At 65.2% G+C, this 110,205-nt stretch carries 106 protein-coding genes, 3 tRNA genes, 2 rRNA genes, 2 pseudogenes and 1 riboswitch (2 of these 114 cut by a window edge); of the genes and pseudogenes, 47 read left to right on the top strand and 66 right to left on the bottom strand.

Translation table 11 applies throughout. The features are described from left to right. From ACRQ5Q_RS37605 to ACRQ5Q_RS37620, 4 genes are all read right to left on the bottom strand, one after another. Positions 1-40 (bottom strand): 23S ribosomal RNA (locus ACRQ5Q_RS37605); it reaches 2,808 nt to the left of the window's first position. A 384-nt stretch (positions 41-424) separates the two neighbouring features. Beyond that, a tRNA-Ala gene (locus ACRQ5Q_RS37610) sits at positions 425-500 on the bottom strand. A gap of 33 nt (positions 501-533) precedes the next feature. Continuing rightward, positions 534-610: transfer RNA gene (locus ACRQ5Q_RS37615), tRNA-Ile, on the bottom strand. A 189-nt stretch (positions 611-799) separates the two neighbouring features. Next, positions 800-2,288, bottom strand: a 16S ribosomal RNA gene (locus ACRQ5Q_RS37620). The 16S and 23S rRNA genes sit together here with 2 tRNA genes alongside, the layout of an rRNA operon. Before the next feature lie 1,004 nt (positions 2,289-3,292). Here ACRQ5Q_RS37620 and ACRQ5Q_RS37625 point away from each other — a divergent pair. The 3 genes and pseudogenes from ACRQ5Q_RS37625 (at position 3,293) to ACRQ5Q_RS37635 (ending at position 6,796) form a co-directional block, all read left to right on the top strand. Further along, on the top strand, positions 3,293-5,356 hold the full coding sequence (locus ACRQ5Q_RS37625) for a M23 family metallopeptidase (RefSeq protein WP_439370621.1): 2,064 nt from the start codon (positions 3,293-3,295) through the stop codon (positions 5,354-5,356). Between the two features lie 85 nt (positions 5,357-5,441). Further along, positions 5,442-6,342, top strand: a pseudogene (locus ACRQ5Q_RS37630) (Vgb family protein). A 187-nt stretch (positions 6,343-6,529) separates the two neighbouring features. Beyond that, positions 6,530-6,796 carry a hypothetical protein gene (locus ACRQ5Q_RS37635; RefSeq protein WP_439394865.1) on the top strand — a complete coding sequence of 89 codons (267 nt, stop codon included), beginning with the start codon at positions 6,530-6,532 and terminating at the stop codon, positions 6,794-6,796. Positions 6,797-6,878: 82 nt separating this feature from the next. Here the strand turns inward: ACRQ5Q_RS37635 and clpB are convergent, their stop codons facing one another. Further along, the gene (clpB, locus tag ACRQ5Q_RS37640) at positions 6,879-9,518 is read right to left on the bottom strand and encodes an ATP-dependent chaperone ClpB (protein ID WP_439394866.1); all 2,640 of its coding nucleotides are present in this window, start codon (positions 9,516-9,518) and stop codon (positions 6,879-6,881) included. 242 nt (positions 9,519-9,760) lie between these two features. Between clpB and ACRQ5Q_RS37645 the strand changes: the two genes are divergently transcribed. Continuing rightward, positions 9,761-10,549 (top strand): MOSC domain-containing protein, encoded by a 789-nt coding sequence (locus ACRQ5Q_RS37645; protein ID WP_439394868.1) that lies wholly within the window; start codon positions 9,761-9,763, stop codon positions 10,547-10,549. 148 nt (positions 10,550-10,697) lie between these two features. On the opposite strand, the gene ACRQ5Q_RS37650 is transcribed toward ACRQ5Q_RS37645, so the two are convergent. Next, positions 10,698-11,342: a TIGR02594 family protein gene (locus ACRQ5Q_RS37650; protein WP_439394869.1), complete on the bottom strand. Its 645-nt coding sequence runs from the start codon at positions 11,340-11,342 to the stop codon at positions 10,698-10,700. A 215-nt stretch (positions 11,343-11,557) separates the two neighbouring features. Here ACRQ5Q_RS37650 and ACRQ5Q_RS37655 point away from each other — a divergent pair, with 215 nt between their 5' ends. Next, positions 11,558-12,421, top strand: a complete 864-nt coding sequence (locus tag ACRQ5Q_RS37655; protein WP_439394871.1) for an alpha/beta fold hydrolase — start codon at positions 11,558-11,560, stop codon at positions 12,419-12,421. 148 nt (positions 12,422-12,569) lie between these two features. Here the strand turns inward: ACRQ5Q_RS37655 and metW are convergent, their stop codons facing one another. Beyond that, entirely contained in the window at positions 12,570-13,232 is a 663-nt protein-coding gene (gene metW, locus ACRQ5Q_RS37660) for a methionine biosynthesis protein MetW (protein ID WP_439394872.1), read from the bottom strand. A gap of 1 nt (position 13,233) precedes the next feature. Next, on the bottom strand, positions 13,234-14,436 hold the full coding sequence (gene metX, locus ACRQ5Q_RS37665; protein ID WP_439399938.1) for a homoserine O-acetyltransferase MetX: 1,203 nt from the start codon (positions 14,434-14,436) through the stop codon (positions 13,234-13,236). Between the two features lie 85 nt (positions 14,437-14,521). Continuing rightward, positions 14,522-14,601, bottom strand: a riboswitch (SAM riboswitch). Between the two features lie 205 nt (positions 14,602-14,806). Here metX and ACRQ5Q_RS37670 point away from each other — a divergent pair. From ACRQ5Q_RS37670 to ACRQ5Q_RS37680, 3 genes are read left to right on the top strand one after another with little or no spacing between them, the layout of a single operon-like run. After that, the gene (locus ACRQ5Q_RS37670) at positions 14,807-15,655 is read left to right on the top strand and encodes a chorismate mutase (RefSeq protein WP_260388311.1); all 849 of its coding nucleotides are present in this window, start codon (positions 14,807-14,809) and stop codon (positions 15,653-15,655) included. Positions 15,656-15,689: 34 nt separating this feature from the next. Then, positions 15,690-16,787: a histidinol-phosphate transaminase gene (gene hisC / locus ACRQ5Q_RS37675; protein WP_439394874.1), complete on the top strand. Its 1,098-nt coding sequence runs from the start codon at positions 15,690-15,692 to the stop codon at positions 16,785-16,787. Next, on the top strand, positions 16,784-17,722 hold the full coding sequence (locus ACRQ5Q_RS37680; protein ID WP_439370634.1) for a prephenate/arogenate dehydrogenase family protein: 939 nt from the start codon (positions 16,784-16,786) through the stop codon (positions 17,720-17,722). Before hisC ends, ACRQ5Q_RS37680 begins: the two co-directional genes overlap by 4 nt. A 104-nt stretch (positions 17,723-17,826) precedes the next feature. On the opposite strand, the gene ACRQ5Q_RS37685 is transcribed toward ACRQ5Q_RS37680, so the two are convergent. Further along, positions 17,827-19,011: a DUF2125 domain-containing protein gene (locus tag ACRQ5Q_RS37685; protein WP_439394875.1), complete on the bottom strand. Its 1,185-nt coding sequence runs from the start codon at positions 19,009-19,011 to the stop codon at positions 17,827-17,829. A 211-nt stretch (positions 19,012-19,222) separates the two neighbouring features. Between ACRQ5Q_RS37685 and ACRQ5Q_RS37690 the strand changes: the two genes are divergently transcribed. Continuing rightward, positions 19,223-19,834 (top strand): gamma-glutamylcyclotransferase, encoded by a 612-nt coding sequence (locus ACRQ5Q_RS37690; protein ID WP_439370637.1) that lies wholly within the window; start codon positions 19,223-19,225, stop codon positions 19,832-19,834. Here the strand turns inward: ACRQ5Q_RS37690 and ACRQ5Q_RS37695 are convergent. The 4 genes from ACRQ5Q_RS37695 to ftsE form a co-directional block, all read right to left on the bottom strand. Continuing rightward, positions 19,831-20,604: a lysophospholipid acyltransferase family protein gene (locus ACRQ5Q_RS37695; protein ID WP_439370639.1), complete on the bottom strand. Its 774-nt coding sequence runs from the start codon at positions 20,602-20,604 to the stop codon at positions 19,831-19,833. The genes ACRQ5Q_RS37690 and ACRQ5Q_RS37695 overlap by 4 nt on opposite strands. A gap of 22 nt (positions 20,605-20,626) precedes the next feature. After that, complete coding sequence (locus ACRQ5Q_RS37700; RefSeq protein WP_439370641.1) at positions 20,627-21,331, bottom strand: YdcF family protein; 705 nt, start codon at positions 21,329-21,331, stop codon at positions 20,627-20,629. 325 nt (positions 21,332-21,656) lie between these two features. Next, entirely contained in the window at positions 21,657-22,625 is a 969-nt protein-coding gene (locus ACRQ5Q_RS37705; protein ID WP_439394876.1) for a cell division protein FtsX, read from the bottom strand. Next, a complete protein-coding gene (gene ftsE, locus ACRQ5Q_RS37710; protein WP_439370644.1) occupies positions 22,618-23,277 on the bottom strand; it encodes a cell division ATP-binding protein FtsE in 660 nt (219 codons plus the stop codon). Before ftsE ends, ACRQ5Q_RS37705 begins: the two co-directional genes overlap by 8 nt. 170 nt (positions 23,278-23,447) lie before the next feature. Here ftsE and ACRQ5Q_RS37715 point away from each other — a divergent pair, with 170 nt between their 5' ends. Both ACRQ5Q_RS37715 and ACRQ5Q_RS37720 read left to right on the top strand, forming a co-directional pair. After that, positions 23,448-24,326, top strand: a complete 879-nt coding sequence (locus tag ACRQ5Q_RS37715) for an MJ0042-type zinc finger domain-containing protein (protein WP_439370646.1) — start codon at positions 23,448-23,450, stop codon at positions 24,324-24,326. Positions 24,327-24,357: 31 nt separating this feature from the next. Next, the gene (locus tag ACRQ5Q_RS37720; RefSeq protein ID WP_439370647.1) at positions 24,358-24,732 is read left to right on the top strand and encodes a response regulator; all 375 of its coding nucleotides are present in this window, start codon (positions 24,358-24,360) and stop codon (positions 24,730-24,732) included. 215 nt (positions 24,733-24,947) lie between these two features. Here the strand turns inward: ACRQ5Q_RS37720 and ACRQ5Q_RS37725 are convergent, their stop codons facing one another. Then, positions 24,948-26,099, bottom strand: a complete 1,152-nt coding sequence (locus ACRQ5Q_RS37725) for a DUF4175 family protein (RefSeq protein ID WP_439370649.1) — start codon at positions 26,097-26,099, stop codon at positions 24,948-24,950. Next, complete coding sequence (locus tag ACRQ5Q_RS37730; RefSeq protein ID WP_439394878.1) at positions 26,087-28,006, bottom strand: TIGR02302 family protein; 1,920 nt, start codon at positions 28,004-28,006, stop codon at positions 26,087-26,089. The genes ACRQ5Q_RS37725 and ACRQ5Q_RS37730 overlap by 13 nt, the downstream gene beginning before the upstream one ends. A gap of 168 nt (positions 28,007-28,174) precedes the next feature. Here ACRQ5Q_RS37730 and ACRQ5Q_RS37735 point away from each other — a divergent pair, with 168 nt between their 5' ends. Next, entirely contained in the window at positions 28,175-28,558 is a 384-nt protein-coding gene (locus tag ACRQ5Q_RS37735; protein ID WP_008567285.1) for a carboxymuconolactone decarboxylase family protein, read from the top strand. Positions 28,559-28,662: 104 nt separating this feature from the next. Next, on the top strand, positions 28,663-29,571 hold the full coding sequence (locus ACRQ5Q_RS37740; RefSeq protein ID WP_439370651.1) for an NAD(P)-dependent oxidoreductase: 909 nt from the start codon (positions 28,663-28,665) through the stop codon (positions 29,569-29,571). Between the two features lie 63 nt (positions 29,572-29,634). On the opposite strand, the gene lysA is transcribed toward ACRQ5Q_RS37740, so the two are convergent. The 3 genes from lysA to argH all read right to left on the bottom strand — a co-directional run bounded on the left by lysA (position 29,635) and on the right by argH (position 32,705). After that, positions 29,635-30,900, bottom strand: coding sequence for a diaminopimelate decarboxylase (lysA, locus tag ACRQ5Q_RS37745; protein ID WP_439394879.1), 1,266 nt, complete (start codon positions 30,898-30,900; stop codon positions 29,635-29,637). A 23-nt stretch (positions 30,901-30,923) separates the two neighbouring features. Then, positions 30,924-31,214: an LPS translocon maturation chaperone LptM gene (gene lptM / locus ACRQ5Q_RS37750; protein WP_439370655.1), complete on the bottom strand. Its 291-nt coding sequence runs from the start codon at positions 31,212-31,214 to the stop codon at positions 30,924-30,926. A 93-nt stretch (positions 31,215-31,307) separates the two neighbouring features. Next, entirely contained in the window at positions 31,308-32,705 is a 1,398-nt protein-coding gene (gene argH, locus ACRQ5Q_RS37755; RefSeq protein WP_439394881.1) for an argininosuccinate lyase, read from the bottom strand. A 105-nt stretch (positions 32,706-32,810) separates the two neighbouring features. On the opposite strand from argH, the gene tlpA reads away from it, so the two are divergent. Beyond that, positions 32,811-33,476, top strand: a complete 666-nt coding sequence (gene tlpA / locus ACRQ5Q_RS37760; RefSeq protein WP_439399939.1) for a thiol:disulfide interchange protein TlpA — start codon at positions 32,811-32,813, stop codon at positions 33,474-33,476. Here tlpA and ACRQ5Q_RS37765 read toward each other — a convergent pair. The 6 genes from ACRQ5Q_RS37765 to ACRQ5Q_RS37790 all read right to left on the bottom strand — a co-directional run bounded on the left by ACRQ5Q_RS37765 (position 33,473) and on the right by ACRQ5Q_RS37790 (position 37,512). Continuing rightward, the gene (locus ACRQ5Q_RS37765) at positions 33,473-33,667 is read right to left on the bottom strand and encodes a putative motility protein (RefSeq protein ID WP_027562813.1); all 195 of its coding nucleotides are present in this window, start codon (positions 33,665-33,667) and stop codon (positions 33,473-33,475) included. The genes tlpA and ACRQ5Q_RS37765 overlap by 4 nt on opposite strands. Positions 33,668-33,851: 184 nt before the next feature. Next, positions 33,852-34,733 carry a 3-hydroxybutyryl-CoA dehydrogenase gene (locus ACRQ5Q_RS37770; protein ID WP_439370660.1) on the bottom strand — a complete coding sequence of 294 codons (882 nt, stop codon included), beginning with the start codon at positions 34,731-34,733 and terminating at the stop codon, positions 33,852-33,854. Positions 34,734-34,923: 190 nt separating this feature from the next. Then, on the bottom strand, positions 34,924-35,868 hold the full coding sequence (locus ACRQ5Q_RS37775; protein ID WP_439370661.1) for an electron transfer flavoprotein subunit alpha/FixB family protein: 945 nt from the start codon (positions 35,866-35,868) through the stop codon (positions 34,924-34,926). Next, positions 35,868-36,617, bottom strand: a complete 750-nt coding sequence (locus ACRQ5Q_RS37780) for an electron transfer flavoprotein subunit beta/FixA family protein (protein WP_439370662.1) — start codon at positions 36,615-36,617, stop codon at positions 35,868-35,870. Before ACRQ5Q_RS37780 ends, ACRQ5Q_RS37775 begins: the two co-directional genes overlap by 1 nt. A 125-nt stretch (positions 36,618-36,742) precedes the next feature. Further along, positions 36,743-37,315 carry a cob(I)yrinic acid a,c-diamide adenosyltransferase gene (locus tag ACRQ5Q_RS37785; RefSeq protein WP_439370664.1) on the bottom strand — a complete coding sequence of 191 codons (573 nt, stop codon included), beginning with the start codon at positions 37,313-37,315 and terminating at the stop codon, positions 36,743-36,745. 2 nt (positions 37,316-37,317) lie between these two features. Further along, on the bottom strand, positions 37,318-37,512 hold the full coding sequence (locus ACRQ5Q_RS37790; protein WP_439370666.1) for a twin transmembrane helix small protein: 195 nt from the start codon (positions 37,510-37,512) through the stop codon (positions 37,318-37,320). 297 nt (positions 37,513-37,809) lie between these two features. Here ACRQ5Q_RS37790 and ACRQ5Q_RS37795 point away from each other — a divergent pair, with 297 nt between their 5' ends. Then, complete coding sequence (locus ACRQ5Q_RS37795; RefSeq protein WP_439370668.1) at positions 37,810-38,703, top strand: YihY/virulence factor BrkB family protein; 894 nt, start codon at positions 37,810-37,812, stop codon at positions 38,701-38,703. Here ACRQ5Q_RS37795 and ACRQ5Q_RS37800 read toward each other — a convergent pair. Then, entirely contained in the window at positions 38,630-39,901 is a 1,272-nt protein-coding gene (locus tag ACRQ5Q_RS37800; RefSeq protein WP_439394883.1) for an ATP-binding protein, read from the bottom strand. The genes ACRQ5Q_RS37795 and ACRQ5Q_RS37800 overlap by 74 nt on opposite strands. Positions 39,902-40,005: 104 nt before the next feature. Then, positions 40,006-40,875: a tRNA glutamyl-Q(34) synthetase GluQRS gene (gene gluQRS / locus ACRQ5Q_RS37805; protein ID WP_439370671.1), complete on the bottom strand. Its 870-nt coding sequence runs from the start codon at positions 40,873-40,875 to the stop codon at positions 40,006-40,008. A 127-nt stretch (positions 40,876-41,002) separates the two neighbouring features. Here gluQRS and ACRQ5Q_RS37810 point away from each other — a divergent pair, with 127 nt between their 5' ends. Beyond that, positions 41,003-41,653, top strand: coding sequence for a DNA-3-methyladenine glycosylase family protein (locus ACRQ5Q_RS37810; RefSeq protein WP_439370672.1), 651 nt, complete (start codon positions 41,003-41,005; stop codon positions 41,651-41,653). Positions 41,654-41,710: 57 nt separating this feature from the next. On the opposite strand, the gene ACRQ5Q_RS37815 is transcribed toward ACRQ5Q_RS37810, so the two are convergent. After that, positions 41,711-42,598 (bottom strand): LysR family transcriptional regulator, encoded by an 888-nt coding sequence (locus tag ACRQ5Q_RS37815; protein ID WP_439370674.1) that lies wholly within the window; start codon positions 42,596-42,598, stop codon positions 41,711-41,713. Between the two features lie 177 nt (positions 42,599-42,775). Between ACRQ5Q_RS37815 and ACRQ5Q_RS37820 the strand changes: the two genes are divergently transcribed. The 3 genes from ACRQ5Q_RS37820 to ACRQ5Q_RS37830 are packed head-to-tail and all read left to right on the top strand — an operon-like array spanning position 42,776 to position 46,501. Next, entirely contained in the window at positions 42,776-43,750 is a 975-nt protein-coding gene (locus ACRQ5Q_RS37820) for an NAD(P)H-dependent flavin oxidoreductase (protein ID WP_439370675.1), read from the top strand. 34 nt (positions 43,751-43,784) lie between these two features. Next, on the top strand, positions 43,785-44,969 hold the full coding sequence (locus tag ACRQ5Q_RS37825; RefSeq protein ID WP_439394885.1) for an ABC transporter substrate-binding protein: 1,185 nt from the start codon (positions 43,785-43,787) through the stop codon (positions 44,967-44,969). Between the two features lie 23 nt (positions 44,970-44,992). Beyond that, positions 44,993-46,501: an acyl-CoA synthetase gene (locus ACRQ5Q_RS37830; protein WP_439394886.1), complete on the top strand. Its 1,509-nt coding sequence runs from the start codon at positions 44,993-44,995 to the stop codon at positions 46,499-46,501. On the opposite strand, the gene ACRQ5Q_RS37835 is transcribed toward ACRQ5Q_RS37830, so the two are convergent. After that, positions 46,486-46,833: a hypothetical protein gene (locus ACRQ5Q_RS37835; RefSeq protein WP_439394888.1), complete on the bottom strand. Its 348-nt coding sequence runs from the start codon at positions 46,831-46,833 to the stop codon at positions 46,486-46,488. The two genes, ACRQ5Q_RS37830 and ACRQ5Q_RS37835, sit on opposite strands and share 16 nt — an antisense overlap. Before the next feature lie 151 nt (positions 46,834-46,984). Here ACRQ5Q_RS37835 and ACRQ5Q_RS37840 point away from each other — a divergent pair, with 151 nt between their 5' ends. The 5 genes from ACRQ5Q_RS37840 (at position 46,985) to ACRQ5Q_RS37860 (ending at position 51,993) form a co-directional block, all read left to right on the top strand. Then, positions 46,985-47,305, top strand: a complete 321-nt coding sequence (locus ACRQ5Q_RS37840; protein WP_439370680.1) for a hypothetical protein — start codon at positions 46,985-46,987, stop codon at positions 47,303-47,305. Between the two features lie 14 nt (positions 47,306-47,319). Beyond that, a complete protein-coding gene (locus ACRQ5Q_RS37845) occupies positions 47,320-47,946 on the top strand; it encodes a hypothetical protein (RefSeq protein ID WP_439370682.1) in 627 nt (208 codons plus the stop codon). Positions 47,947-48,347: 401 nt separating this feature from the next. Further along, positions 48,348-50,123 carry a flavin-containing monooxygenase gene (locus ACRQ5Q_RS37850; RefSeq protein WP_439394890.1) on the top strand — a complete coding sequence of 592 codons (1,776 nt, stop codon included), beginning with the start codon at positions 48,348-48,350 and terminating at the stop codon, positions 50,121-50,123. Between the two features lie 132 nt (positions 50,124-50,255). Further along, positions 50,256-51,233 (top strand): peptidyl-alpha-hydroxyglycine alpha-amidating lyase family protein, encoded by a 978-nt coding sequence (locus ACRQ5Q_RS37855; RefSeq protein WP_439394892.1) that lies wholly within the window; start codon positions 50,256-50,258, stop codon positions 51,231-51,233. Between the two features lie 202 nt (positions 51,234-51,435). After that, entirely contained in the window at positions 51,436-51,993 is a 558-nt protein-coding gene (locus tag ACRQ5Q_RS37860; RefSeq protein ID WP_008543309.1) for an HNH endonuclease, read from the top strand. 9 nt (positions 51,994-52,002) lie between these two features. Here the strand turns inward: ACRQ5Q_RS37860 and ACRQ5Q_RS37865 are convergent, their stop codons facing one another. Then, positions 52,003-53,457, bottom strand: coding sequence for a GH1 family beta-glucosidase (locus ACRQ5Q_RS37865; protein WP_439394894.1), 1,455 nt, complete (start codon positions 53,455-53,457; stop codon positions 52,003-52,005). A 2-nt stretch (positions 53,458-53,459) separates the two neighbouring features. Further along, positions 53,460-54,461, bottom strand: a complete 1,002-nt coding sequence (locus ACRQ5Q_RS37870; RefSeq protein WP_439375703.1) for a glycoside hydrolase family 16 protein — start codon at positions 54,459-54,461, stop codon at positions 53,460-53,462. 262 nt (positions 54,462-54,723) lie between these two features. On the opposite strand from ACRQ5Q_RS37870, the gene ACRQ5Q_RS37875 reads away from it, so the two are divergent. From ACRQ5Q_RS37875 to ACRQ5Q_RS37890, 4 genes and pseudogenes are all read left to right on the top strand, one after another. After that, the gene (locus tag ACRQ5Q_RS37875) at positions 54,724-55,989 is read left to right on the top strand and encodes a glycosyltransferase family 87 protein (RefSeq protein WP_439394896.1); all 1,266 of its coding nucleotides are present in this window, start codon (positions 54,724-54,726) and stop codon (positions 55,987-55,989) included. A gap of 205 nt (positions 55,990-56,194) precedes the next feature. Further along, positions 56,195-56,416 carry a dodecin gene (locus ACRQ5Q_RS37880; RefSeq protein ID WP_439370688.1) on the top strand — a complete coding sequence of 74 codons (222 nt, stop codon included), beginning with the start codon at positions 56,195-56,197 and terminating at the stop codon, positions 56,414-56,416. A gap of 411 nt (positions 56,417-56,827) precedes the next feature. Then, positions 56,828-57,211: pseudogene (locus ACRQ5Q_RS37885) on the top strand (diguanylate cyclase domain-containing protein); the annotation flags it as partial. A 142-nt stretch (positions 57,212-57,353) separates the two neighbouring features. After that, a complete protein-coding gene (locus tag ACRQ5Q_RS37890; protein ID WP_439394897.1) occupies positions 57,354-57,974 on the top strand; it encodes an HAD family hydrolase in 621 nt (206 codons plus the stop codon). A 467-nt stretch (positions 57,975-58,441) separates the two neighbouring features. Here the strand turns inward: ACRQ5Q_RS37890 and ACRQ5Q_RS37895 are convergent, their stop codons facing one another. The 6 genes from ACRQ5Q_RS37895 to ACRQ5Q_RS37920 all read right to left on the bottom strand — a co-directional run bounded on the left by ACRQ5Q_RS37895 (position 58,442) and on the right by ACRQ5Q_RS37920 (position 65,744). Then, positions 58,442-59,410: an ABC transporter ATP-binding protein gene (locus tag ACRQ5Q_RS37895; RefSeq protein WP_439370691.1), complete on the bottom strand. Its 969-nt coding sequence runs from the start codon at positions 59,408-59,410 to the stop codon at positions 58,442-58,444. Then, positions 59,407-60,402, bottom strand: a complete 996-nt coding sequence (locus ACRQ5Q_RS37900) for an ABC transporter ATP-binding protein (RefSeq protein ID WP_439370693.1) — start codon at positions 60,400-60,402, stop codon at positions 59,407-59,409. Before ACRQ5Q_RS37900 ends, ACRQ5Q_RS37895 begins: the two co-directional genes overlap by 4 nt. Next, positions 60,402-61,319 (bottom strand): ABC transporter permease, encoded by a 918-nt coding sequence (locus tag ACRQ5Q_RS37905; RefSeq protein ID WP_439370694.1) that lies wholly within the window; start codon positions 61,317-61,319, stop codon positions 60,402-60,404. The genes ACRQ5Q_RS37900 and ACRQ5Q_RS37905 overlap by 1 nt, the downstream gene beginning before the upstream one ends. Then, positions 61,285-62,244, bottom strand: a complete 960-nt coding sequence (locus tag ACRQ5Q_RS37910; protein WP_439370696.1) for an ABC transporter permease — start codon at positions 62,242-62,244, stop codon at positions 61,285-61,287. The genes ACRQ5Q_RS37905 and ACRQ5Q_RS37910 overlap by 35 nt, the downstream gene beginning before the upstream one ends. Positions 62,245-62,273: 29 nt before the next feature. Further along, positions 62,274-64,064: a peptide ABC transporter substrate-binding protein gene (locus tag ACRQ5Q_RS37915; protein ID WP_439394899.1), complete on the bottom strand. Its 1,791-nt coding sequence runs from the start codon at positions 64,062-64,064 to the stop codon at positions 62,274-62,276. Positions 64,065-64,325: 261 nt separating this feature from the next. Then, positions 64,326-65,744 carry a M20 family metallopeptidase gene (locus ACRQ5Q_RS37920; protein WP_439394901.1) on the bottom strand — a complete coding sequence of 473 codons (1,419 nt, stop codon included), beginning with the start codon at positions 65,742-65,744 and terminating at the stop codon, positions 64,326-64,328. 288 nt (positions 65,745-66,032) lie between these two features. Between ACRQ5Q_RS37920 and ACRQ5Q_RS37925 the strand changes: the two genes are divergently transcribed. From ACRQ5Q_RS37925 to ACRQ5Q_RS37935, 3 genes are all read left to right on the top strand, one after another. Next, positions 66,033-67,004, top strand: coding sequence for a S1C family serine protease (locus ACRQ5Q_RS37925; protein ID WP_439394902.1), 972 nt, complete (start codon positions 66,033-66,035; stop codon positions 67,002-67,004). A gap of 21 nt (positions 67,005-67,025) precedes the next feature. After that, complete coding sequence (locus ACRQ5Q_RS37930) at positions 67,026-68,096, top strand: phospholipase (protein WP_439394904.1); 1,071 nt, start codon at positions 67,026-67,028, stop codon at positions 68,094-68,096. Between the two features lie 82 nt (positions 68,097-68,178). Further along, on the top strand, positions 68,179-68,385 hold the full coding sequence (locus tag ACRQ5Q_RS37935) for a hypothetical protein (protein ID WP_439370702.1): 207 nt from the start codon (positions 68,179-68,181) through the stop codon (positions 68,383-68,385). A 77-nt stretch (positions 68,386-68,462) separates the two neighbouring features. Here ACRQ5Q_RS37935 and ACRQ5Q_RS37940 read toward each other — a convergent pair whose 3' ends face one another. The 5 genes from ACRQ5Q_RS37940 to ACRQ5Q_RS37960 all read right to left on the bottom strand — a co-directional run bounded on the left by ACRQ5Q_RS37940 (position 68,463) and on the right by ACRQ5Q_RS37960 (position 71,266). Continuing rightward, a complete protein-coding gene (locus ACRQ5Q_RS37940; RefSeq protein WP_439370703.1) occupies positions 68,463-69,122 on the bottom strand; it encodes a DsbA family protein in 660 nt (219 codons plus the stop codon). 87 nt (positions 69,123-69,209) lie between these two features. Beyond that, positions 69,210-69,932 (bottom strand): LrgB family protein, encoded by a 723-nt coding sequence (locus ACRQ5Q_RS37945; protein WP_439370705.1) that lies wholly within the window; start codon positions 69,930-69,932, stop codon positions 69,210-69,212. Beyond that, positions 69,929-70,312 carry a CidA/LrgA family protein gene (locus ACRQ5Q_RS37950; RefSeq protein WP_439370707.1) on the bottom strand — a complete coding sequence of 128 codons (384 nt, stop codon included), beginning with the start codon at positions 70,310-70,312 and terminating at the stop codon, positions 69,929-69,931. Before ACRQ5Q_RS37950 ends, ACRQ5Q_RS37945 begins: the two co-directional genes overlap by 4 nt. 66 nt (positions 70,313-70,378) lie before the next feature. Further along, a complete protein-coding gene (locus ACRQ5Q_RS37955; protein ID WP_439394905.1) occupies positions 70,379-70,834 on the bottom strand; it encodes a PaaI family thioesterase in 456 nt (151 codons plus the stop codon). A 3-nt stretch (positions 70,835-70,837) separates the two neighbouring features. Beyond that, positions 70,838-71,266: an acyl-CoA thioesterase gene (locus tag ACRQ5Q_RS37960; protein WP_439394907.1), complete on the bottom strand. Its 429-nt coding sequence runs from the start codon at positions 71,264-71,266 to the stop codon at positions 70,838-70,840. Positions 71,267-71,365: 99 nt separating this feature from the next. Here ACRQ5Q_RS37960 and ACRQ5Q_RS37965 point away from each other — a divergent pair, with 99 nt between their 5' ends. Then, positions 71,366-71,914, top strand: coding sequence for a TetR/AcrR family transcriptional regulator (locus ACRQ5Q_RS37965; protein WP_439370712.1), 549 nt, complete (start codon positions 71,366-71,368; stop codon positions 71,912-71,914). Between the two features lie 62 nt (positions 71,915-71,976). Here the strand turns inward: ACRQ5Q_RS37965 and ACRQ5Q_RS37970 are convergent, their stop codons facing one another. Then, positions 71,977-72,468, bottom strand: a complete 492-nt coding sequence (locus ACRQ5Q_RS37970; protein ID WP_283021959.1) for a hypothetical protein — start codon at positions 72,466-72,468, stop codon at positions 71,977-71,979. A gap of 212 nt (positions 72,469-72,680) precedes the next feature. On the opposite strand from ACRQ5Q_RS37970, the gene ACRQ5Q_RS37975 reads away from it, so the two are divergent. Beyond that, positions 72,681-72,956 carry a PsiF family protein gene (locus ACRQ5Q_RS37975; RefSeq protein WP_439370713.1) on the top strand — a complete coding sequence of 92 codons (276 nt, stop codon included), beginning with the start codon at positions 72,681-72,683 and terminating at the stop codon, positions 72,954-72,956. Between the two features lie 101 nt (positions 72,957-73,057). Further along, complete coding sequence (locus tag ACRQ5Q_RS37980; protein ID WP_439394909.1) at positions 73,058-74,143, top strand: AbrB family transcriptional regulator; 1,086 nt, start codon at positions 73,058-73,060, stop codon at positions 74,141-74,143. Here ACRQ5Q_RS37980 and ACRQ5Q_RS37985 read toward each other — a convergent pair whose 3' ends face one another. Continuing rightward, positions 74,144-74,683, bottom strand: coding sequence for a disulfide bond formation protein B (locus tag ACRQ5Q_RS37985; RefSeq protein ID WP_439394911.1), 540 nt, complete (start codon positions 74,681-74,683; stop codon positions 74,144-74,146). Positions 74,684-74,842: 159 nt separating this feature from the next. Here ACRQ5Q_RS37985 and ACRQ5Q_RS37990 point away from each other — a divergent pair. Further along, a tRNA-Leu gene (locus ACRQ5Q_RS37990) sits at positions 74,843-74,927 on the top strand. 191 nt (positions 74,928-75,118) lie between these two features. Then, entirely contained in the window at positions 75,119-75,421 is a 303-nt protein-coding gene (locus ACRQ5Q_RS37995) for a hypothetical protein (RefSeq protein WP_439394913.1), read from the top strand. A gap of 22 nt (positions 75,422-75,443) precedes the next feature. Here the strand turns inward: ACRQ5Q_RS37995 and ACRQ5Q_RS38000 are convergent, their stop codons facing one another. Continuing rightward, positions 75,444-75,905 carry a DUF6314 family protein gene (locus tag ACRQ5Q_RS38000; protein WP_439371408.1) on the bottom strand — a complete coding sequence of 154 codons (462 nt, stop codon included), beginning with the start codon at positions 75,903-75,905 and terminating at the stop codon, positions 75,444-75,446. Between the two features lie 123 nt (positions 75,906-76,028). Between ACRQ5Q_RS38000 and ACRQ5Q_RS38005 the strand changes: the two genes are divergently transcribed. Further along, positions 76,029-76,262 (top strand): hypothetical protein, encoded by a 234-nt coding sequence (locus ACRQ5Q_RS38005; RefSeq protein ID WP_439371409.1) that lies wholly within the window; start codon positions 76,029-76,031, stop codon positions 76,260-76,262. Between the two features lie 62 nt (positions 76,263-76,324). Next, entirely contained in the window at positions 76,325-76,483 is a 159-nt protein-coding gene (locus tag ACRQ5Q_RS38010) for a GMC oxidoreductase (protein ID WP_439371410.1), read from the top strand. Here the strand turns inward: ACRQ5Q_RS38010 and ACRQ5Q_RS38015 are convergent. From ACRQ5Q_RS38015 to ACRQ5Q_RS38030, 4 genes are all read right to left on the bottom strand, one after another. Further along, positions 76,452-77,135: a hypothetical protein gene (locus ACRQ5Q_RS38015; protein ID WP_439394915.1), complete on the bottom strand. Its 684-nt coding sequence runs from the start codon at positions 77,133-77,135 to the stop codon at positions 76,452-76,454. The two genes, ACRQ5Q_RS38010 and ACRQ5Q_RS38015, sit on opposite strands and share 32 nt — an antisense overlap. Before the next feature lie 87 nt (positions 77,136-77,222). Next, entirely contained in the window at positions 77,223-77,930 is a 708-nt protein-coding gene (locus ACRQ5Q_RS38020) for a hypothetical protein (RefSeq protein ID WP_439394916.1), read from the bottom strand. A 133-nt stretch (positions 77,931-78,063) separates the two neighbouring features. Next, entirely contained in the window at positions 78,064-78,312 is a 249-nt protein-coding gene (locus ACRQ5Q_RS38025; RefSeq protein ID WP_439371413.1) for a hypothetical protein, read from the bottom strand. Between the two features lie 376 nt (positions 78,313-78,688). Beyond that, complete coding sequence (locus tag ACRQ5Q_RS38030) at positions 78,689-79,654, bottom strand: NAD(P)H-dependent flavin oxidoreductase (protein ID WP_439394918.1); 966 nt, start codon at positions 79,652-79,654, stop codon at positions 78,689-78,691. Between the two features lie 107 nt (positions 79,655-79,761). Between ACRQ5Q_RS38030 and ACRQ5Q_RS38035 the strand changes: the two genes are divergently transcribed. Beyond that, positions 79,762-81,324, top strand: coding sequence for an AMP-binding protein (locus ACRQ5Q_RS38035; protein WP_439394920.1), 1,563 nt, complete (start codon positions 79,762-79,764; stop codon positions 81,322-81,324). 371 nt (positions 81,325-81,695) lie between these two features. Here ACRQ5Q_RS38035 and ACRQ5Q_RS38040 read toward each other — a convergent pair whose 3' ends face one another. From ACRQ5Q_RS38040 to ACRQ5Q_RS38070, 7 genes are all read right to left on the bottom strand, one after another. Beyond that, entirely contained in the window at positions 81,696-82,469 is a 774-nt protein-coding gene (locus tag ACRQ5Q_RS38040) for a thioesterase family protein (RefSeq protein WP_439394922.1), read from the bottom strand. An 11-nt stretch (positions 82,470-82,480) separates the two neighbouring features. Further along, positions 82,481-83,449, bottom strand: a complete 969-nt coding sequence (locus ACRQ5Q_RS38045; protein ID WP_439394924.1) for an NAD(P)H-dependent flavin oxidoreductase — start codon at positions 83,447-83,449, stop codon at positions 82,481-82,483. A gap of 244 nt (positions 83,450-83,693) precedes the next feature. After that, positions 83,694-85,094: an aspartate ammonia-lyase gene (locus ACRQ5Q_RS38050; protein WP_439394925.1), complete on the bottom strand. Its 1,401-nt coding sequence runs from the start codon at positions 85,092-85,094 to the stop codon at positions 83,694-83,696. Positions 85,095-85,128: 34 nt separating this feature from the next. After that, positions 85,129-85,659, bottom strand: a complete 531-nt coding sequence (locus ACRQ5Q_RS38055; protein ID WP_439371419.1) for a hypothetical protein — start codon at positions 85,657-85,659, stop codon at positions 85,129-85,131. A gap of 38 nt (positions 85,660-85,697) precedes the next feature. Then, positions 85,698-86,300 carry a YqaA family protein gene (locus ACRQ5Q_RS38060; RefSeq protein WP_439371420.1) on the bottom strand — a complete coding sequence of 201 codons (603 nt, stop codon included), beginning with the start codon at positions 86,298-86,300 and terminating at the stop codon, positions 85,698-85,700. 36 nt (positions 86,301-86,336) lie between these two features. Then, on the bottom strand, positions 86,337-86,741 hold the full coding sequence (hisE, locus tag ACRQ5Q_RS38065) for a phosphoribosyl-ATP diphosphatase (RefSeq protein ID WP_439394927.1): 405 nt from the start codon (positions 86,739-86,741) through the stop codon (positions 86,337-86,339). Between the two features lie 129 nt (positions 86,742-86,870). Next, positions 86,871-87,239: a hypothetical protein gene (locus ACRQ5Q_RS38070; protein ID WP_439371422.1), complete on the bottom strand. Its 369-nt coding sequence runs from the start codon at positions 87,237-87,239 to the stop codon at positions 86,871-86,873. Between the two features lie 222 nt (positions 87,240-87,461). On the opposite strand from ACRQ5Q_RS38070, the gene ACRQ5Q_RS38075 reads away from it, so the two are divergent. The 5 genes from ACRQ5Q_RS38075 to ACRQ5Q_RS38095 all read left to right on the top strand — a co-directional run bounded on the left by ACRQ5Q_RS38075 (position 87,462) and on the right by ACRQ5Q_RS38095 (position 94,576). Beyond that, positions 87,462-88,511 carry an ABC transporter substrate-binding protein gene (locus ACRQ5Q_RS38075; RefSeq protein WP_439371423.1) on the top strand — a complete coding sequence of 350 codons (1,050 nt, stop codon included), beginning with the start codon at positions 87,462-87,464 and terminating at the stop codon, positions 88,509-88,511. 83 nt (positions 88,512-88,594) lie between these two features. Next, a complete protein-coding gene (locus tag ACRQ5Q_RS38080) occupies positions 88,595-90,391 on the top strand; it encodes a glucan ABC transporter ATP-binding protein/ permease (RefSeq protein WP_439394928.1) in 1,797 nt (598 codons plus the stop codon). 190 nt (positions 90,392-90,581) lie between these two features. After that, a complete protein-coding gene (locus tag ACRQ5Q_RS38085) occupies positions 90,582-92,027 on the top strand; it encodes a D-alanyl-D-alanine carboxypeptidase family protein (protein ID WP_439394930.1) in 1,446 nt (481 codons plus the stop codon). A 195-nt stretch (positions 92,028-92,222) separates the two neighbouring features. Beyond that, entirely contained in the window at positions 92,223-93,908 is a 1,686-nt protein-coding gene (locus ACRQ5Q_RS38090; RefSeq protein WP_439394931.1) for a long-chain fatty acid--CoA ligase, read from the top strand. A 182-nt stretch (positions 93,909-94,090) separates the two neighbouring features. Beyond that, positions 94,091-94,576, top strand: coding sequence for a peroxiredoxin (locus tag ACRQ5Q_RS38095; protein WP_027575420.1), 486 nt, complete (start codon positions 94,091-94,093; stop codon positions 94,574-94,576). A 125-nt stretch (positions 94,577-94,701) separates the two neighbouring features. Here the strand turns inward: ACRQ5Q_RS38095 and rnhA are convergent, their stop codons facing one another. Genes rnhA through ispH form a run of 3 tightly spaced genes read right to left on the bottom strand, consistent with a single transcriptional unit; the run spans position 94,702 to position 97,121 of the window. Next, complete coding sequence (rnhA, locus tag ACRQ5Q_RS38100; protein WP_260386696.1) at positions 94,702-95,166, bottom strand: ribonuclease HI; 465 nt, start codon at positions 95,164-95,166, stop codon at positions 94,702-94,704. Beyond that, a complete protein-coding gene (locus ACRQ5Q_RS38105) occupies positions 95,163-96,146 on the bottom strand; it encodes a homoserine kinase (RefSeq protein ID WP_439394932.1) in 984 nt (327 codons plus the stop codon). The genes rnhA and ACRQ5Q_RS38105 overlap by 4 nt, the downstream gene beginning before the upstream one ends. Positions 96,147-96,152: 6 nt before the next feature. Next, entirely contained in the window at positions 96,153-97,121 is a 969-nt protein-coding gene (gene ispH / locus ACRQ5Q_RS38110) for a 4-hydroxy-3-methylbut-2-enyl diphosphate reductase (RefSeq protein ID WP_439371429.1), read from the bottom strand. Positions 97,122-97,375: 254 nt separating this feature from the next. Between ispH and ACRQ5Q_RS38115 the strand changes: the two genes are divergently transcribed. Next, entirely contained in the window at positions 97,376-98,068 is a 693-nt protein-coding gene (locus ACRQ5Q_RS38115) for a DUF1013 domain-containing protein (RefSeq protein ID WP_439371430.1), read from the top strand. Positions 98,069-98,173: 105 nt separating this feature from the next. On the opposite strand, the gene ACRQ5Q_RS38120 is transcribed toward ACRQ5Q_RS38115, so the two are convergent. The 4 genes from ACRQ5Q_RS38120 to ACRQ5Q_RS38135 all read right to left on the bottom strand — a co-directional run bounded on the left by ACRQ5Q_RS38120 (position 98,174) and on the right by ACRQ5Q_RS38135 (position 103,104). Next, a complete protein-coding gene (locus ACRQ5Q_RS38120) occupies positions 98,174-98,440 on the bottom strand; it encodes a hypothetical protein (RefSeq protein ID WP_439375728.1) in 267 nt (88 codons plus the stop codon). 124 nt (positions 98,441-98,564) lie between these two features. After that, a complete protein-coding gene (locus tag ACRQ5Q_RS38125; protein ID WP_439394934.1) occupies positions 98,565-100,475 on the bottom strand; it encodes a propionyl-CoA synthetase in 1,911 nt (636 codons plus the stop codon). Between the two features lie 239 nt (positions 100,476-100,714). Next, entirely contained in the window at positions 100,715-102,097 is a 1,383-nt protein-coding gene (locus ACRQ5Q_RS38130; RefSeq protein WP_439394936.1) for a tetratricopeptide repeat protein, read from the bottom strand. 242 nt (positions 102,098-102,339) lie between these two features. Continuing rightward, complete coding sequence (locus ACRQ5Q_RS38135; protein WP_439371433.1) at positions 102,340-103,104, bottom strand: hypothetical protein; 765 nt, start codon at positions 103,102-103,104, stop codon at positions 102,340-102,342. 122 nt (positions 103,105-103,226) lie between these two features. Between ACRQ5Q_RS38135 and ACRQ5Q_RS38140 the strand changes: the two genes are divergently transcribed. Both ACRQ5Q_RS38140 and ACRQ5Q_RS38145 read left to right on the top strand, forming a co-directional pair. Further along, positions 103,227-104,771 (top strand): cation:proton antiporter, encoded by a 1,545-nt coding sequence (locus ACRQ5Q_RS38140; RefSeq protein WP_439394937.1) that lies wholly within the window; start codon positions 103,227-103,229, stop codon positions 104,769-104,771. Positions 104,772-104,990: 219 nt separating this feature from the next. Further along, positions 104,991-105,761, top strand: coding sequence for a hypothetical protein (locus ACRQ5Q_RS38145; RefSeq protein ID WP_439371434.1), 771 nt, complete (start codon positions 104,991-104,993; stop codon positions 105,759-105,761). Positions 105,762-105,937: 176 nt separating this feature from the next. On the opposite strand, the gene ACRQ5Q_RS38150 is transcribed toward ACRQ5Q_RS38145, so the two are convergent. From ACRQ5Q_RS38150 to ACRQ5Q_RS38165, 4 genes are all read right to left on the bottom strand, one after another. Then, a complete protein-coding gene (locus tag ACRQ5Q_RS38150) occupies positions 105,938-106,744 on the bottom strand; it encodes an SDR family NAD(P)-dependent oxidoreductase (protein WP_128919295.1) in 807 nt (268 codons plus the stop codon). Between the two features lie 18 nt (positions 106,745-106,762). After that, positions 106,763-107,176 (bottom strand): DUF1850 domain-containing protein, encoded by a 414-nt coding sequence (locus ACRQ5Q_RS38155; protein ID WP_439371436.1) that lies wholly within the window; start codon positions 107,174-107,176, stop codon positions 106,763-106,765. Beyond that, positions 107,137-109,245: a TRAP transporter permease gene (locus ACRQ5Q_RS38160; RefSeq protein ID WP_439371437.1), complete on the bottom strand. Its 2,109-nt coding sequence runs from the start codon at positions 109,243-109,245 to the stop codon at positions 107,137-107,139. The genes ACRQ5Q_RS38155 and ACRQ5Q_RS38160 overlap by 40 nt, the downstream gene beginning before the upstream one ends. A gap of 108 nt (positions 109,246-109,353) precedes the next feature. Further along, on the bottom strand, positions 109,354-110,205 hold the 3' portion of the coding sequence (locus ACRQ5Q_RS38165; protein ID WP_439371438.1) for a TAXI family TRAP transporter solute-binding subunit. Its footprint extends 99 nt past the window's final position; 852 of the gene's 951 nt are visible here — the last part of the coding sequence; its start codon lies off the right edge, out of view; the stop codon is at positions 109,354-109,356.

Here is a 110,205-nt window from a genome sequence, read left to right on the forward strand (position 1 = left end):
GCGCCAAGGCATCCACCGAACACCCTTAAGGCACTTGATTGCTCTCATTATCAATGTCCACACACTCGGCAGAATGTTGTCTACAGAATTGCCTTGCGGCACGCGCCCTCGATGAACGCCATCTGTAGCCGGACATTGACTAGAAAGACCAGCTTGCTTCGTAAGATCGTTCCGATAGCGAGGCGGTCAAGCTTCGCTAAAAGGATCATTTTACAACTCGCGGCCAACCTTGCGGCCGGACGCGAGCGCCGAAAATGATCCGGAGATAATGATGGCCCGCGCAGCAATTTGCCGCACGACCCAACTCGGATCGATCTCCTCTTTACGATGTCAGAAAACACGCAACTTACTGTCTATCCAGACTAGCAAGATGCGAAGTGATGTTTCGCGGACGACGGTGCATGACCTCGGTGATCAAACCATCTGGTGGAGCCAGACGGGATCGAACCGACGACCTCATGCTTGCAAAGCACGCGCTCTCCCAGCTGAGCTATGGCCCCGTAACCAGAAGACGAATGCTCACTCGATGTAAGTGGTGGGCCTGGGAAGACTTGAACTTCCGACCTCACGCTTATCAAGCGCGCGCTCTAACCAACTGAGCTACAAGCCCCTAACGCATATCCCGTTAAGGACCCTGGATCCTGTCGTTGCAGGCCAGCGCGTGTTCGTCCGCGAAGAAAGAGAAACGAAGACGGCGAAATCCCGCCAATGCAGCTCAACGATCTGGCGATCTGTTGGCCACTGATGTTTCTAAAACGATCCGATAGTGAGCCGAAGCTCGCTGAAGGATCATCCTTAGAAAGGAGGTGATCCAGCCGCAGGTTCCCCTACGGCTACCTTGTTACGACTTCACCCCAGTCGCTGACCCTACCGTGGCCGGCTGCCTCCCTTGCGGGTTAGCGCACCGTCTTCAGGTAAAACCAACTCCCATGGTGTGACGGGCGGTGTGTACAAGGCCCGGGAACGTATTCACCGTGGCGTGCTGATCCACGATTACTAGCGATTCCAACTTCATGGGCTCGAGTTGCAGAGCCCAATCCGAACTGAGACGGCTTTTTGAGATTTGCTAGGACTTGCGCCTTCGCATCCCATTGTCACCGCCATTGTAGCACGTGTGTAGCCCAGCCCGTAAGGGCCATGAGGACTTGACGTCATCCCCACCTTCCTCGCGGCTTATCACCGGCAGTCTCCTTAGAGTGCTCAACTAAATGGTAGCAACTAAGGACGGGGGTTGCGCTCGTTGCGGGACTTAACCCAACATCTCACGACACGAGCTGACGACAGCCATGCAGCACCTGTGTTCCAGGCTCCGAAGAGAGGGTCACATCTCTGCGACCGGTCCTGGACATGTCAAGGGCTGGTAAGGTTCTGCGCGTTGCGTCGAATTAAACCACATGCTCCACCGCTTGTGCGGGCCCCCGTCAATTCCTTTGAGTTTTAATCTTGCGACCGTACTCCCCAGGCGGAATGCTTAAAGCGTTAGCTGCGCCACTAGTGAGTAAACCCACTAACGGCTGGCATTCATCGTTTACGGCGTGGACTACCAGGGTATCTAATCCTGTTTGCTCCCCACGCTTTCGTGCCTCAGCGTCAGTATCGGGCCAGTGAGCCGCCTTCGCCACTGGTGTTCTTGCGAATATCTACGAATTTCACCTCTACACTCGCAGTTCCACTCACCTCTCCCGAACTCAAGATCTTCAGTATCAAAGGCAGTTCTGGAGTTGAGCTCCAGGATTTCACCCCTGACTTAAAGACCCGCCTACGCACCCTTTACGCCCAGTGATTCCGAGCAACGCTAGCCCCCTTCGTATTACCGCGGCTGCTGGCACGAAGTTAGCCGGGGCTTATTCTTGCGGTACCGTCATTATCTTCCCGCACAAAAGAGCTTTACAACCCTAGGGCCTTCATCACTCACGCGGCATGGCTGGATCAGGGTTGCCCCCATTGTCCAATATTCCCCACTGCTGCCTCCCGTAGGAGTTTGGGCCGTGTCTCAGTCCCAATGTGGCTGATCATCCTCTCAGACCAGCTACTGATCGTCGCCTTGGTAGGCCATTACCCTACCAACTAGCTAATCAGACGCGGGCCGATCTTTCGGCGATAAATCTTTCCCCGTAAGGGCTTATCCGGTATTAGCACAAGTTTCCCTGTGTTGTTCCGAACCAAAAGGTACGTTCCCACGCGTTACTCACCCGTCTGCCGCTGACGTATTGCTACGCCCGCTCGACTTGCATGTGTTAAGCCTGCCGCCAGCGTTCGCTCTGAGCCAGGATCAAACTCTCAAGTTGGACTTGAACTTTGAACCGGCTGATCACAACGTTTGACGAGGTCCCACCATATTTTCATCAACCGAAGTCGACGAGCTGCCTGCGATTCACATCGCTGGCAACGATGGTGTTTCCTTTAAAACGTGTACCGCCGAAGTCTTTCGTCCGGTCTCGATCGGAAAAGCCGAAGCTTTCCAGAAGCGAGACCCGCAAGGACTCCGCCGTCCACGTTTCTCTTTCTTCATCTTCACTTGTCAAACAGCCCGGGACCGGAGAGGCCCCAACCTTCCTGAGAGGAAGGGTTCCGACACCCTTACCGACGATGAATGAACTCCAACCGACTGGTGTCGGCTGTTGTGTCACTCAACAAGGTGAGGAGCATCAGTGGCGCGTTCGCTCGCCTTGGTCAGTGACCCGGCGGCGCCGCGCTCAGTGGTTGGGGTTATAGGCCCCACCTTCCGGGCTGTCAACGCCAAATCGTCAACAAATCGTCGCACGGTGGATTGGCGCAGAAAATTCAGTAATTCCAAGTAATTAAACGGCCATGGAGCGAGTGGCGCCGGGCGACGCCGCAAAAAATCTTAAAAAAAGTTTGGCCATCGGACGGCTCGGGAGGGGCCTTTGAGAGGGGCTGGAAGCGGCCCGGGCGCCGCTCGACCTAAAGCCCCTACACCCGGCCGGTGAGGAAACTTTTTCCATATTAGGCGCCGTACTTGAGCCACATTCCCGCGGCGTTCTGATAAGAGACTAGCTTGAATCGCGGGATGCCAGTGGGGGCTGCCGGCGATTTTTGTGGGGTCGGAGGAAGGCGGTCAGACGATGGAGCGGCCTTCTTCGGACATTCGAGAGACATCGAGAGATCTTTTTCCGCTTAGCTGTTCGTAATTCGGCCGGCCCTCGTAGGGCCTTCTGACCGCGAGCGCCTGTGCGGCTTGCCCATTCCTGCGATGCCCCTCGAAGAGGGCGGTCAGGAAGGGGCTCGAAACCGGGATGGGCCTCTTGGGTCGTTGATTGGGGGACTTGGGTTGAACCACAGGACGTCACGCGGCGCTTATGGACGTGAGACCGGGATCATCGATCTCGGCCACGAGCCGCCGCTGTCCGTCGATGGTTCGGAAGCTGCCGTCATCGACCGCCGTCGCGTCTCGGTACAATGGTTCAGCGGGACAATTCTGACCGGACTGTGCGGCGCGGCCCTGATCGGCGGCGCCGTTTTCGCGTCGCTCGACGGCGAGATGACCTTCGCGAAGGTTCCGGAACGGGTCGAGGGCGCGCTGCGCGGGGCGTTCGGCGCAGCTGATCGCGCCGCCACGCTGCACAAGAGCGATCGCCTGCCGCCCCCCAGTGAATCTACCGCCTCGCGCAACATCATGCGCGTCTCGACGGTTGCCCGCGTCGGCAACCGCGACGTGATGCGGGTGCGCCCGTTCGTCCGGATCGCCGGCAATCTGTCGATGACGACGAGCGATCTGTCCGCGAAGATTCCGCCGTTCAACGCCCAGCGTCTGCTCACCGACGTCGGCTCCGATTCGAAGTCGGCATCGGACGATCCGAACAATCCGGAAGCCGTCGAGCCGGACGCCGAGGTCTCCTTCGTGACCAAGGACCTGTCGCCGGTGCTGCCGAAAGCCAAGATTTCCGCGGTCGTGGCGCTCGACGACATCCTGATGCGGGTGCGCGATGCCGCCAACTGGCGCGGCAATGGCGGGGTGCGCTACGCCTCGCTCGCCAAAGCCGCCGCCGACGTGTCCGGCGCGACCGGCCCGTCCGACATGAAGATGGCCTACGCCACCGAGGTATCGCCGTCCGACCCCTATGCCGGCTTCGAGACGCGCGTGGTGCCGGAAAACGTCACGCTGCTGCCGAAGACCAAGGAACAGATCACCGGCGGCAATCCCAACGGCGAACGCGTCCATCTGGTCAAGAAGGGCGACAGCGTCGGCTCCGTGCTGCGCGATCTCGGCGCCACGGCCGACGAGATCAAGGCGATCACCGCGACACTCGGCCCGCGCGGCCGCGACGGTGGCCTGAAGGAAGGCGAAAAGCTCCGCATCCTGATGGCGCCCGCAAGCCCGGGCGCCCGCCTGCAGCCCTATCGCGTCGTGGTTGCAAACGACACCATGGTGGAAGCGATCGCGGCGCTGTCCGACCTCGGCAAATACGTTGCGGTCGACGTCTCCAGCATGAACACCGTCACCGAGGCGGCGGCCAACGCCAACAGCGACGACGATGACGACGATGACGGCACCGGTGTCCGGCTCTACCAGAGCATCTACGAGACCGCGATGCGCAACAAAGTGCCGATGCCGGTCATCGAGGACATGATCAAGATCTACTCCTACGACGTCGATTTCCAGCGCAAGGTGCAGCCGGGCGATTCCTTCGACGTGTTCTACGCCGGCGAGGACGAGGGCGTGACGTCGACCGAAAAGAACGACGTGCTGTTCGCCTCGCTCACGGTCGGCGGCGAGACCAAGAAATACTATCGCTACCAGAGCCCGGACGACGGCGTCGTCGACTACTATGACGAGACCGGCAAGAGCGCGAAGAAGTTCCTGGTCAGGAAGCCCGTCAACAACGCCATCATGCGCTCCGGCTTCGGCGGCCGCCGCCATCCGATCCTCGGCTATTTGAAGATGCACACCGGCGTCGACTGGGCCACCGCCTACGGCACGCCGATCTTCGCCTCCGGCAACGGCGTGATCGAGAAGGCCGGCCCCGAAGGCGGCTACGGCAAATATATCCGCATCAAGCATTCCAACGGCTACGAGACCGCCTACGGCCACATGTCGGCCTTCGCCAAGGGCATGGAGATCGGCAAAAAGGTGCGGCAGGGCCAGGTCATCGGCTTCGTCGGTTCGACCGGCCAGTCGACGGGCCCCCACGTCCACTACGAAATCCTCGTCAACGGCCGCTTCGTCGATCCGCTCCGCGTAAAACTGCCGCGCGGCCGTTCGCTGGAAGGGACGGTGCTCGCCGGCTTCGAGAAGGAGCGCGACCGGCTCGACGCCATGATGAGCGGCCGGGGTGCCGCCATCGCCCGCATGTCGGACGCAACCGGCGGGCCCTTGCAGGTCACCAACCGCTAAGTCGGCCGCAGCGCACCGGCCGGACGACTTCAACGATCGAACGGAACGCTGCGAGACGCAGCTACTCCACGATTTCAAGTTTCGTTTGCCAAAGCCGCATGCATCCGCAGAAGATTGGGAGGTGACCAGGCTCGTTCCGGGCTCGGCGTTCCATGGCGTGCACGGGCCGGGAATCGACAAGGCCGGCCATCTGTTTGCCGGCAGTGTCGCGGGCGCCGCGCTCTACGAGGTCGATATCGCCGGTGGTACCGCCAAGGTGGCAATCCCGCCCCCGTCGGACGACATCGCATTCGCGCCCGACGGCACCATGGCCTGGACCGGCTTCCTGACCGACGCTCTGTGCGCGCAAGGGGGATGGCCCGATCAGGAAGCTCGCCTCGGGGCTTGCTGGCATCAATTCGCTCGCCTTCCGCAAGGACGGTAGGCTCTACGCCACCACCGTCGACGGCGAGACCGGCGCAACGCGCGACATGCTGCATGGCTTCAAGGCGCCGCATGACGCCGTCGTGCTCGCGGACGGCAGCATCCTGGTGGCCGAGCTCGGCACCAAGTCGCTGGTCCGCGTCAGCGGCGAGCACGGCAAGGATCGCACCACGCTGATTGGCGACCTCGAGGGCCCGGTGGGACTCGTCGGCGGATCGCGTGGCGAGGTCTACGTTACCGAAGCCTTTGCGGGCACAGTCGCCAGGGTCGACGGCAACGGCGAAAAGACCGTGCTCGCCAGGGAGTTGAAAATGCCCGAAGGCCTCGCACGCGACGGCGACGGTAAGCTGATCGTGGCGGAAGTCGGCGCCAAGCGCCTGATCGAGATCGTGCCGGAAACCAGCAAGGTGACCGAGATCGCGGCCAATCTCCCGATCGGACTGGCGGGCGCGCCGGGCGGCCTGCCGACCCACATTCCGACGGGCGTCGCGGTCGGCGCGACGGGCGTCATCTACTTCTCCTCCGACATCGAGAATGCGATCTACAAGGCGGTGAAGAAGTAGGGTCTGCCGGCGGACTCCGGCCGCAAGGGAACCGGCGTGCGGGTTCCCCGGTTAGAGGCTGGAGCATGGTCCGGAAAAGTGCGAAGCGGTTTTGCGAAAGATCATGCTCAAACAACAACCTAAAGCGCGATGACGATAGATCCCATTCCCAGCGCTTTAACGGACCGACCAGCAGGAGGATCGCCCCATGACGCGCCTCTCACGCGACGATGTCATCAAGACCGTGGACCGGGCCGACGACGTCACCATTGCCCAGATCATCGGGACCGGCGCGACCGTCGAGGAACTCGCCGAGGCCCAGGCCTGGCTCGCCAATGATGAGCCGATGATCAACGATTTGCGACCGCTGGCGCAGGGACGGGTGCGCGAGCTCGTCGACATCCTGTCCGAGCTAGAAGAGGGCGACGACGAGGTTGGACCGACCGAGCCCGGCTCCGCATCCACAGTCGGCTAGGATGTCAATGCCGCCCAAACAATTCGCCCCGGAGAAGTGAACCTCTCCGGGGCGATCTGTCGTTTTCAGGCGGCGATGGCGCTCAGTTCAGCTTCCGCTTCGGCACCGGCGCCTCGAACTGGGCGATCTCCGCGGTCTGCGGCGCCTTGCCGTTGAAGGTCAGCACGTTGCCTTCGGACGAGATCGCGACGCTGTCGCCGTCCCTGACGTCGCCGCTGAGGATCATCTCGGCGAGCGGGTCCTGCAGGTAGCGCTGGATCACTCGCTTCAGCGGCCTTGCACCGTAGGCAGGATCCCAGCCCTTGGCCGCTAACCAGTCGCGGCCGGCGGCGTCGAGCGTCAGCACGATCTTGCGATCGGTCAAGAGCTTCTGCAGCCGGGCGAACTGGATCTCGACGATCCGGCCCATTTCGCTCTTCTGCAGGCGGTGGAACAGGATGATCTCGTCGACGCGGTTGAGGAATTCGGGGCGGAAATGCGCCCGCACCGTTCCCATCACCTGATCGCGCACGGCCGAGGTGTCCTCGCCTTCCGGCTGGTTCACCAGGAATTCCGAACCGAGGTTCGAGGTCATGATGATCAGCGTGTTGCGGAAGTCGACGGTACGGCCCTGGCCGTCGGTCAGCCGGCCGTCGTCGAGCACCTGCAGCAGCACGTTGAAGACGTCAGGATGCGCCTTCTCGATCTCGTCGAACAGCACCACTTGATAAGGCCGCCGCCGCACCGCCTCGGTGAGCGCGCCGCCCTCGTCATAGCCGACATAGCCCGGGGGCGCGCCGATCAGCCGCGAGACCGAATGCTTCTCCATGTATTCGGACATGTCGAGGCGGACCATCGCGGTCTCGTCGTTGAACAGGTACTCGGCGAGCGCTTTCGTCAGCTCGGTCTTGCCGACGCCGGTGGGCCCCAAGAACATGAACGAGCCGGTGGGGCGGTTCGGGTCCTGCAGGCCCGCGCGGGAGCGGCGCACGGCGGTCGCGACCGCACGCACGGCCTCGGCTTGGCCGACGACGCGGGTGCCGAGCTGCTCCTCCATCTTCAGGAGCTTCTCCTTCTCGCCCTCCAGCATCTTGTCGACGGGCACACCGGTCCAGCGCGAGACCACCTGCGCGATGTGGTTGGCGGTGACCGCCTCCTCCATCATCTCGCCGGAGTTCTCCTTGGCCTCGATGTCCGCGAGCTTCTTCTCCAGCTCCGGAATGCGGCCATAGGCCAGCTCACCGGCCTTCTGGAATTCGCCGCGCCGCTGCGCATTGGCGAGCTCGACGCGAAGTGCGTCGAGGTCGGCCTTCAGCTTCTGGGCGTTGGAGAGCTTGTCCTTCTCCGCGCTCCAGCGCGACGTCAGCGCCGCCGATTTCTCCTCGAGCTCAGCCAGCTCCTTCTCGAGCGATTCGAGACGGGTCTTGGAGCCGAGATCGCTTTCCTTCTTCAGCGCCTCCTGCTCGATCTTCAGCCGGATGATCTCGCGATCCAGCGAATCCAGCTCTTCCGGCTTGGAATCGACCTGCATCTTCAGCCGCGCCGCCGCCTCGTCCATGAGGTCGATCGCCTTGTCGGGCAGGAAGCGGTCCGTGATGTAGCGGTTGGACAGCGTCGCGGACGCAACAAGCGCGGAATCGGCAATCCGCACGCCATGATGCTGCTCGTACTTGTCCTTCAGTCCGCGCAGGATCGAGATGGTGTCCTCGACCGAGGGTTCGCTGACGAAGATCGGCTGGAACCGCCGCGCCAGCGCCGCATCCTTCTCCACGTGCTTCTGGTACTCGTCGAGTGTGGTCGCGCCGATGCAGTGCAGCTCGCCGCGGGCGAGCGCCGGCTTCAGCAGGTTCGACGCGTCCATCGCGCCGTCGCCCTTGCCCGCGCCGATCAGCGTGTGCATCTCGTCGATGAACAGGATGAAATTGCCGTCGCTCCCGGTGACTTCCTGGAGCACGGCCTTCAGCCGCTCCTCGAACTCGCCGCGGTATTTCGCGCCGGCAATCAGCGCACCGAGGTCGAGCGACAGCAGCTTCTTGTCCTTCAGGCTCTCCGGCACGTCGCCGTTGACGATGCGCAGCGCGAGGCCTTCCGCGATCGCGGTCTTGCCGACGCCGGGCTCGCCGATCAGGACGGGATTGTTCTTGGTCCGGCGCGAGAGCACCTGGATGGTCCGGCGGATCTCCTCGTCGCGGCCGATGACCGGGTCGAGCTTGCCGTCGCGCGCAGCCTGGGTGAGGTCGCGGGCATACTTTTTCAGCGCGTCATAGGCGTTCTCGGCGGTCGCGGAATCCGCGGTCCGGCCCTTGCGCAGCGCCTCGATGGCAGCGTTGAGATTTTGCGGGGTGACGCCGCCCTTGGCGAGGATCGTGCCGGCCTCGCTGGTCTTCTCCAGCGTGAGACCGAGCAGCAGCCGCTCGACGGTGACGAAGCTGTCGCCGGCCTTCTCGCCGGCCTTCTCGGCGGCGTCGAAAGTGCGGGCGAGCTCGGGCGCGAGGTAGATCTGGCCGGCGCCGCCGCCGGAAACTTTCGGCACCTTGTTGAGGGCCTCCTCGGTCGCCTTCAGAATCGCACGGGAATTGCCGCCGGCGCGGTCGATCAGACCGGCCGCGAGACCCTCATTGTCGTCCAGGAGAACCTTCAGCAGGTGCAGTGTGGAAAACTGCTGATGCCCCTCGCGCACCGCGAGCGACTGGGCGGACTGGATGAAGCCCCTGGAGCGTTCGGTATATTTGTCGATGTTCATGTCGTTGTCTTTCCCTCGGCCTGCCCCCGGGGCCCTCAAAGGCACCCCAAATGGCATCTTCATTGGGTTTCCGATTACCGCATTGACGTTTCTCAACCGGTATCGGTCGTCGTGGACCGGCGTGGCCGCCAGCCCGAGGCAAATGTGGGAAGCGGGTTGTGGATGCGAAAGAGGCCACTTCACAATTTCGTGCGCTGATTGGCTGGCTTGGCGCCAGCAGGTCGAATCCCCTAAGTAGCGGCATGACAGCCAGCCAGACCGCCGAAATCGCCTGCCTCTACCGCTATCCGATCAAGGGCCTGACAGCGGAGCCACTACCCCGAGTCCGCTTGCGGCGCGGGGAGACGCTGCCCGCCGACCGCCGCTATGCCATCGAGAACGGCTCGAGCGGGTTCGATCCCGAGGCACCCGAATGGAAGCCGAAAATCCTGTTCCTGATGCTGGCCCGCAATGAGCGCCTGGCCTCGCTCGACAGCCGCTTCGAGGACGCGACCAACCGCCTGACCATCCGCAGGGACGGCCAGATCGTCGCCAGCGGCGATCTCGAGACCGCCGCCGGGCGCGCCGCCATCGAGGCCTACTTCACCGAGAACTTCCAGCCGGAGCTGAAGGGCCCGCCGAAGGTGCTCTCGGGCCGTGATCACAGCTTTTCCGACCTCGCCCGCAAGGTCCTGTCCATCATCAACCTCGACAGCGTCCGCGCCATCGAGGCCATGCTCGGCGGCACTGCCGTGCATCCGCTGCGCTTCCGCGGCAATCTGTACGTCAAGGGCTGGCCGGCCTGGTCCGAGCTCGACCTCGTCGGCCAGACGCTCGCGATCGGCGAGGCCAGGCTCAAGGTGGTCAAGCGCATCGTACGCTGTCCGGCCACCAATGTGGACCCGGTGACGGCCAAGCGCGATCTCGAGATCCCGCCGACGCTCTCGCGCCATCTCGGCCACATGGATTGCGGCATCTATGCCGAGGTCGTCGCCGACGGCGAGATCGGGGTGGGCGATGCGGTTGCGGTGGAGCAGCCAAGGTTGGTGTGAACCGATGTCGACTCAACATCCTCCGTCAGTGCGAGCGCGGCGAAGCAATCCAGAGATCTATCCGCCGAGGCAGTCTGGGTTGCTTCGTCGCCCGCGCGAAATTGCTTCGCAATTTTGCGCGGGCTCCTCGCAATGACGGGGTGAGGCCTCAGTTCGGCATCACATAGGCATAGATCCGGCCGCGCGAGACCGGCGCCTCGCGGACGCGGTTGCCGCTGTTGCCTGAGATCATGACCGGATTGCCCTGCGCATCGATGCCGGTGATGATGCCGACATGGCCGCCGCGGCGGCCGCGCGACATCACCGCGATGGCGCCGACCTGCGGGCCGGAGACGCGCGTGCCGTAATGCGCGAACGAGTTCGCCATGTCCGAGCCGGTGCCACGATGGCCGGTGTGCTCCAGCACCATGTTCATGAAGCGCGCGCACCACAGGCTGCCGCGCCCGGTCGGATTGCCGCCGAGATAGCGGCGCGCCTCGGACACGACGCCCCAACCGCCGCCGAAGCCGGCGCTCATGCCAGCACCGCCGGCGTTGGCATTCGGATCGTAGCTGGCATGCGTGTCGGCGAAGGAGCCCGCCTGCAACTGTGCCGCGCTGCGCTCGAAGCGCGAGCTGCTTGCATGATCGCGATAGTGATGATGTCTGGCGTGGTGCGCGTGAGTGTGCCGCTCTGCGCTGTGACGATGATGCGGCCGCGCCGAGGCCGGAGAAACCAATGCGGCAACCGCCGCGAAGAAGACCGCCAGCGCGACAACACAACGCGACAGGCGGAACGCAAACAACTCAAACATTCTTCATCCTTCGTTGACACCCCTCTTTCCCGTCGGCCCGTGTGGTGGCCGACATCCGCCGGGGCGTAAAGCTTCCGGATGTGGCGAGAAAAAGACGCAACGTCGGCGAATAGCTGCGATGATTTTGCGCCGGTGCTGGTGCGAAGCTGCCGCATTGCGGACATCAACATTAACTGCGATCCTGCAAAGGCGTCTTGAAGAGAGGGAAACAGTTAATGCCCCACGCCACGACTTGGGATGACGTCCGCATCTATTTCGAAGAGGCGGGTCGGGGAACGCCGATTATTTTTCTGCACGAGTTCGCGGCCGACTATACCAATTGGGAGCCGCAAATGCGCTACTTCTCGCGCGGCCACCGTTGCATCACCTATTCGGCGCGAGGCTACACCCCGTCGGACGTGCCTGACGGCGAGGTCTACACCTACACGCATTTCTACACCGACGCGCTGGCCGTGCTCGACCATCTCAAGATCGAGCGCGCGCATCTCGTCGGGCTCTCGATGGGCGCCTACTCCTCGCTCCAGATCGGCCTGAACGCGCCGCATCGCGCGCTGTCGATGACGCTGGCCGGCGTCGGCTCCGGCTCCGAGCTCGAGAATCTCGAGGCCTGGCGCAAGCAGTGCCGCGCCAATGCCGAGCAGTTCGAGACGCTGGGCTCTGCCGAGGTCGCCAAGGTCACGCGCGAGGCGCCGAGCCGGATCCCCTTCCTGGTCAAGGACCCGCGCGGCCATGCCGATTTCTACGCCGCGCTGGCGCGGCACGATGCGAAGGGTTCGGCCAACACGATGCGCGGCTTCCAGGGCGGCCGGCCCTCGATCTACACGATGGCGGATGCGATCGCCAAGGTGGCGACGCCCGCGCTGATCATCTGCGGCGACGAGGACGATCCCTGCGTGGGAGCGAGCCTGTTCCTGAAGAAGCACCTGCCGGCCGCAGGACTCGCGATGTTTCCGAAGTCGGGCCACGTGCTCAATCTCGAGGAGCCCGCGCTGTTCAACGAGAGCGTGGAGCGATTCGTGACGCTGGTTGAGGCGGGACGATGGCCGGTGCGTGATCCGCGGTCGCTGGCGGCGCATTAGAGCGAAGGCGCCGCCAGGTATTCCGTCATTGCGAGCGCAGCGAAGCAATCCAGAGTCTTTCCGCGGACGCATTCCGGATTGCGTCGCTGCGCTCGCAATGACGGAGGACAGACCTCAGCTCCTCATATTGAGGAGCGCGAACGGAAGGCTATTTGCCCCCGCCGCGGCTGAGTAGAAACACGCCCTGCTCGCCGAACATGTTCCACACCCACCAGGGCAGGTTCAGCGGCACCGGGCGGCCGTAGAGATCGAGCGCCACGGCGCGCTCCATCTTGACGTTGATCGCGTCGCAGAGCTCGACGAAATCCTTGATGGTGCAGAAGTGGATATTGGCGGTGTCGTACCAGGTCGCGGGCAGGTTCTCGGTGCGCGGCATATGGCCGCCGATCAGGAGCTGCAGCCGCATCTTCCAGAAGCCGAAATTCGGGAACGAGACGATGGCGCGGCGGCCGATGCGCAGCAGATTCTCCAGCACCACCTTCGGCTGCCGCGTCGCCTGCAGCGTTTGCGACAGGATCACGTAGTCGAAAGCGTCGTGGGGGTAATTGACGAGGTCGGTGTCGGCGTCGCCCTGCACCACCGCAAGGCCCTTGGCGACGCAACGGTTGACGCCCTCGCGCGACAGCTCGATGCCGCGGCCATCGATGCCGCGGGCCTCGAGCAGTTGAAGCAGGTCGCCGTCGCCGCAGCCGACGTCGAGCACTTTCGAACCCGGCTTGACCATCTCGGCCACCAGCAGATGGTCGGCGCGAACCTGGCCGGACTGCCCGGCCGCAACGCCGCCGAGCGGCAGCACTTCCTGCACTGACATCCTAGCCACCACAGCCATTCAATCCGCGCGCCTTGCCGGCCGATTGCAGGAAGGCGCGGGAGATGTCGAAAAACTCGGGCACGTCGAGCAGGAAGGCATCGTGGCCGCGATCGGTCTCGATCTCGGCAAACGACACCCGCGCGCTCGAGGCGTTGAGCGCATGCACCAGCGCACGCGATTCCGAGGTCGGAAACAGCCAGTCGCTGGTGAAGGAGACGACGCAGAAGCGGGTCTTGATGCCTGCGAACGCCTTTGCCAGCACGCCGTCATGGTCGGCGGCGATGTCGAAATAGTCCATCGCGCGCGTCAGGTAGAGATAGGAGTTGGCATCGAAGCGCTCGACGAAGGACGAGCCCTGGTAGCGCAGATAGGACTCGACCTGGAAGTCGGCGTCGAACGAGAAGGTCGGCAGGTCGCGATCCTGCATGCGCCGGCCGAACTTGCGATGCAGCGCGGCGTCGGAGAGATAGGTGATGTGCGCCGCCATCCGCGCCACAGCGAGGCCGCGATGCGGATGGATGCCGCGATCGGCATAGCCGCCATTGTGCCAGTCGGGATCGGCCATCACGGCCTGGCGGCCGAGCTCGTGAAACGCGATGTTCTGCGCCGAGTGTCGCGTCGAGCAGGCGATCGCGAGCGCGGAGAACACCCGGCTCGGATAGGCCGCGGTCCATTGCAGCACCTGCATGCCGCCCATCGAGCCGCCGACCACAGCGAACAACGTGTCGATGCCGAGCCGGTCGATCAGCATCGCCTGCGCGCGGACCATGTCCGGAATGGTGATGACGGGGAATTCCAGACCCCACACCTTGCCGGTGGCGGGATTGATCGAGGCGGGCCCGGTCGAGCCCATGCAGCCGCCGATCACATTGGAGCAGATGATGAAGTACCTGTCGGGATCGAGCGGGCGGCCCGGGCCGACCAGGGTCTCCCACCAGCCGGGCTTGCCGGTGACGGGATGCACATTGGCCACGTGCTGGTCGCCGGTCAGCGCATGGCAGATCAGGATCGCGTTGGAGCGGTCGGCGTTGAGCTCGCCATAGGTCTGGTAGGCGATCTGGAACGGGGAGAGATCGACGCCGCAATCGAGCGGCAATGGCTGCTCGGCGCCGAAATGCGCGATGAGCGAGCTCGGGTGATCCACCTCATGCGACCGATCGTCGGTACTGATCGCCGGGCTCGGAATCGACTTGACGACAACCATCATCGACCTCGTTTGCGACTGCCGCTCGACTGTCGCTGACATCAGGCCATGAAAAACCCGGCCTGAACGATAGGTTCGGCCGGGATCGGAAGCGTCCCCGGCCTGTTTAGCGAGTTTTTTAACGTGGCTGCAAGCCGGCCGGCTCAAATGACCACGGAACAGGCAAAAACCTACCGGCTTGGGCGGTTTTCGTCAAGTCGCGGTCCGGATCAGCCAAATTCGTCCCTGCCTCGCCGGCCGAACAGGCCGTCATTTCTCTTTGCTTTCGTCGCCCTGACTGCCTAATCAGGACGTCGATCGCAGCGGATCGGACCCTACCAGTCTCTTTGGCCGGCCCGCATTGGAACGCCTCTCAACAGTCCTGTCAGATATGTCCCAACGTCCGCCCGCGCCACCATCACTGCAGGAATTGCGCAAGGAGATCGATGCGATCGACGAGAGCATGCATCGCCTGCTGATGCAGCGCGGCGACATCATCGACCGCCTGATCCAGGTGAAGCAGACCCAGGAGGTCGGCTCGGCCTTCCGCCCGGCGCGCGAGGCCTCCATGATGCGCGAGATCGTGCAGCGTCATCGCGGCATCCTGCCGCTCGACACCGTCGAGAGCATCTGGCGCGTCATCATCTCGACCTTCACCTATGTGCAGGCGCCGTTCTCCGTGCACGCCGACATCTCGGTGAGCGAGCCCGCGATGCGCGATTCGGTCCGCTTCCATTTCGGTTTCACGGTGCCCTATGTCGCGCATTTCAGCGCGCAGGCTGCGGTCGAGGCGGTGGCGAAATCCAAGGGCGACCTGGCGCTGGTCTCGGCGACCTCCAGCCGCACACCGTGGTGGCTGGAGCTGGAGGCAGAAGGCGCACCGAAGATCATCGCGCGGATGCCCTTCGTCGAGCGCGCCGACCATCCGGCCGCGCTGCCGGTGTTCGCGATCTCGCGCGTCGCCGACAGCGCCCTGGTGACCGAGGTCGAGACATTCAGCGTGCGCGTATCAGGGTGGAATGCCGAGGTTGCGCGCACCCTGTCGCCGCTGGCCGACATCGTGGCGGTGCCCGACACCGCCTTCGACGGCGCGGCGCTGCTGGTCTCGGTCACGGCTGCGAGCAGCATCGACAAGATCAAGGCTGCCCTGATCGAGGCGGGGGCCTCGGTGCGCTCCACGGCCCTCGTCGGCAGCCACGCAACGCGCTATACGGTGGCCCCGACCGGGTCGAAATCGTAAATCGCGTACCGCCTAAGCCACTCCGGAGTTGAAGATGTCCCGCCCCGTGCCGAACCCCGGCATTCTCGATATTGCGCCCTACACGCCCGGCAAGACCCCGGTGCCGGAGCCGGGCCGCAAGGTGTTCAAGCTCTCGGCCAACGAGACGCCGTTCGGGCCCTCGCCGAAGGCGATCGAGGCCTTCAAGCGCGTGGCGGATCATCTGGAAGACTACCCCGAAGGCACCTCGCGCGTGCTGCGCGAAGCGATCGGCCGCTCGTTCGGACTCGATCCGAACCGCATCATTTGCGGCGCCGGCTCGGACGAGATCCTCAACCTGCTCGCCCACACCTATCTCGGCCAGGGCGACGAGGCGATCTCCACCAACCACGGCTTCCTGGTCTATCCGATCGCGACCATGGCGGTCGGCGCCAGGAACGTGATCGCCGAGGAGACCAACCTCACCTGCAACGTCGACGCCATCCTCAAGGTGGTCACGCCGAAGACGAAGCTGGTCTGGCTCGCCAATCCCAACAACCCGACCGGCACCTACATTCCGTTCGACGAGGTCAAGCGCCTGCGCGCCGGCCTGCCCTCGCACGTGCTGCTGGTGCTGGACGCCGCCTATTGCGACTACGTCTCGCGCAACGATTACGAAATGGGGATCGAGCTGGTCGCGACCACCGAGAACACCGTGGTGACGCACACCTTCTCCAAGATCCACGGCCTCGCCGCGCTGCGCGTCGGCTGGATGTTCGGGCCCGAGCACATCATCGACGCGGTCAACCGCATTCGCGGTCCCTTCAACGTGTCGACGCCGGCGATGTATGCCGCGGTCGCCGCGATCGAGGACACCGGCCATCAGGGGATGTCGAAGCAGTTCACCGAGACCTGGCGCAACTGGCTGACCGAGGAGATCACCAAGCTCGGCCTGAGGGTGACGCCGAGCGTTGCCAATTTCGTGCTGATCCACTTCCCGACCGACAACGGCAGGACCTCGGACGACGCCGACGCCTTCCTCACCAAGCGCGGCCTCGTTCTGCGCGCGCTGAAGAACTACGGCCTGCCGCATTCCCTGCGCATGACCATCGGCACCGAAGAGGCCAACCGCCTCGTCGTCGATGCCTTGCGCGAATTCATGGCCGGCAAATGAGCGCGAAACCGCATTTCCAGCGCGTCGCGCTGATCGGCTTCGGCCTGATCGGCGGCTCGATCGCGCGCGCTGCGAAGCTCCAGGGCCTGGCTGGCGAGATCGTCACCACCGCGCGCTCGGAGAGGACGCGCGCGCGGGTGATCGAGCTCGGCATCGTCGACCAGGTGGTGGCGACCAATGCGGAGGCCGTCAAGGACGCCGACCTCGTTATCCTCTGCATTCCTGTCGGGGCCTGCGGGCCGGTGGCGCAGGAGATCGCGCCGCATCTGAAGCCGGGCGCTGTCGTCTCCGACGTCGGCTCGGTCAAGGGCGCGGTGGTCAGGGACATGGCGCCGCATCTGCCGCAGGGCGTCCATTTCGTGCCGGCACATCCGGTCGCGGGCACCGAGCATTCGGGGCCGGATTCCGGCTTCGCCGAGCTCTTCATCAACCGCTGGTGCATTCTCACGCCGCCGGAGGGTACCGACACTGAGGCCGTCGCTCACTTGCGCGCCTTCTGGGCGGCGATGGGCGCCAAGGTCGAGGTGATGACGCCGGATCATCATGACCTCGTGCTCGCGATCACCAGCCATCTGCCGCATCTGATCGCCTACACCATCGTCGGCACCGCCGACGAGCTGGCGCAGGTGACGGAGTCCGAGGTGATCAAATTCTCAGCCGGTGGCTTCCGCGACTTCACCCGTATTGCCGCATCAGATCCGACGATGTGGCGCGACGTGTTCCTCGCCAACAAGGAAGCGGTGCTGGAGATGCTCGGCACCTTCACCGAGGATCTTGCCAAGCTGACCCGCGCGATCCGGCGCGGCGACGGCGAAGCACTGTTCGATCACTTCACCCGCACCCGCGCCATCCGCCGCGGCATCGTCGAGATCGGCCAGGATTCGGCGGCAGCAGATTTCGGCCGCCAGCACGGGCAGCTCGAGAAGAAGCCGTAGCCCCCTCTCTCCTCCGTCATTGCGAGGAGCGCAGCGACGAATCAATCCAGACTGTTTCCGACGAGAAAGCCTGGATTGCTTCGCTTCGCTCGCAATGACGAGAACTAATACAGCGGCGGGATCTGACCGACCTTGACCGGGCCGAGCAGCACGGCACCGTCGTCGAATTTCAGCGGGAAGCTGCGCGCCTTCTTGCCCTCGAGCGTGCTCTCGGTGCCGATCGAGTTGACGCCGGCCGCCAGGCCGGCATTGGCGTTCTGCTTGATGACCTTGCCGAGGCCGGGAACGGCGCGATCAAGCGCACCAAAGAGATTATTGAGGTCCTGCGACTTCACGCCGGGCGCGACGCGATCCAGCGTCGCCTGCGGTACGCCCTCTTCCAGCATCTTCTCGATCCCGAGTGCCGGGATCACGCGCTCGAGCCCGGTCACCGTCATCTGCAGCTCGCCGTCGAGTCGGCCATTGGGCGACAGGCCGAGCGTGCCGGCCGCGACTGCGATCATCTCGCCCTGCTGGATCCGCGACTGCAGGATCTCGATATGGCCGCCGGCGGCCTGGATCTCGCGGAAGCGCTGCGGCCAGGGCTTTGGCGTGAGGTCGGACAGGCCGGTGATCTTCGCCCGCGTGTCGGCCTCGAACGGCTCGGCGAGCAAGGGATGAACGCCCTGGATGCTGGCTTGCGCGACGTGGAGCACGGTCTCGATCACGGGATGATCGGCCGGCGAGCCGTCCGCAAGGCGCCCATGCAGCTCGATCTGCTTGGCGCGCGCGAGCGGCACCTGCATGCTGCCGTCGAGCCGGTTGATGTTGGGGTCGTCGAACACGAGAGAGGCGCGCTGCGGCACGGCCGGCAGGCCGACCACGCTGCTGCGCCCCTTGCTCCAGTTCACCACGAAGGTGTTTTGCGTGACGCCGTCGGTCAGCGTCGCCGGCGCCGAAAACTCGGCGATCACGAGCTTGGGATCGTAGACCTGGGCGACGACCAGGATGTTGTCGAGCCTGGCGGTGAACGGCGTCTTGCTGGCATTCTGCGAGACCAGGGCGACGCTGGCGCCGGAGCACTGGACCTCGAAGCGGAACGGGAAGCCCGCGATCGAGCGCTTGGCGCAATCATAGATGCGGCCGGACCTGGCCTCCTGCGCGCGCCAGGCGTCTGCGGCGACCTCGGCCTGCGACGCGGCATAGAACCAGAAGCAGGTCCACGCGACGGCGAGGATCAGCAGGAGAACGGGTGCGATGAAAAGGCCCCAACGGGAGCGGCGGCCTGTGGCAACGGTCATATCGGACATGCGGCGACCCTTTGGCCCCAGATTCAGGCAAATGTAAGCGGGACCGGCCCCCGACGAAAGGCCGAGAATCCGCTTCGCTTGGCGGCCCGGTTCTGCTAAAGCGCGACACGATTTGGAAACATCGTCGTCGCGCTTTAGCTCCTTGTTTGAGCATGGTCTTTGCGGAAAACCGCTTCACACTTTTCCGGATCATGCTCTAGCCGTGCCCGAAATGTCGGAAATCACCCTCCCCTCCGTCACCACAGCCAAGGGCGACCTCTGGGTGTTCGGCTACGGCTCGCTGATGTGGCGGCCGGGCTTCGAATTCGAGGAGCGCGTCCCGGCGCGGCTGGTCGGCGAGCATCGCGCGCTCTGCGTCTATTCCTTCGTGCATCGCGGCACGCCGGAGAAGCCGGGCCTGGTGCTCGGGCTCGACCGCGGCGGCGCCTGCCGCGGCATCGCCTTCCGCGTCGCCGAGAAGAACCGTGCCGACGTCGTCGCCTATTTGCGCGAACGCGAGCAGGTCACGTCGGTCTATCGCGAGGTGATGCGCTCGGTGTGGCTGGAGAATGATGCGCGCCAGCGCGTCTCGGCGCTCGCCTATGTCGTCGACCGCGGCCATGTGCAATATGCCGGCCGCTTGTCGCTCGCCGACCAGCATCGCCATGTCGTCCAGGGCCACGGCCAGTCCGGCGCCAACCGTGACTACGTGACGGCGACGGTGAAGGCCATCGAGGCCGAAGGCTTTCGCGACACGCAATTGCATCAGCTCGCGACGATGCTGCATGGTGAAGCGCATGCGCTGCACGCGCCGGCTCAGGCGGAAGATCGAGAGAACCGCTAACTCTCAGATGGCGCGTAGCTCGGGGCGATGCCGATCAACTGCTCCTGCTCTTTCCGCCCCGCTTCGACGAGGCGGGCGGTCGCCTCTTCGATCACCGTCTGCACGCGGGTGAGAAACTCGTCCTTCGGCAGGCCCGGCGGCAACGGATCGAGGAACTCGACCACCAGCGTGCCCGGATAGCGCATGAAGGTGCGGCGCGGCCAGAACAGGCCCGAGTTGAGCGCGATCGGCAGGCATTGCACGCCGCAGGACGAATAGATCTGGGCAAAGCCGGTCTTGTAGTCGGGCGGAGCGCCCGGAGCGCGGCGCGTGCCTTCCGGAAAGATCACGAGCTGCTTTCCACTGCGCACCGCCTCGCGCGCGCGCCGGGTCATGTCCAGCAGCGCCCTCACGCCGGCATTGCGGTCAATCGCGATCATCCCGGTCTTGACCAGGAACTGGCCGAACACCGGAATCTGCATGAGCTGGCGCTTGAGGATGAAGATCGGGCGGTTGAAGAAACCCGGCAGCACGAACGTTTCCCAGAACGACTGGTGCTTCGCTGCGATCACCAGCGGTCCCTGCGGGATCTTCTCGATACCCCGGAATTCCACCTTGATGTTGCAGACCACGCGCATCAAGAAAAGCGTCGCCTTCGCCCACCATTCGGCAACCGTGAGCATGGCACGCGGCGGCAAGGCGAAGGTCGGCAGCGCCACGAGCGCGAGGCAGACCAATACGGCATAGAACAGCACGTTGAACAAGAGCGAGCGCAGGAAAATCAGAAACATCGACGATCCGATTAATTGCCGGTCAGTTGGCCTGGGCAGTGGCGGGCCGCCTGGGCTGCTGACCTGCAGGCTGCTCCGATATCTCGGGTGAAAGGTCAATCCCGAAATCCTCCAGCCGCACCCTGAGTTCGGCCGCGATGTACTTGACATATTCGGACAAGAGCAACCGCAGGGTGGACGCCGAGGTCCACCACGGCTCCTCGCGCCATTTGTCGCCGACCACCGCGAACGGGATCAGCGTGGTCTGCGGCATCGCATGCGAGAATTCCACCAGCGCGCGCGGCATGTGGTAATTCGAGGTGACCACGATCAGCGACTTGAATCGTCGCCCCTCGGCCCAGCGCCGCGCCTCCGCGGCGTTGCCGCGGGTCGTGAGCGCGGTGCGGTCGAGGTCGACGCAGCAGGTCATGAAGGCCTGGTTCTCCGGCAGGGTCCGCGAGATGTCACTCGCCGTCGAGGTCGGATGCACACCGGAGATCAGCAACCGCTTGCCATAGCCCGCGGCCAGCAGCTCCATCGCATCCGACACCCGCGAGGAACCGCCAGTCAGGACCACGATGCCGTCGGCCTTGCGGTCCGGCGCGATCTCGGCGCCGCGCATCTGCGACAGGAACGCGACGAAGCCGGCCGCCGCGGCGACGAAAGCGAGCGCAATCGTCGACACGATTGTCGCGCGCAGCCAGCCGCGCGGCAGTTTCGGCGATCGATCGTCGGTCGGCGAGGTCATGCGATGCCGGTGATCCCTTCCTTGGAATGATTTTAGGACGTTTTGAGGCGAAGTGGAGTCCGGTTTGTTGAACGCTGCGTACGCAAGGGACGACGACTACTCTCTCCACATCGACGGTGTGCTCCCTCGCCCCGCTCCGGTCCGCCGAAGCCTTGGCGAAGGCGGATGCGGGGCCGCGACGAGTTTCGCTCGCGCTGAGAGGGCTGGGGTGAGGGGGACTCTCCGCGGGGACGAAGACAGTTGGACTCGCGGAGAGTCCCCCTCACCCGGAATCCGCGCTTGCAGCGCGCATTCCGGCCTGCAAGCGGGGAGAGGCGAAGAAACCTCAATCGATATCATTCAGCGTCGCGAACAGCGTCTGGCGCGAGGCGACGGCCGTAATGGCGCCGATCAGGACCGCCTGCACCGCAAGTACGACATAGCCGGACGGCCGCAGCGAGAAGGTGCCCAGCAAGGCCGCGAACTGGTCGCCGACCGGCGTTCCCGAGAACCAGCCGGCGACCGACTCGGAGAAGCCGAACACCAGCATGGCGGCGCCGCCGCCGATTACGCCGCCTTCGAGGCCGAGCCTGAGGAAATGCCGCAGGAAGCGGTTGGCGATGTAGCGGTCGCCGGCGCCGACGAAATGCAGCACCTCGACGATCGGACGGTTCGCCGCCATCGCGCCGCGGGTCGCGAACGACACCGAGATGATGGTCGCGATGATGACGAGCGCGAGGATGCCGAGGCCCGCGAGCACGGTGGCATTGGTCATCGAGCGCATGCGCTCGATCCAGGCGCGGTGATCGTCGACGCTGGCGCTCGGCGCCACTTGCGTCACGCGGGCGCGCAGGACGCCGAGATCGAGCGGCGTGCCCGGCCGCACCCGCCCGATGATCATGCGCGGCACCGGCAGATCGTCCATCGAGAGGCCGGTGCCGAGCCACGGCTCGAGCAGCTTGCCGCTCTCGTCCTTGCTGAACGGTTTGACCTCGACGATGCCGGGCTGCGCGCGCATCGCCTCGGTCACGGCCACGGTGTCGCGGTCGAGATCGCGCCCCGCTTGCGGACGGACCTGGATGGTGATCTCGCTTGCGACTTCCGACTGCCATTCCGCGGCGGAGGCGCTGACCAGCAGCACCGTGCCGGTGGTCATCGAGGCCAGGAAGGTCATGATGGCGACGACGGCGACCAGCGCGCGGCCATGGATCGAGGCGCGCGGCACGATCGGCGACATGTTGCGCGCCTTGGCCGGAAGCTGCGGACGCTCCTGTCCGAGATCGACCAGCACGCCACGCTCGTCGGTCCTACTCATAGACGTGCAACCGTCCCTGATGCAGCACCAGCCGCCGCGCCTCGTACTGGTCCATCAGGCCGATGTCGTGGGTCGCGATGATGACGGCGGTGCCGGATTTGTTGAGCTCGATGAAAAGCCGCAGCAGGCGGCGGCCGAGCGTCGGATCGACGCTGCCGGTCGGCTCGTCCGCGAGCAAAAGCTGCGGCCGCGAGATCACCGCCCGCGCGATCGCGGCGCGCTGCTTCTCGCCGCCCGACAGGATCGGCGGCAGCGCGTCCATGCGGTCGCCGAGGCCGACCCAACGCAGGAGGTCGATGACCTCCTTGCGATAGCTCGACTCGGTGCGGCCCATGACGCGGAACGGCAGCGCGACATTCTCGTAGGTCGTCATATGGTCGAGCAGTCGGAAATCCTGGAGCACGATGCCGATGCGCTTGCGCAAGTCCGCGATCTCGTCCTTGCCGAGTTGCGAGATATCGTGGCCGAAAAGATTGACGAGGCCGCGCGTCGGCCGATGCGACAGGAACAGCAGGCGCAGCAGTGAGGTCTTGCCGGCTCCGGACGGGCCGGTGAGGAACTGGAAGGAATGCGCGGGGATCTGGAAGCTGAGGTCGCGCAGAATCTCCGGCCCCAGGCCGTAACGCAATCCGACATTTTCGAACCGAACCAAGCTCAGCTCCGTTCGAGAGGGGGCGATAGACGCGGCGCGGCGCGCTGTCCTACGCGATCAACGGTTTTTGCGACCGTTATGGTTTCCGGTTCGTTAACGGTCGCCTTGTAGCATCCAGGGCAACCGGCTCTCCGGGTCATCACGACCAGTCCATGCATCAAGGCTCGTCCATGCATATCGTCTGCCCCCATTGTACGACATCCTACGCCATCAAGCCCGCGAGCCTGGGGGCGAATGGACGGACGGTCCGCTGCTCCCGCTGCAAGGAGACCTGGGTCGCCTATGCCGAGGATGCCATCGAGGAGGCGTCCATCCCGGCCATGGCCGCGGCCCGAGAGGCCGACGACCAGTCCGACCTCGCCGCGCAGTGGAACTCCTATGCCGAGTACGATACCGCCGCCGACACCCCCGTGATTGACAGCCCCTCGATCGCCAGCGACTGGCCGGCCGACGACGCCCGGGAACTCGAGGACGAGTGGTCGGCGGCGGCACGGTCCGCCGAGGAAGAAGCCGTCGGCGCACAGCACCGATCCTGGTTCCGCAGCCTGTTCAGCCGCCCCGGGGCGCGGGTGAAGCGCCCGACTCCCACTGTTGCTCCGCGAAAATCCTATTTCGGCCTGCCGACCGCCTGCGCCGCCATGGCCGCGCTGGTGCTGGCCCTGATCATGTGGCGCGGCGATGTGGTGCGGCTGCTGCCGCAGACCGCCGCGTTCTACAAGATGGTCGGGCTCGAGGTGAATCTGCGCGGGCTGGCGTTCAAGGACGTCAAGCTGTCCAGCGAGACCGTCGACGGTAAGCAGGTGCTGGTGATCGAGGGCGTGATCGTCGGCCAGGGCAAGAAGCCGCTCGACATCCCGCGGCTGCGATTTGCCGTGCGCGACGCGCAGGGCGCGGAGATCTACGCCTGGAATGCCGTGCTGGAACAGACCGTGCTGCAACCCGGCGAGCGCGCCTCCTTCCGCTCGCGCCTCGCTTCGCCCCCGCCGGAGGGCCGCAACATCGACGTTCGCTTCTTGAACCGGCGCGACATCTCCGGCGGCAGCGTGTAATCGTCGCGCGGTTGCTCCCAAGGTTGGTCTCATGCCCAAAATCCTGATCGCCGATGACGAGGATTCGATGCGCACGCTGGTGGCACGCGCCATCGCCATGGACGGCCACGAGACCGTGACCGCGCAGGATGGCGCCGAGGCGCTGGAGATCCTGACCCGCGAGGATGGCGCGTTCGATCTGCTGCTCACCGACATCCAGATGCCCGTCATGGACGGCATCGCTCTGGCGCTGTCCGCCGCGCGCGACTTCCCCGACCTGACCATCCTGCTGATGACCGGCTTTGCCGACCAGCGCGAGCGCGCGTCGAACCTCAATGCGCTGGTGCATGACGTCGTGACAAAGCCGTTCTCGGTCGCGGATATCCGCACGGCCGTGGCCGATGCGCTCGCCGCGAAGAAGCGGTAGCCGGCAGCGGTATCGCCACATCATCATTGCGAGATCATTGCGAGCGCAGCGAAAGCGATCCCGACTGCTGCCGCGGAAAGATTCTGGATTGCTTCGCTACGCTCGCAGCGACCGAGGGTTGTGGCGCGGTCGTCGCCCGGATGAGCGCAGCGACATGCGGGACCATTGGCCCCGGATGTCGCTTCGCTCATCCCGGCTAGAAGAAGGCTATCGCCTCAAAAATCCTTCAGCAGCCGCTCGATGTAATCGAGCTCGATCTGCGGGCGCGAGGGATCGCCCAAGCGGCGGCGGAGCTCTTCGAGAATGCGGCGGACGCGCTGGGCGTCGATCTCGCCGGGGATCTTGACTGTGTAGTCGTCGCTGAACTCACGGCCGTGAAGCGGCCGGCCGAGCGGGTCGGTCTGATTGGCGCCGCTCTGCTGGCGGCCGGCCCGGTTGCCGGGACCATCGCCCTGCCCGTCGCCGTCGCCCTGCTGCATCGCCTCGGCCATCTTCTGCGCACCCTTGCGCAGGGCGTCGAGCGCCTTGCCCTGCGAGTCCACGGCACCATCCGCGTTGCCCTCGCCGAGCTTCGAGCCGGCATCGCCCATCGCGCCGTCGGCGGCGTCGAGGCTGCCGTCATCATCGCCCTGGTCGCCGTCCTGATCGCCATCCTGGCCGGACTGTCCCGGATCGCCCTGCTGGCCCTTCTGCCCCGGCTGACCCTTCTGGCTCTTTTGTCCCTTCTGGGTGAGGCCGCGCTTGGCGAGCTCGTCCTGCAGCTTCTTCAGGCGATCGCGCAGCGCCTGCTGGTCCTGCTGCAGGTCCGACATCGACTGGTCGCCCTGCTTGCCGCGGGAGCGGTCGCGCCGGGAATCCTGGCCCTGCTTGAACGTCTTGTCGCGCAATTGCTGCTGCTTGCGGATCATGTCGCTGAGCTCGTTCAGCGCCTGCTCCATGTCGCTGTCGCCGGATTGCCCGGGCTGCGCCATCTGGAGATTTTCCATGATCTGCGCGAGCTGCTCGAGCATGCGCTGGGCCGCCTCGCGATTGCCCTCGCGCGCCGCCTTCTCGATCTGCTTCAGCAGCTCGTCGAGATCGCGCTGCGTGATGACGTTGCGATCGCGGCTGGAGGACTGGCTCCGCTCCGTCGCGCGCTTGTATTCCTCGAGCTTCTGGATGGCGTCGGATTGATTGCCCAGGCTCTTGCCGGATTCCTTCTGCCTCAGGCTGTCGCCGGAATCCTGCATCGCCTTTTCAGCGCTGTCGAGCAGCGCATCGGGATCCTGGTCCAGCTGGGCAGCGGCCGGCGAGACGCCACCCAGCAGCAGGGCGAAGCAGGCGATCGAGATCGCCTTGAAGACTGGCAGGCGCGCTAGCTTCCGCATTTCCGGTCCCGCGTAAACTGGTTGGCCCCGTCGTTGCCCCCCTTCGCCCGGTTGCTCGCCGACTTCCGATAGGCCTGAAGCTGCTGGCGCAGCGCGTCCTGCTGCTGCGCCAGCTCCGCGAGCTGCTCCGCCGTCGCCTTCTGGGTCTTCTGTCGCAGCTCGATCGCCTTGTCGAGGATGAGCTGAACCTCCGCCGGGAACGGCTGCCGGGGGCCGAGCGGATTCTGCTCGGCGCGCCGGGCAAGATCGCGCACCTTGCCGGCCATCGCCTCGCGGAGCTTCTGCGTCAGCACCTTGATCTCGTCCTCGCTGGCGCCGCGTTCGAGCGCATGCTTGAGCGCGTCCTGCGCCGAGCGCAGCGCGGCGTTGACGCTGCCGGCGACACCGTCGTCCTCGATGGTGACCGCGAACGCCCACATGCTCGCCACCACCTCGCGGAGCGCATCGTCGGTGCGGGCCGCCTCGAGCTGGGCAGCGAGGCTGCGCAGGCCGAGATAGCAGCCGGCATCCGGCGTGAACAATTCCGGCGCGATCATCAGCGCGTCGAGCGCGGCGTAGACGTCGGAATTCTTGTTGGCGTCGAGCGCGAGGATGCGGCGCTGCTCGATCAGCGCGCGCGCGAGCGAGTTGGTGAACAGGCGCTCGGGCAGGCGCAAGTTGAACGGCTCGCTTTTTGCCTCGTTGCCGGCCTCGTCCTTGGCGCTGAGCGTCAGCGTGACATCGGCGCCGGCATAGGGATCTTCGCTGAGGTCCTTCACCGTCTGGCCGACGCCGTTGCGGGTGCGCGCGTTCGGCAGCACCAGCGGGAATTGCGGCGGCTGGAACAGCGGCCGCGCCGCGGCCTTGCTGTCGTCCTTGCCGTCGGCGGAGCGCAGGCCGATTTGCGCCTCGGCGCCGGTGACGCCGTAATCGTCCTCGATCTTGTAGGAGAGCTGGAGCCCGCCGCGCGCCTGCCGCTCCGGATCCTTGACAAGCGAGATCGTCGGCGGACGGTCCGGCGTCGCCGCAAACGCCCATTGCGGCTGGCCGGACGGCGCACGGACATGCGCGGTGCCGTCGGCGGTGATGGCGAAATGCTTCTCGTTGGTGCCCTTGGGCGTGGCCTCGGTGGGAGCGACCTCCTTGAGACCGCCGGAGACAACGACATCGAGGTTGCCGCCGGAAGAGCGCACGATCAGGGTCGAGCCGGCGGGAACGGCGAGCGGACCGCTCGCCGGTAGCGCTGCAGCTTCCTTGTTGGCGGCCGACAGGATCACCGGCGGCCTGCCCGTGTAGAGCGGCGGCGTAACCCAGGCATCGACGCGTATGTTCGTGGGTGCCAGCACGCCGTTCCAGTCGAAGGCGGCTCCGACGCGCATCGCGCGCTCGTCGCCGGCCGCGAAGAAGGTCGCAACCAGCATCACCATGACCAGCGCGCGCAGCGCCCAGGGATCGTGGAGCGCGAGCCGCGGGCGCGGCAGACCGGCACGGATGCGCTTCAGCGAGGCCAGCGTGCGCTCGCGCTGCGCCTGCCACAGCGCCTTCGCGATCGGATCCTGCGAGGTCAGCGTATCCGCGAGCGTGGTGGCCGGGCGGTGACGAATGCCGGAGCCGCGGTCGAGCCGGCTCAGCGCCTCCTCGCGGCTCGGCCAGCGGAACTTGAGCAGGGGGAACAGCACGGCGGTCGCAACGCCGGCAAAAATGGCGAGACCGATCGCACGCGCCAGGAACGGCAGCGCAAGCCAAAGACCCGCCCAGGACACCACCAGGAACAAGCCGATGACGGTCAGCAGCCGCGCGAGATTTGGCCAGGCACGCTCCCACGCGATGGCATAAACGGCCCTGTCGAGGGCCTGCGCCAGCTTCAGCCGCGACAGAGCGTCGCCATCGCGGATCGGGTCTGACGGGTCGGGGGTGACGCCGTTCAATCAGCTCTCCAGGTTGCCCGGTAGAGAGAAGCGTATCACAACGGCAGCACTGAGGCATCCGTTCCTGTACGGGAGCGACCCCTTTTCCCGCATAACACGAGGACGTGACTGGTCCGCCTCAACCCCGTAATTTCCGCGGCGCCACCTCAGGGAAGCGAAGGAAACGCCATGGACAAGAAGATGCACGACAAGGGCCTCGAGGTCCGCAAAGCGGTACTGGGAGAAGCCTATGTCAACAACGCCCTGAAGAACGTCGACGATTTCAACCGTCCGTTCCAGGAGATGCTCAACGAATATTGCTGGGGCACGGTGTGGGGCCGCGAGGAGCTGCCGCGCAAGACCCGCAGCATGCTCAACATCGCGATGATCGCGATCCTCAACCGCCAGCACGAGTTTCGCGCGCATCTGAAGGGCGCGCTGACCAACGGCGTCACCCGTGACGAGATCCGCGAGATCCTGATGCAGGTCGCCATCTACGGCGGCATGCCGGCCGCCGTAGACAGTTTTCGCATCGCGCGCGAGGTGTTCGCGGAGATTGACGGGAAGGCGTGAGGCCCGTCTCTCTCCGGCGTGGTCCCGGCCTTCGCCGGGACGGCAGCGAGTATGGGGCATGCGGCTTCGTACTCAACAAAAAATAACAAGCACAAGGAAACACCATGGACATCGGATTCATCGGGCTCGGAAACATGGGTTTCCCGATGGCGCGGCGGCTGATCGAGGCGGGACACAGGCTCGTCGTGTTCGACACGCGCAAGGAGATTGTCGAAAAGCTGGTGGCACGTGGCGCCACTGCCGCGTCGTCGCCGAAGGACGTCGCCGATCAGGTCGAGACCGTGATGGCGAGCCTGCCCTCGCTACGGGCTTCGCTCGACGTTGCAACGGGCGCGAACGGCGTGATCGAGGGCAAGCGCGCAAAGCGCTTCATCGATCTCTCCACCATCGGCTCGGCAATGGCGGCGAAGATTCACGGGCTCCTGGCCAAGCGCGGCATCGTGCAGATCGACTGTCCCGTCTCCGGCGGCGTCGGCGGCGCCGAGAAGGGCACGCTGGCGGTGATGGTGTCGGGGCCGAAGGCGGAGTTCGAGCTGCTCAAGCCCGCACTCGACGTGATCGGAAAGGTGTTCTTCATCGGCGAGAAGCCGGGCGCGGCGCAGACCATGAAGCTCGCCAATAATTTCCTGTCGGCTACCGCGATCGTGGCGACGTCGGAAGCCGTCGTGATGGGCGTGAAAGCCGGGCTCGATCCCGCCGTGATGATCGACGTCATCAATGCGGGCTCCGGCATGAACACCGCAAGCCGCGACAAGTTTCCGCGCTCGGTGCTGCCGCGCACCTTCGATTTCGGCTTCGCCACGGGGCTGATGGTCAAGGACGTACGGCTGGCGCTGGAGGAGATGAAGCAGCTCGGCCTGTCGATGGAGGTCGCCGAGGCCGTCGGGCGGCTGTGGGAAACCGTGATCAGCGCGGAAGGCGCGGAGTCGGATTTCACCGCGGCCATCAAGCCGATCGAGAAGAAGGCGGGAGTCGTGGTGGGTGGAGCAAAGGGCGGATTGGCAGGGAAGTAGAGTCAGCCTTCCGTCGTCCCGGCGAAGGCCGGACGACGGCGTGGTTGTTGAGCCAGCGCGGCCTCACAGCCACGGCGCCGGCTTGTCCATCGCGATCAGCTGCTCGACGTCGATGCGGGGGCGCACCACGGCGTACTGGTCGCCCTTCACCAGGACCTCGGGCACCAGCGGGCGCGTGTTGTAGGTGCCGGCCTGCACGGCGCCATAGGCGCCGGCGGTCATGATGGCGAGGAGATCGCCCGCCTTCGGCATCGGCAGCGTGCGGTCGAGCGCGAGATAGTCGCCGGTCTCGCAGACCGGGCCGACCACGTCGGCCGTGATCGTGGCCGCATCCTTCCCCGGCTGCGTCACCGGCAGGATGTCGTGATGAGCCTCGTACAGCGTCGGGCGGATCAGATCGTTCATCGCGGCGTCGATGATGACGAAGTTCTTGCCGTCGCCGTGCTTCACATAGATCACCTTGGCGACCAGGATGCCGGCATTGCCGACGATCATGCGGCCCGGCTCGAACATCAGCGTGCAGCCGAGATTGTGGCTGACGCGCTTGACCATGGCGGCATAGGCGGCGGGCGCCGGCGGCGCCTCGCGGTCCATGTAATAGGGAATGCCGAGACCGCCGCCGAAATCGACGTGGCTGATGTCGTGGCCGTCGCTACGCAGCGTCTGCACGAATTCGGAGAGGATGCGGAACGCGGTCTCCATGCCGGAGAGATCGGTGATCTGGCTGCCGATATGCACGTCGGTACCGGTCACCTGGATTCCGGGCAGCTTCGCCGCGCGCGCATAGACCTCGCGGGCGTGCACGATCGGGATGCCGAACTTGTTCTCGGACCTGCCGGTGGAGATCTTGACATGCGTGCCTGCATCGACGTCGGGATTGACGCGCAACGAGATCCGCGCAGTCTTGCCCATCTCGATCGCAAGGCGCGACAGCAGCTCGAGCTCCGGCTGGGATTCGACGTTGAGACAGAGGATGTCGGCGGCCAGCGCGGCGCGCAGCTCGTCTTCCGTCTTGCCGACGCCGGAGAACACGATCTTGCCGGCGGGAATACCGGCGGCAAGCGCGCGCTTCAACTCACCGCCCGAGACCACGTCGGCGCCGGCCCCCAGTTTGGCCAGCGTGCGCAGTACCGACTGGTTGGAGTTCGCCTTTAGGGCGTAGCAGACCAGCACCTTCTCGCCGGCGAAAGCCTCGGTGAAGACGCGGTAATGCCGCTCCAGCGTCGCGGTCGAATAGCAATAGAACGGCGTACCGACCGTTGCGGCCAGCTCGGACAGGTTCACCGCCTCGGCGTGCAGCACGCCGTTGCGATAGTCGAAATGGTTCATGGCGTTGGCTCGGTTGCCCCAGCCTACCGGCTGGGCTTGTCGTCCAGGAGCGGGTCGAGAATAAACGATTTCTTGGTGCCCCTGGGCGCCGCCGGCGCAGCGTCCGCACCATAGGTGGGATTGAACACGCTCGGCGTCCTCTGGGTCTCAATCTCGGTGTCGGTCGGCGCGGCGACATTGGCCGTGGACGCGCTGGACGCGGTCGGCGGCAGGTCGAGCGGACCCTTGCGGCCGCAGCCGGCAAGCGCGAGCGCCGTCAGGCTCAAGACAATGATGGCCCACCCCGAGCCGGCCGGGCGAAACTTTGACGTCACGACGAAATCCCCACTACGCGGGCCGCACCATACAGAGATTGGCGTGCTCTGGCGAGAGCCGGATGACCATGAAACATCAGCGAAATTTTACCCTCAGCCCAATTTTCGCTCTTTTTCCAGCCGCTTCGCCCAGGCCTTGGCCTGCGACGCTACGTTCTTCGGCGCGGTGCCGCCGAAGCTGGTGCGGCTCTTCACCGACGATTCGACCGAGAGCACACCGAGCACGTCCCTGGTGATCTTCGGCTCGATCGCCTGCATCTGCTTCAGCGGCAGCTCGTGCAGCGCCACGCCGTCCTCCGCCGCCTTGGCCACGATGCGGCCGGTGACGTGGTGGGCGTCGCGGAACGGCATCTTCAGGGTCCGCACCAGCCAGTCGGCCAGATCGGTCGCGGTGGCATAGCCCTCGCCGGCGGCGGCCTTCATCTTAGCCTCGTCAGGGACCAGATCGCGGACCATTCCGATCATGGCGCGGATCGCCAGCGACAGCGCGGCAAAACCCTCCATGGCGCCCTGCTTGTCCTCCTGCATGTCCTTTTGATAGGCGAGCGGCAGGCCCTTCATCACGATCAGCAGCCCGTTCAGCGCGCCGATGACGCGGCCGGTCTTGGCGCGCACGAGCTCGGCGGCGTCCGGATTGCGCTTCTGCGGCATGATAGAAGAGCCGGTCGTGAACTTGTCACTGAGGCGGATCAGACCGACCAGGGGCGAGGTCCAGATCACGATCTCCTCGGCAAAGCGCGACATGTGCACGGCGCAGATCGAGGCGGCCGAGAGCGTCTCCAGCACGAAGTCGCGATCGGAGACGGCGTCGAGCGAATTCGCCATCGGGCGGTCGAAGCCGAGCGCCTTCGCGGTGGCGTGGCGGTCGATCGGGAACGAGGTGCCGGCGAGCGCGGCGGCGCCGAGCGGCGATTCATTGAGCCGCTTGCGCGCGTCCTGGAAGCGGCCGCGGTCGCGCCCGGCCATCTCGACATAGGCGAGCAGATGGTGGCCGAACGTCACGGGCTGCGCGGTCTGCAGATGGGTGAAGCCGGGCATCACGGTGCCGGCATGTTCCAGCGCGCGTTCCACCAGAGCCTGCTGGAACGCGGCGAGCGCGGCATCGGTCTCGTCGAGCACGTCGCGGACATAGAGACGGAAGTCGGTCGCGACCTGGTCGTTGCGCGAGCGCGCCGTATGCAGGCGGCCGGCCGCGGGGCCGATCAGCTCCGACAGGCGGCTCTCGACATTCATATGGATGTCCTCGAGCGCGCGCTTGAATTCGAAGCCGCCCTTGCCGATCTCTGACAAAATCGTGTCTAGACCCCTGCCGATATTTTTCGCATCAGAGGCCGTGATGATGCCCTGGCTGGCGAGCATCGCGGCGTGGGCCTTGGACGCGGTAATGTCCTGGGCAAAGAGGTGACGATCCACGTCGATGGAGACGTTGATCTCTTCCATGATCTCATCGGGACGTTCCGAGAACCGGCCGCCCCACATCTTGTTGCTCATGATCCCCTGCTCACGCCTTGCCTGTCGCTAGCCACGTTTGCTGGCCGCGGCCAGCCGTATTAAGAGGCCCCTGATAGCCATATCTGCGACCGGATGACAAACGATATGCTCGACAAGAAGCCCTCCGCCACGCGCCGGATCCCCCTCGTGATCGCCACTGTGGCGATCGGCGGGCTGGCCGGCTTCGCCGCGCTGTATGGGCTGGGCCTGAGCCGGGCTCCTGGCGGTGATCCGACCTGCAAGCCGGCGGTCGCAACCGCGCAAAAAATCGCGCCGCTGGCGCATGGCGAGGTGGCGGCGCTGACCATCGCAACCGCGCCGCTGAAGCTGCCCGACCTCACCTTCGAGGATGCCGACGGCAAGCCGAAGAAACTGTCCGATTTTCGCGGCAAGACGCTGCTGGTGAACCTCTGGGCCACCTGGTGCGTGCCCTGCCGAAAGGAGATGCCGGCGCTGGACGAGCTCCAGGGCAAGCTTTCGGGGCCGAATTTCGAGGTCGTGGCGATCAACATCGACACTCGCGACCCGGAGAAGCCGAAGACCTTCCTGAAAGAGGCCAACCTGACCCGGCTGGGCTACTTTAACGACCAGAAAGCCAAGGTTTTCCAGGATCTTAAGGCGATAGGGCGGGCGCTGGGGATGCCGACCTCGATGCTGGTCGACCCGCAGGGCTGCGAGATCGCGACGATCGCGGGGCCGGCGGAATGGGCGAGCGAGGATGCGCTGAAGCTGATCCGCGCCGCGACCGGCAAGGCCGCCGCATCGCTTTAAGCCGTCACGTTGAGGTTGCCGCCGACGCCGGGGCCGACATTGGCGAGGGAAGGCTGACCGGCGCCGAGCAGGGTCAGGACAGTGGACTTCTCCATGTCCATGTTCTGCTTGGTCAGCGTCGCCGCAATATTCGACTGCAGCGCGCCTTGCTGAGCGGCCAGCATCGTGCTGACCATCGCCATCATGTCCATTACGCGAACCCTCGTAGCGGGCGTAACCTAGGCGCGAGGGGTTAACGGGACATGAATTGTCACGAGCCGGATGCAGCTCGTAGGGGGATTAGCCGAATGCGTAACCCACCCCTGTTCGTATCCGGAGAGGCAGAAGAGGTCGGGCGGTTTGCGCTTCGCGCAACCCGCGGGGCTAACCCACCCGTCAGCGTGTCGGAATCGGCTTGGCGCCGCGGTAGTCGTAGAAGCCGCGCTGGGTCTTGCGGCCGAGCCAGCCGGCCTCGACATATTTCACCAGCAGCGGGCACGGGCGGTACTTGGAATCGGCGAGGCCCTCGTGCAGCACCTGCATGATCGACAGGCAGGTATCGAGGCCGATGAAATCGGCGAGCTCGAGCGGGCCCATCGGATGGTGGGCACCGAGCTTCATCGCAGCGTCGATCGCCTCGACATTGCCGACGCCTTCATACAGCGTGTAAATCGCCTCGTTGATCATCGGCAGCAGGATGCGGTTGACGATGAAGGCCGGGAAGTCCTCGGAGACCGCGACCTGCTTGCCGAGCTTGGCGACGAATTCCTTGGCCGCCTCGAAGGTCGCATCATCCGTGGCGATGCCGCGGATCAGCTCGACCAGCTCCATCAGCGGCACCGGATTCATGAAATGAATGCCGATGAAGCGCTCGGGCCGGTCGGTGGCGGCAGCAAGGCGGGTGATCGAGATCGAGGACGTGTCGGAGGCGACGATCGCCTCGGGCTTCAAGATGGCGCAGAGCTCGTGGAAGATCTTGCGCTTGACCTCTTCCTTCTCGACCGCGGTCTCGATCACGAGATCGCAATCGGCGAGTTCGTCGAGCTTCTCGGCGGCCACGATGCGCGACAGCGCCTTGGTCTTGGCCTCCTCGGTAACGACCTTCTTGGAGACCTGGCGGGCCAGATTGCCGTTGATGGTGGCCATGCCCGACTTGAGACGGTCGGCCGAAACGTCGTTGAGCACCACGTCGAAGCCGGCGAGCGCGGCAACATGCGCGATGCCATTGCCCATCTGACCCGCGCCGATCACGCCGACCTTCTTGATCACTGCCGCCATAATGTCATCCACCGGAACGGCGCGCACATCGCGCCCTGCGTCTGATTTGACCAGAAACCTGATTTAATCAGAACCTTGGCTCGAAACCTAGATTGGATCGCTTCGAAGGCGTGCCCCACGCCAAAGAAAACGGCTCAAAAATGAAACACCGGCCGGAGTTTATACCTCCGGCCGGTGTTTTGAACGCGTTTTACTTGCCGAGCTTGCCGAGTTCGGCCGTCAGCTCCGGAACCGCCTGGTAGAGGTCGGCGACCAGCCCGTAATCGGCGACCTGGAAGATCGGCGCGTCCTCGTCCTTGTTGATCGCGACGATCACCTTGGAGTCCTTCATGCCCGCCAGATGCTGGATCGCGCCGGAAATGCCCACGGCGACATAAAGCTCGGGGGCCACGACCTTGCCGGTCTGGCCGACCTGCCAGTCATTCGGGGCATAGCCGGCGTCCACCGCCGCACGCGAGGCACCGACACCGGCGCCGAGCTTGTCCGCGAGCGGCTCGATGTACTTTGCGAAGTTTTCCCGGCTCTGCATGGCGCGGCCACCGGAGACGATGATCTTCGCCGAGGTCAGCTCGGGACGGTCGCTCTTGGCGACCTCCTCGCCCACGAAGGACGACAGGCCGGGATCGGCCGCCGCCGCCACGGTCTCGACCGGCGCGCTGCCGCCTTCGCCCGCCGCGGCGAAGGTGGAGGTGCGGACCGTGATGACCTTCTTGGCATCCTTCGACTTCACCGTCTGGATGGCGTTGCCGGCATAGATCGGACGCTCGAAGGTGTCGGGGGCGACCACCTTGATGATCTCCGAGACCTGCATGACGTCGAGCAGGGCGGCGACACGCGGCATCACGTTCTTGAAGCGCGAGGTCGCGGGCGCGACGATCGCGTCGTAGGACGGGGCCAGCGAGACGATCAGCGCGGCCAGCGGCTCGGCGAGATCGTGCGCATAGAGCTCGCCGTCGGCGAGCAGCACCTTCTTCACGCCGGCGAGCTTGGCGGCGGCATCCGCCGCGGCCTTGGCGTTCTGGCCGGCCACCAGCACCTCGACGTCCGCGCCGAGCGCGGCAGCCGCGGTGAGGGTCTTGTTGGTCGCATCCTTCAGCGACGCATTGTCGTGTTCGGCAATCAGAAGCGTCGTCATCAGAGCACCCCGGCTTCGTTCTTGAGTTTCGACACCAGCTCGGCGACGTCCTTGACCTTGACGCCCGCCTTGCGGCCCGCCGGTTCGGTGGTCTTGAGAACCTCGAGGCGCGCGGCGACATCGACGCCGTAATCGGCGACGGTCTTCTCCGCGATCGGCTTCTTCTTCGCCTTCATGATGTTCGGCAGCGAGGCGTAACGCGGCTCGTTGAGACGAAGGTCGGTGGTGACGATCGCCGGTCCCTTCAGCTTGACGGTCTGCAAGCCGCCGTCGACTTCGCGCGTGACCTTGAAGTCAGAACCTTCGACCTCGAGCTTGGAAGCGAAGGTCGCCTGCGACCAGCCAAGCAGCGCGGCCAGCATCTGGCCGGTCTGGTTAGAGTCGTCGTCGATCGCCTGCTTGCCGAGGATGATGAGGCCAGGCTGCTCTTCTTCCGCAACCTTCTTCAGGATCTTGGCGACGGCGAGCGGCTCGACGGTGGCTTCGGCCTTCACCAGGATGCCGCGATCGGCGCCCATGGCAAGACCGGTGCGGATCGTCTCCGACGCTTGCGCCGGTCCAATGGAGACCACCACGACTTCGGTCGCCTTGCCGGCTTCCTTCAGGCGCAGCGCTTCCTCGACGGCGATTTCATCGAACGGGTTCATCGACATCTTGACGTTGGCGAGTTCAACGCCCGATCCATCGCCCTTGACGCGGACCTTGACGTTGTAATCGACCACCCGCTTTACCGGAACTAAGACCTTCATCGATCCTCTTTCACTCAATTTGGGAGGGGGTTATCAACTGGCGCGGAACCTAAAGGCCTGATCCGGCCCGGTCAACGCGCGAACGCGCCAATTTTTAAACCTTAGAAATGCGCGGTCCAAATGGGTCAGCGGTTCTGGCCCGGAACCCAGAGCACGTCCCCGGCACCATTACGGTTAGCGGCACGGCTCGCCACGAACAGGAAGTCCGAGAGGCGGTTCATATACTGGATTCCAGCCGCGCTGACGGGCTCGCTTGGCCGGGCCGCCAGTTCCACGATGACGCGTTCCGCCCTGCGGCATATCGTGCGCGCAACATGCAGGTAGGCCGCGGCCGGCGTGCCGCCGGGGAGCACGAAGGAGGTCAGCGGCGCGAGCTTGTCGTTGAGCGCGTCGATGTCGCGCTCGAGCCGCTCCACCTGGCTCGCGACCACCCGCAACCGCTCGGCGTTGCCTTCACGTTCGGGCACCGCAAGATCGGCGCCGAGGTCGAACAGATCGTTCTGGATCCGGCCGAGCATCGCGTCGAACTCAGGCATGTCATGGGTATGGAGCCGCACCACGCCGATCGCGGCATTGGTCTCGTCGACGGTGCCATAGGCCTCGATGCGCAGATCGTATTTCGGCCGGCGCTCGCCCGAGCCGAGCGCCGTCGTGCCGTCGTCACCGGTCTTGGTATAGATGCGGTTCAATACCACCATGTTCAGCGTCCCATCGCCCAGACCGCGGCCATGGCGATGACGATCGCCACGAACTGAAGCAGCACCCGCCAGCGCATCAGCTTCTGCGAAGTGTTTGGCGAGCCGCCGCGCATCATGTTGACGAGACCGAGCAGCAGCACCAACGCCACGGCGCCGACCGCGATCGGCAGGATGAAAGTACTCAGGACAGATGCCATCTGAGGGTAGATAACACCGTGCGCGGCGGTCCGCCATGGCGTTCCCGATCTGGCTTTTAAGTCAATAATATCAGAAGCTAGCTGGATGAGTTCAGATTTGCTCGAGCGGCCTGTCTTCTTCGCCTCTCCCCGCTTGCGGGGAGAGGCCGGAATGCGCGCGCAGCGCGGACTCCGGGTGAGGGGGAGTCTCCCCGAATCGCTCTCCCACCGTCCTCGCGGAGGCTCCCCCTCACCCGCCGCGCGTGCCGCGCGTGGGCCTTTCCCCGCGCGCGGGGAGAGGCGAAGCCGGAGCAAGCCGTGAAAGCCATCCGCTACATCTACTGCGTGCTGGAGGATGCGTTTTACACGTTCCTGGCCGACGACGGCTGGGCGATCGCGAGCCATATCGCGCTGTCGACCCTGATGGCGCTGTTCCCGTTCCTGATCGTGCTGACCTCGCTCGCCGGCTTCTTCGGCTCCAAGGAACTCGCCGACCAGGCCGCCAGCCTGATGCTTCAGGTCTGGCCCAAGCAGGTCGCCGATTCGATCTCGGGCGAGGTGCACGACGTGCTGACCACCACCCGCACCGGCATTCTGACCATCGGCGCGGCGCTGTCGGTCTATTTCGCCTCGAACGGCGTCGAGGCGCTGCGCGTCGCGCTCAACCGTGCCTATGCCGTGGTGGAGATGCGGCGCTGGTACTGGCTGCGGTTGGAATCGATCGCCTACACGCTCATTGCGGCGTTCACGGCCCTCGCGATGGCGTTCCTGATCGTGCTTGGTCCGCTGATCATCGAGGCGGCGCGGCGCCACATTCCCCTGTTCGTCGAATCGAACGAAAGCATTCTCACCTGGCTGCGCTACGGCATCACCATCAGCGCGCTGGTGGTGGCGCTGTTCATCCTGCACGCCTGGCTGCCGGCGGGACGGCGCAGCTTCCTTCAGATCATGCCAGGCATCGTCTTCACCGTCGTGGCGTCGCTGATCTCCGGCGTCGTCTTCGGACAATATCTGGCGCGCTTCGCCAACAACTACGTGACGATGTATGCGGGGCTCGCCTCGGTGATCATCGCGCTGGTGTTCCTGTATTTCATCGCCGCGATCTTCGTTTATGGCGGCGAGCTCAATGCCGCGATCATCAAGTCGCAGCTTCCTCACGGCGTGTCGCTTCAAGCAGCGCAGTCGCTAGAGCCCGCGGAGACACAGGCTTGATCAGGAAGGCGTCGGCGCCGGCTTCACGCGAGGCCGCCTCGTCCTCGCCTCGCCCGGAGACCCCGATGATGGGGATCCGGGCCAGCGGCGCCGGCATGGTGCGGATCCGCCTGATCGCCTCGAGGCCGTCGATCCCAGGCAGCACCATGTCCATCAGCACGGCATCGAAGGCGCCCTGCTCCAGCCGGTTCACGGCATCCTCGCCGCGCCCGATGAACTCGGCATGATGGCCAAGCTCGGTGAGGATCGTGTTGAGCACGACGCGGCCGAAGGGGTTGTCCTCGACGCTGAGCACGCGGAGCGCAGCGACCGCATCCACCTCGGCCTGGCCTTGCGATTTGCCCGACCTGGCCGGACCCGCCGCATCCAGCGACACCGTCAATGTGAAGGTGGCGCCGCCGCCAGCGCGCGGTGCGACCGAGATGTCGCCGCCCATCGCGCGCGCCAATTGCTTCACCGAGGACAGACCGAGGCCGGCGCCGCCGAAACGCGAGGCGATGGTGACATTGGCCTGGGTGAACGGGCGGAACAGCCGCTTGATCTCGGCCATGGTGAGGCCGATGCCGCTGTCGGACACCGCGAAGGCGACGCCGACCCTGCCCTTGCCCTTTGCTGTGCCCTTGTTGGCGGGATGGCAAGGCGCCACCGCCAGCGCCACACCGCCCTGCTCGGTGAATTTCACGGCATTGTCGATCAGGTTCTCGAGCGCGGCGCGCAGGCGGACGGGATCGCCGACCACCAGCCCCGGCAGCTTGTCGGAAATATCGACCTGGGCCTGCAGTCCCTTGGCCGCGGCGCGCCCGGCGAGCGAATCGCCGGTGCTGCGCGCGAGCGCCCGCAGATCGAACAGATCCTGCCGCAGCGTGCTGCCGGCCATCCCCGCGCCCTTGCCCGTTTTGGCAGCGTCCACGAACAGCGTGGCAAGGCTCGCCAGATGCTCGGCGCCAGCCTTGATGGTGTCAGCCCAGCGCCGCTCCCGCTCTCCGAGATCGGAGGTCGCGAGCAGATCGCTGATCGCGAGAATGCCGGTCAGGGGGGTGCGGACCTCGTGGGCAAAGGCGGCGAGCGCCGCCTGGACCACATCTGGCGCGGCCGCCTTGGTGGCACGCTTGCGCGACCGCCCCGCCGCCCCGGACCGTTTCCGAGGCGGGCGCCGGGACGTCCGCGTAGTGCGCACTGCGCGCGTTTTCGCCGCCATAATTCCCCTTCGAAGTCGTCCCCTTCGAACCCGGACTATCGGGCAAGAATGGCATGACGGAACCCTCGGAGTCACGGCAGCGTTTCGCTAACTCCCAGAGAAACTTAATCTAATCCGACCAGCCGACGGACACTGGCAGGTGTGGCACCCGCGATGCGCAACTGCCGCAACCCCGTCGCGCGGCTGGATTTCGACAGCTTCCGCCCCTCGCCATCGCGAATCAGCGCGTGATGGCGGTAAACGGGTTCCGGCAGGCCAAGCAGAACCTGCAGCAGGCGGTGGACCGAGGTTGCGTGAAACAGGTCCTGCCCCCGCACGATCTCGCTGACGCCCTGGAGCGCGTCGTCGACGACCACCGACAGATGGTAGCTGGTCGGGGTTTCCTTGCGGGCCAGGATCACGTCGCCCCAGGCCTCAGGCCGCGCCGGGACGGTGCCGCGCGCGCCCCCCGGTCCCTCGCCGAGCTCGGTCCAGCTCAGGCCGGCGACGCGGCGGCAGGCGGACGCCATGTCCAGCCGGAGCGCATAAGGCGCGCCCGCGGCGATCAGCCGTATCCGCTCGTCGGCAGGGAGCGACTTCGCATTGCCTGGATACAGGGGCGCGCCGTCAGGATCGCGCGGCCACGGCCCGTCGGCCTCCCGCGCCGCCACCAGCTTTGCGATCTCGGCCCGACTTTCGAAGGCGGGGTAGACGAGGTCCAGCGCGGAGAGTCTTTCGAGCGCGGCGCGATAGTCGGACAGATGCTCCGACTGCCGCCGCACCGGCGTCTCCCAGGCAATGCCGAGCCAGGCGAGGTCCTCGTAGATCGCCGTCTCATATTCGGGCCGGCACCGTGTCGCGTCGATGTCCTCGATGCGCAGCAGCAGCCGCCCGCCGGTCTGAAGCGCCCGATCGAAGTTGAGCAGGGCGGAATAGGCGTGGCCGAGATGCAGGAGGCCGTTGGGGCTGGGGGCAAATCGGAAAACGGGTGGCATGAATTCTCGCAAGACTCGTCATTGCCAGGCTTGACCCGGCAATCCATCTTCCATGACTCTGTTACGATAGGAGATGGATGGCCGGGTCAAGCCCGGCCACGACGCCGGAGAGAGCTTACCGAGCCCCATGACCATCCATCTCGAAACCCAGTCCGACCTCGAAGAAGCCGTCCACGCATTGATCAAGCGCGATCCGCGCCTCAAGCCGGTGCTCGAGATCGCGGGCATGCCGGCGTTGCGGCGGCGCGAGCCGGGCTTTGCGGGGCTCGCGCACATCGTCTGCGGGCAGCAGCTTTCGACCGCGAGCGCATCGGCGATCTGGGCGCGACTGTCCGCCGCCTTCGATCCGTTCGACCATGATGCCGTGCGCCGCGCCCGCACCGACCGGCTGGGGCGGCTCGGCCTGTCCGCCGCCAAAATCAAGACGCTGAAGCATCTGGCGCGGGAGATCAATGCGCAGCGGCTGAACCTCGATGTGCTCGCGGAGGAAGATGCCGACGCCGCGCATCACACGCTGATCTCGCTGCCCGGCATCGGGCCGTGGACGGCGGACGTCTATCTGCTGTTCTGCCTCGGCCACGGCGATGCCTGGCCGGCCGGCGACCTGGCCGTGCAGGAGGGCATCAAGATCGGGCTCGGCCTCAAGGCGCGGCCGACGGAGAAGCAGATGGCGCCGCTCGCCGAGCCCTGGCGTCCGCTGCGCGGCGCTGCTGCGCATCTGTGGTGGAGCTATTATCGCGCGGTGAAGAAGCGCGAGGGCGTGCTCGCCGGAAACTAAAGCTTTTTTTCGCATGATCTTCCCGGGAAACCGCTTCGCAGTTTTCCGGATCATGCTCTAGCCCCGCAGCCGCTCGCGATCGGCGCGGGCGCATTCGGCCACGAAGTCGACCACGGCGCGCACCGCGGACAGCTCGACCAGGTCAGGATGGGCGAGCAACCAGAGGTCGGCAACGCTGGCGAGCTTCTGCGGCGCGACGCGCACGAGGTCCGGATAACTCTCCGCGACGAAACAGGACAGCGCGGAGATTCCGATCCCCGCGCGTACCGCCGCCAGCATGTCGCCCTGCGACGAGCAACGCATCACCAAGGTGCCCTGGCGCGTGATCGCATCGCTCCAGCGCGCCAGCTGCGCGTTGGAATCCTGATCGGCAAAGCCGATCACGCTGTGCCCCTTCCACTCGCCGCTGCGCTCCGGCAGGGAGCGGCCGGCGGCATAGTCGCGCGAGGCGTAGAAGCCGGTGCCGAGCCGGCCGATCTTGCGGCCGACCAAATTTTCCTCGCCGCTGTCGACCGGGCGCAGCACCACGTCGGCCTCCCGGCGTCGCACGCTGGCCGGGAACGGATGGGTGATGATCTCGAGCCGGATGTGATCATGCGCGGCGAGAAAGGATCGCAGCCGCGGCATCAGCCAGTGCGAGGCCAGGGTCGCGCCGACCGACAGCTTGACCGTGCCCCGCGCCTTGCGCCCGCCGGCGCCGACCGCAGCCTCGGCCCGGAGCGCGGCGGCCGCCATCGCTTCGGCATGCTCGCGCAGCGTGCGCCCGTCGGCGGTGAGCGCGAATCCGTCCGCGGCACGCGCCAGCAATTTTGTGCCGAGTTGTTCCTCCAGAGCGGCGATCTTGCGGCTGACGGTCGGATGGCTCGCATGCAGACGCTTCGCCGCGGCGGTGAAGCTGCCGGTGTCGGCGACCGCGACGAAGGTCTTGCAGAGGTCCCAATCCACGGGCGGCTCCGTTCAAACATGAATACCTGCTTGTTCAATATTGAACGATCCGCCCCCGCTGTCCAACCCTATAGTGCGGTCAAACCGCCAGGCAGGACACTCCGCCGGCGACAAATCGACATGGAAGCGCTCACAATCGGCCCGCAGGCCGTTGACGCGCGTCGCCAGGAGGATCGGATGGCACTCCCCGCCTTGCTCAAGAACAATCTGGAGCTGCCCGTCGTCGGCTCGCCGCTCTTCATCGTCTCCGGACCGGAGCTGGTGATCGCCCAGTGCAAGGCGGGCATCGTCGGCTCGTTTCCCGCGCTCAATGCCCGTCCGGTCGAGAAGCTCGAGGAGTGGCTGAGCCGGATCGAGCACGAGCTCGGCGAATACAAGTCGCGCAATCCCGGCAAGAAGGTGGCGCCCTACGCCGTCAACCAGATCTGCCATTCCTCCAACGACCGGTTGATGAAGGACATGGAAACCTGCGTGAAGCACAAGGCGCCCATCATCATCACCTCGCTGCGGCCGCCGGCGGAGATCGTCGAGGCCGCGCATTCCTATGGCGGGCTGGTGTTCCACGACGTCATCAACGTCAAGCATGCGCGCAAGGCCGCCGAGCAGGGCGTCGACGGCCTGATCCTGGTCTGCGCCGGCGCGGGCGGACATGCCGGCACGCTGTCGCCCTTCGCGCTGGTGCGCGAGGTCAAGCAATGGTTCGATGGCGCGATCCTGCTGTCGGGCGCGATCAGCGACGGTTTTGGCGTTGCGTCCGCGCTGACGCTGGGCGCCGACCTCGCCTATATGGGCACGCGCTTCATCGCGACGCAGGAAGCCAATGCCGACGAAGCCTACAAGTCGGCGCTGACGCAGCACGCCGCGCACGACATCGTCTACACCAACCTGTTCACCGGCGTGCACGGCAATTATCTGGGTCCCTCGATCGCCGCCGCCGGCCTCGATCCGGACAATCTTCCCCCCGCCGACAAATCGAAGATGAATTTCGGCTCCGGCGGCAACATGAAATCCAAGGCGTGGCGCGACATCTGGGGATCGGGCCAGGGCATCGGCCAGATCACCGACGCGCCGCCGGTCGCCGAGCTCGTCGACCGGCTGAAGGGCGAATTCGACCGGGCCCGGCAGGATTTCCTGATGCGCGCCAGTGCCTGACGTTTCTGACTGACAAGAACAACGGGAGGACATCATGAAGCTGGCAGCCGCCCTCATCGGCCTGACATTGCTGACGCTCGCGACCGGAACCGCCCGCGCCGAAGGCAGCAACGAGATCCGCATCGGGCAGACGCTGCCCTATAGCGGCCCGGCTTCCGGCTTCGGCGCTATCGGGCGAACGCAGGAGGCGTTCTTCGAGAAGGTCAATGCCGAGGGCGGCATCAACGGCCGCAAGGTCAAGTTCATCACGCTCGACGACGCCTACTCGCCGCCCAAGACCGTCGAGCAGACCCGCAAGCTGGTCGAGCAGGACGAGGTGCTGATGATGTTCGGCTCGCTCGGCACCGCCACCAACAGCGCCGTGCAGCGCTACCTCAACGGCAAGAAGGTGCCGCAGCTGTTCGTGCTCTCGGGCGCGACCAAATGGGCCGATCCGCAGAAATATCCGTGGACCATGCCCGGCATGGCCGCCTACGAATCCGAGGGCGTGGTCTATGCCAAGCACGTGCTGCGCACCAGGCCCAGCGCGAAGATCGCCATCCTGTCCCAGAACGACGATTTCGGCCGCGATTATGTCGCCGGTTTCAAGCGCGCGCTCGGCGAGAAAGGCGCCAGCATGATCGTGGCGGAGCAGACCTACGAGACCAGCGCACCGACGATCAGCTCGCAGCTCTCGACCCTGAAGGCGTCGGGTGCCGACGTGCTGTTCGGCGTCGTGCTCGGCAAGTTCACCTCGCAGATGATCAAGGGCGTCGCCGAGATCGGCTGGAAGCCCGAGCTGTTCTTCGTGCCGACCTCGGCCTCCTCGATCTCATTCCTCGAGCCGGCCGGGCTCGACAACGCGGTCGGCCTGATCTCGTCGAGCAACCAGAAGGACACGATGGACCCGCAATGGGCCAGCGATCCCGGCGTGAAGGAATACTTCGCCTTCATGAAGCAATACATGCCGACTGCGGACCTCTCCAACTCCAACTACGCGGCCGGCTACCACTATGCGACGCTGCTGATGAGGGTGCTGACGGCATGCAAGGATGATTTCAGCCGCGACAACATCATGCGCCAGGCCGCTTCGCTCAAGGAGGTGAAGCTGCCGCTGCTGCTGCCGGGCATGTCCGTCACCACCGGCCCCGATGACTATCTGCCGTTCCAGCAGCTGCAGCTCCGCCGCTTCAACGGCAAGAGCTGGGTCGGGTTCGGCGATGTGCTCGATGATCGCTAAACCGGAACAGGTGAGGACACGCCATGATCATCAGCGGTGAACGCCGGATCGGCTACGACGAGATCCACGCCCGCATCCGGCGCGCGGCGAGCGGGCTCCGCTCCCTTGGCCTGGCCGAAGGCGCTCCGATCGCCATGATGCTGCGCAACGACTTTGCGCTCTTCGAGGTGGTCGCGGCCTCCGCCGCGCTCGGCAGCCCGGTGGTGCCGATCAACTGGCATCTCAAGGCCGAGGAGGTCCGCTACATCCTGACCGACAGCGGCGCGACGATCCTGGTCTGTCATGCCGATCTGCTGCCGCAGATCCGGGCCGGCCTGCCCGAGGATGTCCGCCTGCTCGTCGTCGCGACACCGCCCGAACTCGCCGCGACCTTCGCCGTTCTGCCCGAGCTGACCCAAGCCCCGGCGGGACTGACCGATTGGGACCGCTGGCGCGACGGCCATCCGGAACATCGGGCCCCGCCTCGCCGTGCCACGGCGATGATCTACACGTCGGGGACCACGGGCATGCCGAAGGGCGTGCGGCGGATGCCGATGCAGCCCGAACAGGCGGCCGCCTCCGAGCGCGTCGGCGCGATCGCCTATGGCCTCAAGCCGCGCGACAACCAGGTCGTGCTGATCAACGGGCCGATGTACCACTCGGCGCCGCACTCCTACGGCATGCTGGCGTTCCGCAGCGGCTGCACCATCGTCCTCCAGGCGCGGTTCGACGCCGAGGAGCTGCTGGCCCTGATCGAGCGCCACCGCGTCACGCATATCCACATGGTGCCGACCATGTTCGTCCGGCTGCTGCGGCTGCCCGAGGCCGTGAGACGACGCTACGATCTCGCCTCGCTGCGGTTCGTGGTGCACGGCGCCGCGCCCTGCCCGCCCGAGGTGAAGCGGGCCATGATCGATTGGTGGGGACAGGTCATCAACGAATATTTCGGCTCGACCGAGACCGGCATCCCGGTGTGGCACTCGGCCGAAGAGGCACTGAGGAAACCGGGGACGGTCGGCCGCGCCATCGAAGGCGGCATCGTCAAGATCTTCCGCGATGACGGCAGCCGCTGCGGCGTCAACGAGGTCGGCGAGATCTACATGCGCCAGACGGCCGTGCCCGATTTCGACTATCACGGCAAGGCGCACGCCCGCGCCGAGGCCGGCCGCGATGGTCTCGTCAGCGTCGGCGACGTCGGCTATCTCGACGAGGACGGCTATCTGTTCCTGTGCGACCGCAAGCGCGACATGGTGATCTCGGGCGGCGTCAACATCTATCCCGCCGAGATTGAGAATGTGCTGATCGCAATGCCCGGCGTGCGCGACTGCGCCGTGTTCGGCATCCCCGACGCCGAATTTGGCGAGCGGCCGTGCGCCTTCGTCGAGCCGGAGCCCGGCGCCGACCTCTCGGCCGCCGCAGTTCAGTCGTTCCTGCGCGAGCGGCTCGCCAACTTCAAGGTGCCGAAGGAGGTCGAATTCCGCGATGCGCTGCCGCGCGAGGCAACGGGAAAGATCTTCAAGCGCAAGCTGCGGGATCCTTATTGGGCGGCTTGACTGGGAACTCGCACCTGGTCGGCGATTGACGCGATGTGTGCGGCCCGCTTCGCTACGGTTGCGGTCTCGTTCTTCGCCTCACGAGAGCTCGCTTCACGCGGGTGGACTGGCGCCGCGGACGTGTCGAATACAATCCGCTCGGGTAATACACGCGCCGAATGAATCCGAATGATGCTTCTGTCCACATCGATGCCGGCGCTACGTTCCGGCGGCGCGGGAAAAAGAAAATCGGCCAGGAACAGCAGCGCGACAAGCAAGCTGCCGACGAACAAGAAATAGCGAATGATAGGCATCTGAATTGGCAGCGCGTCCCGGTATTGGAGACGCTTCAACGGGAAATACCGGCAATTGTTCCTGCGCGCGGTCCTGGCGCGTGATCATCATGCACGTCACGCTGGGTGCGCGCTTTGATCGCGAACCGCGGAGCAACCAATCGGAAGCTCATCTGTTGTCGCCCGGCATAATCAACTGTCGGAGGACATAATGTCACGCCTACCCATGCTCGCCGCAGCACTCCTGCTGCTCGGATCAGTGCCCATCAGCGCACAATCGCAACCCGCGCAAAGCGGGCCGGGCAACAACGCGATCAACAGTGCCGACCAGAACAACTCGAACGCCCCCGTCGCGGGCCGCAACAGCTTCACCGAAGGCCAGGCGAAGTCGAAGATCGAAGCAGCCGGCTATTCCAATGTCTCCGGCCTGCAGAAGGACAATGATGGCGTCTGGCGCGGCAAGGCCGACAAGGCGGGAACCAAGACCGACGTCAGCGTGGACTTCCAGGGCAACGTGAACCCGACCAGATAAGCGGAGGACGCAACATGACCACCACCATTTCCAGACTCTATGACAACTATTCGGATGCGGAACGTGCAGTCACCCGGCTCGAGGCCGCCGGCGTGCCGCACTCCGACATCAGCATCGTCGCCAACAATTCCGACAATTGGTACGGCAACTCGACCCGCAAGGTCGATCGCGACCGCGACGGCGTCGACGATCGCGCCGAAGGTGCGGGCACTGGCGCCGGCGTTGGCGCCGGCCTCGGAGGCGCGGCGGGCCTGCTTGCGGGGCTCGGGCTGCTGGCTATTCCCGGACTCGGACCGGTCGTCGCTGCCGGCTGGCTGGCATCGACCGCAGCGGGTGCCGCGGCCGGCGCTGCAACGGGCGGCATCGTCGGCGCGCTGACCCAAGCCGGCGTGTCCAAGGACGATGCGTCCCGCTACGCCGAGGGCGTCCGCAGGGGCGGAACGCTGGTGTCGGCGAAGGTCCCCGATCAGGACCGCGCGCGTCTCGATGCCCTTCTGCACGAGAGGTCGGTGAACCTGCAGGATCGGAGCGCTGCCTGGCAAAAGACCGGCTGGACCGGCTTCGATGCCGCCAGCCCGCCGCTGTCGCCCGACGATGTCGGCCGTGAGCGCGAGCTGTATGGCGCGGGCACCCGAAGATAGTTGGCTTGCCACCTTCAGGCCGAACGGCAACTCAACTCGCAAGAAAGGCTCCACAAGGTGGAGCCTTTCCATTGTGCGAATACCCCGCCGCAGAGCAGCGCCTTCGCGGCTTGGGTCGGCTTCGCGCCGATCTTGGGGCGAAGCTTGACCGCAAGAAGAGCCGCGGGCGGTACGGCAGGTCTATCTCGACACGCTGCTGCGGCCGCATTCCGCCGGAGCAGGGCCATATGCTCTCGCTGCTCGGGTAAGGCGCTTTCGACGACCCGAGAACCGGTATAGCCTTTGACCTCTATAAGCGGAGCATGATCTCTTCGGAACCGCCGCAAACTTTGCGCTGCGCGGCCCTCCCGGTCCGGATCATGCTCAGAGGAAACGCCGCGAAGACGGCCATGAGGTCGCGCATGCTGGACAGGACGAAGGATATTTCCGTCGCCGCACAGGCCTGGCTCGACGAGTTCGAGCATTCGCTGGGCAAGCCTGATCGCGAAGCGCTCGACCGCCTGCTCGTCGCCGAATGTTTCTGGCGCGATGTGCTGGCGCTGAGCTGGAACCTGCAGACGGTCGCGGGTCGCGATTCCGTCGCGCAGGAGCTGGCGGCGCGCGCGCCCAAGGCGGCGCCGACGAATTTCAAGATCGCCCCGAACCGCGCGCCGCCACGCTGGGTGACGCGCGCCGGCACGAACACCATCGAGGCCATCTTCAACTTCGAGACCGCGATCGGCCGCGGCAGCGGCATCATGCGACTCGTCCCTGATGCCGCCGACGGCGACCGCCTGAAAGCATGGACGCTGCTCACCGCCCTCGACGAATTGAAGGGTTTTGAGGAGCAGCTCGGCACCTCGCGCCCGCGCGGCCAGGCCTATTCACGCGATTTCCGCGGGCCGAACTGGCTCGACCAGCGCAACGCATCGCGCGACTATTCCGATCGCGATCCGGCCGTGTTGGTGGTTGGCGGCGGCCAGGCGGGGCTCGCGATTGCGGCGCGGCTGAAGCAGCTGAAGGTCGATACCCTGATCGTCGATCGCGGGATCCGGATCGGGGACAATTGGCGCAAGCGCTATCACGCGCTCACCCTGCACAACCAGGTGCAGGTGAATCACCTGCCCTATATGCCGTTTCCGCCGAACTGGCCGGTCTATATCCCCAAGGACAAGCTCGCCAACTGGTTCGAAGCCTATGTCGATGCCATGGAGCTGAATTTCTGGACCGGCACCGAGTTCGAGGGTGGAGCCTATGACGAAGCCAGGGGCCACTGGACCGTCACGCTGCGCCGCGCCGACGGCAGCAGCCGCACCATGCGTCCGCGCCATGTGATCATGGCGACCGGGGTCAGCGGCATCGCCAACATTCCAGACATTCCGACCCTCGAGAATTTCAGGGGCACGCTGGTGCATTCCAGCCGCTACGAGGACGGCGAGAACTGGACAGGCAAGCGCGCCATCGTCATTGGCACCGGCAACAGCGGCCACGATATCGCGCAAGATCTTCATTCCAGCGGCGCAGAGGTGACGCTGGTGCAGCGCTCGCCGACGCTGGTCACCAATATCGAGCCGTCGGCGCAGCTCGCTTACGCCACCTACAATGAGGGCACGCTCGAGGACAACGATCTGATCGCGGCCTCGATGCCGACGCCGCTCGCCAGGAAGACGCATGTGATGCTGACCGAGCAGTCGAAGCAGCTCGACAGGGAGCTGCTCGACGGCCTTGCCGGCGTCGGCTTCAAACTCGACTTCGGCGAGGCCGGCACCGGCTGGCAGTTCAAATACCTCACCCGTGGCGGCGGCTATTATTTCAACGTCGGCTGCTCCAACCTGATCGTCGAGGGCAAGATCAGCCTTAGGCAGTTCTCCGACATCGAGAGCTTCTCGGCCGAAGGCGCACGAATGAAGGACGGCACGAACATCGCGGCCGATCTCATCGTGCTCTCCACCGGCTACAAGCCGCAGGAATACCTGGTGCGGAAATTGTTCGGCGACGCCGTGGCCGACCGCGTCGGCCCGATCTGGGGTTTTGGCGACGGCTTCGAGCTGCGCAACATGTATGCGCGGACCGGGCAACCCGGCCTCTGGTTCATCGCCGGCAGCCTCGCGCAGTGCCGCATCAACTCGAAATATCTCGCGCTGCAGATCAAGGCGATCGAGGAAGGGATGTTGGGGCGCGAGGTGAGTGCAACTTGAGCCGCGTCATTGCGGGCGCGGCGAAGCAATCAGGCTGTCCGCGCGGAGGGAGTCTGGATTGCTTCGCTGCGCCCGCAATGACGACGCGGATGCAGTCGAGCACGACAGAGACAGCGAGAGGAAGGACCACCCATGCCAGCCATTCTCGGCAGCGGCGAGCACCGCTACCGCGTCGTCGAAAATTTCGCGAAGCTGCCCGACGGCTGGCAGCTGACCGACGTCGCCTCCGTCGCCGTCGACAGCAAGGACCGGATCTACGTCTTCAACCGCGGCGTCCATCCGATGGTGGTCCTGGACCGCGAGGGCAACTTCCTCCGCAGTTGGGGCGAAGGCCTGTTCTCCCGCGCGCACGGCCTGCATATCGATGCCGACGACAATCTCTACTGCACCGACGACGGCGACCACACGGTACGCAAATGCACCACCGACGGCAAGGTGCTGCTGACGATCGGCATTCCCGCAAAGCCGGCGCCCTTCATGAGCGGTGAGCCGTTCCACCGCTGCACCCACACGGCATTGTCACCGAAGGGCGAGATCTACGTGTCCGACGGCTATGGCAATGCGCGCGTGCACAAGTTCACCCCCGACGGCAGGCTGATCAAGAGCTGGGGCGAGCCGGGCACCGATCCCGGTCAGTTCAACATCGTACACAACATCGCCACCGATGCCGACGGTTGGGTCTACGTCGCCGACCGCGAGAACCATCGCGTGCAGGTGTTCGACGGCGAAGGCAAGTACGAGACGCAGTGGAACAACCTTCACCGCCCCTGCGCACTGTGCTGCTGCGGTGGGGCCAAGCGCCCGACCTTCGTCATCGGCGAGCTCGGCCCCGGCCTCGACATCAACCGCAATGTGCCCAATCTCGGTCCGCGGCTGTCGATCGTCGATGCGCAGGGCAAACGCATCGCTCGTCTCGGCGGCGAGGAAGGTCCGGGCGTTGGCAGCGGCAAGTTCCTGGCGCCGCACGGCATCACGCTGGATTCGAGGGGCGACATCTATGTCGGCGAGGTCGGCGTCACCAACTGGAAGACGAGCTTTCCGGACGAGGAAACGCCGGCCGTGGTACGTGCGACGCGGTGCCTGCAGAAACTGGAGCGGGTGCTGGAATGAGGCACGGCGACCGCCCTGCGGTTCCGGGCCCGCCTCGCCCGCCCCTCACCGAATCACGGCGTTTTTGGGCGCTTCGCCACCGAGGCGCCGCATTGGCCACGGCTGAATAAGTCTCTCGACGGGCTTCACAATCCCGTCACGCTGCATGTAGTATGTCAACACATGCTGCTTCGCAGCGTACATTGGAGGCCGGGAGCGTTACTTGAACGCACATGTCTCGCAAGGCAGTTGGCCGGTGTTGGTGCTGAATGCGGACTTCCGGCCGCTGAGTTACTACCCACTGTCTCTGTGGTCGTGGCAGGACGCGATCAAGGCGGTGTTCCTCGACCGCGTCAACATCGTCGCCCATTACGATCAGGCGGTTCGAAGTCCCACCCTGGAAATGCAGTTACCGAGCGTCGTCTCGCTCAAATCCTTCGTCAAGCCGACCACCCATCCTGCCTTCACCCGGTTCAACGTCTTCCTGCGCGATCGTTTCGCCTGCCAATATTGCGGCTCGCCCGAAGACCTCACATTCGATCACATCATCCCGCGCAGCAAAGGCGGCCAGACCACCTGGGAGAACGTGGTCGCGGCATGCTCGCCGTGTAACCTGCGCAAGGGCAACCTCACCCCGGCGCAGGCAAAAATGTTTCCGCGCCAGAGCGCGTTCGCGCCGACCGTGCACCAGCTCCACCGTAACGGCCGCCTGTTCCCGCCGAACTATCTGCACGACAGCTGGCTGGACTATCTGTACTGGGATACGGAGCTGGATCCGTAGCGTCTGGTTTCACACCCCGATCGCATTCCGCGCCACCACGTCGCGATAGAACGCCGCGCTCAGCTTCGGCAGCCTCGCCTGGGTCTCGAAGTCGACCCGATAAAGGCCGAACCGTTTCCCGTAGCCGAAGATCCATTCAAAGTTGTCCATCAGGCTCCAGAGGAAATAGCCGCGGATCGGCACGCCTTCCGTGATCGCGCGCTGCATCTGGGTCAAATAGTTGCGCAGGAACATGATGCGGTCGAGGTCGTAGACCTGGCCGTCGGCGGCGATCCTGTCCTCGGACGAGGTGCCGTTCTCGCTGATGTAGATCGCCTCGATGTTCCAGATTTTTGCGGCAAGGCGGGGGGCCCAGTAGATCACCTCGGGGCCGATCCGCAGCCATTCCGAATTCATGTGCGGGAACGAGGTCGGGAAGGGCAGCACATGGAAGCCCGGCGCGCGGTCGGAGGCGGTGACGTAGAACTGCGGCGCGTAGATGTTGAGGCCGACGAAATCGTTCGGTGTGCCGATGATCTTCAATTCCTCCGCGGTGAATTTCGGCGCGTTCGCGCCGGCGTAGGCGAGGAAGCCGTCGGTGTACTTTCCCTCCAGCACCACGCCGAGGAATCCCGCATTGAGCTCGCGCGTCGCGATCTCGGCGGCGCGGATGTTGTCCGGCGTCGCGATCGCCGGCACGCAGGCGGCGATGTTCTCGGCTGCGCCAATTCTCGTGCCGGCCCGCGCCGAGGCGCGGATCGCCTGTACAGCGAGCCCATGCGCCAGCGCGACGTGATGGCGGGCCTGGTTGAGCTGCGCGGCCGGCAGCTTCAGGCCCGGCGCGTCGATGCCCCAGCCATAGCCGAAATTCACGAAGCGCCCGACCTCGTTGACGGTGAAGACGGTCCTGACGCGATCGGTCAGGCGCTCGGCAACATAGGTCGCGTAATCGGCGAAGGCCTTCGCGGTATCGCTCGACTGCCAGCCGCCGACGCGGTCCTGCAGCGCCTGCGGCAGGTCCCAGTGATAGAGCGTGGCGCAGGGCTCGATGCCGCTCGCGAGCAGCTCGTCGACGAGGCGGTTGTAGAAGTCGAGGCCCTTCGGATTGGGCTGGCCCGATCCATCCGGGAACACGCGCGGCCAGGCGATGGAGAAGCGATAGGCCTTGACGCCAAGCGCCTTGATCAGCGCGACGTCCTCCTTGTAGCGATGATAGTGCTCGTTGGCGCGGTCACCGGTCGAGCCGTCCTCGATCTTGCCGGGCGTGTGGCTGAAGATGTCCCAGATCGATTTGCCGCGTCCGTCCTCGTTGACGGCGCCTTCGATCTGGTAGGACGAGGTCGCCGTGCCCCACAGGAAATCCTTCGGGAAGGGCGCGGGCGCGTGGAGGTCAGTGGTCTCCGCGGCCCTGGCGCCGATTGCGGCGCCAAGCGCGGCGAGACCCGCAAGCCCTGCAAATTCGCGCCGCGAGACTTTTCCGGACATCGCTATCTCCGCGCCTGCTCCATATCGATCTGATAGACGGAAATCCTGTCGATCTCGAAGGCCACGCTCGGCGGCGATTCTGCGTCGACCGGCCCTACGCCAACAAAGAATTTCGATCCGATCGCCAGGTTCACAATCATGTACATGGGATCGTCGAAACCGATCGGCACGTTGATGTCGGACACCGGCCGACGGTCGATGAAATAGACCAGACGATCCTCCGCCCACAGCACACCGTAATTGTGGAAGCTGCTCGACGCATCGCCGACCGCGAAGTCGAAGCCGCAGGACTGGATCTTCTGGGTCGACGGAATCCGCCAATGCGTGGTCATGACGAGATCGCCCGGCCGCTCGCCGCGGCCTTCCAGCACGTCGACCTCGGGCGGCCAGCCGCCGTCGTCCGCCAGCATCCAGAAGGCCGGCCACACCGCATGGCCGACCGGGATTTTAGCGCGAATTTCGAAATAGCCGTGCTTCTGCGCGAACGTGCCCTGGGTGGTCAGGATCCCGGAAATGTACTCGTTGTTGAACAGAACCGACTTCAAGTCCGGCGGCGTGCGGCTGGCGACAATGGAGAGCACGCCGTCCTTGACCCTGAACGGATCGAGCCCGAGCGGCGCCGCTCCGCGGCCGGCATAACGCGGATCGACATAGATCTGCTGCTCGCCATTGGCGCTGGTCTTGCGCTTGAAGTCGGAGCCGTCGCCGCCCCAGTAGCGTGCCTCCGGCCACGCCGCGCCGCCGGCATAATGCGGCACCCAGCGCCCCGTCGCGAGCGGGTGCTCGTTGAAATCGTCGTTGAAGGTCCGGCGCAGCATCAGGAACGCGAGCGAGGTGGGATTGACGCTCTCCAGCCTGCGGCACTCGATCGTGGAGGGATCGGTGGTGACTTGCAGCGACATCGTGCCGGGCGCATCATCTGGATCGTCCTGCGCGACGGCAGGCACCGGCACGGCCGACAGGCCGATCGCGACCAGAGCGCCCTTCGTCCAACGGTCGATCATCATTTGACTTCGAAGATGTCAGGCGAGAAAGGTTAACGCCTCTGTATTTCGGCGCGCAAGTAAGGGCACGCCGCTCCGGCGGGCGATTAAGAAAACGGGGTACCGCTTGCAAAGCCGGGGCCCCCGACGAACTGCAAACAACGCATTGCCAGCGAATCCTGCGATAGTCGTTACGGTGTATTAAACCTCTGGTGGCAATCTGGCCGCGATCCGCAGACCTGCCTGCCAGGCCGCGGATCGCTCAGATCCGGGGTCGTCGCTGATGTTTGCCGAGACGCTTGAAGCGGTCCAATCCTCGCCGTCGAAGCGGACAATCTATGTCCGCTTCGTGCTCGCGGCGCTGGCGGTGATGGTTCTGTTCAAGACGTTCAGGTTCGGTCACTGGATCGTCTGGCAGGTCCACGAACTGTCCGATTTCGACGCCTTCTACATCGTCGCGCGAGAGATCTGGCACGGTCAAGTCGATCTGGCTTACCGGTTCGAGACCCTGATCAAGCTTCAGCAGGCATTTACCGGTTCGACCAGCTTCATGCCCTGGACTTATCCGCCGCATTTCGACCTGCTGTTGGCGCCATTTGCACTTCTGCCGGAGGGTATCGCCTATCTGCTGTTCGTCACGGTGACACTGACGAGCTATCTGCTCACGCTTCGTACGATTGCTGACAAGAATTTTGCGCATGTCCTGGTCGTCATGTTTCCCGCGCTCGCGATCACGGTCGGCTGCGGACAGAATGGCTTTCTCACGGGCACCTTGATCGGTATCGTCTGCCTCAATGTCGAGCGGCGCCAGGTCATGGCCGGTCTTGCGCTGGGCGCGATGGTGATCAAGCCGCATCTGGCCATCGCCGCGGGCTTCTACATGCTTGCGACGCGGCGTTGGACGGCGCTTGCCACTGCTACGACAGTCGTACTCGCGAGCTCGCTCGCCTGCACGTTGATGTTCGGATGGCAGATCTGGACCGCATGGCTCGGCGCAATCAGGGAATCGGCGATCTTCCTCGATCGCGGTTTTTATCCACTGTTCCGCATGGTCTCGACCTACGCCGCGCTCGGCCGGGCCGGCCTGCCCTCGAGTATTGCCTTTTGGGCGCAGGGGGCTGCCGCGAGCCTTGCCCTGTTTGCAGTCGCGCTTGCTGTCTGGCTCGGAACAACACGCAGGGCGTCGCCTGCGTTTACGATCGGTGTCGCCACCCTCGTCTCGGTGATGATCAGTCCCTACGCCTATGACTATGACTTGCCGATCATCGGGATCGGCCTCGCCTTGATACTTCCTGACCTCACGCAAATGGCGAATGCGCGAGAGCGCGGTTTCGTCTACGGACTGATCCTGCTTGCCGGCGCCTACGGAATGCTGCAATCAGCGCGGCTCGCCGCGCAGTTCGGCAGTGATGCGGATCTGACCGGAATGGAGGACAAGCTCGCGCCATCCATCGGGGGCTTCGCGATGATGGCGCTGCTGGCCCTGTTGCTGCGGCTCCTGTGGCGGGCAACGCAGCCTGTGGCCGCAGTACCTCAGCCGGCGGAATAATTCAGGCGCGCTGAAACGCCAATGTCGCGCCGAATCCATGGTAGCTCTCAGCAGGCGGACACTGGCAGCTACGCCTCGACCGGTGCATGCTGGCCATCGCCGGGCACGGAACCCGCCGCCCGGGTGCCCGTTCACAGGGAGGCCCGACGCCGATAACCGCGGGAGCGGTATCAGGGCCCCGCCACAGCCCAAGGGGAGACGCCTCATGCCTACAGCCGAAAATGACCACGTCTACAAGATCCTGGAACTGGTCGGATCATCCGAGACCTCGATCGAGGATGCGATCAAGAACGCCATCGGCCGCGCCGCCAAGACCGTCCGCGAGATGAAATGGTTCGAGGTGGTGCAGACGCGCGGCCACATCGAGAACAACGCGGTGCGGCACTACCAGGTGACGCTGCGGGTCGGATTTACGCTGGAGGGATGACGGGCCGAAGTCGGGCAAAGCCGTCTCGCCGCAGCGGCATGGTTAACATCTACTGGCGAGAGTCGATCAAGACCTATCGACCCGATCTGGTTGAATACGGACCGCGCACGATCATCGCGGATATTGCAACAGGCCGTTAAGTCGAAAATGAAAGGCTTGCTCCGATTTGGAGCAAGCCTGATGGTCACGAGCCGCGAACTCGGCACGACGCGCCTTCCGCTCTGGGCGGCGGGTTTCGTGGTGCTGATTTGCGTGACGATCCTCGGCTTGAGCGGCTGGCGCGAATGGGAGACGCGGAATGCCGATCTCAGGAACGCCGAGGTCGACATGGCCAATCTCGCGCATTCGCTGATTCAGCACGCCGACGACACGTTCGAGCTCGCCGATACGATCCTGGTCGGGCTGGTCTCACATCTGGCGGGCGACGGGTGCCTTCGCGCGCTGAGCCGGATTCTATCCGCCCACGCCAGGCGTCCCGCCGATCTCGCCGCCCGCTACGGCGGCGAGGAATTCGCCCTGTTGTTGCCGAACACCGGCCCGGACGGCTGCGCCGAGGTCGCCCAAGCGATTCGAAAGGCGCTGCACGATCTCGCCATGCTGCATGTGCAAGACCCGCCCTCTCGCCTGGTGACCGTCAGCTTGGGCGGCGCGGCAAGCCTCCCATCGGAGACCACGGCGGACTCCAGCACGCTGGTCGCGGCTGCCGACCGCGCGCTCTACGCCGCCAAGGACAGCGGCCGTGACCGGCTGGTGATGTCGGGACAGGTCGTCCCCTGGCGTGCGAAGACCGCGTGAGGGGATCGGACCGCTCACCAGGCGTAGCGAGCGCTGCGGCGCGCACCACAACCGTAGAGAGTCTCGGGTTTGCACTCTGTACTTTGGCGCGATATGACTGCGATCGCGGCCGGATGTTTTCGGCCAATCCAAGAGTGCTGTTGTGACCGACGGAATCAAGCTCGTCCTGTTCGACATGGACAATGTGCTCTGCGACTATGACAGGGCAAAGCGCGTCGCCTGCCTGGCAGAGCTGGCGGGAACGACCAGCGCGTTCGTCCACGAGGCGATCTGGGACAGCGGCTTCGAGGCGCTCGGCGATTCCGGCGCGCTCGATGCTGCGGACTATCTGCGAGGCTTCGGCGAGCGCATGGGCCATCCGCTGTCGCTCGATGAGTGGGTGGAGGCGCGGCGCAGTTCGATGCAGGCGAGTTCCGCGATGCTGGAGATCGTCCGCCGCCTGCGCGAGACCGTCGATGTTGCGGTGCTGACCAACAACACCACGCTGGTCACCGACCATCTCGACACGCTGCTGCCCGATCTGCGTCCGCTGTTCGGCTCGAGGATCTACGCCTCGGCCCGGACGGCGAAACCGGACCCGCGCTGCTATCGTCTCTGCCTGTCCGAGCTCAACGTGATGCCGCAGAACATCCTGTTCGTCGACGATCTCATGGCCAATGTCGCCGGCGCGCGCGAGGCGGGGCTATTCGCGCATCACCACACGTCGGTGGAGGCCTTCAGGCAGGCCCTCTCGGAATATGGCCTGCTTCAAGGACGAACATAACGTCGGTGAAGGCGTCCAGGCAGGCTCGGCCCCGGCGCGATCACCTGTCGTGGTTGGGGACCCATTCCTCCGCGGTCGAGTCCCAATGATGGGTGTCGTCGAAGTGCCGCCACGGGGGCCGCTGTGGTTTGGGCTCAGCGGGCTTTTTCCGCGGTTGGGGCATGAGCGCGCCAAGCCTCATCGTCCAGTCACGGGCGCTCTGTTCCCAGTACGGCCTGTTGAAGGGTGTCAGCATTCGGGGCCTCCTTCAGGGAAGAAGCGTGGCTATTCTAGCACCATCGGAGGCATGTGGTGTAAGATGCTTCACAGTCCGGAAATGAGTTTGTCCGCTCAGTCCAATGGGCGGCCAAGGGACCCTTGCCGCCCGCGTGCAGGACGACGCCCAACTCGCCCGTTCGAATTATTCCTCCCTCAGTTCAAAGATTAAGCGGCAGCGTGAAGGCGCCTACGCACGGCGCGCTGCACCATTACGCCAGATGACACGCCACGAAGTGCCCGCCCGCCCCCTCCTTCAGCTCGGGCGCGCTCTCGGCGCAGCGCGGCTGGGCGATCGGGCAGCGGGTGTGGAAGTGGCAGCCCGACGGCGGCTTCATCGGGCTCGGCACGTCGCCCTTGAGGCGGATGCGCTCGCGCTTGAGCTTTGGATCGGGCACCGGCACCGCCGATAGCAGCGCCTTGGTGTAGGGATGCTGCGGATTGCGGTAGAGATCGCTGGCCCTCGCCAGCTCGACGATGCGGCCGAGATACATCACCGCGACGCGGTCGGAGATGTGCTCGACCACTGAGAGGTCGTGCGCGACGAACAGATAGGTCAGGTTCAGCTCGGCCTGGAGATCTTCCAGCAGGTTGATGACCTGGGCCTGGATCGACACGTCGAGCGCCGAGACCGGCTCGTCGCAGACGATCAGCTTCGGCTCGACCGCGAGCGCGCGCGCGATCACGATGCGCTGGCGCTGGCCGCCGGAGAATTCATGCGGATAGCGCCGCATGTGCTCGGCCTTCAGGCCGACCTTCACGAGCAGGCCCGCGACGCGCTCCTCCCGCTCCTTGGCCGACGAGGCCAGATTGTGGATGGTGAAGGCCTCGCCGAGGATGGCGCCGATCGTCATGCGCGGATTGAGCGAGGCGAACGGGTCCTGGAACACCAGCTGCATGTTCCGCCGCATCGCGCGCAGATCGTTGCCGCCGAGCTTGCGCACATCCTGGCCGTCGAAGGTGACCTCGCCGTCGGTCGGCTCGATCAGTCGCAGCACGCAGCGGCCCGTGGTGGACTTGCCGCAGCCGGATTCGCCGACCAGGCCGAGCGTCTCGCCGCGATTGACCGAGAACGACACGCCGTCGACCGCATAGACGGTGCCGACCTGGCGCGACAGCAGGCCACCGAGCACGGGGAAATGTTTCTTCAGGCCGCTGACGCGGAGCAAGGGCTCGCTCATGCAGCGCCTCCCAACTGTGTATCGCCGAGGTGACAGGCCATGCGATGGCCCGGTGAGACCTCGCGGAGCAGCGGCTCCTTCTCGATGCAGACGTTCATGGCGAACTTGCAGCGCGGCGCGAAGCGGCAGCCGACCGGCGGATTGATCAGGATCGGCACCGAGCCACCGATCGCCTCCAGGCGCGTCTTGTGTTCGCTGTCGAGATCGATGCGCGGGATCGAGCGGATCAGGCCTTGCGTATAGGGGTGACGGGGATCGCCGAAGAGATCGTCGACGGGCGCCTCCTCCACCACCTTGCCGGCATACATCACGACGACGCGCTGCGCGGTCTCGGCGACGACGCCCATGGCATGGGTGATCAGCATCACCGCCATGCCGAAGCGCTCCTTCATGTCCTGCAAGAGGTCGAGGATCTGCGCCTGGATGGTGACGTCGAGCGCCGTAGTGGGCTCGTCGGCGATGATCAGCTTCGGCTTGCAGGCGAGCGCCATCGCGATCATCACGCGCTGACGCATGCCGCCGGAGAACTGGTGCGGATAATTGTGCACGCGGCCTTCGGCGTTGGGGATCTGCACCAGCTTCAGCATCTCGATGGTGCGGTCGAGCGCCTGCTTCTTCGTCACGGCCTCGTGCCGGCGCAGGCTCTCGGCGATCTGCTCGCCGATGGTGAGCACCGGATTGAGCGAGGTCATCGGCTCCTGGAAGATGAAGCCGATCTCCTTGGCCCTGATCTCGTCGAGCTGATTGCTGGTCAGCGGCACGAGATCGCGGCCCTCGAAGAGGATCTGGCCGGCCGCGATGCGACCCGGCGGCATCGCGATCAGCTTCAGGATCGACATCGCGGTCACGGTCTTGCCGCAGCCGGATTCGCCGACGACGCAGAGCGTCTCACCCTTGTTGATGGAGATATCGACGCCGTCGACGGCCTGGAGGATACCGTCGTCGGTGGAGAAGTGGGTCTTCAGGCCCTTGATCTCGAGCAGCGGCGCCATCAGATCACCCGTCGCGCGTCGAGCGCGTCCCGCAGGCCGTCGCCGATGAAGTTGATGGCGACCACCGCGATGAAGATCGCGCCGCCCGGGAACAGCGCCCAGTGCGGACCGATGTCGAGAAAGTCCTTGGCGTCATACAGCAACCGTCCCCAGGTCGGAGTGTCGGGCGGAAAGCCGAGACCGAGGAAGGACAGCGTCGATTCCGCGATGATGGCGGCGGCGACGTCGATGGTGCCGGCGATGATCACCGGGCCGACCGCATTCGGCAGGATGTGGCGCACCACCTGCCGGACCGGGCTGGCGCCGAGCGCGCGGGCCGCCTCGACGAACTCCTTCTCGCGGATCGACAGGAACTGCGCGCGCACGAGCCGCGCCACCGGCATCCAGCGCAGGCCGCCGATCACGAGCACGATCAGGATGAAGATGCCGCCTTCGGGACCGAACACCTGCTTCAGCCCGTCACGGAAGAGGTAGATGAGCAAAAGCAGCAGCGGCAGTTGCGGCAGCGACAGGAAGAGGTCGGTGAGCCACATCAATCCATGCCCGAGCGCACCACGCGACATGCCGGCGAGCGCGCCGATCAGCGTGCCGATGAAAACGGAGACCAGCATCGCGGCGAGCCCCACCGCGAGCGAGATGCGGCCGCCATAGATCATGCGCGCCAGAATGTCCTGGCCGAGATCGTCGGTGCCGAACGGATGGGCGAACGACGGCCCCTGCATGCCCGCGACAATGTCGATGTCGTTGATCTTCACGCGCCACACGAACGGCCCGAGCACGACGGCGAGCACCAGGATGAGGAGCAGGAAGGCGCTGACGACGGCGAGCTTGTGGCGGCTGTAGCGCCGCCACGTCTCGCGCCAGGGCGAGTAGACCCCCCGCTCAGCGGAGGGAGATGCGAGGGTCAAGCCAGCCATAAAGGACGTCCGCGATGAGGTTGAACAGCACCACGAGGCACGCGAAGACGAAGGTGACGGCCATCACCACCGGCGTGTCGTTGGAAAGGATGGAGGAGATCAGCAGCGAGCCGATGCCGGGGATACGGAAGATCTGCTCGGTGACGATGGCGCCGCCGAACACCGCGGGCATCTGCAGCGCGATCAGCGTGACCACGGGGATCATGGCGTTGCGCATCACGTGCTTGACGATCACCGTGGCCTGGCCGAGACCCTTGGCTCGCGCCGTGGTGACGTAGTCGAGCCTGATGACGTCGAGCATCGCCGAGCGCACGAAGCGCGTCATCGACGCCGCCTGGAACAGCCCGAGCACCGCCACCGGCATGACGGCCTGACGGATCATCTCCAGCACCCAGTGGATGCCGGTGGCCTTGATGTCGGTGGTGTAGACGAAGGGCAGCCAGTCCAGCGTGACCGAGAAGATCAGGATGAACAGGATGCCGGTGAAGAAGGTCGGCAGCGAGAAGCCGACGAAGGCGAGCGTGTTGGCGATCTGGTCGAATAGCGAATAGGGCTTCGTCGCGGCATAGACGCCGACCGGAATCGCGATCAGCAGCGCCAGGATCTGCGCCGAGCCGATCACGTAGAGCGTGGCCGGCAGGCGCTGCAGGATCAGCGTGTCGACGTTCATCCGGCTGACGAAGGAGAAGCCCCAATCGCCGTGCACCATCGCGTTGAGCCAGTGCAGGTAGCGGAGGTAGATCGGATCATCGAGGCCGAACTTCGCCCGAAGCGCGAGAGCGACTTCGGGCGGAACGTTCGGATTGGTCGCGAGCTCCGAGAAGGGGTCGCCCGGAGCGAGCGCGAGCACGACAAACAGCACCAGCGAGATTCCCAGCAAGCTGGGAATCGCGATCAGGAGACGACGCAGGACGTACTGAGTCATGAGGGAAGGACCCGCCTAGCCGCGCGTGATCATTCCTCGCGGTACCAATCGTGCAGATTGTCGGTTTCGTTGGCCCAGCCGCTGACGATCGGCCGCAAATTGTTGGCCGCGGCCTCCACCTTCAGCCGATGCTGCACCGGGATGAATACGGTGTCCTGGTACATGAGGTCGTTGGCCTTGATGTAGTGTGCCGCGCGCTTGAGCGGGTCCATTTCGCTTTCGGCAGCCTCGATCGCCGCGTCGTACTCCTTGTTGACCCAGCGCGGGAAGTTCGTGCCCTGCCACTTGTTCTCCTTGGTGGCGACGTTGGTGGACAGATAGCGGCGCATGTGCTGCGACGGGTCCGGCTGGCTCAGCGGAATCTGGAACATCTCGATGTCCGCATAGAACTTCGCGTAGGTATCGGGATTGGCGACGTCCGAGGAGAAGAAGACCGACGCAACGACCGACTTCAGTTCGACGTCGATGCCAGCCTTCTGGCAGGCCTGCTTGACGATCGCCTGCGTCTTCTGACGGGGACCGTTGATCGAGGTCTGGTAGAGCAGCTTCAGCTTCTTGCCATCCTTCTCGCGGATGCCGTCCGCGCCCGGCTTCCAGCCGGCGTCGTCCAGCAGCTTCGAGGCCTTTTCGACGCTGAATTCCCAGGTCGTGTTCTTGGAGACGAACTTTTCGGGACCGTTGAGGAAATTGGCGGTGGTACGGCCGGCGCGGCCATAGATCGCCTTCTTGACGGACTCGCGATCGACCAGCAGCGACAGCGCCTTGCGCACGGCGGGATCGGAGAACAGCGGATGCTTGGTCTTCATCGACGAGCGCTCGCCGTCGACCTCCGCGTTGGGATCGGTGAAGTTGAGCGCGATGAACTCGGTGTCGCCGCCGACGGCGTAGACGGTCTTGCCCTTGCCGCCCTTCTCGAGGCGCAACAGGACGTCGTCCTCGACCTGGATGTTCCAGCCGAAATCATATTCTCCAGTCTGAATCACCGCCCGCGCGGCCGAAACCGCATCGCCACCGCCCTTCATCTCGACCGTGTCAAAATAGGGGCGGTTCGGCATGTGATAATCGGGATTGAGTTGCCCGCGGACGAGATCACCGGGCTTGAACTCGACGAACTTGTAGGGACCGGTTCCGACCGGAGAAAGGTTGGCCGGCGCTTCCCGCGACTTGCTCCCCGTGTAGTCGGCGAAGAGATGCTTGGGAATGATGGTGTTGGGCGCTCCGACAAAGGCGTCGGCCCAGAACGGCGTCGGCTTCTTGAAGAGAATGCGGACCGTGAGGTCGTCCACTTTCTCCACGGTGATGTCGCGGTGCGTCGCAATGGTCAATGCAGAGGTCGCCGGGTCCTTGGCGTACTCCCAGTTGAAGACGACGTCATCCGCGGTGAACGGCTTGCCGTCATGCCACTTCACGCCGGGCTTCAGCTTCCACGTCACCGACTTGCCGTCGGCTGCGAGCAGACCGTTCTCGATCGACGGAATTTCCGCCGCGAGCACCAGCTTCATGTTGCCATCCGGATCCCAGCAGGCGAGCGGCTCGTAGAACAGGCGCGAGCCGTCCTGGTCCTTGGTGCCGGTGGCGAAGTGCGGATTGAGCAGGGTCGGGCCCTGCCACCACAGCAGCTTCAGCGCACCACCGCCGCCACGCTTGGTCGGCTTGTAGGTCGACGGGCCCTCCGCCATGGCGACGCCGCCGAGCGCGAGGATCTGGTTGGCCAGGGGGGCGGTGAGCCCGACCGCGGCCATGCGCTTGATGAAGGCGCGGCGATCCATCCGCCCGTCCTTCACCTCGCCGATCATCGAACGCAGTTCTTTATCCAGCATGGTTGTCCCCCGTCTGGTTCCCGTATGGATGCAGGCGGCCGCGAGAGGCGGCCGCCGGGTTTGGCTGGCGGTAGATGGCACACCGATTAGGGGGCACGTCAACTGGGACCGTGTGTATGCAAACGGTCTTCTGGCTGTCCGTTGGGCAAAACCGTGTTCCGCAGCCCAGGCGCTCGGCAATCCCGCGCCAAAACGGCCGGAAACCGCGCTGCACTGCGGAAAATTTGTTCGCCGGATCAGACGAAGTATCGAGACGGAATTCTATGCCACGGACATGTCGAGCGGAGGCGCGACATGGTCCGGCAGCGGACAGACGTAAGGTGTCTTGGCCGTGCGCTTCTGAAGATCGGCTTTGGCGGCCTTGATCAGCTCGGGATCCGTCAGCGCCTTGATGCCGAGCCCGGCCATCGCCTTGGCCGCCTGTACCATGGCCTTGTGCGCGTGCGGGCTCTTGCCCTGCGCCACTACCTGCCAGGTGTGGAAGGGCGTGCCGATTGCAACCGTGGGTGCGTGAACCTGCACGGTCGGCACTACCCAGCTGACGTCGCCGACGTCGGTCGAGCCGACAAGCGGGTTGCGCTTGGCATCGAGCGGCACCAGGAAGTCGGCCAGCGGCCGATCGGTCGGCTCCATGCCGATCGCGTAGTAGACCGAGGAGATGTCCTTGTCGCTCAGCGTCGCGCGGATCTCCGTGGCAAAGCTCTTGTCCGCATCGTCGAAATGCGGCGGACCGAGCTCTTCCATGACCCGGTGCAGCGCCTGCTCCAGCGGCGCGTTCGGCAGGATGTTGGAGACCGCGGAGATGATCTTCATCTCGACCTTGGTCTCGGTCATCAACGCGGCCCCCTGCGCGATCTTGGACACGCGCTCGACCAGCTCGTTCATGCCGGGAAGATCGCGGGCGCGGATCGAGTAGCGCACGCGGGCATGCGCCTGCACCACGTTGGGCGCGATGCCGCCGGTGTCGAGCAGCGCATAGTGCACGCGGGCGTCGCTCGGCATGTGCTCGCGCATATAGTTCACGCCGACATTCATCAGTTCGACGGCATCGAGCGCGGAACGGCCGAGATGCGGCGAGGCCGCCGCATGCGACGTGCGGCCGGTGAAGATGAAATCGGCGCGCGTGTTCGCGAGTGACGGCGTCACCGCCACTTCCCAGAAGCTGTGCGGATGCCAGGTGATGGCGATGTCGGCGTCTTCGAACGCGCCGGAGCGCACCATGAAGGCCTTTGCCGCGCCGCCTTCCTCGGCCGGACAGCCGTAATAGCGCACGCGACCCGGCACCTTGTTCTCGGCGAGCCAGTCCTTCACGGCGGTCGCGGCGAGCAGCGCGGCAGAGCCAAGCAGGTTGTGACCGCAGCCATGGCCATGGCCGCCGGCTTCGACCGGACGGTGTTCCGCAACGCCAGCCTCCTGACTGAGGCCCGGCAACGCATCATATTCGCCCATGAAGGCAATGACCGGTCCGCCGTCGCCCCATTCGCCCATCAGCGCGGTCGGAATGCCGGCGACTTTCTCGGTGATACGGAAGCCCTGATGACGCAGCTCGGCGAGATGTTCGGCGGCGGACCGCGCCTCGGTGTAGCACACCTCGGGCGTGCCCCAGACCTTGTCGCTGAGGTCGATGAAACGCGCCTTGATCGTGTCGACGCCACGCCAGATGTCGCTGCGGTTGTCCATGCTCCGGTCCATGATCCCTTGGTCAAACGAAGCGGCAATGGTTAGCAGCTTCATTGCAGCCCGCCTAGCACCTCGCCGGACAGCAGCCATGCGGCCGGTCCCGGATCGCGCGGTTGCCCGCCCCCGGTGCACGAGGTGTTTCGGTGCGTTTCGAGGATTTCATGCGGCATTCTCGGGAATTGTTGAGGAGCGAGGCTTTCAAGACGGCCCTCTCCGGCCTAAATTATCCACGCTTCGCGCATCGTCCCGCGCCAACGGCGACGCGATGCCCTCAGCCAGGAGAACTCCATGCCCGCCCTGACCGAATGGAGAGTGCCGCCGGCCAATCAGCCGCGCGCGAGCGATTACGGATTCGATCTCGACCGCGCGCTCGCCTCCGTCGTCGGCCTGCACGCCATCGTCCCGCCGGACGCATTCAGCGCCGAGACGCTGGGCACCGAACGCGCCGGAAACGGCGTTGTGATCGATAACGGCCTGGTGCTGACCATCGGCTATCTCATCACCGAGGCGGAATCGGTGTGGCTGCACCTCGCCGACGGACGTGTCGTCGAGGGGCACGCCCTCGGCTTCGATTCCGTCACCGGCTTCGGCCTCGTGCAGGCACTCGGTCGTCTCGACGTCGCCCCCCTGCCGCTCGGCAACTCGGCCGATACCCGCGTCGGCGACCGCGTCGTGCTCGGCGGCGCCGGCGGCCGCACGCGATCGGTTGCAAGCCAGATCGTGGCCAAGCAGGAATTCGCCGGCTACTGGGAATATCTGCTGGATGAAGCCGTCTTCACCTATCCCGCGCATCCGAACTGGGGTGGCACCGGCCTGCTCAACGAGCGCGGCGAGCTGATCGGCATCGGCTCGCTCCAGCTCGAGCGTGAACGCGACGGCAAGGCCGAGCACGTCAACATGGTCGTGCCGATCGATCTCTTGAAGCCGATCCTGGAGGATCTGCGCAAGTTCGGCCGCGTCAACAAGCCGGCGCGACCCTGGCTCGGGCTTTACTCGACCGAGATCGACAGCCGCGTGGTGGTGATCGGGATCTCCGCCAACGGCCCGGCCGCGCGCGCCGAGCTCAAGACGGGCGACGTCATCCTCGCGGTGGACGGCGACAAGGTCACGAGCCAGACCGCTTTCTACAGGAAGATGTGGGCTCTCGGCGCCGCCGGGGTCGACGTGCCGCTGACCGTGCACCATGAAGGCGTCACCTTCGAGGTGACGGTGACCTCGACCGACCGTTTCAAGCTGTTGAAGGCGCCGAAGCTGCATTGACCCCAAGCCAGGGACGCCGCGATGAGCGAGGCCGTGGTCGACGACATCGTGGCCGTGCTGCCGCCGCTGCTCAATGCGCTTGAAGCGCTCGGCTTCTTCGCCCGGCATCTGCATCCGCCGGCCTTCGCGTCCGTGATGAACGCGATCGGAACGCCGGACGAAGCACTGCAGGCATCACAAGCCGGGATCGGAGAATGGCCGGAGCAATTCGCCGGACTGCGCGAACGGCTCGACCGCGCCTGCAGCGAGACGCTCGCCGCCTTTGCCGGCATCCGCGACGTCGAGCGCGGCAATGGCGACCTCGTCACGGTCTTCCGCGCATTGCGGCATCTGCCGCGCGCGCAGGAGGCGCTTTATCCGCTGGCGGCACAGTTTCCACCGGTGAACAGCTTCTTTCTCAACGCCGCCAATCGCGAGAACGGTGATTTGCTCTCACGGCTGGAAGCCGGCGCAGGGGAGCACACCGGCATCTTCCACGACCACAACGAGCCCGGCAGCCGCGGCGGCTTCTCTGTCTATGTGCCCGAGTATTACAGGCACGATCGCCCCATGCCGCTGGTGATGGCGCTGCATGGCGGCAGCGGCAACGGCCGCGGCTTTCTCTGGAGCTGGCTGCGCGATGCCCGCAGTCTTGGCGCCATTCTGGTGGCGCCGACCGCGACCGGTCCCACCTGGGCGCTCATGGGCGACGACGCCGACACGCCGAACCTGATGCGCATCCTCGAGAACGTGCGCAGCCGCTGGAGCATCGACACATCGCGCATGCTTCTGACCGGCATGAGCGACGGCGGAACCTTCTGCTACGTCACCGGCCTCGACGGCGCCTCGCACTTCACGCATCTTGCGCCGGTCTCCGCGACCTTCCATCCGCTGATGGCGGAGATGGCGGACGCCGAACGCATGCGGGGCCTGCCCATCTTCATCACCCACGGCAAGCTCGACTGGATGTTTACGGTGCAGACCGCGCGGCAGACGCAGGCCGCGCTCTCCGCCGCCGGCGCCGACGTCACCTACCGTGAGATCGACGACCTCAGCCACACCTATCCACGCGAGATCAACGCGGAGCTGCTGCAATGGCTGAATGGAAAATGAACAACCTCTCCTTGGATGCGCCGCATGGCTGCGGAACCATCATTCCGGGCCGACGTTGTCGTCCCGCTACCGGAGGTTCCACATGCAGACTTTTTTCGGAATGATCCTGGGCGCGCTGCTGCTTGCGGGCGGCGTCTACGTCTATGACTCCATGCAGACCTCATCGGTCGCCAATGGCGGGGTCGCGACCACCAATCGCACCATCGTGAACTGGGATGTCGCCAAGGCCGATTGGGATGCGCTGCGTGATCGCGCGCACAAGGACTGGGTCCGGATCTCGTCGAAGTAACGTCGCGGTATCATGAACAAGGCGCCGTCGCGGGTCCGCGGCGGCGCCTTCACGTTGGCTGCGCTCAACGATGCGCCTCAGTTCATCTTGGCTTTGCGGGCGTCGGCGATGACCTGCTCGAACTCGGTCATGCTGAGCACACCGGGCACGCGGTACTTTCCGACGATGAAGGACGGGGTGCCGCGGAAACCAAAGGCTTCGGCCTGCTCGTTGTTGCGCTTGAGAATGGCGTCGATGTCCTTGGCGCGATCGGCAAGATCGCGCTTCAACCGGTCCATGTCGACGCCGGCGGCAGCGAGCCGCTCGTTGATGCGCGGCTCGGTCAGACGCGAAGAGACGCCCATCATGGCGTCATGGGCCTGGTGGTACTTGTCCTGGAATTTGGCCGCGAGCGCGATCCGCGCCGCCGTGACCGAGACCGGTCCGAGGATCGGCCAGTCCTTCATTACCAGCCTCACCTTGCCGTCATCCTGAACGACCTGGCGCAGCTCGGGCTCGAGCTTGCGGCAATAGGGACAATTATAGTCGGACCATTCGACGATGGTGATGTTGCCGTCGGGATTGCCGGCGACCGGGGTGTCGGGATCGCGCAGCACCTTGGATTCCGTGAGCACCTCGTCGTCGGCGGCGGCGGCCAATGCCGAGGTGATGCCGCCCGCAAGCGCCCCTGCCCCGATCAGCGTCAGCGCTGCGCGCCGCGTCGGCACCAGGCGGTTCTTATTCCAAGATCCAGTCATATCTCGTCCCGTTTCGGTCCCGTCTTCGGCAAATACGCTTGGGATCGGGAATTGTTACCGATCATATAGAGAGTCGCGGCGGCGATGTCATCGCACCAGCAGCGTGACTGCGAGGGGGACCAGGAACGAGGTCACCAAAGCGTTCAGGCTCATGGCGATGCCGGAGAAGACGCCGGCGATCTCGTCGACCTGGAACGCCCGCGCGGTACCGATGCCGTGCGCGGCGAGGCCCGCGGCAAAGCCGCGAGCCCGGTAATCGGTGATGCCGGTGCGGTTCATCAGCGGCGTCACGATGATCGCGCCCATGATGCCGGTGAGGATCACCGCGACCGCCGCCAGCGAAGGATCGGCATGCAGGGATTCGGCGATGCCCATGGCGACGCCGGCGGTGACGGATTTCGGCGCCAGCGACAGCACGACATCGCGCGGCAGCCCGGCGACTTCGGCCAGCAGGACCACCGACACCACCGCCGTGACCGAGCCCGCGATCAGCGCCACCAGCATCGGCACGATGGACGAAACCACGCGCTTGCGGTTTTCATAGAGCGGCACGGCGAGCGCGACGGTCGCCGGTCCCAGGAGGAAGTGCACGAACTGCGCACCGGCGAAATAGGTCGTGTAGGAGGTGCCGGTCAGGAGCAGGAACGCGCCGATGATCCACATCGCGTGCAGCACGGGATTGGCAAGCGCATGGCGCCGCGTGGCCAGCGACACCGCATCCGTGCCCGCATAGACCAGCAGGGTCACGGTCAGCCACAGCAGCGGCGACTGCGAGAGATAGACCCAGAGCGAGAACGGGTTGTCCGTCATTGCGCGTCCTGCTGCCGCAACAGGCGGGTGACGAGGCGGAAGGTCAGCACGGTCGTGAGCAACGTGACGGCCACGGACAGCGCGAGCACGACGACGATGGCAATGCCGTGAGAGGCGAGGACGTCGAGCTTCTGCACGACGCCGACGCCGGCCGGCACGAACAGCAGCGAGAGATGGACCAGAAGGCCCTTGCTCGCCGTCTCGATGCCGTTGTCACGCAGCGGCCCGCGTGCAAGCAGCGCAAAGCGGTCGCGGGCGAGCAGCAGGATCAGGAGCAGCAGCAATCCGAGCACGGGTCCCGGCAATGGCTGGCCGAGGCCGCGCACGACGGCTTCGCCGATCAACTGGCAAAGCAGGATGAGACCGAGACTTGCGAGCATGGCGTTCGCATGAGGGGACGCGCCGCCCGGCTTGTCAATCGCCGCTATGCGCGGGACGCGCGCACCTCATGCGAACTCGCGGGGGCGAGGCAGCATCGCCATCAGCGTCCCGGTCATCGTCGCGATCAGCGTGGTCTTGCCGTCATGCTCGGCGAAGGCCTTTGCCTCGCAGAAGGTGAGCGCACGGCCGGGCTTGACCACCTCGGCCTTGAAGACGAAACGCTCGCCGCGGGCGGGCGCGAGCAGCGTGGTCTTGAATTCGACGGTGAGGATATCGGCCTCCGGCGGCATCAAGGTGAAGGCGGCAACGCCGCAGGCGTTGTCGAGCCCGGCCGTGATGATGCCGGCATCAATGAAACCGTTCTGCTGTGTGAAGGCCGGCGCATGCAGCATCGCCAGTTCGACCTCGCCCGGCGCGAGACGGACGATCACGATGCCGAGCGTGCGCATCGCCGGCTGGGCGTCGAACATGGCGACAGTCGCCGCGCGGTAGCCCGGGTTTTTCGGCTCGAACGCAGTCATGGTTCAGGCCCCGGCCGGTTCGGCAAGATGCCTCGCGGCAGCTTCGCGGATGGCATTGGTGAACGGCGCGGACTTGCGGAGCTGACGGTCCAGATGCACGCCGGTGATCTCGCAGGTCGCGGCGATCTCCCCGGTCTCGGCATTCCGCATGTCGTGCCGGAAGCGGATCGACTTGTCGCCGACCTCGAGCAGATGGCTGCGGATCTCGACGATGTCGCCGGCAAGCAGCTCGCGCTTGTAGGCGATGTTCTGCTGGACCGCGGCCATGCCGCGCCCCGAGCTGCGCAGGTAACTCGGCGTCAGGCCGAGGCGGGCGAACAGATTCCAGTTGGCCTCGTCGAATTTGCCGACATACCACATGATGTTCATGTGGCCGACATGGTCGCATTGCCACGGATAAACCGTGCCGCGATAGGTCGCCTCCCGCTCCATCGCCAATCCTCCTGCCCTTGATTTTTGATACGGTAGCGTATCAGGGCGGTTCTGCGTTAGCAATACGGCACCGTATCAAGAACCGGTGAGGCTTCCTCCATGAGCGACGGCAAGGGCGATGTCTGGGTCGAGGCGGGGTTCGCCGAGCTCGCCCGCTCGGGGGTCGAGGGTGTCAGGGTCGAGGTGCTCGCCAAGAATCTCGGTGTCACCAAGGGTGGCTTCTACCGCCGTTTCGCCGACCGCGCCGCGCTGCTCGAGGCCATACTGGAACGCTGGCGCGAGGGGCGCGCGGCGTCGATCGCGCAGCAGACGAGCCTCGACGGCGAAGCGCCCCGCGAACGGCTGAAGGCCGTGATCCAGCTCTACTCTGAGCGCCTCAATCCGGAAGGAATGGCGATCGAGCTCGCGATCCGGCAATGGGCCCGCTCGGACGAGAACGCCGCGGCGGCCGTGGCGAGCGTCGATGCCGCGCGGCTCACGCATGTTGCCGAACTCTATCGCGCGACCGGCCTCGACGCCGACGCAGCCGAGGCGCAGGCCTTCCTGTTTTATTGCTTCATCTTCGGCCAGAGCCTGCTGTTCGTCGAGCGCGGCCCGCGCAAGCGTTCGCAGCTCGTGGCGAAGTCGGCCGAGAAGCTCCTGGACTAGGCGATCGGTCAAACGAAGATGGCCGGAGCTTTACTCCGGCCATTGCATGCTGTTGTCGAAGCTCAGGCGGCGCCCTTCAGCTTCTTGGTGCATTCGCTGTAATAGCCGCCGCCCTTCTGGATCCACTTCAAGCCGCCATTGCCGTTGGTGGTCTTGTTGGCATTGTACTGATCGACGCAGGTGTGCAGGCGCGCCTTGCCGGCGGGCTCCTTGGCGTATTTCGGATCGACCGCGTTCGGATAGATCGCGGGGCCGGCCGGCAGGGTCGGCGCGGCGGCGGGAGCCGCCTCCTTCTTGGCCTGTTTCGGCTCGGCCGGAGCGGCGGGGGCGGCCGGAGCAGCCGCCGTCGGCGCGGCGGCGGGCGTCGCATCGGCCCCGCACTGGGCCTTGCGGAAGTCGTTCCACTTCATGGTGCCGAGCGAGCCGTCCTTCTTGGCGGCCTGATATTTCGCGCTGCACTCCTGCGAGGTCAGCGCCTGCGCCGGCGCGGCGGCCATCAATGCCACGACACCTGACGCCACAATCGCACACAGCAATTTTGTCTGATTGGTCATCCCTGATCTCCTCCTTGGTCTTCGCTTGATCTTCCCCGAGGGGAAGTGAAACGGGGATTGCTATCCTAGCGTGCCGCCGCCTCGCGACAAGGAAGCGATGGCTTTCGCCGCAAAAATATAGTGATCGCACCGTCCAGATCATTCATGTCGCGTTCAGCATCGCAAGCCGACGTTCCACTCCTTCGCAGTTCTCGCAAGAAGAGTGCAACACCATGACCCTCGCCTCTCGCCTCGCCGCCGCCGCCCTCGTCTCCCTGCTCGCCTCCGGCACCGCCTTCGCGCAGGCCACCGCGCCGGCCGCCAAGACCGATGCCGCTGCCACCGCCGACAAGAAGGCGCCTCCGAAGGAGCGCTCGGCCGAGTCGCTCGAATGCTCCAAGCAGGCAGACGCCAAGGCCCTGAAGGGCAAGGAGCGCAAGAAATTTCGCCGCGAATGCATGAAGGAAGCGAAGGCCGGCACCTCGGCCCCTGCCGCCGACAAGAAGTAAGTCCGTCACAATACGGTTCGCGAGCAGCAAGGAGAGGCGCGCGCATTGCGGCATGACGTAGCCGCAATTGTGCGCCTCCCGCTGATTTGCGATAAGGCGGCGTGAAGCAAATCACCGCCTCCCTGCCGTTCGAATGGCCGAGCCGTGCCAAAATCCTGAGCATGGTGGAGACGCTCGCCATCGGCACCGCCGGCGGTCTCGTATTTCTCTTCGCGGGCCTTCCCGGCGGCCTGATCTCGGGCTCGATGATCGCGGTCGGGATCGCCGCAATCGCCGGCCGCCAGCTGACGCTGCCGCCGATCCTGACCCAGACCGTGCTCGTGCTGCTCGGCATCTCGCTGGGCTCGGTGGTCTCGCGCCATTTGATCCAGCAGCTCAGCGCTTATCCCCTCACGATCGGGCTGCTCGCGCTCGCCACCTTCTGCTCGACCTTCGGCTCGAGCTATTACCTCCAGCGCATCCATGGCTGGGACCGCACCTCGGCCTTCCTCGCCGGCAGCCCCGGCGCGCTGTCGCAGATCACGATTTTGGCCGTCGAGCGCGGCGCCGACCTGCCGGGCATCGCGGTGGTGCAGACCATGCGCGTCATCATCCTCACCGCCGCGCTGCCGATGGTGCTGGCGCTCGCGGGTGTGGCGCCTTCGGCCGCGCCGTCGCCGACGACGACGATCGCCTCCCCGCTCGGCCTGCTGGCGTTGGTCGCGGCCTCCCTGGTTGCGGCGCTCCTGCTGCGGCTGGTCAAGTTTCCGGCAAGCTGGATGTTCGGCGCGATGATCGGCTCCAGCGTGCTGCACGGCGCCGGCTTGATCGAGGGCGGCCTGCCGGATTGGGTGCGCGGCGTGGCGCTGGTCGGCATCGGCGCGCTGATCGGCAGCCGCTTCGCGCGGATGCGGATCAAGACGCTCGCCGGCCATATCCATGCGGCGCTGGGCTCGTTCACCGTGGCCATCGCCGTCTCCGCGATCTTCGTCGGCGTCGTCGCGCTCACCACGCAGGTGAAGTTCTCCGACGTGGTCGTCGCCTTCGCCCCGGGGGCGATGGACGCGATGCTGGCGCTGGCCCTGACGCTGCACATCGATCCGATCTTCGTCGGCGCCCATCACCTGTCGCGTTTCGTATTCGTGACGATCGCAACGCCGGGCATCGTGCACCTGTTCGGGCGCACGCAGGACGATGTGGATGATTGACTAGCGCTTCGCGGTCCGCACAAATCCCCAGGCGACGATCGCGGCCATCAGCAGCGAGATCAGGACGTTGTAGCCGGCGAGCGAGAGGCCGAGGAAGCGCCACTGCACTTCGTCACAGCGCACCACCTTCACCGTGTCGAGCTTCGACAGCAGATCAGCGGCGCTGCCGAGATTGATGACGGGACCGGAGCAATCGGTCGGCCCCTTCCACAAGCCCCATTCAACGCCGGAGTGGTAGGTGCCGAGGCCGGCATTGGCGAGGGTCGCCAGCGCGAGGATCGCAAGCCCTGCGAGCAGCAGCGGCCGCGGCGCGCCGGCGCGTGCCGCGAGCGCCGTGAGAGCGCCGACCGGGATCGCCAGATAGTAGGCGTAGCGCTGCTCCAGGCACAGCGGGCACGGCAGGATTTCAAGCACGAACTGGAAGAACCAGGCGCCCGCGATCGTGGCCGCCGCGATCCCGGTGACCGCAAGCGAGGCGGCCAGCGCGGGGCTCGTGGCCGCCGGCCTGAACGCAGGTGTTGCGGCACTGTGGGTCGTCACGGCAGCCTCTTTCCGATCGCTCGCGCTCCAATGCCTCTAGCCCTGGCCCAAGCGGCTGTCGAGAACGGCCGGGATCACTTTGGCGCGGGTTGACCCCGCCATGTGCATGGCTATAGTCCGCCCGCTTCGTGACGCCCTCCTTGGAGGGGCCGACCGAGGGCCCCTGTGGCGGAACTGGTAGACGCGCTCGACTCAAAATCGAGTTCCGCAAGGAGTGCTGGTTCGATTCCGGCCAGGGGCACCAGCCTTCGTTGCCTCGCAGCTACGGCCGGGCGAGCCGAACTTCCGCACCATCGAAGCGAAGCGGCGAGGGCTGTCCCGCCGAAGCCTTGGCGAAGGCGGACTGTCTCAGCAAAGCTGATCTCCCCCTCCACTAGCAATCGTCACATCCGCACTGTATAAGCCGGCAGCTTCTTCTCACTTGAAGGAGCTCACATGAACGACCTGCACGCATGGCTTTCCGAACAGCACCACGGCCTGCGAACCTTCCGGACATTCCAGCAAAAGCTCGAGACGCTCGGCCGGGACGATCCCGCCCAGCGCGGCCTCTGCGGCCTGTTGAGCAGCCTCGTCGGCAGCTATGTCGAGGCCTATGATGAGGCCCCGCTGCCGGTCGAGGTCGCCGAGAGCGCCTATCATCGCCTGCTGACGCTGGTCGCGAGCATCGATCTGAATGGCGACGCCGACCGCAGGCTCGCCGACATCAACCGCGTGGCGGAGAGTCAGCTCTGGCAGTGAGACGACGCTGGCGCCGGCTTGATTACGACAGGCGCGCGTAAGTCGTGTTCATCGTGTAGTCCTTGCCTGGACCCGACGCCACATGACGAACGACGAACGTTCCATCCGGCAGGAACATGTAGACCGACCGATACTCGTCGCGCCTGCAGAGATGGCGCGCATGTCCGCTCAGCTCTCCTCCGGAGGACGCGGACAGTGAAATCTCATGAAACAGCCGCGCTGGATTTTCCTTGAAGAAGACCTTAAATCCTCCGTCGCTGTTGCTGAAGACGTATTCGCGCTCGGCCTGCAACGTGGTGCCGTTCGCGAGCTTCAGTTGTCCCTGCTCGCGATAGGCCAGCCGCTCCCCGTCGAGTGGCGTGAAGATCGCGACACCCTGCATCGTGGCCTGGCCTTCGATGACCCGCTTGAAGGACCACGAGCCAACCAGCTTTTTCGTTACTTTCGAGGCTTCACCCCAGCGATCGATCGTGGCTTCGTTCATATCCTCAGGCCCGCGCGTTAACCAACCGGTCCAGACTTGCAGGAGCCGCAGCCGGGAGTTCGACTTCAGCGAACCGATACCTATATCCTACCGCAACGGATGGTGATGCAGCGAGCAGCCTTGATGGCCAGAAGACGCACGACGGAAGCGGACGCCGACGACCTCCCCCGCTACTTCGTCTGGGTCCGGGGCCTCGAAGGCCCGGAGCCACAGAAATGGATGGCGATGGATTTCGGCATCGGCGACTGGAAGCGGCCATTGGTGCTGGCCTATTTGGAGTTGCCGGAAGGCGAACGGCATCTGCCGCTGTCGACGCTGGCGCGGCGTTATCCGCCGCCGCGGGTGGATGTTACGTAGAAAGCGCCGGTTCGGGCGGCCGGTGGTAAGGCGGACGCCGCAGCCAAATCGCCCCGCTGGCTATGGGTGTCGCGCGCCGACGCCGAGATGCCGACTACATCCGCGGCCATTCCACCACTCTGTATCATGCCGCCTCGACCTGCCGCATGGGCACCGATGATCCGGCCGTCGTCGATCCCAAGCGGGCAGCTAATCGTCGTCATCAGACCCAAACAACCTGATCTGCGGGAAGCCGCCGCGCGACCGACCCGCATAGTCGCGTGCATCAGAATCCTGGCGGATGTTGCGCGCCACGTCGTCCCAATCGGTGCGGTCGCGCATGCTGCGCGGATCGCGGGAGTCGTAGCGGTGACGTTCCGCCCAACGCTCGCGGCGATCCGTCCGGCGCCGTTCGGACGCAGCACGCCTCACGTCCGAATCCCTGGCCTTGGCATAGGCGTTGTCAGGTGAGGAGGAAGGCTCGGTGGAAGCCTGCTGCTCGACGGGTCTTGCAGCGCGCGAAGCCGGAGCCGGCTTCGGGGGCTCAACCGCAGTCGCCTGCGAAGGCTGCGGCGCTGATGGTTCAGCGTTCGCCTGAGTGGTCTGCGTGTCGGGCTTTGCGGCTTCAGGCTTTGCTTCGGCCTGCGCCGGCGCAGCGATGATCGTGCCGAAGGCCTGCGACCCCGTGAGATATTGCACGCGCTCCGATGGCGCATTGGTCTGGGACGAGGTGCCGGCCGCTTCGGCGCGCTGCGCCACCCTGCTGGTGTCCGCGACCTGCTTGGGCGCGATCGGATTCATGATGTTGCCGGCAACGATGCCGCCGCCGAGACCAATGCCAATGGCTGCGATGATCGTTCCGGCACCGACGAAATAAGCTGTCGAGGCGCGCATTGATCCACTCCCTCTTTTGGAGCGGGCAACGCGTGGGGATTGCCAGATGTTCCTGATACCGGCAGGTTCCTGAAAAGGGAAACCGCCTCAGATCTGCTGCGCGACCTTCTCGAGCCCGATGAGACGGGCGAGCTTGCGCACTTCTTCCTTCTGGTCGTCGCGCAGCTGGAACAGCAGCGGCATCGCGGCCGACTTCAACTGCTGCACCTCGTCGCAATTCGGATCGATCTGCGCGCTGGGCGGCGCATTCGGATTCGACAGCTTGTTCGCCTGGATCCTGCGCGCGACGTTGCGCAGTGCGGTCTCGACCGAAGGCCAGTAATATTCCTGCGACGACGACAGCTTCAGGCGATCCTTGATGCCCGAGATCTGAACGTCGGAAAGCAGCGAATAGGATTTCTGCGGCTTGGCGACGACCTTCGGCTTGGCCGGGACCTCGACGGCGGGAACATCCGCCGCCGACGGCGCCTCATGCGCATTGGCTTTCGGCATCGGGAAATCGGACGGCGTCGCGGCGGCAAACGCCTGACGCAGCGGCTCGGTCAGAACCGGCGCCTGCGCGAGCTTGTCGGCGGGCACCTGGACCGGCTCGATCGCGGCCGAGGCCAGAGCGAGCGTCGGAACCAGGCGATCGGCCTTGGCGGCGCGATTGGTCGTGAGCGGCTTCGACGGCAGCGCTTCGGTGATCATCTCGGCGCTGACGCTGGGCACGCTGTCCCGGCCGAGGATGGCGGTGGTGGCGGCGCCAAGCACGAGGAAACAGGTCAGCACGACGATGGTGATGGCTTTGGACAAACGTCCCTCCGCGCCCACAACTTCAAGTCCACGTGATCACTGCCCGGAAACTGGGCGATAATTAAGGCCTAACCGTGCCATCGCGGCGGCAATCGCGCGGGCTGCCGCGACATCGCCGAAAAACTCCAGGAAATCAAGCCGCTACCGCCAGATCGTAGGCGTCCTGGATGTCGGCGACGATCTCGGAAGCCTCCCACACGGCGCGCGGCTCGACCGATTGTAGCGTGACCGTCCAGTTGCCGCCGCGGCGGGTGCGGGGAACGCTGACGATGTCGAAGCGCACATTGCGGCACAGCGGGTGGCGGGCCAGGGCGTGGGCGACGCGGACGCGGATCTCGTCCAGCGATGCCGCCGTCTTGGTGTCGAGAAAATCGAAGTCCATCGCCTGTCCCTCTCCGTCCTGATTGGCGGCCTCGAGAGGGATTCTTGGCGGGGCTTGGTTAATCCACCGTTAAAAGCAGGGGTTTTGAGGATGCGGTATTAACTGTGACCGATGCGATCGCGGCCTCTCGCCGCAAGCGGCAGGGCTATCGCATTTGAAAGCTTTTCCCGCGGCCATCCTTCGAGACGGCCGCTTCAGGCGGGCTCCCCAGGATGGGGACGGAGTTGCGCGGCAGCAGTTTCAACGGGCACTGACGCTGATTAGCCTCATCCTGAGGAGGCGCACAAGCGCCGTCTCGAAGGACGAGGCGTGCGCGCAGGCCGCCGCAACGAGTCATATGCGATAGCCCTGCCGCAAGCGGGAGAGGCTAACAAGCCTACCGCCCGCCTGCCTCGCGGTATTCCGCGATCGTCCCCGCGACGAGATCATGAACCGCGAGCACATCGGTGACGCCCGACGTCGAGTGCCCGCCGCTCCAGATGTCGCGCCAGCGCTTGGGCCGGCTCTCGCGCGCAGTGACGTCAATATCCTCTGCGATGTCGATCGCGCCGCGTGCAGGCAGGTCGTCGGGGTCGAGACCCGCAGCGACGATCGACGGCTTCAGCATGCTGGTCTGAAGCCCCGTGAACGCGGTGGTGAGCAGGATGTCGTCGGCACGGCTCTCGACCAGCATTCGCTTGTGACGGTCATCCGCCATGCTCTCGCGTGTCGCGATGAATTTCGTGCCCATGTAACCGAGATCACAGCCGAGCACTTCGGCGGCATGCAGCGCGCAGCCATCGCTGATGCCGCCCGCGAGCACGACGATGCCATCATAGAATTCGCGCACCGCGCGGACGAAGGCGAGCGGGTTGAGCCAGCCGGTCTGCCCGCCCGCGCCCGCTGTGAGCAACACGAGCCCGTCTGCCCCCGCTTCCGCCGCGCGTTCGGCATGGCGGATCGAGGCGACGTCTGCGAACACCAGCGCGCCGGCGTCATGCAGCGGCGTCAAGACCGGCGACGGCGAGCCGACCGAGGTGATGACGATCTCCGGCCTGTGCCGCAGCAGCACCGCGAGATCCTGCTCCAGCCGCGCATTCGAGCGGTGCACGATCAGGTTCGGGCAGAGCGGCGCTGCCTTGCGGCCGGTCTGATCTTCGCACTGGCGCAGCCGCGCTTCGATGTCGCTCAGCCACGCGTCGAGTTGTTCCGTGTTGCGGCAATTCGCAGTCGGGAAGCTGCCGATCACCCCGCTTCGGCAGGCCGCGACCATGAGCTCGACGCCCGACACCAGAAACATCGGCGCGGCGACCAGCGGCAGAGTGAGACGATCGCCGAAACGTTGCAGTCGGTCTGACCTCACGCATGCCTCCTTACGCGGGGTTTGTCGTTTCCTCCCGCATTCCCTGTGCTAGCGTTACCGCAAACATTGGCACGTCAGAAGCCAATGACAAAGCAACGAGGAAACATATGTCCGATCCGCTCCACGCATCGTCGCCGACTTGTGCGCAGACGCTACGGGCACTCTCGCGCTATCCCGACCGCACCGCTTTCGCCTGGCCCGGAGGGTCGCTGAGCTACCGGGGCACGATCGACCTGATCGGACGCATCCAGTGCGTGTTCATGCGGCTCGGCCTGCAGCCCGGCGCGCGCGTCGCCTTCCTCACCGCGAACCGCGCCGACACCTGGTGCGCCGGCGTCGCCGCGCAATTGTCGCGGCTCTGCGTCACCTGGCTGCATCCGCTGGGATCGCCGAGTGACCAGCTCTTCCAGCTCGAGGACTCCGAAGCCGAGGTGCTGGTCGTCGATGCGGCCGCCTTCCGCGATCGCGGCGGCGAGCTCGCTGCGAGCGCGGACCGGCTCAAGGCGGTCTTCACCATGGGGCCGGCCGGCTATGGTGTTGACCTGTTGCAGGCGATCGAGATCGATGGCCATTTCAGCCCGCAATGTCTCGCCGGCCCTGACGATCTCTCCACGCTGAACTACACTGGCGGCACGACCGGCAAATCCAAGGGCGCGCTGCGCTACCATCGCGAGAATGCCGGGGCCGCCGCCGCGATCCTCGCCGACTTCGAGATCCCGGAGGGGGCGCGCTACCTCACGGTCGCGCCGATCAGCCACGTCGCCGGCACCAAGGTGCTGCCGACCCTGATGCGCGGCGGCACCGTGCACATGCTGAAGAGTTTCGATCCCGAGGCCGTGCTGGCGACGATCGCGCGCGAGCGCATCACCTTCACGCTGTTCGTGCCGACCATGATCTACGTGCTGCTCGATCATCCCGCGCTGGGCAGGACCGACCTGTCCTCACTCGAGCTCGTGCTCTACGGCGCCTCCGCTATGTCGCCGAGCCGGCTGGTCGAAGGGATCGAACGCATCGGGCCGGTGTTCTCGCAGCTCTACGGGCAGACCGAATGCTATCCGATCTCGGTGCTGCGCAAGAGGGATCACGATCCCCGGACGCCGGAGCTGTTCCTGTCCTGTGGCTTCCCGATCGCGGCCTGCGAGGTCAAGCTCCTCGACGACGACGACCAGGAGGTGAAAACGGGCGAGGCCGGCGAGATCTGCGTGCGTGCCCCGCATGCGATGGCGGAGTACTGGAAGCGGCCGGAGATCACCGCCGAGACGCTGAAGAACGGCTGGGTCCACACCGGCGACATCGCGCGCAGGGATGAGCGCGGCTACATGTTCATTCTCGACCGCAAGAAGGACATGATCGTCTCCGGCGGCTTCAACATCTTCCCGCGCGAGGTCGAGGACGTGCTGTCGCAGCATGCCGACGTCGCGATGGTCGCGGTCGTCGGTATCCCCGACGAGAAATGGGGCGAAGCCGTTACCGCTGTCGTCGTACCGCGCGAGGGCGCAAAGCCCGATCCGAACGAACTGATCAACCTCGTCAAGACGCGAAAGGGCTCGGCCCATGCGCCGAAGCAGATCCAGTTCGTCAAGCAGCTGCCGATGACCGGCGTCGGCAAGGTCGACAAGAAGGTACTGCGTGCGGGGTTCTGGAGCGGACGGGACAGGATGGTGGGGTAAATACCCCGGAGTTCTACGGTGTCGTTGTGGCTCCGGCACCACAATGCGCGACGGAGTGCGCGTGCACGGTTGCCGCGCGATTGCCGGCGAATCAACGAATCAACTAGATCGCTGAACGGGGCTGGGAAGCGGAGTATCAAATGAGAGTCGCTTCCTTGGAAAGTGCAGTCGCCGCGGTCACGTTGATCACGGCTATCATCGTGGTGCTGTGGGAGATCAAGATCTTCTACGGAATGTGAACTGGCAGGACGCTGGCGTCGAACAAGAGGCCTCCGGACAAGAAGAGGTTCGCGACCTGGGCATCCCTTCCGCGGCGGCGGAAGCTGCCGGTCAATTGGCTCCCAGCCCGAGCCCGGCGGAAGCCGTCATGCTCACCGCTTCTCGATCACCAGACTCTGCACCGCGCGGCCGAAATAGCCTTTGCTGTCTGCAAGCCGCGACATCGCAAGACCCGCGCCGTCAGGGCCGATCCATGAGTCGCCGTCGAGCAGGATCCACTCACCGACGGGCTGGCGCGCAAGGCTCACGGTGAGATCGGCGTTGATGAAGGTCCAGGCGCGGAAGTCGAGTGTCGAGGCGGTGCCGTTGGAGAAGTCGGCGGCGACCACCGCGCGCATGGCCTGCGAGATCGCCTCGCCCTCGATCAGCGGATGGTCGACCCGAAACCAGATCGCACCGGCACCGGCCTGGCCAAAGCGGCCGCGCGCGGCGCGCATCGAGACCGACCGCACGAACGGACTGGTGGCGGCGTGACCGTCTTCGACGAGCGAGTTCTCCGGCGATGGCAGCGAGACCGGCAGATCCTTGACATCGTCGGGCAGCGCCTGCGCCTGGCGCCTGATCTTGAGCACGGTGGCGCCGACCACCTGCACGCCGTCGGCGAGCAGCTTGATCTCGCAGAGCTGGATCTTGCGGCCCTCGCGCAGCACTTCGGTCGCAATCGTCAGCGGCGCCACCGGGACCGGGCGCATCAGATCGATGGTGACGCGCGCGATGTCCATCGCAACAGGCGTCGGGATGCGCTCGGCCGCCCATGTCACCAGCGATGCCGGCGCCGAGCCGTGCTGCATGCGGCGGTCCCAGGGACCGGCAGCGTCCGGGCTGGTGACGACACTGTTGCCATCGACGCGGTAGATCGGGGTCATTGCGACAGCCATCACAACGGCGGATCGACCGCTTCGTCGTATTCCTTCTTGAAGCGCGCGATCAGCTCGGCGGCGGGCACGATGCCCTCGACGCTGCCGATTCCCTGGCCCGAGCCCCAGATCTCCTTCCAGGCTTTCGGCTTGGCGCGCTCGCCGGAGGCGTCGGTGCCGAAGTTCATCTTGGAGGGATCTGACGTCGGCAGATTCTCCGGATCCATGCCGGCGGCGAGGATCGAGGGCTTCAGATAATTGCCGTGCACGCCGGTGAAGAGGTTGGAATAGACGATGTCGTCGGCGCTCGAGCCCGCGATCATCTCCTTGTACTTCTCGACCGCATTGGCCTCCTTGGTCGCGATGAAGGCCGAGCCGATATAGGCGAAGTCGGCCCCCAAGATCCGCGCGGCGCGGATCGCCTTGCCGTTGCCGATGGCGCCCGACAGCGCGATCGGGCCGTCGAACCACTTTCGCGTCTCGGCAACGAACGCCAGCGGCGAGAATGTGCCGGCATGGCCGCCGGCGCCGGCCGCGACCAGGATCAAACCGTCGGCACCCTTCTCGATCGCCTTGTGCGCGAATTTCTGGTTGATCACGTCGTGGAAGACGATGCCGCCCCAGCCGTGCACGGCCTGGTTCAGCTCCTCGCGCGCGCCGAGCGAGGAGATGATCATCGGCACCTTGTACTTGGCGCAGAGCTGCATGTCGTGATCGAGCCGGTTGTTCGATTTGTGCACGATCTGGTTGACCGCGAATGGCGCCGACGGCTTGTCGGGATGCGCGCGGTCATAGGCCGCGAGCTCTTCGGTGATCCGCGCCAGCCATTCGTCGAGCAGCTCCGGCGGCCGCGCATTCAGCGCCGGGAACGAGCCGACCACACCCGCCTTGCACTGCGCGATCACGAGATCCGGCACCGAGATGATGAAGAGCGGCGAGCCGATCACGGGGATCGACAGGCGTCCCTTGAACAAGGCAGGCATGGACATTGCGGAACGATCCTCTTCTGGCGGTCAAAATTGAAGCTGGAAGCCATACCAACAAGGCAATCTTTCCACTGTCAAGTATTGCGTCTTGTCGCCGCAGCGGATGCCGTTACCGCAATTCCAAGCAGCGGAATTCGTACCCATCCGTCTCCTCCGTGTCATTGCGAGCGCAGCGAAGCAATCTTTGCTACGCAATTTTGTCGCCAGCTCCTCGCAATGAGAGGCGAGAGTGGTGGATAGCCAACAGCTACCCAATCAAATCCGGATTGATCAGCCGCTCGAACGAGAACATCTCGTCCCACTTCTCCTGCGTCAACAGCTTGCGCTCGACCACCACGATCTGGTGCAGCGACTTGCCGCTCTTGTAGCCCTCGCGCGCGATCTCGGCGCATTGCTTGTAGCCGAGCAGCGGCTTCAGCACCGTGACGATGCCGAGCGAGTTCAGCACCATGTTGCGGGTGTGATCCTCGTTGGCGGTGATGCCGACGACGCAGTTCTCGCGCAGGCTGTTGACCGCCCGCTCCATGGTGCGGATCGAGAAGAACAGCGCGAACGAGATCACCGGCTCCATCACGTTGAGCTGGAGCTGGCCGGCGCTTGCCGCCAGCGTCACGGTGGTGTCGAGGCCGATGACGAGGAAGCTGGTCTGGTTGACGACCTCGGGAATGACGGGATTGACCTTGCCCGGCATGATCGAGGAGCCCGGCTGAAGCTGCGGCAGGTTGATCTCGTTGAAGCCGGCGCGCGGGCCGGAGGCCAGCAGGCGGATGTCGTTGCAGATCTTGGTCAGCTTGCTCGCGGTGCGCTTCAGCACGCCCGATAGCTGAACATAGGCGCCGGTGTCCGAGGTCGCCTCGACGAGATCGCCGGCAAGGATGAAGTCGATGCCGGTGAGCGCGCTCAGATGCCGGACCGCGAGCTTGGGATAGCCGACCGCCGCGGTGACGGAGGTGCCGATCGCGGTAGCGCCGAGATTGATCTCGCGCAGCAGCGCCCGCGCCTCGGAGATGCGGTCGACCTCCTCGCCGATCGTGGTGCCCCATCCCCGGAATTCGGCGCCGAGCGACATCGGCACCGCGTCCTGGAGATGCGTGCGGCCCATCTTCAGCACGCGGTCGAACTCACGGCCCTTGGCGAAGAAGGCCTCCTGCAGCTGCCTCAGCGCCGTCATGTAGCTCTCGAGCCGCAGGATCAGCGCGAGCCGAAAGGCGGTCGGATAGGTGTCATTGGTGGACTGGCCGTAATTGACGTGATCGTTGGGGCTGACATGCTGATAGTCGCCCTTGGCAAAGCCGAGCGCTTCCAGCGCGAGGTTGGCGATCACCTCGTTGGCGTTCATGTTGGTCGAGGTGCCGGCGCCGCCCTGGATGAAGTCGGTGACGAACTGGTCCATCATGTCGCCCGCGATGACGCAGTCGCAGCCCAGGATGATCGCGTCAGCCACCTTCGCGTCGATCGCACCGAGCTCGCGGTTGGCCATCGCGGCGGCCTTCTTCACGTAACCGAGCGCCTTCACGAAGTAAGGCTCCTGGTTCATGGGAATGCCGGTGATGTGGAAGTTCTCCTTCCCCCGGATGGTCTGGACGCCGTAGTAGATGTCGTCGGCGATCTCACGCTGTCCGAGGAAATCCTGCTCCGTACGGCTCATGGGCGCTCCTTGTTGCACGCGCGAGGCCATCACGTCAGTTCTGGCACAGCGCACTGGTCACGAAAGTATCGGTGCGGCAATCGTCCGGTTTGCGCTGCCTGCCCGGGATGAGAACCTTGGCCGAGCATTTCTCGGCGGAGTCGGCGTTGAGGCTCTTGCCTTCCCTGTAACCCTTGCCCTGGCAGAGCTGGTCGGCGGCCTGCTTGCAGTCGGGCCCGCCGTTCGACGAGACCGGGCAGACCACGCGCCCCGACACCATGGTCGACGGCTTGGCCAGCCGCGACAGGTCATTCATGGTTTCGCCGGGGCTTTTGACCGGCGGCAGGATCGAGGGCAGCTCGTCGAACAGCTTGCCCATTTCGTCGATCAGCCCGGGGTTTTCCTCGCGCGCCTGCAGCGCTGGTGTCGATGGCGGTGGCGCGGCCTGCGGCCCCGGCTCCTGGACGCCGAGCGACGGCGGCCCGGATTGCGGCCATCCGGCCTCGCCGGCATTGAGCAGGATCAGCGCCACTGCCGATATCAGCGTCCCAAGCCGCACGACCGGATTGCCGGATCGAACCATCATGCCGGCAACCGTAGCCGAAGCCGGCGCGCGGGCAAAGGTTAGATCAGCTTGACCGCCACGACAAAGCCGAGCACCAGCACGACGGCGCCGATCGTCACCCACAATCCGAGATGCTCCTCGAGCTTGTGCCGGATCCAGTCGCCATAGCGGTTGAGCAGGATCGCCACGATGAAGAAGCGTCCGCCGCGCGCGACGATCGAGCACAGGGTGAAGAGAATGAGATTATAGCCGGCAAAGCCCGAGGTGATGGTGACGAGCTTGTAGGGGATCGGCGTCAGCCCCTTGAGCAGGATGATCACAGCGCCCCACTCGGCATAGGAGGCACGGAAGGCTTCGACCTTGTCGCCGAGGCCGTAGACCTGGATCAGCCAGTGACCGACCGAGTCGAACAGCAGCGCGCCGATGGCGTAGCCCAGCAGGCCGCCGAGCACCGATGTGATCGTGCAGACCATCGCATAGATCCAGGCGCGCTGCGGGCGCGCCAGCGACATCGGGATCAGCATCACATCCGGCGGGACCGGAAAGAAGGAGCTTTCTGCGAAAGCCACGGCTCCCATGATCCAGAGCGCGTAGGGCTTGTGGGCGGCGTCGATGCACCAGTCGTAGATACGTTTCAGCATGGCGCCGCGATGAAGCACCATGGGACGGATTTGTCCATCGCGAGTTTTATGAAGGTTTTAGTGGCGCTTGCGCGCCGTGCGGCTCTCGAGCGCGACAATTGGCCGCCTGGCGGCCACGCGTGGTGACCTAGCTTTGGGCAGTTTCATTGTCGATTTCGGCAACTTCTCGGCAATGCCGAGCATGTCTTCCCGCCGCGTCATCTCGCGCCAGACGTCCTCGGGGCGCACGCCGGCCGCGGCCCACAGCACCGTGAGATTGTAGAGCAGGTCGGCGCTTTCCCGGATCACGGCCTCGCTGTCGCCGTTGACCGCATCGATCACGACTTCGATGGCCTCTTCGGCCAGCTTCTTCGCCATTTTGGAGGGGCCGCGCTGAAACAGCCGGGCCGTACGCGATGTTGCCGGATCAAGATCCCTGGCCGCGAGCACAGCCAGATATAGCCGCTCAAGCGAATCACTCATGGGACTCGAAACTACTCTAAACCAATGGCGAGCGCGTTAACGCCCGGCGATAAAAGCAAAAAACAGGCCGGCGCGACAAGCGCGACGGCCTGTTTTGGTCAACCTTTGGTAGCCGGGAGGCCGGCAAGCCTAGTAGCAGTTCGTGAAGTAGCCCTGGCCACAGAGTTCCGATGGCGCGGTGCCGCCGTAGCGCTGATACTGGTAGTTCGGGCCCGGGCCGTAATAGGGGCCGTAGGCCGGGGCACTGTAATAGGCGGGACCGCCGTAATAGCCGTACCCCGGACCGTAGTCATAGGCGTACGCGTCACGGGTCGCAGCGATGGCGAGACCGGTGCCGATGGCTGCGAAGGCCGCGGCGGCGGCAGCACCGCCACCACCGCCATGCCAGTGGCGGCCGCCTGCGTAAGATGCCGTCGGAGCGACCGCGGTCAGCGCCAGCACCGCAGCCGTCGCGAGGACGGCTTTACGGCACGTAAGGCTGGAAAATCTGTCAAACATGTCCTGGACCCTCCTTGGGACCTTGAATGGTGTTTCGAGACAGGCTCATGTCTGCCAAACACCAGCGTCCCATGTTGGGTTCCCCCAACCCCAACACAAGCTGAACGGGGTTGCGTGATCGTGACGCAACCGCCGCTCATCCGCCGTTCATGTTGGCGCGCGCACGGTCATCGCCGGCCGGCGCTGCGAGCGTCACACAACAATGCGGGACCGGCGCAGTTGATGTCAGGATTCAAGACGATCGTCCTTCGCGGCCTGCTGGCGCTTGCTATCTCGCTCGCCACGTTGACGGCACGCGAGGTCGCAGCGGCCGAGAGCGCCGCCCCCTCCACGGCGATCCACTTCACCTTCGACCGTCCCGTCGATGCCAGCATGGCGCCATTCTTCCTTGCCGCGAAAGACGGCAAGTTCGGCGCCGAGCATCTCAACGTGTCCTTCAACACCACGCCCGGGTCGTCGGAGGCGCTTGCGCGCGTGGCGAAGGGAGACAGTGAACTCGCGCTGGTCGACATCAACGAGCTGATCCGCTTTCGCGACAAGGACGATGCGGCGCCGATCAAGGCGGTGTTCGTGCTGTTCAACCGCGCGCCCTACGCGATCGTCGCGCGCAGCAGCCGCGGCATCCACATCCTGCCCGACCTCGACGGCAAGACCGTCGGCGTCGCCGACGGCGATCTGTCGATGCGGCTGTGGCCGGCGCTGGCGCAGCAGAACAACATCAACACCTCGCGCCTGAAATTCCACAACATCAGTGCCGCGGTGCGCGAGCCGATCCTGTCCGCAGGACAGGTCGATGCCGTCACCGGCTTCAGCCATCTGTCGGCGGTGAACCTGCGCGACCGCGGAGTGCCCGCTGGCGATCTCGTCGTGCTGCGTTATGCCGACTATGGTTGTGAAGCCTATGGCTTCGCCGTGGTGGCCAACCCCGCCTTCGCCGCGGCGAAGCCGGACGCCGTGAACGGCTTCGTCCGCGCACTGATCGCCGGCATCAACGCAACGGTCAAGGAGCCGGCACGCGCGGCGGACGAGGCTGCAAGCCGCATCGAGGATGGCGACCGCGAGCTCGAGCTGGAGCGCCTGCGTACCGTGCTCGTCGACAACATCCTGACCGACGAGGTCAGGCGCAACGGCCTCGGCGGCATCGATCCGGCGCGCCTGGAGCGCTCGATCGACCAGATCGCCCAGGACTTCAAATTCCGCAAACGGCCGGCGGCGAGCGAGATCTTCGATGACCGGTTCCTGCCGCCGGTCGAGAGCCGGCTCATCAATTGAGCAAAACGGAAAGCTTCCGCTGTATCTCGCGGGTTATCCCGGCTTAGAATAAGGGCCCATCAGCTGCCGAGTTGTCAGTCCGCATGTCCATGCTCCGTCTCTATTCCCGCGTTCTCGAGCTGCTCGGCAAGGAGGCACGGCTGGGCTGGCTGCTGGCGGTCGCCAACCTCCTGCTTGCGGCCTCGCAATTCGCCGAGCCCGTGCTGTTCGGCCGGATCGTCGACGTGCTCTCCGGCAGAACTGTCGCCGGCTCGAACTCGGCCTGGCCGTTCCTGGCCGCCTGGGTGGCGTTCGGATTGTTCACCATCGGCTGTAGCGCGCTGGTCGCCCTTCAGGCCGACCGGCTCTCGCACCGCCAGCGCCAGGCGGTGCTGACGGACTATTTCGAGCACATCCTGCAACTGCCGCTGACCTTCCACTCCGGCACCCATTCGGGCCGGCTGATGAAGGTGATGCTCAACGGCACCGATGCGCTGTGGCGGCTGTGGCTCGGCTTCTTCCGCGAGCACTTTGCCGCGATCCTCTCGGTCGTGGTGCTGCTGCCGCTATCGCTGTACCTGAACTGGCGGCTCGCGATCCTGCTGTTCGTGCTCTGCATCGTCTTCACGGCGCTGACCACGTTCGTGGTGCGCAAGACCTTCGGCATGCAGATGGAGGTCGAGGAGCGCTACAGCGAGCTGTCCGCCCGCGCCTCCGACGCGCTCGGCAACGTCGCATTGGTGCAGAGCTTTGTGCGCGTCGAATCCGAGGTGAAGGGGCTGCGCTCAGTCGCCGACGAGCTGCTGGCCGCGCAGATGCCGGTGCTGTCCTGGTGGGCGCTCGTCACGGTGATCACGCGGGCCTCCACCACGATCACGGTGCTCGCGATCTTCACCCTCGGCATCGCCCTGCACGACCAGGGACTCACCTCGGTCGGCGAGATCGTGATGTTCGTGAGCTTCGCGACGATGCTGATCCAGAGGCTCGAGCAGGTCGTGAGCTTCATCAACAACGTCTTCATGGAAGCGCCGCGCCTGCGCGAATTCTTTGGCGTGCTCGACGCGGTGCCCGCGGTGCGCGACCGGCCCGACGCGATCGATGCCGGCCGGCTGTCCGGCCTCGTCGAGTTCAACGACGTCACCTTCTCCTATGACGGCAAGCGGCCGGCGATCGAGGACCTCACCTTCACCGCACTGCCCGGCCAGACCATCGCGCTGGTCGGCCCGACCGGCGCCGGCAAATCCACCGCGATCGCGCTCTTGCACCGCGCCTTCGATCCGCAATCCGGCTTCATCAAGATCGACGGCATGGACGTCCGCGGCGTCACGTTGACCTCGCTGCGGCGGAACATCGGCGTCGTGTTCCAGGAAGCGCTGCTGTTCAACCGCTCGATCGAGGAGAACTTGCGCGTCGGCAAGCCGGACGCGACCGAGGCCGAGATGCGGAAGGCCGCCGAGCGCGCGCAGGCGCTCGACTTCATCGAGCGCAGCGGCGGCTTTACGACCAATGCCGGCGAACGCGGCCGCATGCTCTCCGGCGGCGAGCGCCAGCGCCTGTCGATCGCCCGCGCCCTGCTGAAGGACCCGCCGATCCTGATCCTGGACGAGGCGACCTCCGCGCTCGACGCCGTCACCGAGGTCAAGGTGAACGCCGCTCTCGACGAAGTGATGAAGGGCCGCACCACCTTCGTGATCGCCCATCGCCTCTCAACCATCCGCAAAGCCACGCGGATCCTGGTGTTCGAGAATGGACGCGTGATCGAAACCGGAACTTTCGATGAACTCGTGGCCAAAGGCGGCCATTTTGCGGAGATGGCCAAGGCCCAGTTCATGGTTCAGGAACATGCGCGGGCCAGCGTGACGGCCGCCGAGGCTGCCGCGACGGCTGCCAAATCCCCCTAGCAAGTCCCGAGAGGACCGTCGAAATTCGGCCTACTTCCTTGCGGAATACCCACCTGAAGCCCCTATTCTCGACGCACGAGCCGGTATAGGTTTGCGACGCCGCAAGCGGCGGCGCCGGATTTCAGAACCCGAAACTCAGATCACGAGAACCGCCCGTATCAGGCGGATCTCCAAGGACCGGAATCGGATAGTGCACGCCTTTCGCCCGCTGCTTCGCAAATCCCTGTTCAACCTGTTCGCCGCGATCCTCGGTTGCGGCGCGCTGCTCGTCCCGCATTCGGCGAGCGCCGAAGCGCTGCTGCTGATCGAGGCGGACAGCGGCAAGGTTCTGCAGGCGGACAATGCGACCATTCCCTGGTATCCGGCCTCCGTCACCAAGATCATGACAGCCTATGTGACGCTAAAGGCGGTGAAGGACGGTAGGCTCACACTCGACACGCTGCTCACGGTGTCGCCGACGGCCGCCTCGCAATCGCCGTCGAAGATGGGGTTCCGCCCCGGAACGCAGGTCACCGTCGACAACGCCCTGAAGATGATGATGGTGAAGTCGGCGAACGACATGGCCGTGGTGCTCGCCGAAGGCGTCGGCGGCTCGATCGACGGCTTCTCGGCCATGATGAACGACACCGCGCAGAAGCTCGGCATGACGCAGACGAGCTACGTCAATCCGAACGGTCTGCCCGCCGACGGGCAGATCACCTCGGCCCGCGACCTCGGCATTCTCGCCCGCTCGTTCCTGCGCGACCTGCCCGAGTACGAATACTTCGTGCACATCCCGGCGATCCGCTTCGGCAAGCGCGTCACCGGCAATTTCAACAAGCTGATCGGCCGCTATCCCGGCGCCGACGGTTTCAAGACCGGCTTCATCTGCGCCTCGGGCTATAATCTCGTGGCCTCGGCGACGCGCAACGGACGGCGCCTGATCGCGGTGGTGCTGGGTGCGAACTCCGGCACCGCGCGCGCGGTGAAGGCGGCGCAGCTGCTCGAGCGCGGCTTCAGCCAGGACGGCCTCACCTGGCTCCGCCCGTCGCTTGGCACCGTCGACAGGCTGGTGCCGGTCGATGCCTCGCCACCGAACCTGCGCGACGAGATGTGCGGCGGTCATCGCAAGCGGCCGGCGAGCGACGACGACGACGCGCTGATCGCTGCCAATGGCGGCACGTCCGGGTCGGCCTCCGCGACCGGCGGTGAAGCCCAGGTGACCTTCTTCACGGCCGGCCTCCAGCCGCCTTTGATGAAGGCCTCCGAGCTGATGGCCTCGGCGCCGGCGGCGGCCGAGCCCGTGCTGGTCTATACCGGCCCGACCCGCACCGGCCCGGCTCTGATCGCGGCGGTCGCGGCCGATGCCGACCAGCAGGCGACGCCAAAGCCGCATGGCAAGAAGTCGCGCGTCGCCAAGAAGCCCGATGCAGCAGACAAACCCGCCGACAAGCCGAAGGACGCCAAGACGGCGGCGGCAAAGCCGGATGCCAAACCGGCCGACGGCAAGAGCGCAGCCAAGCCGGCTGGGACCAAGCATGCCGCAGCAAAGCCCGATGCAGCGGCAAAGACCGCCGCGAGCGGCGACCAGGCCGCAAAGCCCGCCAAGCCCAAGGCCGCAACCAAGCCTCCCGCCAAGCCGGCCAACAATAGTTAACGCGCCCGGCGAGGCTGAAACAGCGGCCCGCGCTTCGCACCTGCGGCAAGCGGGTTTGCGACGATTCCAGTAGCCACTCCCCGACCTTTGACCTAAGCCTCGACGGCTTGCCACCCGTTCCGGCAGGCTCGATACTGGCGGCAATGAGGCAAGCCCGAGACACAACGGGCTCTGGTAAATCGAGGGGAGTTTTCCATGGAGCGCATCTGGCTCAAGCAATATCCGCCCGGCGTGCCCGCCGACATCGAGCCGACGCAATACGCATCGCTGGTCGACCTGCTGGAGGAGAGCTTCACCAAGTTCGCCGACCGCAAGGCGTTCATCTGCATGGACAAGTCGATCAGTTATCGCGACCTCGACCAGATGTCGGTTGCGCTCGCCGCGTACTTGCAGGGACGCGGGCTGCAGAGCGGCGCGCGCGTCGCCATCATGATGCCGAACGTGCTGCAATATCCGGTCGCCACCGCCGCGGTGCTGCGCGCAGGCTTCGCCGTCGTCAACGTCAACCCGCTCTACACCCCGCGCGAACTCGAACATCAGCTCAAGGATTCCGGCGCCGAAGCCATCATCGTGCTGGAGAATTTTGCGCACACGGTCGAGCAGGTGATTGCCAGGACGCCGGTGAAGCACGTCGTCGTCGCCAGCATGGGCGACCTGCTCGGCTTCAAGGGCGTGATCGTCAATCTCGTCGTCCGCCGCGTCAAGAAGATGGTGCCGGCCTGGTCGCTGCCCGGCTCGGTGCCGTTCAACGACGCGCTGTCATCCGGCCGCGGCATGACGTTCAACAAGCCAAAACTGTCGCCGGGCGACGTCGCCTTCCTGCAATATACCGGCGGCACCACTGGCGTCTCCAAGGGCGCGACCCTGCTCCACCGCAACATCGTCGCCAACGTGCTGCAGAACGACGCCTGGCTGCAGCCGGCGCTCGCCGCACCGCCGCATGTCGAGCAGTTGATGATCGTCTGCGCGCTGCCGCTCTATCACATCTTCGCGCTGACGGCCTGCTACCTGCTCGCGGTGCGCGCCGGCGGCTGCAATCTCCTGATCCCGAACCCGCGCGACATCGCCGGCTTCGTCAAGGAGCTGGCGAAATACCAGGTCAACAGCTTCCCGGCCGTCAACACGCTTTACAACGGCCTGATGCACCATCCCGATTTCAAGAAGCTCGACTTCTCCAAGCTGAAGATCTCCAACGGCGGCGGCATGGCGGTGCAGCGCCCTGTCGCGGAGCAGTGGAAAGCGATGACGGGCTGCTTCATCGCCGAAGGCTACGGCCTGTCGGAGACCTCGCCGACGCTGACCTGCAACCCCGCGACCACGACCGAGTTCTCGGGATCGATCGGCATCCCCGTGCCCTCGACCTGGATCTCGATCCGCGACGATGACGGCAACGAAGTGCCGCTCGGCCAGGCCGGCGAGATCTGCGCCAAGGGCCCGCAGGTGATGTCGGGCTACTGGAACAGGCCGGAAGAGACCGCCAAGGTGATGACGGCGGACGGATATTTCCGCACCGGCGACATCGGCATCATGGACGAGAAGGGCTACATCAAGATCGTCGATCGCAAGAAGGACATGATCCTGGTCTCCGGCTTCAACGTCTATCCCAACGAGGTCGAGGAGGTGATCGCGAGCCATCCGGGCGTGCTCGAATGCGCCGTGATCGGCATCCCCGATTCCAAGTCGGGCGAGGCGGTGAAGGCCTTCGTGGTGAAGAAGGACCCGAACCTCACGGCGGAAGCCGTGATCAAGTTCTGTCACGAGCAGCTCACCGGCTACAAGGTGCCCAAGCACATCGAATTCCGCAACGACCTGCCGAAGACAAACGTCGGCAAGATCCTGCGCAGGCAGCTTCGGGACGAGAAAAAGGCGGAGGCGGCGTAAGGCAGCGTTGCTGGCCGTCCCGAACGGGCGCGCACCGGCGCGCCCGTTCGTCATAGCGAGCGCAGCGAAGCAATGACCAGAAATAAGCACCACGGCCTCATCACAGCGCGGTGAAGCCGTTTCCCTCCGGCGGTAAAATGCTCTAGAACAGCCCCCCAGCCCCTTTCCATGGAGAAACGACGATGGCGATCCAGACCGGCGACAAGCTGCCCGAGGCGAAATTCCGCGTAATGACGGCCGACGGCCCGCAGGTCAAGACCACCGACGATATCTTCAAGGGCAAGAAGGTGGCGCTGTTCGCCGTGCCCGGCGCCTATACCGGCACCTGCCACAAGATGCATCTGCCGAGCATCTTCCTGAACGCCTACGCCATCAAGGACAAGGGTGTCGACACCATCGCCATCGTCTCCGTCAACGACGCTTTCGTCATGAACGCCTGGAAGCGTGACACCGACCAGCGCGACGAAGCTGTCTTCCTCGCCGACGGCAACGCCGACTTCACCAAGGCGATCGGCATGGAGCTCGATGCCTCCGCCAACGGCCTCGGCATCCGCTCCAAGCGCTATTCGATGCTGGTCGAGGACGGCGTGGTGAAGAAGCTCAACCTCGAAGCCATGCCCGGCAAGGTCGAGGTCTCCGGCGGTGATACGCTGCTGGGGCAGCTGTAAGGCGGCCACCGCCTGCAGCCATTCACTCGGCCCCGTCCCGCCTGGTGCGCAATTGCGCACAAAGCCGGGATGACAACGGGGATTGGGGGCGCGCGATGACGGCACAAGCGAATGCGCCGCGCGGCCTACTCCGCCACACGCTGCTGCAACCGCGCCTTCGCGATCCCGTCGCGCGCCAGCTGATCGGCACGCTCGTTCTCGGGGTGACCGGCGTGGCCCTTGACCCAGTGCCAGCGCACCTCGTGCTGCTTCAAGGCGGCGTCGAGGCGCTGCCATAGCTCGACATTCTTCACCGGCTTCTTGTCGGCGGTGCGCCACCCGTTGCGCTTCCAGCCGAAGATCCAGCCGGTGATGCCCTGCCGGACATACTGGCTGTCGGTGTAGAGATCGACCGTGCACGGCTTCTTCAACGCCTCGAGCGCTGAGATCGCCGCCATCAGCTCCATCTGGTTGTTGGTGGTGTGACGTTCACCGCCGTTCAGCTCTTTTTCCTTGTCGCCGAACTTCAGGATCGCGCCCCAGCCGCCGGGCCCCGGATTTCCCGAGCAGGCCCCATCCGTATAGATCGTGACGACCGGCTTTTCGCTCACGCGACCAATCCTGACGGCATCAGCCCGTAATCGCGCACGCTCGATACGCTCTGATGGAAGCGCAGCTTGCGGACATATTCCAAGGGATCCTTCGGCTTGACCAGCGCGCCGGGCGGCACGTTGAGCCAGTCCACCAGCCGCGTCAGCAGGAAGCGGATCGCAGCACCGCGCGCCAGCAGCGGCAGCGCCGTCTCTTCCGCCTCGGAGAGCTTGCGCACGCGGCCATAGGCATTGAGGAAGGCGCGCGCCTTGGTCACGTTGAAGGAGTGATCCGGCTCGAAGCACCAGGCGTTGAGGCAGATCGCGACGTCATAGGCCAGCATGTCGTTGCAGGCGAAGGTGAAGTCGATGATGCCGGAGAGCTTGTCGCCGAGGAAGAAGGCGTTGTCGTTGAAGAGGTCGGCGTGGATCACACCCTCGGGCAGGTTGGTCGGCCAGATCCCGCTCGCGAGATGATCGAGCTCGGCGGCGAGAAAGGCGCGCAGGCCGGGCTGCACCTCGTCGGCCCGGTTTGCCGCCGCGTCGAACAGCGGCCGCCAGCCCGCAACCGACAGCGCATTGGCACGCCGAACCGCGAAATTGGCGCCGGCCAGATGCATCCGCGCCAACCCATCGCCGACGCCGGCGCAATGGGTCGCGTTCGGCTTGCGCGGCCAGACGCCCTCGAGAAAGGTGATGATCGCGGCGGGCCGGCCCGACAATTCGCGCAGCGCCTCGCCGTCCCGTCCCTTCACCGGCAGCGGGCAATTGACGCCATGCTCGGCCAGATGCGTCATCAGCGCGAGGAAGAACGGCAGATCGTTCTTCGCCACGCGTTTCTCGTAGAGCGTGAGGATGAACGACCCCTGGCTGGTGTGCAGCAGGAAGTTGGAATTCTCGACGCCCTCGGCAATGCCCTTGTAGGATAGCAGTTCGCCGAGATCGTATTGCTTCAGGAAATCCGCAAGCTCGTCGGCGGCGACGTCGGTGTAGACCGCCATATGGGTCTACTCGGCGGCAGCTTCGGGGCGCACCTGACGCGGCAGCGGGAAGAACTCGTTCTCCTCCGCGGCCGAGACCGTCTCCACATGCAGGGTGTAGCGCTCGGCGAACGCGTCCATGATCTCCTCGACGATCACTTCCGGCGCGGAAGCGCCCGCGGTGATGCCGAGGCTCGTGATGTTGCCGAACTTGCCCCAGTCGATGTCGGCGGCGCGCTGCGCCAGCACCGCGATCCTGCAGCCCTCGCGCTCGGCGACCTCACGCAGGCGCTGCGAGTTCGACGAATTGGGAGCACCGACGACGATGAGCGCGTCCACCACCGGCGCCACCTTCTTCACCGCGAGCTGGCGGTTGGTGGTGGCGTAGCAGATGTCTTCCTTGTGCGGGCCGTTGATGTTCGGGAAGCGCTCCTTGAGCAGCGCGACGATCTCCGCGGTATCGTCGATCGACAGCGTGGTCTGGGTCACGAAGGCGAGGTTATCGGGGTCCTTCGGCCTGATGGTCTTGGCGTCCTCGGCGGTCTCGATCAGCGTCACGGCGCCGGGCGGAAGCTGGCCGAGCGTGCCGACCACCTCCGGATGATGGGAATGGCCGATCAGGAAGATCTCGCGGCCGCGCTTGAAGTGGATCGCGGCCTCGCGGTGCACCTTGGTCACCAGCGGGCAGGTCGCGTCCAGCGAAAACAGATTGCGGGACTGGGCGTCGGCCGGAACCGATTTCGGCACGCCATGGGCCGAGAACACCACCGGTGCGGTGGTATTCTCCGGGATTTCGGCCAGTTCCTCGACGAAGATGGCGCCCTTCTTCTTCAACCCATCGACGACGTACTTGTTGTGCACAATCTCATGGCGAACATAGACGGGCGCGCCGTACTTATCGAGCGCCCGTTCCACGGTGTCGATCGCCCGCACCACCCCCGCACAGAAGCCGCGGGGAGAACAAAGCACGATCTTGAGGTCTGGTTTGGCTGACATTGGGCGATCTCGGGACCGAATCACCTCGCCAAATGGGGCGGGAAGCGGTCGGATGGATGAATAGGGCTTAGGTACGGGCTTACGGGACTGCAGAGGGAATTGGGCCCCCTTTCGGGCGCTGTCAAGGCACTATCTATAGCAGAACCATTGCGTGGCCAGCCCCTCCGGGCTTATATAGCGCGAATTCCCTGTCATCGCTGATGACCACCGGTTTCGCCTCCAGAGGGGTGGGCGAAGCACAAAGGAGATTTGCCATGAGCAACGCACCTCTGATGCCCAAGGCGACCGCCGTCTGGCTGCTCGATAACACCGCGCTGACCTTCGACCAGGTCGCCGATTTCACCAAGATGCACCCCCTCGAGGTGCGCGCCATCGCCGACGGCGACGCCGCCCAGGGCATCAAGGGCATGGATCCCCTCTCCAATGGCCAGCTCACCCGCGAAGAGATCGAGCGGGGTGAGAAGAACCCGGATTACCGGCTTCGCCTCCAGGAGAGCAAGGTGGTGCTGCCGCCGCAGCCCAAGCGCAAGGGCCCGCGCTACACCCCGGTCTCACGCCGCCACGAGCGTCCGAGCGCGATCCTCTGGCTGCTGCGCAGCCATCCCGAACTCAAGGACGCCCAGATCATGCGCCTGGTCGGCACCACCAAGAGCACCATCGCCAGCGTGCGCGACCGCACCCACTGGAACACCTCCCAGCTGACCCCGATCGATCCCGTCACCCTTGGCCTCTGCTCGCAGATCGAGCTCGATTTCGAAGTGCAGCGCGCGGCGAAGGAAAAGCCGATCGACGCGGCCTATGGCGGCGCCACCCTGCTGCCGGCCTCCGAGACCACCCGCAAGGACGAATACGAGCCGGCGGAAAAGTCCAGCGACGACCTCAACGTCGACGCCGTGTTCGCCAAGCTGAAGACGCTCGGCGGCAAGAAGCAGGACGAAGAAGAGTAAGGCTCCGCTCTTCGTTCGCGATCGAACAAAATCAAAATGCGGCAGGAAAACCTGCCGCATTTTTGTTTGGTCGGCAATGCATCCGGGCTACGGACCGAACTGCGCCTACGGCCGCACCGGATTGTTCAGCATGTATTCGCCGAGGTCGCGCTGACGGCGGTCGGCGCGCGCGGCGGCAGCGTTGCGCTGGACGTCGCGGTCCTTGCGGCAGGCCACGTATTCCGGCGAGCCCTGGGCGTAGCCGCGGCTCTGGCACACCGCGTCGTCATCGTCGCCGCCCATCGCCACCGGCGTCTGGTAGCGCGCCGAGCAGGCGGAGAGAGCGATGGCGAGCAGGGAGATGGCCCCGTACTGCGCGAGCTTGGCTAACATTGTCGGTCCTGTCTCATTCGTCATTGCCGGGCTTGACCCGGCAATCCATCGAAATCAAGGCAATTGATTGCTCATTGATGGATGGCTGGGTCAAGCCCGGGCATGACGATCGAAGAGCAAGACCTCACACCCTTCCCTTCAGCGCCTCGCCGATCTCGTCCAGCACCTTGGGATCCTCGATCGTCGCCGGCATGGTCCACGCCTCGCCGTCGGCGATCTTCTTGATGGTGCCGCGCAGGATCTTGCCGGAGCGCGTCTTGGGCAGTCGGCCCACGGTGATGGCGAGCTTGAAGGCGGCGACCGGACCGAGCTTGTCGCGCACCAGCGCGATGATCTCCTTCTCGATCTCGGCAGGGGCGCGCTTCACGCCGGCCTTGAGCACCAGGAAGCCGCAGGGCACCTCGCCCTTGATCGCGTCCTTGACGCCGAGCACGGCGCATTCGGCGACATCGGGATGCGAGGCCAGGATCTCCTCCATGCCGCCGGTCGACAGGCGGTGGCCGGCGACATTGATGATGTCGTCGGTGCGGCCCATGACGAAGACATAGCCGTCCTCGTCCTTGTAGCCGGCGTCGGAAGTTTTGTAGTAGCCGGGGAATTCGCTCAAATAAGCTTCCTTGAAGCGCGCGTCCTGATTCCACAGCGTCGGCAGGCAGCCCGGCGGCATCGGCAGTTTTATCACGATCGAGCCCATGGTGTTCGCAGGCACCGGCTTCGCTGCCTCATCCACCACGTCGACCTGGTAGCCCGGCATCGGCACCGTCGGCGAGCCGTGCTTCACCGACAGCATTCCGAGGCCCACCGGATTGCCGGCGATGCACCATCCGGTCTCGGTCTGCCACCAATGGTCGATGACGGGCACCTTCAGCTGCTGCTCCGCCCATTCCACCGTCGGCGGATCGGCGCGCTCGCCGGCGAGGAACAGCGTGCGGAATTTGGACAGGTCATATTGCCTGATGAACTTCCCGTCCGGATCCTCTTTCCGGATCGCCCGGAACGCGGTGGGCGCGGTGAACAAGGCGACCGCCTTGTGCTCGCTGATGACCCGCCAGAACGCGCCGGCATCGGGCGTGCCGACCGGCTTGCCCTCGTACATGATCGAGGTCGCGCCATGCAGCAGCGGGCCATAGATGATGTAGCTGTGGCCAACCACCCAGCCGATGTCGGAGCCGCACCACCAGACTTCGCCCGGCTTGACGCCATAGAGGTTGAACATCGACCATTTCACCGCAACGAGATGGCCACCATTGTCGCGCACGACGCCCTTGGGAATGCCCGTCGTGCCCGAGGTGTAGAGGATATAGAGCGGATCGGTCGCGGCCACGGGAACGCAAGGGGCCTTCTTGCCGTCGTTGATCGCCTTGCGGCGCAGGCTCGCCCAATCATAGTCGCGGCCGGGCGTGAGATCGCAGGTGAACTGCGGACGCTGCAGCACGATGCAGGCCTTCGGCTTGCTGCCGGCAAGCTTGATCGCCTCGTCGAGCAGCGGCTTGTACTGCACGATGCGGCCGGGCTCGATGCCGCAGCTCGCCGACAGGATCAGCTTGGGCTGCGCATCGTCGATGCGGGTGGCGAGCTCCTTCGCGGCAAAGCCGCCGAACACCACGGAGTGCACCGCGCCGATGCGTGCGCAGGCGAGCATGGCGACCACCGCCTCCTGCACCATCGGCATGTAGAGGATGACGCGGTCGCCCTTGGCGACGCCGAAATCCTGCATGATGGCGCCAAGCGCCTGCACCTCGCCGAGCAGCTCGGCATAGGTCAGTTTGGTGATCGAGTTCGTGAGCGGCGAATCGTGGATCAGCGCGACCTGGTCGGCGCGGTCGCCTTCGACATGGCGGTCGAGCGCGTTGTAGCAGGTGTTGACGACGCCGCCGGCGAACCAGCGGCCATAGGGTCCCTGCGAGGCATCGAAGACCTTTTTCGGCCGCTCGATCCAGTCGATCTCCCTGGCCGCCTCGCCCCAGAAGCCCTCGGGATCGGCCAGCGAGCGCGCATGGACCTCATGATAACGACTCTTTCCCTGGACGTTCATTCCCGCGCTCCCGTTCCCTTTATGGCCTGGCCTGACCCTTGTGGCAGGACAGGCGTCCCGCCATGACCAGGATCAATCGCCGGCCTTGTTTGGGGGCTATTTTCCCGGGAACGGGCCGCGGTTCAAGCCGAAAAGGATGGTGTCCTTCCCCTCTCCCCGCTTGCAGGGAGAGGGTCGGGGTGAGGGGAAGTCTCCCCGGAGACGGCGGCAGTTGGACTCGCGGAGACTCGAACCCCGCCTCAGCTCTCGATCGCGTTCAGCTTCCGCAGCCGCTCCTGCATGACCTTCTTCAGATCGTAGCCGGGACGACGGAAGCTTGCACCGCGCGTGACGAGGAAATCGCGCTGGGACTTGCGCAGACCCTCCGCCGAGCGCTTGCTCGCGGATTTCAGCACGCGCTCGTAGGCCTCGGCGATCTGGCGGTCGAGCACGCCGAGGTGCGGATCGGCGCAGATCACCTTCTCGACCTCGCGCTTGGCGGAGGCGCAGTCGAACGATGGGTCGCTGGCAGCGGCGTTCAGCACACGGGCCGGCTCGCCGCCGAATTTTGCGATCTCGGCGATCATCGCGCGGCGGCCGTTGAGCGCGTTCTCATTGGCGGGATCGAGCCGCAACGTCGCCTCGTAGTCGGCCAGCGCCTTCTTGCGCTCGCCCATCTTCTTGTAGAGCACGGCGCGGTTGTTGTAGGTCTTGGCAAAATCCGGATCGAGTTTCAGCGCGTCATTGTAGTCCGACAGCGCAGCACCGAGCTCGCCCTTGAACTGGTAGGAGTCGCCGCGGTTGGTCAGGAAGTTCACCCGCTGCTCGAGACGGATCGCCTGATCGTAATCGGCGATCGCCTTGTCGTACTCCTTCATGGCGGCATAGGTGAGACCGCGATTGTCGAAATACTCCGGCACCTTCGGATCGAGCCGGATCGCCTCGCTGTCGTCTGCGATCGCCTTGTCGAGCTGGCCGAGCTTCTTGTAGGCGGCGCCACGATTGGTGTAACTGCGCGCCCGGTTCGGATCGAGCCGCAGCGCCTCACTGAGGTCAGCGACGGCCTTGTCGTAGTCACCGCGCAGATAGAAAGTCGCGCCGCGGTCCGACCAGGCCTGGGCGGAATCCGGCTTCAGCTTGATGGCCTGATCGTAGTCTGCAATGGCGCGGTCGAAGCGATGCTGGTTGGTGTAGACGACGCCGCGCAGCTCGTAGGATTCCGCATCCTGTGGATCGATCTCGATCGCCTTGGTCAGATCTGCCGCCGCCCGGTTGAGGTCACCGCCGGCCTCACGCAAGAGGTCGCCGCGCACGCGCCAGGCCCTTGCGTTCTTGCCGTCGAGCGCGATGGCGCGGTCTAGATCGCTCAGCGCCTGCGACTGGCCTCCGGAGGTTCGCGCATTGGCTTCGGCGCGAGCGACGAGGGCCATGGAGCGTTCAGACGCCGGATTTGCCGTCTGGTCGATGATGGCGCCGCACGCGGAGATCAGTTCCGCGGTAGCAGCCTTGCTGCCCGGCACGCAATCCGTGCCGGCAGAAGCCGGACCGATCAGGGTCAGGCCCATAGCCGCACCGAGGAAGAAGGCGCGGAGCCAGATATTGTCAAACGGGGGCATTTGCGCGGAAGAATGCGTGCCGCACATCGTGAAGGCTCCGTGACATCAGGTTTTCACCATTGTCGCGGCGGGTGAGGATTGGGTTCAATTCACGCCGTAAGGGGCGCACGAGCGCCTGCTCCCTCGTCCGCTTGCGGGGAGAGGGCTGGGGTGAGGGGGGCTCTCCCCAAACGAGGTGGCAGCTGGATTCGCGGAGACTCCCCTCACCCGGAATTCGCGCTTCGCTCGCATTCCGGCCTCTCCCCGCACGCGGGCAGAGGCGAAGATCCTCAATACCCGTCCACCCCGTTGATCTGTTGCAGCCTGTCCTGCATCGCCTTCTTCAGATCATAGCCCGGCCGGCCGTATCCGGTGTTCCTGCGCGCGATGAAATCGTCCTGCTCGCGCTGGATCTTCCGCGCCTCCGCCGGGCTCTGGGCCTCGCGGACGGCGCGCAGATGCGAGCCATAGATCTCGCGGTCGAGATCGGCGAGCTCGCGGTTGCCGCAGATCGCCTTCTCCACGGCGCGGCCTGCGCGCGCGCAGTTGAAGCTGGGCCTGCCCGCGACCGCCATCTGCGCGCCGATGCGCTCGAGCTCTCGCGCCATCGCCTTGTGATTGGCCTTGGCCTTCTCGTGGTTCGGATCGATCTTGAGCGCGGCGCCGAAGTCCTGCACCGCCCTCGGCCTGTCGCCCTTCTTCAGCCAGAGTTCGCCGCGCGCGTTGAAGATGTCGGCGAGCGTGGGGTCGAGCAGAAGAGCGCGGCTGTCGTCGGCAATCGCACGTTCGATCTGGTCGTGCCGCGCATGGAGCGCGCCGCGCGCGATCAGCGCTCTGACCAGGTCCGCCTTCGCCGCCTTCTCGTTGTCGATCACGGCGGCGCAGGCGGAATTCGCCTTGTCGATGTCGTCGGCCGCGGTGGCCGCGAGGCAAGCCGCGATATCGACCTGCGTGACAGCCGCCGGCTCGCCGCCGGTCGCGGCATGGACCGCGCCGATCGGAAGCGCCGAGAGCGCTGCGGCAGCCGACCATTGGACGAGTTTTTGAAAACGCATGCTTGTTGCAGTCGGAAGTCTTGCTTCACTCTTGCCTTGGGACTCTTGCCTTGGGGCCGCGTTATCCATCATACGGCCGGATTGGTGCTAGCTTGTGGCACCAATCGGTCTCGGGGACTATCGTGTCGACATTCGAATGGATCATCGCCCTGCTGCTTGGCGCCGTTGCCTTATCGGCGCTGGCGCGGCGGATCAAGGTCCCCTACCCGACCTTTCTCGCCATCGGCGGCGCCCTGATCGCTTTCGTTCCGAACAGTCCGAGCTGGGCGCTGGAGCCGGACCTCGCATTGGCGCTTTTTGTCGCACCGGTCCTGCTCGATGCCGCTTTCGACACCTCGCTGCGCGACCTGCGCCACAACTGGGTTCCGGTCTCCACCCTGGTCGTCGCCGCCGTCGGCCTGACCACGGCGGGCGTCGCCTTCGTCGCGCACCGGTTGACGCCCGACATGCCATGGGCCGCCGCGGTTGCGCTCGGCGCCATCGTGGCGCCGCCGGATGCGGCTGCCGCGGTCGCGATCCTGAGCCAGGTGAAGCTGCCCCATCGCATGGTGAAGGTGCTGGAGGGCGAAAGCCTGCTCAACGATGCGAGCGCGCTCCTGATCTACCGCATCGCGGTCGGCGCGGTCGCAACCGAGCATCTGACATGGAGCCAGGTCGCGCCGACCATGGCCCTGGCGCTGGTCGGCAGCGTCATCGCCGGCCTGCTCGCAGCCCGCCTCATTGCGCCCGTCATGGAGCGCGTGACGGAAGCCCCGAGCGCGATCATCGTTCAGTTCGCCACCACCTTCATGATCTGGATCGGTGCCGAGCATCTCGGCCTGTCCGGCATCCTCACCATCGTGATCTACGCCATTTCCCTCGCGCGCACAGCGCCGGCGCGCATCCCGGCCCGCCTGCGAGTACCGTCCTATGCGGTGTGGGAGACGATGGTGTTCGTGCTCAACGTGCTGGCCTTCATGCTGATCGGCATGCAGATGCGGCCGATCTGGACACGGCTCGATGCCGACGTGCGCTGGGAATATTGCGTGGCTGCGGCCTGGATCCTGCTCACGGTGGTCCTGGTCCGGCTGTTCTGGGTGACGTTCTATCGCACGACGTTGCGCGTGCTGATCGCGCACAACCTGTACCATCCCAGGGATCCGAAGCAGGTGGCCTCGCCGAAAGGCGGCCTCATCATCTCCTGGTGCGGCATGCGCGGCCTCGTCACGCTCGCCACCGCGTTCGCGCTGCCGGAGAATTTTCCCTATCGCGACTTCATCGTCTTCATCGCCTTTGCCGTTGTGCTGGGGTCGCTCATCATCCAGGGTCTGACGCTGCGGCCGCTGATCCTCACCCTCGACCTCAAGGACGACGATCCCGTCGGCATCGAGGTCGCGCGCGGTCGCGCGGTCGCCTATCGCGCGGCGCTCGATGCAATCGAGAGCGATCCGTCGGAGGAAGCGGAAATCCTGCGGCTCGAATATCGAGCCATCCTGATGCAGACCGAGACCGATCCGAACGGCGGCATCGCCAACGGCGAATTGCCCGCCGATCCCCTGCGCCGCCGCGCCATCGAGGCCGCGCGCAAATCCATCTTCGACCTTCGTGCCACCGAGGTGATCGGCGACGACGCGTTCCACCGGCTCGAGGAGGAGCTCGACCGCGCAGAACTGAGCGCTGGCGGTTAACCTCCGCTGTCGTCCCGGACAAGCGCGCCTAAAGCGCGCGTAGATCCGGGACCCATGGCCACGAAATCATGCTTGTCGAAGACTCGGAGTTGCCAGCGAGCGATACAACTACCTCTTGCGATTAGGGTCCCGGATCTGCGCTTACGCTTGTCCGGGACGACACCGGACGGTGCACGGGGGGACTTTGAACCAAACACCGTCTCTCCAGACTCATCCCTGATGACAACCCTGATCGACGACCGTCGTGTACGCGCGCGTGATGCGTCGCCTGCACGATATTTTTATTTCCACATGGCCCTGGCCTGCGCGGCGACGGCCTTTCTCGGTTTCGCACCGACCTATTGGATGCCGCTCGTCCACCGGACATTCTCCGCAAGCCCGGTGATTCATTTCCACGGATTGTTGTTCTTCACATGGTCTCTCTATTTCGTGCTCCAGACCTGGCTCGCGGGCTCGGGCCGCGTGGTCAATCACCGCTCGGTCGGCATCGTCGGCGTGTCGATCGCGACCGCAATGACGATCTTCGGCTTCCTCGCCTCGGTGACGTCAATGAAGCACGCGGCCGCGCTCGGACAGACCGACGCGGGCATCTCGTTCTCGATCGTGCCGATGAGCGGGATTGCGTTCTTCGCAATCGTCTTCGTGCTCGCCGTCATGAACACACGCAAGCCCGAGATTCACAAGCGCCTGATGCTGCTCGCCGCAGTCTCGATCCTCGACGCCGCGATCGCGCGCTGGTTCCTCACCTTCCTCGCGCCTCCCGGACCGCCCGGCCCGCCGCCGGTGCCCGTGACGATCGCGCCGGCCGTGGTTGCGTCGCTCCTGCTCGTCGTCGCCATGGTGCGCGACTGGCGCGCGGAGGGCCGGGTTCATCCGGTCTACATTTACGGCACGCTCGCGCTGCTGGCGGTGAAGGTGCTGAACTGGCCGATCAGCGAGACAACCGCGTGGCACGCCTTTGCCGGCGGGGTTCTGGCGCTGGCGCAGTAACTCTGTAGCGGCAACGCCAAAGTGACCCCGTCACCCTGAGGTGGCCGCTTCTTCAGCAGCCCTCGAAGGGCGACGGCCCGGCTACATCGGGGCCGTTCATCCTTCGAGGCTCCCCGCGCGCGACGCTCTGCACCGCGCGCTTCGCACCTCAGGATGACGGAGTTGGTTGAAGTGCGTTATGCCCCCGCCTTGCAGGTAATCCCGCCGTCCACCACCAGCTCGATCCCCGTCACGTATTTCGACTCGTCCGACGCCAAAAACAGCGCGGCGTTGGCGACGTCGAAGGCGTCGCCCATGTGGCCCATCGGCACCTGGGCGTCGCGCGCGCGCCACATCGCTTCGACATCGCCCTTGGCGTAGCTGGCCGCAAGGCCCGCGGAGTGTTCGACCATCGGCGTCTTCATCAGGCCGGGCAGGATCGCGTTGACGCGCACATGATGGCGCGCGAACTCGATCGCCGTGGTGCGCGTCATCTGGTTCATCGCCGCCTTGGAGGTGCCGTAGGTGACGTAGGAGATGCCCATGTGGCGGATCGAGGCGATCGAGGAGATGTTGATGATTGAGCCGCCGCCCTGCTTCACCATCACGGGAATGACGTGCTTCATGGCGAAATAGGCACTCTTGAGGTTGACGCTGAAGACGCGGTCCCAGCTTTCCTCGGTGACCTCGACCACGCTGCCCATCTCGGCGATGCCGACATTGTTGTCGAGCACGTCGATGCGGCCATAGGCCTTCAGGCACGCCGCGACCATGGCCTCGATCTCGGCAGGACGCGAGACGTCGGCCGTGAACGCCGTCGCCTTGCCGCCTTCGCCGGTGATGATCTTCGCGGTCTCCTCGGCAGCAGTGCCGTTGCGGTCGACACAAAACACCTGCGCGCCCTCGCGCGCAAAGGTCACCGCGGTCGCCTTGCCGTTGCCCCAGCCCGGTCCGATCGAGCCGGCCCCCACCACCATCGCAACCTTGCCCTTGAGCCGATCCATCGCGTGTCTCCCTTATTTCTATCGTTGTTCGCAGATGCTCATTCTGGTGACGTTAGCACCGATCGGATGCCCGACAATCTCCGACAACGTCCGGCACGCCCCCTCATGACAAAGCCGCCATTCCCCGGCCGCGCCGGAATTGCCGAGCACCACTTCCGGCATCGGCGCGCGGTTCGGTTGCCATTGAAACCAGCCATCGACCAGCCGCGCCTCGGCCGGCGGCTCCATGCCGGGGCCGGTGCCCTTGACCCGGGCCTGCACCAGTTCGAGGCCGGCGGGCGTCAGGCACCAGTCCTCCTGCCACTCGACCTTCGCGATCGAATGCGTCCATGCGAGCGTGAACGCGGACAGCGCCAGCGCCTTTACACCGCCGGCTGTTGCCAGGCAGAGGTTCACACCGCCTCGACCGGCGCCGGCGGCCGCTGCCGCCATTGCCACAGCGCGAGCGCGGCGGACAGCACGAAGCCCACGGTGTCGCTGACGGCGAAGTCGCCGAGCAGGCAGAACGCGGCGCCGAGCGCGACGAGGCGTTCGAGCAGCGTCAGCCGCGTGAACAGGAAACCGATCGCGACCATGCCGAACAGGCCGATCGCCACCAGCGCCTTGACGGTCGCGAGCGCCACCGCGCCGTAGAAGCCGAGCTTTGCCGCCATGGGATCGCCGGCTTGCAGCATCAACGCCGGCGAATAGACGAAGATGAAGGGTATGACGTAGCCGGCGAGCGCGATGCGCATCGCCTCCCAGCCGATCTTGTCCGGATTCTCCTTTGCGATCGGCGCCGCCGCGAGGGCGGCGAGCGCCACCGGCGGCGAGAGGTCGGCCATGATGCCGTAGTAGAACGCGAACATGTGGCTCGCGATCAAGGGCACGCCGAGCTTGGCGAGGGCCGGCGCGGCAAGCGCGGCGGTGATGATGTAAGTCGGGATGGTCGGGATGCCGGTGCCGAGCAGGATCGACAGCAACATGGTCATGACCAGCGCCAGGAACAGGCTCTTCTCGCCAAGCCCGATCACCCAGCTGCCGAAGATGGTGCCGACGCCGGTCTGCGACATCATGCCGATGATGACGCCGACGATGGCGCAGGCCATGCCGACGGTGATGGCGGATTTTGCGCTCTCGGCCAGCGCATCGCGGCACTCACGCAAGGCCTTGAAGCCGCCGCGGATGAAGGCGGTGATCACGATCAGGCCAACGACGACGCTCGCCACCGGCACGATCTGGAGGCCGTCACGCGACAGCGCGGCAACGACCAGCGCGAGGCCGATCCAGAAGACATATCGTACCACCATCGAGGAGGCGCCCGTCGTGATGGCGGTGCCCAGGATCAGCGTCACCGTGAGCGCGAGGCCCATGCTGCCCGCATAGAGCGGCGTGAAGCCTTCGAACAGCATGTAGACGAGCGCTGCGAGCGGCAGCACGAGATACCAGCGCGTCACCAGCGCTTTCCAGGCGCTCGGGATCTCCGAGCGCTTCATGCCGACGAGACCATGCTTGCCGGCTTCCAGATGCACCATCCAGAACGCGGAGGCGAAATAGAGGATCGCGGGAATCGCGGCGGCCTTGACGATCTCCGAATATTGGACGCCGAGCGTCTCCGCCATGATGAAGGCGACCGCGCCCATCACCGGCGGCATGATCTGGCCGCCCATCGAGGCGGTGGCTTCGACGCCGGCGGCGAAGGCGCGGCGATAGCCGAACTTGATCATCAGGGGAATGGTGAACTGGCCGACGGTGACGACGTTGGCGACACCCGAGCCGGAGATCGTGCCCATCATGCCCGAAGCGAACACCGCGACCTTGGCCGGTCCGCCGCGGGTGCGGCCGAACAGGCCGAGCGAGACGTCGGTGAAGAGCTGGATCATGCCGGCGCGCTCCAGGAACGAGCCGAACAGGATGAACAGGAAGATGTAGGTCGCCGAGACGTAGATCGGCACGCCGTAGAAGCCTTCGGTGCCGAACGACAGATGCGTGACGATTTGATCGAAATCATAGCCGCGATGGTTCAGCGGCGACGGAAGGTATTGCCCGAAGAACCAGTAGAGCAGGCAGGCGCCGCACATCAGCGGCAGCGCCGCGCCCATCAGGCGCCGCGTCCCCTCGAAGATCAGCACGGCGAGCAGCGTGCCCACCGCAAGGTCGAGCTTCGTCGGATCGCCGTCACGCGCGATCAGATCGGCGTAGAAGATCCATTGGTAGAGACCGCAGAAGAAGCCGGCGGCGCCGATCACCCATCCCAGCGCGCGGCCGAAATTGCTCTTCGCCGTGAAATTGGCGATCAGGCCGAAGGTGAGCAGAACGAGGAAGCCGACATGGACGCCGCGCACCACTTGGCTCGGCAGATAGTTGAAGGCCGCGACATAGAGCTGGAAGGTCGCAAAGGCGATGCCGATCCAGTAGGCGAGCGTGCCCCACCAGCCCGGGCCAAAACCTTCCGGAAATCCGTGCTCGAAATTGTCGAACTCGACCTTGATGGGCTCTTGAGTGCCCTCAGCCTGCAACATCGATATGTCCCCGCGCCCTGAATACGTCATGCCCGGGCTTTACCCGGGCATCCATCGACAGACGACTCTTTGAGGATGGATGGCCGGTCAAGCCTGGCCATGACACCTTTATTGCTTGATCAGCCCTTTTTCCTTGTAATAGCGGATCGCGCCAGGATGCAGCGGAACCGGACTGCCGATGGCGGCCGTCTCGAGCTTGATCTCCTTGCCGGCCGCGTGCGCATTCTGCAGTTCCGGCAGCGACTCGTAGACCAGTTTGGTCATCTGATAGGCGAGGTCGTCGGAGACGGCGGAGCTGGTCACGAGATAATTGACCACGGCCGCGGTGGGCACGTCCTTGTCCTGCCCGGTATAGGTGTTGGCGGGAATGGTCGCCGAGATGAAGGGCGGGCCGATCTTGTCGACGGTCTCCTTCGGCACCGACACTACCGTGATCGGGCTCGAGGTCGAGAGATCCTTCAGCGAGGCGACGCCGAGGCCGGCCGATTGCAGCGTCGCACCCAGCTGGCGGTTCTTCATGAGATCGACCGATTCGGCGAACGGAAGGTATTCGACCTTGCCGAGATCCTTGTAGCTCATGCCGGCGGCGGCCAGGATGGCGCGGGAGTTCAGCTCGGTGCCGGACTTCGGCGCGCCGACCGACAGGCTCTTGCCCTTGAGGTCCGCGAGCGTCTTGATGCCGCTCTCTGCCGTGGCGACGATCTGGATGTAGTTCGGATAGATCGCGCCGATGGTCCGGAGCTTGTCGAGCTTGGTCTTGAAGCCCGCCTCCTCCTCGCCGTCCCAGGCCGCTTTCAGCGAGTCACCGAGCGTGAACGCCAGCTCGCCGCGGCCCTGCTGCAGCAGGATCAAATTCTCGACCGACGCCTTGGTGGCCTGCACCTGGGTCTTCACGTTCGGAATCTTGTCGCCGTAGATCTTCCCGATCGCGACCCCGAGCGGATAGTAGACCCCGGAGGT

The organism is Bradyrhizobium sp. PMVTL-01 (assembly GCF_051861855.1).
GTDB lineage: Bacteria > Pseudomonadota > Alphaproteobacteria > Rhizobiales > Xanthobacteraceae > Bradyrhizobium.

Coding starts and splice junctions, on each gene's coding strand:
- ACRQ5Q_RS37635 (WP_439394865.1), top strand. CDS start 6,530: ATGACGCGCCTCTCACGCGACGATGTCATCAAGACCGTGGACCGGGCC.
- clpB (WP_439394866.1), bottom strand. CDS start 9,518: ATGAACATCGACAAATATACCGAACGCTCCAGGGGCTTCATCCAGTCC.
- ACRQ5Q_RS37645 (WP_439394868.1), top strand. CDS start 9,761: ATGACAGCCAGCCAGACCGCCGAAATCGCCTGCCTCTACCGCTATCCG.
- ACRQ5Q_RS37650 (WP_439394869.1), bottom strand. CDS start 11,342: ATGTTTGAGTTGTTTGCGTTCCGCCTGTCGCGTTGTGTTGTCGCGCTG.
- ACRQ5Q_RS37655 (WP_439394871.1), top strand. CDS start 11,558: ATGCCCCACGCCACGACTTGGGATGACGTCCGCATCTATTTCGAAGAG.
- metW (WP_439394872.1), bottom strand. CDS start 13,232: ATGTCAGTGCAGGAAGTGCTGCCGCTCGGCGGCGTTGCGGCCGGGCAG.
- metX (WP_439399938.1), bottom strand. CDS start 14,436: ATGGTTGTCGTCAAGTCGATTCCGAGCCCGGCGATCAGTACCGACGAT.
- ACRQ5Q_RS37670 (WP_260388311.1), top strand. CDS start 14,807: ATGTCCCAACGTCCGCCCGCGCCACCATCACTGCAGGAATTGCGCAAG.
- hisC (WP_439394874.1), top strand. CDS start 15,690: ATGTCCCGCCCCGTGCCGAACCCCGGCATTCTCGATATTGCGCCCTAC.
- ACRQ5Q_RS37680 (WP_439370634.1), top strand. CDS start 16,784: ATGAGCGCGAAACCGCATTTCCAGCGCGTCGCGCTGATCGGCTTCGGC.
- ACRQ5Q_RS37685 (WP_439394875.1), bottom strand. CDS start 19,011: ATGTCCGATATGACCGTTGCCACAGGCCGCCGCTCCCGTTGGGGCCTT.
- ACRQ5Q_RS37690 (WP_439370637.1), top strand. CDS start 19,223: ATGTCGGAAATCACCCTCCCCTCCGTCACCACAGCCAAGGGCGACCTC.
- ACRQ5Q_RS37695 (WP_439370639.1), bottom strand. CDS start 20,604: ATGTTTCTGATTTTCCTGCGCTCGCTCTTGTTCAACGTGCTGTTCTAT.
- ACRQ5Q_RS37700 (WP_439370641.1), bottom strand. CDS start 21,331: ATGACCTCGCCGACCGACGATCGATCGCCGAAACTGCCGCGCGGCTGG.
- ACRQ5Q_RS37705 (WP_439394876.1), bottom strand. CDS start 22,625: ATGAGTAGGACCGACGAGCGTGGCGTGCTGGTCGATCTCGGACAGGAG.
- ACRQ5Q_RS37715 (WP_439370646.1), top strand. CDS start 23,448: ATGCATATCGTCTGCCCCCATTGTACGACATCCTACGCCATCAAGCCC.
- ACRQ5Q_RS37720 (WP_439370647.1), top strand. CDS start 24,358: ATGCCCAAAATCCTGATCGCCGATGACGAGGATTCGATGCGCACGCTG.
- ACRQ5Q_RS37725 (WP_439370649.1), bottom strand. CDS start 26,099: ATGCGGAAGCTAGCGCGCCTGCCAGTCTTCAAGGCGATCTCGATCGCC.
- ACRQ5Q_RS37735 (WP_008567285.1), top strand. CDS start 28,175: ATGGACAAGAAGATGCACGACAAGGGCCTCGAGGTCCGCAAAGCGGTA.
- ACRQ5Q_RS37740 (WP_439370651.1), top strand. CDS start 28,663: ATGGACATCGGATTCATCGGGCTCGGAAACATGGGTTTCCCGATGGCG.
- lysA (WP_439394879.1), bottom strand. CDS start 30,900: ATGAACCATTTCGACTATCGCAACGGCGTGCTGCACGCCGAGGCGGTG.
- argH (WP_439394881.1), bottom strand. CDS start 32,705: ATGAGCAACAAGATGTGGGGCGGCCGGTTCTCGGAACGTCCCGATGAG.
- tlpA (WP_439399939.1), top strand. CDS start 32,811: ATGCTCGACAAGAAGCCCTCCGCCACGCGCCGGATCCCCCTCGTGATC.
- ACRQ5Q_RS37765 (WP_027562813.1), bottom strand. CDS start 33,667: ATGGACATGATGGCGATGGTCAGCACGATGCTGGCCGCTCAGCAAGGC.
- ACRQ5Q_RS37770 (WP_439370660.1), bottom strand. CDS start 34,733: ATGGCGGCAGTGATCAAGAAGGTCGGCGTGATCGGCGCGGGTCAGATG.
- ACRQ5Q_RS37775 (WP_439370661.1), bottom strand. CDS start 35,868: ATGACGACGCTTCTGATTGCCGAACACGACAATGCGTCGCTGAAGGAT.
- ACRQ5Q_RS37780 (WP_439370662.1), bottom strand. CDS start 36,617: ATGAAGGTCTTAGTTCCGGTAAAGCGGGTGGTCGATTACAACGTCAAG.
- ACRQ5Q_RS37785 (WP_439370664.1), bottom strand. CDS start 37,315: ATGGTGGTATTGAACCGCATCTATACCAAGACCGGTGACGACGGCACG.
- ACRQ5Q_RS37790 (WP_439370666.1), bottom strand. CDS start 37,512: ATGGCATCTGTCCTGAGTACTTTCATCCTGCCGATCGCGGTCGGCGCC.
- ACRQ5Q_RS37800 (WP_439394883.1), bottom strand. CDS start 39,901: ATGGCGGCGAAAACGCGCGCAGTGCGCACTACGCGGACGTCCCGGCGC.
- gluQRS (WP_439370671.1), bottom strand. CDS start 40,875: ATGCCACCCGTTTTCCGATTTGCCCCCAGCCCCAACGGCCTCCTGCAT.
- ACRQ5Q_RS37810 (WP_439370672.1), top strand. CDS start 41,003: ATGACCATCCATCTCGAAACCCAGTCCGACCTCGAAGAAGCCGTCCAC.
- ACRQ5Q_RS37820 (WP_439370675.1), top strand. CDS start 42,776: ATGGCACTCCCCGCCTTGCTCAAGAACAATCTGGAGCTGCCCGTCGTC.
- ACRQ5Q_RS37825 (WP_439394885.1), top strand. CDS start 43,785: ATGAAGCTGGCAGCCGCCCTCATCGGCCTGACATTGCTGACGCTCGCG.
- ACRQ5Q_RS37830 (WP_439394886.1), top strand. CDS start 44,993: ATGATCATCAGCGGTGAACGCCGGATCGGCTACGACGAGATCCACGCC.
- ACRQ5Q_RS37840 (WP_439370680.1), top strand. CDS start 46,985: ATGTCACGCCTACCCATGCTCGCCGCAGCACTCCTGCTGCTCGGATCA.
- ACRQ5Q_RS37845 (WP_439370682.1), top strand. CDS start 47,320: ATGACCACCACCATTTCCAGACTCTATGACAACTATTCGGATGCGGAA.
- ACRQ5Q_RS37850 (WP_439394890.1), top strand. CDS start 48,348: ATGCTGGACAGGACGAAGGATATTTCCGTCGCCGCACAGGCCTGGCTC.
- ACRQ5Q_RS37855 (WP_439394892.1), top strand. CDS start 50,256: ATGCCAGCCATTCTCGGCAGCGGCGAGCACCGCTACCGCGTCGTCGAA.
- ACRQ5Q_RS37865 (WP_439394894.1), bottom strand. CDS start 53,457: ATGTCCGGAAAAGTCTCGCGGCGCGAATTTGCAGGGCTTGCGGGTCTC.
- ACRQ5Q_RS37870 (WP_439375703.1), bottom strand. CDS start 54,461: ATGATCGACCGTTGGACGAAGGGCGCTCTGGTCGCGATCGGCCTGTCG.
- ACRQ5Q_RS37875 (WP_439394896.1), top strand. CDS start 54,724: ATGTTTGCCGAGACGCTTGAAGCGGTCCAATCCTCGCCGTCGAAGCGG.
- ACRQ5Q_RS37880 (WP_439370688.1), top strand. CDS start 56,195: ATGCCTACAGCCGAAAATGACCACGTCTACAAGATCCTGGAACTGGTC.
- ACRQ5Q_RS37895 (WP_439370691.1), bottom strand. CDS start 59,410: ATGAGCGAGCCCTTGCTCCGCGTCAGCGGCCTGAAGAAACATTTCCCC.
- ACRQ5Q_RS37900 (WP_439370693.1), bottom strand. CDS start 60,402: ATGGCGCCGCTGCTCGAGATCAAGGGCCTGAAGACCCACTTCTCCACC.
- ACRQ5Q_RS37905 (WP_439370694.1), bottom strand. CDS start 61,319: ATGGCTGGCTTGACCCTCGCATCTCCCTCCGCTGAGCGGGGGGTCTAC.
- ACRQ5Q_RS37910 (WP_439370696.1), bottom strand. CDS start 62,244: ATGACTCAGTACGTCCTGCGTCGTCTCCTGATCGCGATTCCCAGCTTG.
- ACRQ5Q_RS37915 (WP_439394899.1), bottom strand. CDS start 64,064: ATGCTGGATAAAGAACTGCGTTCGATGATCGGCGAGGTGAAGGACGGG.
- ACRQ5Q_RS37920 (WP_439394901.1), bottom strand. CDS start 65,744: ATGGACAACCGCAGCGACATCTGGCGTGGCGTCGACACGATCAAGGCG.
- ACRQ5Q_RS37925 (WP_439394902.1), top strand. CDS start 66,033: ATGCCCGCCCTGACCGAATGGAGAGTGCCGCCGGCCAATCAGCCGCGC.
- ACRQ5Q_RS37930 (WP_439394904.1), top strand. CDS start 67,026: ATGAGCGAGGCCGTGGTCGACGACATCGTGGCCGTGCTGCCGCCGCTG.
- ACRQ5Q_RS37935 (WP_439370702.1), top strand. CDS start 68,179: ATGCAGACTTTTTTCGGAATGATCCTGGGCGCGCTGCTGCTTGCGGGC.
- ACRQ5Q_RS37940 (WP_439370703.1), bottom strand. CDS start 69,122: ATGACTGGATCTTGGAATAAGAACCGCCTGGTGCCGACGCGGCGCGCA.
- ACRQ5Q_RS37945 (WP_439370705.1), bottom strand. CDS start 69,932: ATGACGGACAACCCGTTCTCGCTCTGGGTCTATCTCTCGCAGTCGCCG.
- ACRQ5Q_RS37950 (WP_439370707.1), bottom strand. CDS start 70,312: ATGCTCGCAAGTCTCGGTCTCATCCTGCTTTGCCAGTTGATCGGCGAA.
- ACRQ5Q_RS37955 (WP_439394905.1), bottom strand. CDS start 70,834: ATGACTGCGTTCGAGCCGAAAAACCCGGGCTACCGCGCGGCGACTGTC.
- ACRQ5Q_RS37960 (WP_439394907.1), bottom strand. CDS start 71,266: ATGGAGCGGGAGGCGACCTATCGCGGCACGGTTTATCCGTGGCAATGC.
- ACRQ5Q_RS37965 (WP_439370712.1), top strand. CDS start 71,366: ATGAGCGACGGCAAGGGCGATGTCTGGGTCGAGGCGGGGTTCGCCGAG.
- ACRQ5Q_RS37970 (WP_283021959.1), bottom strand. CDS start 72,468: ATGACCAATCAGACAAAATTGCTGTGTGCGATTGTGGCGTCAGGTGTC.
- ACRQ5Q_RS37975 (WP_439370713.1), top strand. CDS start 72,681: ATGACCCTCGCCTCTCGCCTCGCCGCCGCCGCCCTCGTCTCCCTGCTC.
- ACRQ5Q_RS37995 (WP_439394913.1), top strand. CDS start 75,119: ATGAACGACCTGCACGCATGGCTTTCCGAACAGCACCACGGCCTGCGA.
- ACRQ5Q_RS38000 (WP_439371408.1), bottom strand. CDS start 75,905: ATGAACGAAGCCACGATCGATCGCTGGGGTGAAGCCTCGAAAGTAACG.
- ACRQ5Q_RS38005 (WP_439371409.1), top strand. CDS start 76,029: ATGGCCAGAAGACGCACGACGGAAGCGGACGCCGACGACCTCCCCCGC.
- ACRQ5Q_RS38010 (WP_439371410.1), top strand. CDS start 76,325: ATGGGTGTCGCGCGCCGACGCCGAGATGCCGACTACATCCGCGGCCAT.
- ACRQ5Q_RS38015 (WP_439394915.1), bottom strand. CDS start 77,135: ATGCGCGCCTCGACAGCTTATTTCGTCGGTGCCGGAACGATCATCGCA.
- ACRQ5Q_RS38025 (WP_439371413.1), bottom strand. CDS start 78,312: ATGGACTTCGATTTTCTCGACACCAAGACGGCGGCATCGCTGGACGAG.
- ACRQ5Q_RS38035 (WP_439394920.1), top strand. CDS start 79,762: ATGTCCGATCCGCTCCACGCATCGTCGCCGACTTGTGCGCAGACGCTA.
- ACRQ5Q_RS38040 (WP_439394922.1), bottom strand. CDS start 82,469: ATGACCCCGATCTACCGCGTCGATGGCAACAGTGTCGTCACCAGCCCG.
- ACRQ5Q_RS38045 (WP_439394924.1), bottom strand. CDS start 83,449: ATGTCCATGCCTGCCTTGTTCAAGGGACGCCTGTCGATCCCCGTGATC.
- ACRQ5Q_RS38050 (WP_439394925.1), bottom strand. CDS start 85,094: ATGAGCCGTACGGAGCAGGATTTCCTCGGACAGCGTGAGATCGCCGAC.
- ACRQ5Q_RS38055 (WP_439371419.1), bottom strand. CDS start 85,659: ATGATGGTTCGATCCGGCAATCCGGTCGTGCGGCTTGGGACGCTGATA.
- ACRQ5Q_RS38060 (WP_439371420.1), bottom strand. CDS start 86,300: ATGGTGCTTCATCGCGGCGCCATGCTGAAACGTATCTACGACTGGTGC.
- hisE (WP_439394927.1), bottom strand. CDS start 86,741: ATGAGTGATTCGCTTGAGCGGCTATATCTGGCTGTGCTCGCGGCCAGG.
- ACRQ5Q_RS38070 (WP_439371422.1), bottom strand. CDS start 87,239: ATGTTTGACAGATTTTCCAGCCTTACGTGCCGTAAAGCCGTCCTCGCG.
- ACRQ5Q_RS38075 (WP_439371423.1), top strand. CDS start 87,462: ATGTCAGGATTCAAGACGATCGTCCTTCGCGGCCTGCTGGCGCTTGCT.
- ACRQ5Q_RS38080 (WP_439394928.1), top strand. CDS start 88,595: ATGTCCATGCTCCGTCTCTATTCCCGCGTTCTCGAGCTGCTCGGCAAG.
- ACRQ5Q_RS38090 (WP_439394931.1), top strand. CDS start 92,223: ATGGAGCGCATCTGGCTCAAGCAATATCCGCCCGGCGTGCCCGCCGAC.
- ACRQ5Q_RS38095 (WP_027575420.1), top strand. CDS start 94,091: ATGGCGATCCAGACCGGCGACAAGCTGCCCGAGGCGAAATTCCGCGTA.
- ACRQ5Q_RS38105 (WP_439394932.1), bottom strand. CDS start 96,146: ATGGCGGTCTACACCGACGTCGCCGCCGACGAGCTTGCGGATTTCCTG.
- ispH (WP_439371429.1), bottom strand. CDS start 97,121: ATGTCAGCCAAACCAGACCTCAAGATCGTGCTTTGTTCTCCCCGCGGC.
- ACRQ5Q_RS38115 (WP_439371430.1), top strand. CDS start 97,376: ATGAGCAACGCACCTCTGATGCCCAAGGCGACCGCCGTCTGGCTGCTC.
- ACRQ5Q_RS38120 (WP_439375728.1), bottom strand. CDS start 98,440: ATGTTAGCCAAGCTCGCGCAGTACGGGGCCATCTCCCTGCTCGCCATC.
- ACRQ5Q_RS38125 (WP_439394934.1), bottom strand. CDS start 100,475: ATGAACGTCCAGGGAAAGAGTCGTTATCATGAGGTCCATGCGCGCTCG.
- ACRQ5Q_RS38130 (WP_439394936.1), bottom strand. CDS start 102,097: ATGTGCGGCACGCATTCTTCCGCGCAAATGCCCCCGTTTGACAATATC.
- ACRQ5Q_RS38135 (WP_439371433.1), bottom strand. CDS start 103,104: ATGCGTTTTCAAAAACTCGTCCAATGGTCGGCTGCCGCAGCGCTCTCG.
- ACRQ5Q_RS38145 (WP_439371434.1), top strand. CDS start 104,991: ATGACAACCCTGATCGACGACCGTCGTGTACGCGCGCGTGATGCGTCG.
- ACRQ5Q_RS38150 (WP_128919295.1), bottom strand. CDS start 106,744: ATGGATCGGCTCAAGGGCAAGGTTGCGATGGTGGTGGGGGCCGGCTCG.
- ACRQ5Q_RS38155 (WP_439371436.1), bottom strand. CDS start 107,176: ATGGCGGCAGCGGCCGCCGGCGCCGGTCGAGGCGGTGTGAACCTCTGC.
- ACRQ5Q_RS38160 (WP_439371437.1), bottom strand. CDS start 109,245: ATGTTGCAGGCTGAGGGCACTCAAGAGCCCATCAAGGTCGAGTTCGAC.